At 62.8% G+C, this 115,065-nt stretch carries 105 protein-coding genes, 2 pseudogenes and 1 riboswitch (2 of these 108 cut by a window edge); of the genes and pseudogenes, 64 read left to right on the top strand and 43 right to left on the bottom strand.

Annotation, left to right across the window (positions count from 1 at the left end):
* Positions 1-806, bottom strand: the 5' portion of a protein-coding gene (eccE, locus tag AC1DVN_RS04010; protein WP_020969048.1) for a type VII secretion protein EccE. 835 nt of this gene lie to the left of the window's left edge; 806 of the gene's 1,641 nt are visible here — the first part of the coding sequence; its start codon is at positions 804-806; its stop codon lies beyond the left edge, outside the window.
* A 97-nt stretch (positions 807-903) separates the two neighbouring features.
* On the opposite strand from eccE, the pseudogene eccB reads away from it, so the two are divergent.
* A pseudogene (eccB, locus tag AC1DVN_RS04005) lies at positions 904-2,369 on the top strand (type VII secretion protein EccB).
* Positions 2,370-2,383: 14 nt separating this feature from the next.
* On the opposite strand, the gene mycP reads toward eccB, so the two are convergent.
* Both mycP and eccD read right to left on the bottom strand, forming a co-directional pair.
* Positions 2,384-3,796, bottom strand: a complete 1,413-nt coding sequence (gene mycP / locus AC1DVN_RS04000; RefSeq protein ID WP_172933404.1) for a type VII secretion-associated serine protease mycosin — start codon at positions 3,794-3,796, stop codon at positions 2,384-2,386.
* A gap of 14 nt (positions 3,797-3,810) precedes the next feature.
* Positions 3,811-5,277, bottom strand: a complete 1,467-nt coding sequence (eccD, locus tag AC1DVN_RS03995) for a type VII secretion integral membrane protein EccD (protein ID WP_243617057.1) — start codon at positions 5,275-5,277, stop codon at positions 3,811-3,813.
* A gap of 224 nt (positions 5,278-5,501) precedes the next feature.
* On the opposite strand from eccD, the gene eccCa reads away from it, so the two are divergent.
* From eccCa to AC1DVN_RS03950, 9 genes are all read left to right on the top strand, one after another.
* The gene (gene eccCa / locus AC1DVN_RS03990) at positions 5,502-9,521 is read left to right on the top strand and encodes a type VII secretion protein EccCa (protein WP_242459947.1); all 4,020 of its coding nucleotides are present in this window, start codon (positions 5,502-5,504) and stop codon (positions 9,519-9,521) included.
* Entirely contained in the window at positions 9,518-11,020 is a 1,503-nt protein-coding gene (locus tag AC1DVN_RS03985; protein ID WP_477993486.1) for a type VII secretion-associated protein, read from the top strand. Before eccCa ends, AC1DVN_RS03985 begins: the two co-directional genes overlap by 4 nt.
* Positions 11,021-11,202: 182 nt before the next feature.
* Positions 11,203-11,508, top strand: a complete 306-nt coding sequence (locus tag AC1DVN_RS03980; protein WP_003940986.1) for a WXG100 family type VII secretion target — start codon at positions 11,203-11,205, stop codon at positions 11,506-11,508.
* Positions 11,509-11,595: 87 nt separating this feature from the next.
* Positions 11,596-11,889, top strand: coding sequence for a WXG100 family type VII secretion target (locus AC1DVN_RS03975; RefSeq protein WP_003940975.1), 294 nt, complete (start codon positions 11,596-11,598; stop codon positions 11,887-11,889).
* A 289-nt stretch (positions 11,890-12,178) separates the two neighbouring features.
* Positions 12,179-12,622, top strand: coding sequence for a 50S ribosomal protein L13 (rplM, locus tag AC1DVN_RS03970; protein WP_019747566.1), 444 nt, complete (start codon positions 12,179-12,181; stop codon positions 12,620-12,622).
* Positions 12,619-13,131, top strand: coding sequence for a 30S ribosomal protein S9 (gene rpsI, locus AC1DVN_RS03965; protein WP_060938798.1), 513 nt, complete (start codon positions 12,619-12,621; stop codon positions 13,129-13,131). Before rplM ends, rpsI begins: the two co-directional genes overlap by 4 nt.
* Positions 13,132-13,285: 154 nt before the next feature.
* Positions 13,286-14,623 (top strand): phosphoglucosamine mutase, encoded by a 1,338-nt coding sequence (gene glmM / locus AC1DVN_RS03960; RefSeq protein WP_020906918.1) that lies wholly within the window; start codon positions 13,286-13,288, stop codon positions 14,621-14,623.
* A gap of 110 nt (positions 14,624-14,733) precedes the next feature.
* Positions 14,734-15,039 (top strand): hypothetical protein, encoded by a 306-nt coding sequence (locus AC1DVN_RS03955; RefSeq protein WP_477993483.1) that lies wholly within the window; start codon positions 14,734-14,736, stop codon positions 15,037-15,039.
* A gap of 176 nt (positions 15,040-15,215) precedes the next feature.
* Positions 15,216-16,184, top strand: a complete 969-nt coding sequence (locus AC1DVN_RS03950; RefSeq protein WP_477993481.1) for a hypothetical protein — start codon at positions 15,216-15,218, stop codon at positions 16,182-16,184.
* Positions 16,185-16,230: 46 nt separating this feature from the next.
* Here the strand turns inward: AC1DVN_RS03950 and AC1DVN_RS03945 are convergent, their stop codons facing one another.
* Positions 16,231-16,452 (bottom strand): hypothetical protein, encoded by a 222-nt coding sequence (locus AC1DVN_RS03945; protein ID WP_021343574.1) that lies wholly within the window; start codon positions 16,450-16,452, stop codon positions 16,231-16,233.
* 6 nt (positions 16,453-16,458) lie between these two features.
* Positions 16,459-17,298, bottom strand: coding sequence for a poly(ethylene terephthalate) hydrolase family protein (locus tag AC1DVN_RS03940; RefSeq protein WP_020969056.1), 840 nt, complete (start codon positions 17,296-17,298; stop codon positions 16,459-16,461).
* A 121-nt stretch (positions 17,299-17,419) separates the two neighbouring features.
* On the opposite strand from AC1DVN_RS03940, the gene glmS reads away from it, so the two are divergent.
* Entirely contained in the window at positions 17,420-19,282 is a 1,863-nt protein-coding gene (gene glmS, locus AC1DVN_RS03935) for a glutamine--fructose-6-phosphate transaminase (isomerizing) (protein ID WP_172933407.1), read from the top strand.
* A gap of 54 nt (positions 19,283-19,336) precedes the next feature.
* Here glmS and AC1DVN_RS03930 read toward each other — a convergent pair whose 3' ends face one another.
* Positions 19,337-19,708: a cupredoxin domain-containing protein gene (locus AC1DVN_RS03930; RefSeq protein WP_019747573.1), complete on the bottom strand. Its 372-nt coding sequence runs from the start codon at positions 19,706-19,708 to the stop codon at positions 19,337-19,339.
* 38 nt (positions 19,709-19,746) lie between these two features.
* Between AC1DVN_RS03930 and AC1DVN_RS03925 the strand changes: the two genes are divergently transcribed.
* The 7 genes from AC1DVN_RS03925 to tsaD all read left to right on the top strand — a co-directional run bounded on the left by AC1DVN_RS03925 (position 19,747) and on the right by tsaD (position 26,342).
* A complete protein-coding gene (locus AC1DVN_RS03925) occupies positions 19,747-21,180 on the top strand; it encodes an NAD(P)H-hydrate dehydratase (protein ID WP_172933408.1) in 1,434 nt (477 codons plus the stop codon).
* Between the two features lie 55 nt (positions 21,181-21,235).
* Positions 21,236-22,438: an alanine racemase gene (gene alr, locus AC1DVN_RS03920; RefSeq protein ID WP_019747575.1), complete on the top strand. Its 1,203-nt coding sequence runs from the start codon at positions 21,236-21,238 to the stop codon at positions 22,436-22,438.
* On the top strand, positions 22,435-23,487 hold the full coding sequence (locus AC1DVN_RS03915) for an alpha/beta fold hydrolase (protein ID WP_003940782.1): 1,053 nt from the start codon (positions 22,435-22,437) through the stop codon (positions 23,485-23,487). The genes alr and AC1DVN_RS03915 overlap by 4 nt, the downstream gene beginning before the upstream one ends.
* On the top strand, positions 23,477-23,968 hold the full coding sequence (tsaE, locus tag AC1DVN_RS03910; RefSeq protein ID WP_019747576.1) for a tRNA (adenosine(37)-N6)-threonylcarbamoyltransferase complex ATPase subunit type 1 TsaE: 492 nt from the start codon (positions 23,477-23,479) through the stop codon (positions 23,966-23,968). The genes AC1DVN_RS03915 and tsaE overlap by 11 nt, the downstream gene beginning before the upstream one ends.
* A 136-nt stretch (positions 23,969-24,104) precedes the next feature.
* The gene (tsaB, locus tag AC1DVN_RS03905; RefSeq protein WP_020906926.1) at positions 24,105-24,803 is read left to right on the top strand and encodes a tRNA (adenosine(37)-N6)-threonylcarbamoyltransferase complex dimerization subunit type 1 TsaB; all 699 of its coding nucleotides are present in this window, start codon (positions 24,105-24,107) and stop codon (positions 24,801-24,803) included.
* A gap of 10 nt (positions 24,804-24,813) precedes the next feature.
* Positions 24,814-25,308, top strand: a complete 495-nt coding sequence (gene rimI / locus AC1DVN_RS03900; RefSeq protein ID WP_020906927.1) for a ribosomal protein S18-alanine N-acetyltransferase — start codon at positions 24,814-24,816, stop codon at positions 25,306-25,308.
* A complete protein-coding gene (gene tsaD / locus AC1DVN_RS03895; RefSeq protein WP_020969062.1) occupies positions 25,305-26,342 on the top strand; it encodes a tRNA (adenosine(37)-N6)-threonylcarbamoyltransferase complex transferase subunit TsaD in 1,038 nt (345 codons plus the stop codon). The genes rimI and tsaD overlap by 4 nt, the downstream gene beginning before the upstream one ends.
* Positions 26,343-26,345: 3 nt before the next feature.
* Here tsaD and AC1DVN_RS03890 read toward each other — a convergent pair whose 3' ends face one another.
* Positions 26,346-27,932 (bottom strand): Hsp70 family protein, encoded by a 1,587-nt coding sequence (locus AC1DVN_RS03890; RefSeq protein WP_259118967.1) that lies wholly within the window; start codon positions 27,930-27,932, stop codon positions 26,346-26,348.
* Between the two features lie 161 nt (positions 27,933-28,093).
* Between AC1DVN_RS03890 and AC1DVN_RS03885 the strand changes: the two genes are divergently transcribed.
* Positions 28,094-28,654 (top strand): potassium channel family protein, encoded by a 561-nt coding sequence (locus tag AC1DVN_RS03885; RefSeq protein ID WP_030535131.1) that lies wholly within the window; start codon positions 28,094-28,096, stop codon positions 28,652-28,654.
* Between the two features lie 19 nt (positions 28,655-28,673).
* Here AC1DVN_RS03885 and AC1DVN_RS03880 read toward each other — a convergent pair whose 3' ends face one another.
* Positions 28,674-30,389 (bottom strand): TIGR03767 family metallophosphoesterase, encoded by a 1,716-nt coding sequence (locus tag AC1DVN_RS03880; protein ID WP_030535130.1) that lies wholly within the window; start codon positions 30,387-30,389, stop codon positions 28,674-28,676.
* Between the two features lie 233 nt (positions 30,390-30,622).
* Here AC1DVN_RS03880 and groES point away from each other — a divergent pair, with 233 nt between their 5' ends.
* Both groES and groL read left to right on the top strand, forming a co-directional pair.
* On the top strand, positions 30,623-30,922 hold the full coding sequence (gene groES / locus AC1DVN_RS03875; RefSeq protein WP_003940763.1) for a co-chaperone GroES: 300 nt from the start codon (positions 30,623-30,625) through the stop codon (positions 30,920-30,922).
* 86 nt (positions 30,923-31,008) lie between these two features.
* Positions 31,009-32,619, top strand: coding sequence for a chaperonin GroEL (groL, locus tag AC1DVN_RS03870; protein WP_477993475.1), 1,611 nt, complete (start codon positions 31,009-31,011; stop codon positions 32,617-32,619).
* A gap of 76 nt (positions 32,620-32,695) precedes the next feature.
* Here groL and AC1DVN_RS03865 read toward each other — a convergent pair whose 3' ends face one another.
* From AC1DVN_RS03865 to AC1DVN_RS03850, 4 genes and pseudogenes are all read right to left on the bottom strand, one after another.
* The gene (locus AC1DVN_RS03865) at positions 32,696-33,433 is read right to left on the bottom strand and encodes an anti-sigma factor (RefSeq protein WP_019747584.1); all 738 of its coding nucleotides are present in this window, start codon (positions 33,431-33,433) and stop codon (positions 32,696-32,698) included.
* Position 33,434: 1 nt separating this feature from the next.
* Positions 33,435-34,058, bottom strand: a pseudogene (locus AC1DVN_RS03860) (sigma-70 family RNA polymerase sigma factor); the annotation flags it as partial.
* A 47-nt stretch (positions 34,059-34,105) separates the two neighbouring features.
* Positions 34,106-34,771, bottom strand: coding sequence for a fasciclin domain-containing protein (locus AC1DVN_RS03855; protein ID WP_007728616.1), 666 nt, complete (start codon positions 34,769-34,771; stop codon positions 34,106-34,108).
* A gap of 165 nt (positions 34,772-34,936) precedes the next feature.
* Positions 34,937-35,233 carry a WhiB family transcriptional regulator gene (locus AC1DVN_RS03850; protein ID WP_003940939.1) on the bottom strand — a complete coding sequence of 99 codons (297 nt, stop codon included), beginning with the start codon at positions 35,231-35,233 and terminating at the stop codon, positions 34,937-34,939.
* A gap of 755 nt (positions 35,234-35,988) precedes the next feature.
* Here AC1DVN_RS03850 and AC1DVN_RS03845 point away from each other — a divergent pair.
* The 3 genes from AC1DVN_RS03845 (at position 35,989) to AC1DVN_RS03835 (ending at position 38,313) form a co-directional block, all read left to right on the top strand.
* Positions 35,989-36,687: a hypothetical protein gene (locus AC1DVN_RS03845; RefSeq protein ID WP_046379846.1), complete on the top strand. Its 699-nt coding sequence runs from the start codon at positions 35,989-35,991 to the stop codon at positions 36,685-36,687.
* Between the two features lie 176 nt (positions 36,688-36,863).
* Positions 36,864-37,442, top strand: coding sequence for a sigma-70 family RNA polymerase sigma factor (locus AC1DVN_RS03840; protein ID WP_003940953.1), 579 nt, complete (start codon positions 36,864-36,866; stop codon positions 37,440-37,442).
* Complete coding sequence (locus AC1DVN_RS03835) at positions 37,435-38,313, top strand: anti-sigma-D factor RsdA (RefSeq protein WP_477993472.1); 879 nt, start codon at positions 37,435-37,437, stop codon at positions 38,311-38,313. The genes AC1DVN_RS03840 and AC1DVN_RS03835 overlap by 8 nt, the downstream gene beginning before the upstream one ends.
* A gap of 17 nt (positions 38,314-38,330) precedes the next feature.
* On the opposite strand, the gene AC1DVN_RS03830 is transcribed toward AC1DVN_RS03835, so the two are convergent.
* Positions 38,331-38,735, bottom strand: coding sequence for a DUF5319 domain-containing protein (locus tag AC1DVN_RS03830; protein ID WP_003940777.1), 405 nt, complete (start codon positions 38,733-38,735; stop codon positions 38,331-38,333).
* 243 nt (positions 38,736-38,978) lie between these two features.
* Between AC1DVN_RS03830 and guaB the strand changes: the two genes are divergently transcribed.
* From guaB to AC1DVN_RS03815, 3 genes are all read left to right on the top strand, one after another.
* A complete protein-coding gene (gene guaB, locus AC1DVN_RS03825; RefSeq protein ID WP_020723641.1) occupies positions 38,979-40,502 on the top strand; it encodes an IMP dehydrogenase in 1,524 nt (507 codons plus the stop codon).
* Positions 40,503-40,529: 27 nt separating this feature from the next.
* Positions 40,530-41,669: a GuaB3 family IMP dehydrogenase-related protein gene (locus AC1DVN_RS03820; RefSeq protein WP_003940976.1), complete on the top strand. Its 1,140-nt coding sequence runs from the start codon at positions 40,530-40,532 to the stop codon at positions 41,667-41,669.
* Between the two features lie 173 nt (positions 41,670-41,842).
* On the top strand, positions 41,843-43,597 hold the full coding sequence (locus AC1DVN_RS03815; RefSeq protein ID WP_020906934.1) for a GMC oxidoreductase: 1,755 nt from the start codon (positions 41,843-41,845) through the stop codon (positions 43,595-43,597).
* Positions 43,598-43,681: 84 nt separating this feature from the next.
* Here the strand turns inward: AC1DVN_RS03815 and AC1DVN_RS03810 are convergent, their stop codons facing one another.
* Positions 43,682-45,439: an Ig-like domain-containing protein gene (locus AC1DVN_RS03810; protein ID WP_477993470.1), complete on the bottom strand. Its 1,758-nt coding sequence runs from the start codon at positions 45,437-45,439 to the stop codon at positions 43,682-43,684.
* Positions 45,440-45,489: 50 nt separating this feature from the next.
* Entirely contained in the window at positions 45,490-47,259 is a 1,770-nt protein-coding gene (locus AC1DVN_RS03805; protein WP_477993468.1) for an Ig-like domain-containing protein, read from the bottom strand.
* 367 nt (positions 47,260-47,626) lie between these two features.
* Between AC1DVN_RS03805 and guaA the strand changes: the two genes are divergently transcribed.
* Positions 47,627-49,198 (top strand): glutamine-hydrolyzing GMP synthase, encoded by a 1,572-nt coding sequence (gene guaA / locus AC1DVN_RS03800; protein ID WP_019747593.1) that lies wholly within the window; start codon positions 47,627-47,629, stop codon positions 49,196-49,198.
* A gap of 55 nt (positions 49,199-49,253) precedes the next feature.
* Here guaA and AC1DVN_RS03795 read toward each other — a convergent pair whose 3' ends face one another.
* Positions 49,254-49,487, bottom strand: coding sequence for a hypothetical protein (locus AC1DVN_RS03795; protein WP_020906937.1), 234 nt, complete (start codon positions 49,485-49,487; stop codon positions 49,254-49,256).
* A complete protein-coding gene (locus tag AC1DVN_RS03790) occupies positions 49,484-50,878 on the bottom strand; it encodes a PspC domain-containing protein (protein WP_477993466.1) in 1,395 nt (464 codons plus the stop codon). Before AC1DVN_RS03790 ends, AC1DVN_RS03795 begins: the two co-directional genes overlap by 4 nt.
* 236 nt (positions 50,879-51,114) lie before the next feature.
* Here AC1DVN_RS03790 and AC1DVN_RS03785 point away from each other — a divergent pair, with 236 nt between their 5' ends.
* From AC1DVN_RS03785 to AC1DVN_RS03775, 3 genes are read left to right on the top strand one after another with little or no spacing between them, the layout of a single operon-like run.
* Positions 51,115-52,395: an ATP-binding protein gene (locus tag AC1DVN_RS03785; protein ID WP_037136870.1), complete on the top strand. Its 1,281-nt coding sequence runs from the start codon at positions 51,115-51,117 to the stop codon at positions 52,393-52,395.
* Entirely contained in the window at positions 52,392-53,051 is a 660-nt protein-coding gene (locus tag AC1DVN_RS03780) for a response regulator (protein WP_020969075.1), read from the top strand. Before AC1DVN_RS03785 ends, AC1DVN_RS03780 begins: the two co-directional genes overlap by 4 nt.
* Before the next feature lie 49 nt (positions 53,052-53,100).
* On the top strand, positions 53,101-54,555 hold the full coding sequence (locus AC1DVN_RS03775) for an MFS transporter (protein WP_020906941.1): 1,455 nt from the start codon (positions 53,101-53,103) through the stop codon (positions 54,553-54,555).
* Here the strand turns inward: AC1DVN_RS03775 and AC1DVN_RS03770 are convergent.
* The 6 genes from AC1DVN_RS03770 to AC1DVN_RS03745 form a co-directional block, all read right to left on the bottom strand.
* Positions 54,552-55,760 carry an MFS transporter gene (locus AC1DVN_RS03770; RefSeq protein ID WP_021343596.1) on the bottom strand — a complete coding sequence of 403 codons (1,209 nt, stop codon included), beginning with the start codon at positions 55,758-55,760 and terminating at the stop codon, positions 54,552-54,554. The genes AC1DVN_RS03775 and AC1DVN_RS03770 overlap by 4 nt on opposite strands.
* A gap of 188 nt (positions 55,761-55,948) precedes the next feature.
* On the bottom strand, positions 55,949-57,292 hold the full coding sequence (locus AC1DVN_RS03765; RefSeq protein ID WP_257209893.1) for a sensor histidine kinase: 1,344 nt from the start codon (positions 57,290-57,292) through the stop codon (positions 55,949-55,951).
* Positions 57,293-57,339: 47 nt separating this feature from the next.
* Entirely contained in the window at positions 57,340-58,038 is a 699-nt protein-coding gene (locus AC1DVN_RS03760; protein ID WP_019747601.1) for a response regulator transcription factor, read from the bottom strand.
* 75 nt (positions 58,039-58,113) lie between these two features.
* Positions 58,114-58,755, bottom strand: coding sequence for a phosphatase PAP2 family protein (locus AC1DVN_RS03755; RefSeq protein WP_019747602.1), 642 nt, complete (start codon positions 58,753-58,755; stop codon positions 58,114-58,116).
* Positions 58,756-58,757: 2 nt separating this feature from the next.
* On the bottom strand, positions 58,758-59,342 hold the full coding sequence (locus AC1DVN_RS03750) for a M15 family metallopeptidase (protein ID WP_019747603.1): 585 nt from the start codon (positions 59,340-59,342) through the stop codon (positions 58,758-58,760).
* Positions 59,343-59,452: 110 nt separating this feature from the next.
* Positions 59,453-60,130 (bottom strand): winged helix-turn-helix transcriptional regulator, encoded by a 678-nt coding sequence (locus AC1DVN_RS03745; RefSeq protein ID WP_019747604.1) that lies wholly within the window; start codon positions 60,128-60,130, stop codon positions 59,453-59,455.
* Positions 60,131-60,281: 151 nt separating this feature from the next.
* Between AC1DVN_RS03745 and AC1DVN_RS03740 the strand changes: the two genes are divergently transcribed.
* Positions 60,282-61,118, top strand: a complete 837-nt coding sequence (locus tag AC1DVN_RS03740; protein ID WP_019747605.1) for a class I SAM-dependent methyltransferase — start codon at positions 60,282-60,284, stop codon at positions 61,116-61,118.
* Positions 61,118-62,506, top strand: a complete 1,389-nt coding sequence (locus tag AC1DVN_RS03735) for an FAD-binding oxidoreductase (protein WP_019747606.1) — start codon at positions 61,118-61,120, stop codon at positions 62,504-62,506. The genes AC1DVN_RS03740 and AC1DVN_RS03735 overlap by 1 nt, the downstream gene beginning before the upstream one ends.
* A 27-nt stretch (positions 62,507-62,533) precedes the next feature.
* Here AC1DVN_RS03735 and AC1DVN_RS03730 read toward each other — a convergent pair whose 3' ends face one another.
* Entirely contained in the window at positions 62,534-63,733 is a 1,200-nt protein-coding gene (locus tag AC1DVN_RS03730; RefSeq protein ID WP_019747607.1) for a serine/threonine-protein kinase, read from the bottom strand.
* A 227-nt stretch (positions 63,734-63,960) separates the two neighbouring features.
* Between AC1DVN_RS03730 and AC1DVN_RS03725 the strand changes: the two genes are divergently transcribed.
* The 7 genes from AC1DVN_RS03725 (at position 63,961) to AC1DVN_RS03695 (ending at position 71,290) form a co-directional block, all read left to right on the top strand.
* Positions 63,961-64,851 (top strand): hypothetical protein, encoded by an 891-nt coding sequence (locus AC1DVN_RS03725; RefSeq protein WP_019747608.1) that lies wholly within the window; start codon positions 63,961-63,963, stop codon positions 64,849-64,851.
* A complete protein-coding gene (locus tag AC1DVN_RS03720) occupies positions 64,848-66,401 on the top strand; it encodes a DNA polymerase Y family protein (RefSeq protein WP_019747609.1) in 1,554 nt (517 codons plus the stop codon). The genes AC1DVN_RS03725 and AC1DVN_RS03720 overlap by 4 nt, the downstream gene beginning before the upstream one ends.
* Positions 66,402-66,566: 165 nt before the next feature.
* Entirely contained in the window at positions 66,567-67,412 is an 846-nt protein-coding gene (locus tag AC1DVN_RS03715) for an alpha/beta hydrolase (protein WP_019747610.1), read from the top strand.
* Positions 67,399-68,154: an alpha/beta fold hydrolase gene (locus AC1DVN_RS03710; RefSeq protein ID WP_019747611.1), complete on the top strand. Its 756-nt coding sequence runs from the start codon at positions 67,399-67,401 to the stop codon at positions 68,152-68,154. The genes AC1DVN_RS03715 and AC1DVN_RS03710 overlap by 14 nt, the downstream gene beginning before the upstream one ends.
* A 67-nt stretch (positions 68,155-68,221) precedes the next feature.
* On the top strand, positions 68,222-68,563 hold the full coding sequence (locus tag AC1DVN_RS03705) for a DUF6292 family protein (protein ID WP_019747612.1): 342 nt from the start codon (positions 68,222-68,224) through the stop codon (positions 68,561-68,563).
* Between the two features lie 45 nt (positions 68,564-68,608).
* The gene (locus tag AC1DVN_RS03700) at positions 68,609-70,246 is read left to right on the top strand and encodes a sulfatase family protein (protein ID WP_019747613.1); all 1,638 of its coding nucleotides are present in this window, start codon (positions 68,609-68,611) and stop codon (positions 70,244-70,246) included.
* Positions 70,247-70,333: 87 nt separating this feature from the next.
* Complete coding sequence (locus AC1DVN_RS03695) at positions 70,334-71,290, top strand: R2-like ligand-binding oxidase (protein ID WP_019747614.1); 957 nt, start codon at positions 70,334-70,336, stop codon at positions 71,288-71,290.
* Between the two features lie 9 nt (positions 71,291-71,299).
* Here the strand turns inward: AC1DVN_RS03695 and AC1DVN_RS03690 are convergent, their stop codons facing one another.
* Positions 71,300-71,938 carry an HD domain-containing protein gene (locus AC1DVN_RS03690; RefSeq protein ID WP_019747615.1) on the bottom strand — a complete coding sequence of 213 codons (639 nt, stop codon included), beginning with the start codon at positions 71,936-71,938 and terminating at the stop codon, positions 71,300-71,302.
* A 126-nt stretch (positions 71,939-72,064) separates the two neighbouring features.
* Here AC1DVN_RS03690 and AC1DVN_RS03685 point away from each other — a divergent pair, with 126 nt between their 5' ends.
* Positions 72,065-73,021: a GlxA family transcriptional regulator gene (locus tag AC1DVN_RS03685; protein ID WP_020906956.1), complete on the top strand. Its 957-nt coding sequence runs from the start codon at positions 72,065-72,067 to the stop codon at positions 73,019-73,021.
* Here the strand turns inward: AC1DVN_RS03685 and AC1DVN_RS03680 are convergent.
* A complete protein-coding gene (locus AC1DVN_RS03680; protein ID WP_019747617.1) occupies positions 73,018-73,851 on the bottom strand; it encodes an alpha/beta hydrolase in 834 nt (277 codons plus the stop codon). The two genes, AC1DVN_RS03685 and AC1DVN_RS03680, sit on opposite strands and share 4 nt — an antisense overlap.
* 127 nt (positions 73,852-73,978) lie before the next feature.
* Between AC1DVN_RS03680 and AC1DVN_RS03675 the strand changes: the two genes are divergently transcribed.
* From AC1DVN_RS03675 to AC1DVN_RS03660, 4 genes are all read left to right on the top strand, one after another.
* The gene (locus AC1DVN_RS03675; protein ID WP_019747618.1) at positions 73,979-74,482 is read left to right on the top strand and encodes a hypothetical protein; all 504 of its coding nucleotides are present in this window, start codon (positions 73,979-73,981) and stop codon (positions 74,480-74,482) included.
* Between the two features lie 9 nt (positions 74,483-74,491).
* Positions 74,492-75,064 (top strand): YdeI/OmpD-associated family protein, encoded by a 573-nt coding sequence (locus AC1DVN_RS03670; protein ID WP_019747619.1) that lies wholly within the window; start codon positions 74,492-74,494, stop codon positions 75,062-75,064.
* 30 nt (positions 75,065-75,094) lie between these two features.
* A complete protein-coding gene (locus tag AC1DVN_RS03665; protein ID WP_019747620.1) occupies positions 75,095-75,997 on the top strand; it encodes a sucrase ferredoxin in 903 nt (300 codons plus the stop codon).
* 185 nt (positions 75,998-76,182) lie between these two features.
* Positions 76,183-76,764 (top strand): GNAT family N-acetyltransferase, encoded by a 582-nt coding sequence (locus AC1DVN_RS03660; RefSeq protein WP_021332472.1) that lies wholly within the window; start codon positions 76,183-76,185, stop codon positions 76,762-76,764.
* A gap of 14 nt (positions 76,765-76,778) precedes the next feature.
* Here the strand turns inward: AC1DVN_RS03660 and AC1DVN_RS03655 are convergent, their stop codons facing one another.
* Positions 76,779-77,393 (bottom strand): NAD(P)H-dependent oxidoreductase, encoded by a 615-nt coding sequence (locus AC1DVN_RS03655; RefSeq protein WP_019747622.1) that lies wholly within the window; start codon positions 77,391-77,393, stop codon positions 76,779-76,781.
* A gap of 77 nt (positions 77,394-77,470) precedes the next feature.
* Between AC1DVN_RS03655 and AC1DVN_RS03650 the strand changes: the two genes are divergently transcribed.
* Positions 77,471-78,055, top strand: a complete 585-nt coding sequence (locus AC1DVN_RS03650) for a TetR/AcrR family transcriptional regulator (protein WP_019747623.1) — start codon at positions 77,471-77,473, stop codon at positions 78,053-78,055.
* 25 nt (positions 78,056-78,080) lie between these two features.
* Here the strand turns inward: AC1DVN_RS03650 and AC1DVN_RS03645 are convergent, their stop codons facing one another.
* On the bottom strand, positions 78,081-78,995 hold the full coding sequence (locus AC1DVN_RS03645) for a LysR family transcriptional regulator (RefSeq protein ID WP_020906961.1): 915 nt from the start codon (positions 78,993-78,995) through the stop codon (positions 78,081-78,083).
* Between the two features lie 81 nt (positions 78,996-79,076).
* On the opposite strand from AC1DVN_RS03645, the gene AC1DVN_RS03640 reads away from it, so the two are divergent.
* Positions 79,077-80,066 (top strand): threonine ammonia-lyase, encoded by a 990-nt coding sequence (locus AC1DVN_RS03640; RefSeq protein WP_029537872.1) that lies wholly within the window; start codon positions 79,077-79,079, stop codon positions 80,064-80,066.
* A gap of 380 nt (positions 80,067-80,446) precedes the next feature.
* Here the strand turns inward: AC1DVN_RS03640 and AC1DVN_RS03635 are convergent, their stop codons facing one another.
* From AC1DVN_RS03635 to AC1DVN_RS03620, 4 genes are all read right to left on the bottom strand, one after another.
* Positions 80,447-80,887 (bottom strand): hypothetical protein, encoded by a 441-nt coding sequence (locus AC1DVN_RS03635; protein WP_020906963.1) that lies wholly within the window; start codon positions 80,885-80,887, stop codon positions 80,447-80,449.
* 52 nt (positions 80,888-80,939) lie between these two features.
* Positions 80,940-82,934 (bottom strand): SDR family oxidoreductase, encoded by a 1,995-nt coding sequence (locus AC1DVN_RS03630; protein WP_477993454.1) that lies wholly within the window; start codon positions 82,932-82,934, stop codon positions 80,940-80,942.
* 50 nt (positions 82,935-82,984) lie between these two features.
* Positions 82,985-83,107 (bottom strand): hypothetical protein, encoded by a 123-nt coding sequence (locus AC1DVN_RS03625; protein WP_019747629.1) that lies wholly within the window; start codon positions 83,105-83,107, stop codon positions 82,985-82,987.
* A gap of 129 nt (positions 83,108-83,236) precedes the next feature.
* The gene (locus tag AC1DVN_RS03620) at positions 83,237-85,357 is read right to left on the bottom strand and encodes an MMPL family transporter (RefSeq protein WP_019747630.1); all 2,121 of its coding nucleotides are present in this window, start codon (positions 85,355-85,357) and stop codon (positions 83,237-83,239) included.
* 69 nt (positions 85,358-85,426) lie between these two features.
* Positions 85,427-85,574, top strand: a riboswitch (cobalamin riboswitch).
* A 116-nt stretch (positions 85,575-85,690) separates the two neighbouring features.
* Between AC1DVN_RS03620 and AC1DVN_RS03615 the strand changes: the two genes are divergently transcribed.
* Genes AC1DVN_RS03615 through AC1DVN_RS03600 form a run of 4 tightly spaced genes read left to right on the top strand, consistent with a single transcriptional unit; the run spans position 85,691 to position 89,320 of the window.
* On the top strand, positions 85,691-86,686 hold the full coding sequence (locus AC1DVN_RS03615; RefSeq protein ID WP_029537874.1) for an ABC transporter substrate-binding protein: 996 nt from the start codon (positions 85,691-85,693) through the stop codon (positions 86,684-86,686).
* Positions 86,683-87,723, top strand: coding sequence for a FecCD family ABC transporter permease (locus AC1DVN_RS03610; protein ID WP_029254959.1), 1,041 nt, complete (start codon positions 86,683-86,685; stop codon positions 87,721-87,723). Before AC1DVN_RS03615 ends, AC1DVN_RS03610 begins: the two co-directional genes overlap by 4 nt.
* On the top strand, positions 87,720-88,553 hold the full coding sequence (locus AC1DVN_RS03605) for an ABC transporter ATP-binding protein (RefSeq protein ID WP_019747633.1): 834 nt from the start codon (positions 87,720-87,722) through the stop codon (positions 88,551-88,553). Before AC1DVN_RS03610 ends, AC1DVN_RS03605 begins: the two co-directional genes overlap by 4 nt.
* A complete protein-coding gene (locus AC1DVN_RS03600; RefSeq protein WP_019747634.1) occupies positions 88,550-89,320 on the top strand; it encodes a (2Fe-2S)-binding protein in 771 nt (256 codons plus the stop codon). The genes AC1DVN_RS03605 and AC1DVN_RS03600 overlap by 4 nt, the downstream gene beginning before the upstream one ends.
* A 27-nt stretch (positions 89,321-89,347) precedes the next feature.
* On the opposite strand, the gene phoA is transcribed toward AC1DVN_RS03600, so the two are convergent.
* A complete protein-coding gene (phoA, locus tag AC1DVN_RS03595; protein WP_019747635.1) occupies positions 89,348-90,880 on the bottom strand; it encodes an alkaline phosphatase in 1,533 nt (510 codons plus the stop codon).
* 269 nt (positions 90,881-91,149) lie between these two features.
* On the opposite strand from phoA, the gene AC1DVN_RS03590 reads away from it, so the two are divergent.
* From AC1DVN_RS03590 to AC1DVN_RS03575, 4 genes are all read left to right on the top strand, one after another.
* Entirely contained in the window at positions 91,150-94,437 is a 3,288-nt protein-coding gene (locus tag AC1DVN_RS03590) for an error-prone DNA polymerase (RefSeq protein ID WP_024487466.1), read from the top strand.
* Between the two features lie 216 nt (positions 94,438-94,653).
* Positions 94,654-95,001: a hypothetical protein gene (locus AC1DVN_RS03585; RefSeq protein WP_007727425.1), complete on the top strand. Its 348-nt coding sequence runs from the start codon at positions 94,654-94,656 to the stop codon at positions 94,999-95,001.
* 14 nt (positions 95,002-95,015) lie between these two features.
* Positions 95,016-95,786, top strand: a complete 771-nt coding sequence (locus tag AC1DVN_RS03580; RefSeq protein WP_019747637.1) for a glucose 1-dehydrogenase — start codon at positions 95,016-95,018, stop codon at positions 95,784-95,786.
* Between the two features lie 57 nt (positions 95,787-95,843).
* Positions 95,844-96,851 (top strand): zinc-dependent alcohol dehydrogenase family protein, encoded by a 1,008-nt coding sequence (locus tag AC1DVN_RS03575; protein ID WP_019747638.1) that lies wholly within the window; start codon positions 95,844-95,846, stop codon positions 96,849-96,851.
* Here AC1DVN_RS03575 and AC1DVN_RS03570 read toward each other — a convergent pair.
* Positions 96,838-97,728, bottom strand: coding sequence for a poly(ethylene terephthalate) hydrolase family protein (locus AC1DVN_RS03570; RefSeq protein WP_019747639.1), 891 nt, complete (start codon positions 97,726-97,728; stop codon positions 96,838-96,840). The two genes, AC1DVN_RS03575 and AC1DVN_RS03570, sit on opposite strands and share 14 nt — an antisense overlap.
* A gap of 33 nt (positions 97,729-97,761) precedes the next feature.
* A complete protein-coding gene (locus AC1DVN_RS03565; protein WP_019747640.1) occupies positions 97,762-98,601 on the bottom strand; it encodes a CPBP family intramembrane glutamic endopeptidase in 840 nt (279 codons plus the stop codon).
* A gap of 85 nt (positions 98,602-98,686) precedes the next feature.
* Here AC1DVN_RS03565 and AC1DVN_RS03560 point away from each other — a divergent pair, with 85 nt between their 5' ends.
* On the top strand, positions 98,687-98,995 hold the full coding sequence (locus AC1DVN_RS03560; protein ID WP_019747641.1) for a rhodanese-like domain-containing protein: 309 nt from the start codon (positions 98,687-98,689) through the stop codon (positions 98,993-98,995).
* Positions 98,996-99,043: 48 nt separating this feature from the next.
* On the opposite strand, the gene AC1DVN_RS03555 is transcribed toward AC1DVN_RS03560, so the two are convergent.
* Complete coding sequence (locus AC1DVN_RS03555; protein WP_477993515.1) at positions 99,044-99,685, bottom strand: dihydrofolate reductase family protein; 642 nt, start codon at positions 99,683-99,685, stop codon at positions 99,044-99,046.
* Positions 99,686-99,759: 74 nt separating this feature from the next.
* Positions 99,760-100,845, bottom strand: coding sequence for a TDT family transporter (locus AC1DVN_RS03550; RefSeq protein WP_044480105.1), 1,086 nt, complete (start codon positions 100,843-100,845; stop codon positions 99,760-99,762).
* Between the two features lie 90 nt (positions 100,846-100,935).
* Between AC1DVN_RS03550 and AC1DVN_RS03545 the strand changes: the two genes are divergently transcribed.
* Positions 100,936-101,847, top strand: a complete 912-nt coding sequence (locus AC1DVN_RS03545) for a LysR family transcriptional regulator (RefSeq protein ID WP_019747644.1) — start codon at positions 100,936-100,938, stop codon at positions 101,845-101,847.
* A gap of 25 nt (positions 101,848-101,872) precedes the next feature.
* On the opposite strand, the gene AC1DVN_RS03540 is transcribed toward AC1DVN_RS03545, so the two are convergent.
* On the bottom strand, positions 101,873-102,553 hold the full coding sequence (locus AC1DVN_RS03540; RefSeq protein ID WP_031330947.1) for a TetR/AcrR family transcriptional regulator: 681 nt from the start codon (positions 102,551-102,553) through the stop codon (positions 101,873-101,875).
* A gap of 75 nt (positions 102,554-102,628) precedes the next feature.
* On the opposite strand from AC1DVN_RS03540, the gene AC1DVN_RS03535 reads away from it, so the two are divergent.
* The 3 genes from AC1DVN_RS03535 to AC1DVN_RS03525 all read left to right on the top strand — a co-directional run bounded on the left by AC1DVN_RS03535 (position 102,629) and on the right by AC1DVN_RS03525 (position 108,998).
* On the top strand, positions 102,629-103,792 hold the full coding sequence (locus AC1DVN_RS03535; RefSeq protein ID WP_113683055.1) for an FAD-dependent oxidoreductase: 1,164 nt from the start codon (positions 102,629-102,631) through the stop codon (positions 103,790-103,792).
* 7 nt (positions 103,793-103,799) lie between these two features.
* On the top strand, positions 103,800-104,633 hold the full coding sequence (locus AC1DVN_RS03530) for a DUF3626 domain-containing protein (RefSeq protein WP_477993448.1): 834 nt from the start codon (positions 103,800-103,802) through the stop codon (positions 104,631-104,633).
* Positions 104,634-104,813: 180 nt separating this feature from the next.
* Positions 104,814-108,998: a molybdopterin-dependent oxidoreductase gene (locus tag AC1DVN_RS03525; RefSeq protein WP_477993446.1), complete on the top strand. Its 4,185-nt coding sequence runs from the start codon at positions 104,814-104,816 to the stop codon at positions 108,996-108,998.
* A 6-nt stretch (positions 108,999-109,004) separates the two neighbouring features.
* Here the strand turns inward: AC1DVN_RS03525 and AC1DVN_RS03520 are convergent, their stop codons facing one another.
* On the bottom strand, positions 109,005-109,469 hold the full coding sequence (locus tag AC1DVN_RS03520; RefSeq protein ID WP_019747649.1) for a tRNA (cytidine(34)-2'-O)-methyltransferase: 465 nt from the start codon (positions 109,467-109,469) through the stop codon (positions 109,005-109,007).
* A 136-nt stretch (positions 109,470-109,605) separates the two neighbouring features.
* Here AC1DVN_RS03520 and AC1DVN_RS03515 point away from each other — a divergent pair, with 136 nt between their 5' ends.
* Positions 109,606-110,286, top strand: coding sequence for an excalibur calcium-binding domain-containing protein (locus AC1DVN_RS03515; RefSeq protein ID WP_355333469.1), 681 nt, complete (start codon positions 109,606-109,608; stop codon positions 110,284-110,286).
* A 33-nt stretch (positions 110,287-110,319) separates the two neighbouring features.
* Entirely contained in the window at positions 110,320-110,940 is a 621-nt protein-coding gene (locus tag AC1DVN_RS03510; RefSeq protein ID WP_003940770.1) for a pentapeptide repeat-containing protein, read from the top strand.
* A gap of 6 nt (positions 110,941-110,946) precedes the next feature.
* On the opposite strand, the gene AC1DVN_RS03505 is transcribed toward AC1DVN_RS03510, so the two are convergent.
* Together AC1DVN_RS03505 and AC1DVN_RS03500 are read right to left on the bottom strand one after the other, a co-directional pair.
* A complete protein-coding gene (locus AC1DVN_RS03505; protein WP_020969121.1) occupies positions 110,947-111,222 on the bottom strand; it encodes a DUF1905 domain-containing protein in 276 nt (91 codons plus the stop codon).
* A 31-nt stretch (positions 111,223-111,253) separates the two neighbouring features.
* Entirely contained in the window at positions 111,254-111,733 is a 480-nt protein-coding gene (locus tag AC1DVN_RS03500; RefSeq protein WP_081328952.1) for a GNAT family N-acetyltransferase, read from the bottom strand.
* A 64-nt stretch (positions 111,734-111,797) separates the two neighbouring features.
* On the opposite strand from AC1DVN_RS03500, the gene AC1DVN_RS03495 reads away from it, so the two are divergent.
* On the top strand, positions 111,798-112,655 hold the full coding sequence (locus AC1DVN_RS03495; protein ID WP_007727401.1) for a bifunctional methylenetetrahydrofolate dehydrogenase/methenyltetrahydrofolate cyclohydrolase: 858 nt from the start codon (positions 111,798-111,800) through the stop codon (positions 112,653-112,655).
* A 5-nt stretch (positions 112,656-112,660) separates the two neighbouring features.
* Positions 112,661-112,945: a DUF3017 domain-containing protein gene (locus AC1DVN_RS03490; RefSeq protein WP_003940740.1), complete on the top strand. Its 285-nt coding sequence runs from the start codon at positions 112,661-112,663 to the stop codon at positions 112,943-112,945.
* A gap of 5 nt (positions 112,946-112,950) precedes the next feature.
* Here AC1DVN_RS03490 and AC1DVN_RS03485 read toward each other — a convergent pair whose 3' ends face one another.
* Both AC1DVN_RS03485 and AC1DVN_RS03480 read right to left on the bottom strand, forming a co-directional pair.
* Positions 112,951-113,526: a swim zn-finger gene (locus AC1DVN_RS03485; RefSeq protein WP_019747655.1), complete on the bottom strand. Its 576-nt coding sequence runs from the start codon at positions 113,524-113,526 to the stop codon at positions 112,951-112,953.
* Positions 113,526-115,065: the 3' portion of a DEAD/DEAH box helicase gene (locus AC1DVN_RS03480; protein ID WP_046378288.1), read on the bottom strand. It continues 239 nt past the right edge of the window; 1,540 of the gene's 1,779 nt are visible here — the last part of the coding sequence; its start codon lies beyond the right edge, outside the window; the stop codon is at positions 113,526-113,528. The genes AC1DVN_RS03485 and AC1DVN_RS03480 overlap by 1 nt, the downstream gene beginning before the upstream one ends.

Genomic DNA, 115,065 nt, shown 5'->3' with positions numbered 1-115,065 from the left:
GACACACCAGGCAAGGGGGTACTTCGCCACGTTTCGGTGACCTCGTGGCTGGCGACTCCTCTTGCGACCTGGGCAGTGGACGACGCGATCTCCGGTGCGGTGAGGATCCGCGCCTTGCATCCCGCTGAATCGAGCACCCGGATGACACGATTGGCGGCAACAGCGATCGCGCGGCCCGCGCCCTGTTCGCCCCCGCCTCGGCGTTCGACTGCTGCACGACCCTCCAAAGCGTCGAAACGTAGTGCAAGCCAAACACTTCTGGTGGCGGTGGCTGGTAGTGGCCCGATGAGACGTTCGTAGACTTCGGTGGCCGGCGTTCCTGATGCGGCGCGGTATCCATGACTGACAATGTCGATGCCGGTGAGTGAGATGTCGTGCTGATACAGACAATTGACCAGGGCTGCCGTGGGCAGAAGGTGGGAAGCGTCGAATGAATGGCGCCCGATCCTGGTCAGGTAGTCGCGTGGGGGAGCGATCTCGACGACAGCGACGAGTGAAGATCCGTCCACTCGGAGCCCGATCGACTGTTCGGAGGGAGTGTGAAAACTGACGATCGTGCTGCCGTCGGCGTCCTTGCGGCGCAAATAGCGAAAGTACTTGACAATCCAGGACATTACCGACCAACCGCCCACATGGAGGAGCATTGATCCGGCAACCACACAACCGATTGCCAGCGCCCAGAGCCAATCCAGCCCACTGGCCATCGCGATTCCGCCTGCACTGATTCCGAGAATCTGTGCCGACACGAATTCGTGCGTCGAAATCCTGTGTGACGACGGCCAATGCTTCAACCGCGATCGGTCCACGGTTCCTCCCCGATACCTGACCTGCGAACTACCCGAAAATTTCCGCCCCAGCCAAACTGTACTGTGTCTTCGCAAGGGGATGTAAGGCACGGGGGGAATGATGGCTGCAACACCTACCACGCGCTGGCAGGTCAATGGGTACCGATTCTTGGTCAGGCGGATGGAACATGCGCTGGTCAGACGAGACGTGCGGATGCTTCACGATCCGATGCGGTCACAGTCCCGCGCCTTCACCGTCGGAATAGTCCTCGCTGCACTGGGATTGGCGGGTTGCGCGGTACTTGCTCTGTTTCGGCCACAGGACAAGATCGGCGATGCAGAAATCGTTGTTGCAAAGGAATCTGGCGCAATGTTCGTCGCCATGGAGGGTACTTTTCGCCCTGTGCTGAACTTGGCCTCCGCCCGACTGATTCTGGGTTCGCCAGTAAAACCGGCAATAGTCAAGGCGTCTGAGGTCGAGGCGAAACCGAGGGGCGCGCTCGTCGGCATTCCCGGCGCACCGTCCGCGCTGCCGGAATCAGCCGACCCGAGCAACGCCTTGTGGACGGTATGCGATTCCGTCGGATCCGACGGGAGAAAATCGTTGACGACTTCGGTCCTGGTCGGCTCGTCCAATGTCGGTGAAAACACGACATATCTGACGAGGGACCGTGCATTCCTGGTGAAGTCGGGTTCCGATCACTTTCTCGTCTACGACGGGAAGCGAGCGGAAATCGATGTGGACAATCCGGCGATCATGCGGGCTTTGGGGCTGGAGGGAGCACAGGCGCGACCGATCAGTGCCGGATTTCTCAATTCGATCCCCGAAGTTCCGCGCATCGAGCTCCGCGAATCCGCGAACTGGGATCAGCGCCCCGGTTCCCGCTACAGAACAAGACTGTCGGCTCCGTCGTTCAGGTTTCGGTGGGCGCGGACCTGCAGTACTACGTGGTGCTCGAGAACGGTATCCAGAAGGTCGGTGCGGCGCTCGCCCAACTGATCTACTTCTCGGATTCGCAGGGCGCCACCGGGATCGCGAGCGTCACCCCTGATGCCATCAGTCGTATTCCTTCGGTGAGGGAACTGGCCGTCGACTCGTTGCCGCAGGTGGTTCCGGAGATCGTCGATGATCATGGCGCACCTGTCGGCTGTCTGGAATGGGCTCCCTCACCTGCAGTCGAGGGCGGCGAAAGTAGTTCTGCAACATTGAAACTCGTCGCTGGATTGCAGGTTCCGATCCCGGAGGGTGGCAAGTTGGTGTCGTTGGCGCAGGCGGACGGATCGGGCGACAATCTCGACAGCGTCCACGTCGAACAGGGCTTCGGTGGGTTTGTTCAAGCGACCGGAATCGAGACGAACAGCACCAGGCACGACGGAGTGTTCTACGTAGCGGATACCGGTGTGAAATACGGAGTGCCGGACGAAACCTCTGCTCGCGCGCTCGGATTGACGCGAACGCCTGATCGTGCGCCTTGGCAGATGCTCGATCTACTTGCATCAGGTCCGGCGCTCGAGAAGAGCAATGCACTGATAGCTCACGACGGAGTCGCCCCCGATTCAACGCCGGCCGCTCCGGTGAACTGAACACCGTTGACGATTCAGAGATCGACGTCCCGTCGTTCGGGAAGTCTCCGACGAATTGCTCGACGAATGGGCATCGACGCCAATAGCGTCAGTAGGGCTAGGGTGCCGACCGTTCCGGCTCCGACGAGTGCCGCGTCGCGAGATCGGTTGTCGGGGGTCGGCGGCGTGGGTAGGGGATCGATCGTTACCGACTGATGATTGACCTTGACGCGTTCCCCCGGTGCCAATTCGCCCGTTACCGCGGCGAGTGGATCGATGACGCCGTGACCGACGTAGGGATTCCAACCCTGCGCCGGAGCGTGGGCGGTGGCTTCGATACGTTGCATGACCTGAAGTGCAGTCAGTTCCGGGTGAACCGACCGGACCAGCGCGGCGGTTGCCGCGACATAGGGCGCAGCGAAACTGGTCCCGTTGAACGACTGTACGGCGCCGTCGGAGCCGTAGACTCCGTTGGTCAGACCAGGCGACGTCGGGTGAAGTGAGATGATTCCGGTGCCGGGCGCCGCAACGTCGACCCATGGACCGCCGAGGCTGAAGGAGCTGGCGGTGCCATTGGGGTCGACCGACCCGACGGTGAGGACATAGTCGTCGTACCAGGCAGGACTGGCAATCGTCGTAACCGAGTTCCATGGATCGGCTTGTGGATCGAGGGGATCCGGCGGTGGATTCTGGTTCTTGCAACCTCCGGATCCGACGTTCCCTGCAGCAGCGACGACTACGGCGTTCTTCGCGATCGTGGCGTATTCGATTGCAGCGCCCAGTCGTTGGTCGTTGATCCCGTCCCCGGCAGGCTTGCAAGCGACCTCGGAGATGTTGATAACGCTTGCACCCAAGTCAGCAGCGTGACGTACGGCCAGTGCCATGGTGTCGACGTTTCCGTAGCCAGACGAATTCTCGGCTACGGCAGGGTCTTCGCGTTGGCCGGCCACCGAGAAAGCGGCACTGGACTGCCTGATCGAGATGATCTGTGCGTCCGGCGCAGCTCCGGAAAATCCGGAACCGTCGACCTGCTCGGCGGCGATGAGACCGGCGACGGCTGTTCCGTGTGAGTCACAATCGTCGGTGCCGTCGGAGGTCCCGACATAGTCACCGCCGCCTTCGAGGGCCGGTAGCCGGGGATGTCTGCTGACGCCGGTGTCGATGACAGCAATTCGCTGCCCCGCCCCTCGGGTGATCGACCACACCGAATCGAATCCGAGATCCTGTTGAGAACGTGGAATATCCGCGCCGTCACCACCCGCTACGGCGGGGACGCACAGGGTTCGTTGTTCGGTGGGTTGGGGAGGCGCGGGTGGACCGTCCTCCGGCAGCATTGCAGGATCGATGGGGGAAGGAACCGCACTCGATGCGCCACCCGCCCCGGCGAGGACTGTTAAGACAACGATCACGAGTGCGGCACAGATGTTCGTCGCGCGTCGAATCACCATCGAGATCCGATCGCTCAAAGACCGCGCATGAGCGCGAAGAGCCCACTGACCCAGCAGATCAGCGGAACGATTGCTGCAATCGCAGCGAGGTCCAACAGTTCGGCCGCGCGTCGCATCACGGGGCTGAATGTGTTCTGGGGGGCGAGGATTCCCAGAATCAGTGACAGGAGGAGAACAGTCATCGTGATGGCGAAGACGACCAATGCATGGTCGCGATGGGTCCATGCCATGCCGCCCAGGAGAGCGAGAACCACCGAGATGCCTGCCGAGATGAGTGGGACCGCCTGATGTGCGCCCGCGTAGGTGCGCCCGCGAAACATCAGCACGACGGCCGTCGCGAATGCGAGAGCAAGGTTCGGCCAGACGATTCCCTGACCGGGCCAGGGCCACGCGAGCGCGACTGCGGCAGTGAGCGCGACCACTGACGTGGCTACGATCAGTCCGGTCAGGTAGCTACGAGCCCGCCCTGCCCTTTCAGTCAACTCGGTCAGCCCGGGCAGTTCGGGCTCGGGCAGTCCGTCGCGATCGTCGTCGAGGGGATTACTCGGTGTCGGAACCGGGGGAAGCGGTAATCGCGCGAACAGCATCGACAGTCGAGCGGTGAACGTGAGAACGATCAATGCTGCGGCAATCACCGCGCTGCTGACGGTTGCGGTGCGCGCCTCGGGAAGCGTCGTCGCGACGGCGAAGGTGCCCACCGCAGCAAGGAGGACGACGAGAAGTGCGGTGAAGACGGCTAATCCGGCACCGCACAAGCGGAGGCAGATCAGAGTCACCGCGGCTGCGAATGCCGAACCGAGAAGGAGATGAGCAGAAAGAACAGTGCCGGGTACGCAGAGGGCGCCGGAGACGAACGCCAGTGGCACCGCTGTGCATCCGAGCGTGATGGAGCTTGCAGTGTCTCCGTACACCCGCGCTGCCACGACGGCGGCGACGGTGAGCACCAAAGACGTCACTCCACCGCAGACAGCGCCGATCAGACCTGTATCGCCGAGGACCAGGGCGAGGGCCGCGACGAGCGCAGCGACGAGGGCGGCGGACGACCCGACAATGCGCGCGGTGATCGGAGTCCAGCGTCGGTAGATGTCTGCATCCGTCGCCGCGACGGTGTACATGATGTCGTCGAAGAGTGGGGGCGGGGCAGCGGTGTCCGCGGCCGCGAGTACGAGCAATTCCCCATCGCGGATTCCATGCTCGTGCAGCGACAGCGTCGGCGCCAGCGGTGCCCTGCCGACTTTCGACAGAGTCCAGTCGACGGGCTCGAATTGTTCGGCGCTGTGGTCGAACTCGTTGAAATTGCTGTGGTTGACAATTGTGTCCACAATGCCCGGAATGACCACCGCGAGTGGAACACGAAGCGGCACCGCAAGATCCACCTGCGAATGGGCTGAAAGTACCGTCAACCTGCACAGTTCGGCAGAATGGGTTACGCGTCGTCCGTTTGCGGTGTGCGCAGCGCTGGTTTCAGTGATGCTGGTCAAGATCTGTCCCCTCCCATGACGCGATTCCCCTGTCACGTCACCCCAGTTCACCCGAACAATACGACATGAACTGTGCGCCTGTGTCGGCGACAGCGCAGACAACAGGTGGCACCGACCCGAGTGTCGGTGTTGTGATCTACTCTCTTGCAATTGCGTGACTACGCCTTGGGGGGCGGGCCGGCGGTAGTCGGACGAGGCGCGTGGCGGCAACAGTTGCAGCACCGATGGGGGTGGGTGAATTGAGCACTGTCAGATTTGCGCGTCGAGCGCGCCGTGAATCGCCGCGTACACCGGGCGGCGAGGTGACGCTTCAGGCCCCACCGGAGATTCCTCGCGTCACGCCGGGAAACCTACTGACCAAACTACTTCCGGTGATCATGGTGGTTGCCATGATCGGCATGGTGGCGCTGATGTTCTCTTCCGGCATGGCGCGCAATCCGATGTCCCTGCTGTTTCCGGTCATGATGATGGTGTCGATGCTCGGGATGCTCGCCGGGGGCGGTCGTAGCGGTGGAGCACGAGCGTCCGAAGCGAACGAGGACCGCAAGGACTACCTGCGGTACCTGGATCAGATGCGCAGCGATGTTGCTGCGACGTCTGGTGCGCAGCGTGCTGCTCTCGAGTGGAGCAATCCCGAGCCGTCGCAGCTTTGGACACTGGCCGGGACTGTGCGGATGTGGGAACGTCAGATCACCGACTCGGACTACTGCCACGTTCGGGTCGGTCTGGGTGCACAGCGATTGGCCACCAGACTTGTATCGCCGGAGACCGGGCCGGTCGAGGATCTCGAACCCGTCGCTGCTGTCTCACTTCGGCGATTCGTCCGTGCGCATTCGGTTGTAAAGGACCTGCCGACCGCCGTCTCGCTTCGCGGATTTGCTGCAATGTCCATTGAGGGGCAGAGGGATTCCGCTCGAGCGCTCGTCCGCTCGATGTTGATGCAGCTGTGCACTTTCCACGGTCCGGACACCGTCCAAGTTGCAGTGGTGTGCGGTCCCGATACCGAAGCCGAGTGGGAGTGGGTCAAGTGGCTCCCACACGTGCAACACCCGGAATCTCAGGACGGCGCCGGCACTTCACGCATGGTGTTCGGTTCGTATCTCGAGTTCGAAAGTTCCCTCGGGGAAACGCTTTCGATGCGTGCTCGATTTGCTCGCAACACTCCAGCGAGTGCGGGCGTTCCGCATCTCGTGTTGGTCGTGGACGGTGGCTTGCTCGAAGGTGACACCGGCCTGTTGTCCGAAACCGGGCTCGACTCGGTGACCGTCCTCGACCTGTGCGGGTTCTGCCCGCGGCTGGCGGCGGCGCGTGGTTTGCGACTGGTCGTCGGTAGCGATCAGATCGGCGCGGTGAGCAGCGCAGGAGTCGAGAATTTTGCGACGCCTGACGCCGCGACAACGAGCCTGGCGCAGTCGTTCGGACGTCGCATCGCACCGTTCCGTGCGGCATCGCAGAACGCCGTGGACGCGACTGACGACGACCGATCCCTTCGGACCTGGAGCCAGATGTTGGGGATAGGAAATGTTGCGAGGTTCAATCCTGAACATGGCTGGCTGCCACGTCAGGGGCGCGACCGACTCCGCGTGCCGATCGGTGTCGGACAAGATGGAAACCCTGTCGAACTGGATCTGAAGGAGTCGGCCGAGAACGGTATGGGTCCGCACGGGCTGTGTATCGGAGCCACCGGTTCTGGTAAGTCGGAGTTCCTGCGAACCTTGGTACTCGGCCTGATCGCGACGCACTCACCCAACGCACTGAACCTCGTCCTGATCGACTTCAAAGGTGGTGCAACCTTTCTCGGCCTGGAGGAGGCGCCGCACGTTGCTGCGATCATCACCAACCTTGCCGAGGAATTGGCGATGGTCGATCGTATGAAGGACGCACTCGCCGGCGAAATGAATCGTCGACAGGAACTGCTGCGTGCGGCAGGAAACTTCGCAAACGTGTCCGATTACGAGAAGGCGAGGCTGGCCGGCGCTGCACTCGATCCGTTGCCTGCACTCTTCGTCGTTGTCGACGAGTTTTCCGAACTGCTCAGTCAACAGCCGGAATTTGCCGAATTGTTCGTGGCCATCGGGCGATTGGGCAGGTCACTTCACATTCACCTGCTGCTGGCCAGTCAGCGGCTCGACGAAGGAAAGCTTCGGGGTCTCGACAGCCATCTTTCGTATCGCGTCGGTTTGAAAACGTTCTCGGCGAACGAGTCCCGTTCCGTTCTCGGCGTTCCCGATGCTTATCACCTGCCGGGCACACCCGGTGCGGGATACCTGAAGTCCGATTCTGCGGAGATCGTTCGCTTCCAAGGTGCATACGTGTCAGGCCCGTACGAGGGCGAGCGGATAGTGCCCACTCGATTCTCGGTAGATTCCCCCGTCGAACTCGCGCCGCTGCCGTTTACCGCGACGCCCGTGGTCGGGCCAGAGGCTGTTGTCGTTCCCGTCGAGCCCGATGTCATCGACATGGGCGAAATCGGTGACGATGCACGTACTCTCATGGGAGTCCTCGTCGACCGCATGCGCTCTCACGGTCCACGCGCGCACGAGGTGTGGTTACCGCCGCTCGAGGCATCCCCGACGCTTGACCAGTTGTTGCCGCGGTGGGCGGCCGGTGATCAACCTCGCGGAAATCTGAGCGCACCCTTCGGCGTAGTCGACAGGCCGTTCGATCAGCGCCGCGATCTTCTCGTCGCCGATCTGAACGGATCAACGGGCAACCTCGCGATCGTCGGCGGCCCGCAGTCGGGAAAGTCGACGGCCTTGCGCACGTTGATCTTGTCTCTGAGCATGACGCACACGCCGGAACAGATTCAGTTCTACTGCCTCGACTTCGGAGGTGGAACGCTCCTCGGATTGAAAGATCTGCCGCACGTCGGATCGGTGGCAAACCGCTTGGATTCCGACCGCGTCCGCCGCACGGTTGCCGAGGTACTCGGTGTGGTCGCGAAACGAGAGCGACTGTTTCGTGACCTCGGCATCGACTCCATGGCTGATTTCCGAGGATTGCGAACAGCTGATCCTGCCGGGGAAGGTGTGGCGGCGGGACTCCGAGATGACCCGTACGGTGACGTCTTCCTCGTCGTCGATGGTTGGCCCAGCGTTCGTTCGGATTTCGAATCACTCGAGCCTCAGATCAACATGCTCGCCGGTCAAGGTTTGTCCTTCGGTGTGCACGTGATCGTCACGACGTCGAGATGGGCCGAGATCCGGCCGGCACTCAAGGATCAACTGGGTACTCGCATCGAACTTCGATTGGGTGATCCGGGAGATTCGGATGCGGGTCGCCAGAAAGCCAGCCTGGTGCCGGAAGGTCGACCGGGTCGTGGCATCACGCGCGACGGGCTTCACCTTCTCACCGGACTACCTCGAATCGGCGGTTCGCCCGGTAGTGAGAATTCCGGTGGGTCTGTGGCGTCGACGGTCGAACATATTGCAGCCATGTCGAATTCGCGCCCGGCGCCCACCGTGCGGATGCTTCCGGATTCGTACTCGCGGGCAGAACTTCTCGAAGCTGTCGGGACCCGGTGGCCCTCACCGAGTGCGGCCGACGGTCGGTGCCTCACCGTGCCGATCGGGCTCGGTGAGACCGACCTCTCCCCGGTGTACATGGACTTCCGGGAACACCCGCACCTCTTGATATTCGGCGACACCGCGTGTGGCAAGACATCTCTTTTGCGCGGAATAGCGGAAGGGATCATCGCGTCGAACACACCGGCGCAGGCCAAGTTGATTATCGGTGACTATCGGCATTCCCTGCTGGGAGTGGTCGAAGGGAATCACCTCGGCGGTTACTCGGCGTCGTCGACGACCTTCGGTGAGTTGATGGTCGACTTGGCTCGGATCGTCGCCGCCAGAATGCCGAACGCCGAAACAACACAGCAGCAATTGCGGGAAAGGTCGTGGTGGAGTGGACCGGAGATTTATGTACTGATCGACGACTACGACCTTGTGGCCACACCGAGTGGTAATCCGGTGGCGCCGTTGCTCGAGTACATTCCGCATTCCAAGGACATCGGTTTGCACCTGGTGATTGCCCGCCGTTCCGGTGGCGCGGCCAGAGCACTCTACGAGCCGGTCATTGCGAGAATTCGCGACATGGCACCGGCCGGATTGATCATGAGCGGAAGTCGCGACGAGGGAAATCTCGTCGGCACCGTCCGCGCGTCGGCATTGCCGGAAGGTCGTGGGGTCTACGTTTCTCGGTCGCAAACCCAACTTGTCCAAGTTCCGTGGATGCCACCGCTGTGACCGTTCCGTCCTTGGTGTCGGTCTCGCTACATTGGGGTGCATCCAATATCTGGGTCGTCTCGGGTCAACGCGAATTCTGTTGCAGTGCAGACCTCAGACGCGAACCGGCGTCGGGTCCCGGTACGACCGGTGAAAATGCGATCGATTACGTCGACGACGATTATGTCGACGTAGATGGTCGGATTGTCCCCACCGTCTTGGAGCTGGCCAGGCTGATCTCCAGTGCGATGGACGGGTGCGGAATCGTCGATGCAGACATCCTCTATCTCAGCCATCCCTCGGATTGGGGTGCCCCACGTAGGCGGCGATTGCTCGATGCCGCACGGCGAGTGGCGCACGACGTCGTCCTCGTTCCGACGTCGGTCGCGGCGGCGAGGTCGGCTCGTACAGCCTGGCGATCACGGTGTGTCGTCCTCGAACTGCGTGGCGGAATGGTGGTCGCTTCTGTTGTCAGCGAGGTCGACGGTGAACTCCGAATCGACGGGGCACAAAGTTCGGCGATCGCAGACGCTGCGGGGTTGTTTTCCGGAATCGGGGACTTGTCGGTTCGGGACGCTGTGGTGTTGGTCGGGCCGCGCTCGCATGCCGTTGCGGCTTCGCTCGAACGTGGGTCGACGAATGTCCACGGCCACGCGAGCATTCGAATTCTGGACGAGAGTCGGGTGGCGTCGTCTCTGGTGGATCCTCGGACGCTCGTTCGCAAGACAACTGCGCGGGACAGTTCCGGTCGAATCGTCGACAATTCAGCTTTTGGCGCCGGGTGGGTAGGCGATCCGGATGGCGCGATGTCGATTCCTTCCGTGCACTCGACTGCCTCCTCGCCCCGTCGAGTCGGCGGGTGGCACGGAGGCCGTCGATGGTTCGCGGCGGCGCTTGCGGTGCTCGCCGTCGTCGCTGCGGTCGCGGCAACGGTCGTGGTGTCGACTCGCGATCGAGGCGATTCTCGGTTGGCGGACTCGGTTGCAGCTACGGCGGAAGGCAAAGCCGAGATCGTGGAGGCGTCGAAAGAGCAGGAAAAGCCTGCGCCGAAGACTTCGATTCCGTCGATCGAGTCCGGTGTCACGCCGGAACTCACGCGTGTGGAGGTGGGGAGCGTTGCAGCAGAGCTGCCTTCCGATTGGAAGCTTCTGTCACGAGGGACCTCGAGCGGGCGCACCGATTTGATACCCAGTTCCGGCGCTGATCGCAAGATCGTGGTCATCGAGAAAAGTCTTGCGGAAGGTGCTGGATTCGATTCCGTCGAAGCCGCTTTGCGTCAGCAGTTTTCGGCGTTCGAGGACCCATTGCGGTTCGGAGAGTTTTCTGTGATCGACGATGCCGCAGGAAAACAGGCAGTGGTGTACGTCGAGTTTCCGGACGATTTCTCCGAGGTGCGTTGGCACGTGTACGTCGACAACGGTCGGCAAGTGAGTATCGGCTGCCAGTATCTGGTCGGTGAGTGGGACAGTCTCGAAGCGGACTGCCTGCGGATGTGGCAGTCACTCGAATTCACGCCCTGACCGGATCGGTCGGTTCTGCAAACATTCTTCGATCGGGCCGGAACCGTTGGCACGGAGGTCGCGTCAAAGTATGTGTAGCGCACATCAGGGAGTTCCGCTCGACCCCGGTGCACATCCGACGGACAAGCCGTCGTGGGTGGTCGCCGATACCGAACGGTACTCACCGAATCCAGGGGGACGACATGGGCTTTACCGCAACTACCGCTGAATTGATCGATTCGGCGGGGACCATCGACGGACATCTCGGTGACATCAGGGGACTGGTCAACGCTGTTCGGTCGGAGGCCGACGCTTCGCACAATTCGTGGAACGGTGCGGCGCAGGTCGAATACGCAGGAATCATGGAGCGATACAACAGCGCGGCCCTGAAGTTGGACACTGCTCTGACCGACATCTGCGAGCAGATCAAACAGGCTGCGGGAACCTTCGACTCGACCGAAGACGACAACGTCAGCTCGCTTCGCGGCGCGACGGTGAACATGTCCTGACCGTCAGCTCTTCGCCGTTCGATCAAGCAGTCCTCAGCCAGTAGTTCTCACAAAGTTCTCTCCAGTCACACCGAACCGGGAGCAGTTATGTCCGACAGGATCAAGTACGACTTCGGCGGCCTCGCAATGCTGTCCGATCAGATGAAACAGCAGGCCAAAGCGATCAACGACAAGCAGGGCGACATCAAGGTTGTCGTCGACAAGCTGCAAGCAGGCTGGGAAGGGGCAGGTTCCGAAGCCTGGAACGACGCACAGCGCCGCTGGGCCCAGGCGTCCGAAGAACTGAACATGGTTCTCGCGCAGATCGCCGGAGCGACGGCGAGCGGCTCGGAGAAGATGCAGGAAGCTGACCGGATCGCCGCAAACGGGTTCGGTCGCTGACAACATTCATGTCGTGACGACACCCCGACTGCCCCGGTACCGTCAGGTTGCCGGGGCAGTCGCATGTCGATCGCTTACCCGCTGGTTCCCGACGAGGGCATTGTCGGCGGAGATGGCTGCGCTTTGACCTGGCAGCGGGTAGACCGGTATCGTCTATCGGTGGCGTGCCGTAGGGCTCCGGCAGAAATGCGTGGAGACCGGCGGTTCTCGGGTCTCAACTGGCCGCCGAGGATCGTTTACGCGATACGCACATGGTCAGCAGTGGAATGAATTAAGACGAGGAAGATCTGTGTCTACGTACACCCCGAAGGCCGGAGATGTGACCCACTCGTGGCACGTCATCGACGCCACTGACGTGGTGCTCGGCCGTCTTGCCGTTCAGGCAGCGAACTTGCTGCGTGGCAAGCACAAGCCCACCTACGCGCCGCACATCGACGGTGGTGACTTCGTTGTCATCATCAACGCTGAGAAGGTTGCCATCAGCGGCAACAAGCTGCAGGGCAAGAACGTTTACCACCACTCCGGATTCCCGGGTGGCCTGAAGTCCCGCACTGTCGGTGAGGTCCTCGACAGGACCCCCGATCGTCTCGTCGAGAAGGCCATTGTCGGCATGCTCCCCAAGACGAAGCTCGGCCGCGCAATGAGCAGCAAGCTCAAGGTCTACGCGGGCCCGAATCACCCCCACACCGCGCAGCAGCCGGTGCCGTTCGAGATCAAGCAGGTCGCACAGTGACATCGCCGGAAGAGCAGAACGTGTCCGAAGAGAACATCGAAGCAGTGGAAGAGCTTGTCGCCGCTGACGCAGTCGAGGTCATCGAAGAGGTTGCTGCAGCTACGCTCGCACCGATCGTCCTCGATCGCCCGGTCCAGACCGTCGGTCGCCGCAAGGAGGCTGTCGTTCGCGTTCGGATGACTCCCGGTACCGGTCAGTTCAAGCTCAACGGCCGTACGTTGGAGGATTACTTCCCCAACAAGGTTCACCAGCAGCTGATCAAGGCTCCGCTGGTGCTCGTCGAGCGTCCCGAGTCTTTCGACATCATTGCACTGCTGCACGGTGGCGGCCCGTCCGGTCAGGCAGGCGCACTGCGTCTGGCTATCGCGCGCGCACTCATCGAGGTAACCCCTGATGATCGTCCGGCCCTCAAGCGTGCAGGCTTCCTGACGCGTGACGCCCGCGCGGTCGAGCGTAAGAAGTACGGCCTGAAGAAGGCTCGTAAGGCATCGCAGTACTCCAAGCGCTGATGCTTTGCCGAGGTTGACCCGACGGGTCTGCTTCGGCACCTGTTCACCACAAGAGCGAGCGTCCATCGTTACCGGACGCTCGCTCTTGTGTTTCTCGGAGAAATTCCATTCTCGAGTTTCATTCTCGAGGTTCACAGGATTCAGGAGTCGTTCTATGGGTCGGTTGTTCGGTACTGACGGTGTTCGTGGACTTGCCAATTCGGATCTGACTGCAGATCTTGCATTGAGATTGGCAGTTGCCGCGGCGAGCGTACTGACAGCCGGCACTTCGGATGCCCGTCCGACCGCCGTGATCGGCCGCGATCCTCGCGCCAGCGGTGAGATGCTTCAAGCCGCGGTGACGGCCGGGTTGAGTTCCGCAGGCGTCGACGTGCTCGACGTGGGTATCCTTCCGACTCCGGCAGTTGCATACTTGACGGCAAAGCTCGAAGCCAGTCTCGGTGTCATGATTTCTGCATCGCATAATCCCATGCCGGACAACGGAATCAAGATTTTCGCGGCCGGTGGGCACAAGTTGGATGACGCTGTCGAGGTGGCGATCGAGGACGCGCTCGACGGCACTGCGCCGCCGGTCCTTCCGACAGGTGCCGGGATAGGCCGAGTCCGTGCGGTCGACGATGCCGCTCAGCTGTACCTTGCACATCTGGCGAGCGCGGCGAGCGAGCCGCTCGCTGGACTTACCGTTGTCGTCGACTGCGCCAACGGCGCTGCTTCCGCGCTCGCACCGGTTGCCTACGCAGCAGCGGGCGCTCGTGTCATCGCGATCAGCGCAGATCCCGACGGCCTCAACATCAACGACGGCTGCGGATCGACGCACCTGGAGAATCTTCAGAAAGCGGTAGTCGATCACGGGGCGGACCTAGGCCTCGCGCACGACGGCGACGCCGACCGCTGCTTGGCCGTCGACGAGACCGGCGCGGTGGTCGATGGTGACGCGATCATGGCTGTTCTGGCGATCGCGATGAACGAGGCCGGGGAGTTGGTCGAGAACACTCTCGTCGCGACTGTCATGAGCAATCTCGGTTTGCACATCGCGATGCGCGAGGCAGGCATCAACATCGTGACTGCTGCCGTAGGCGACCGCTACGTCTTGGAGGAACTGCGCGCGGGCGGATACAGCCTCGGTGGCGAGCAGTCAGGCCATGTTGTGTTGCCGGCGTTCGGCACCACGGGCGACGGAATTCTCACCGGTCTCAGGCTGCTCGGACGCATGGCTCGTACGCGTAAGTCGGCATCGGTACTGGCTGCAACGATGACCACCCTCCCGCAAGTGCTGATCAACGTGAAGGTCGGGGACAAGGCGGCAGTCGCAGCGTCGCCGTCGGTACTTGCAGCAGTCGCGGACGCCGAGCGCGTTCTCGGTGACGGTGGTCGAGTGCTCCTGCGCCCGTCCGGGACAGAGCAACTGGTCCGCGTCATGGTCGAGGCCACCGAACTTCCGCTCGCGCAGAAGCTGGCTGACGAGTTGGCCGAGATCGTCGGTTCGGTGTAGCCCCTCATTGCGCCTTCGCGTTTTGAGGGAACGTAATTGCGCCCTGCTGCGTCCAAGGAGTCAAAGGCCGCTCGACGTGCGAGTGGTTCCGTTGAAACTTGGGGGCGCTCGTGGATGTCGACCGCGCTGGAACAGATGAATTGGCACGCCATGCGGTGTCGGTGGCCCAGGGTCTGCGCGATTCTGCCGAGCCGATCAAGCATTTGCGAGGGGGCGGTGCCGCTTCGGGCCGTGACTACGCCGAGCACGGAGCCGCGTTGGAGTCGGCATTGGCGGTCCTGAATTCTCGCTTGACTGGCCGTGCGGATCTTCTCGATACGTTGGCGCGCCGGCTTTCCTCTTCGGCTGAGGCAATCACTGAGGTGGATCGTGAGGGTGCGCGGCGGGTGCGGGACTCCGGCGGGTCGGCCTCGTGATACCGAACAGCCTTACAGCCCAGGCAGTACCGAACGGCCCGTGTTCTTTCGAAGATATTCTTGCACTGCGTGATTCACATGCTCATCCCGACGAAATTCTGGAAGCGGGCGCTAGCGGACTGCAGTTCTTCGGCCGATTTCACGACCTGGCCACTCGGTTGGGTTTCGAAGAACGGATGCTTACCTCCTATGAGGATGCATATCGCGCAGAGGCGGGCATCGATATCGCGGCACTGACGCGAGACATGTCGGACATGGCTGCGGCGGTGGACGGTTCGGTCGCGGAGATCGCGATGCTGACGGTCCTGGCCGAGAATCTTCCCGCAGTGTGGAATGTTTCCGGCGTGGATGCGGTCGTCGATCAGGTCTTCGCCGCGCGGCGCGAAGCTCGGTCCGATGCGGATTCGGCGCCACTGTTGATCACGCTAGCCGACGAACTTGCGCGGACTGTTCGAACGGCTTTGGCAGACAAAGCTTTCAAGGTGGCCAGCCTCGACCGGGTGACCATCGGCGGTCTGGGTGCGGGGGAGATCGATCAGCTGGCTCACGTCGCTTCCAGCGGTCGTGGCGCGGCGCCATGGTTGGACACTGTTTTTCGGTCGGCGTATCTGGATGCCCGCGACGAATTCGACAGGGCGTGCGCGCAGTGTGCGAGCGCGGTAGGCGATGCTTTTGATGCCGCGACTCAATGGGTGACAGACGCCTTCCCGTCGACCTTGCCAGTCGCCGAGACAATCGAATCCGCTGCCGCGGCTGCGCCGATCTCTTTCTCGATCGGCGGCAACACGTGGGGCTTCTCGATTGCGCCCGACGGTCGTGGGGTGAGTCTCGATGTCGCCGGTGCTGACGGGAACTCTGTGTCTGTCACCGTGGAGTTGGACGAAAACGGTTGGCCGAGAATAGTTTTTGATGCCGGTCAGGAGGCGGTCATGCAGGAGACATACCCGCAAGAAGCGTCCCAGCCCGCGACACTTCAACCCGAAATTCCCCAGCCCGATAATCCCCAGCCCGAGATACCGGTTGAAACCACCGCCGAAGTCTCGCCCGCGCCGGACCCGGAGCCGCCTGTCACAGTCCCGGACGAGTCGATCGCCGGCCCCGACGGAGAGACGGGCGCTGAGCTGGCCGGAGCTGGTCCGCTGTGAAGTCCGTTCACGCGCCCTTCGAAGAGATCCGTCGAACTCTCGATTCTCAACTCGAGGACTTCCGTGAGCGCAGAGCGCTCGAGGACTTCCGTGAGCGCAGAGCGGCAGTGGCGAGCGAGGAATCGCGCCAGGAGCCGCCGTCCGAAACGACGTCTGCCGATAACGACACGGAAGGGTCGGTCAGATCCGGCCCGTATCTGCGATCCGCGTCAGAGCCGACGACGACGCCGACGAAGCCGTGCTCGCCGCCGGAGTCGGGGGCGGGCACGGACTCCTACTTACGCAACAGCTGGCTGGCCCGCGCGTCGGAGTGAGGTTCAACCGGGAGCAACGGCGCCGTGTGTGGAATCTCGACATCAGGATCAGCAAAGTCCTGGTACTTCTTGTCGCCGGTCAGATGGAACAACAGGAAGCCCGTGAGCAGGCACCGTGTGGCGGACTGTGTCTTGCGCTCGGATCCACCGAGGCCCAGGGCTCCGAGGAGTCGGCGGCCTTCGATCAGTCCGGCGTCTTGGCCGTCGTTCACGGTGCGTGCGACGACGGGGCCGCCCCACTCCACGCTCAGCGGGCGCGCATTGCTGGTCAAGGAATCGACGTCGTCTTGGCCGGCAAGGATCAATCCGGGCGCTGTGATCTTCGACGCGTAGTTCTCCGCCTTGGGTGCTGTCGGGGCCGGGAACAGCGCGGCTACCGCACCGACATCCCCGCGCTGCGCTGCGGCCAGTACCGCCGCGCCCGCGCCCATGCCGTGACCGGCAAAGGCGACTCGATCGGGGTGGACGCTGATCTGGCCAGGGCCGAGTCGTACGCCGACGCAGATGTCGAGCGTCGCTCGAAGATCTGCAGCCAAGCCGAGATGGGACGGGACCGGACCGCGTTCGCTGTCGGGCGCCGCTGCGACAATTCCCCAGGAAGCGAGGTGCTGGAGTGTCTGCTCGTACTTGTGGGACCCGACCATCCACCCGTGCGCGAAGGCAACGGCGGGGAGATTGAAACCGGTTTCCGGCGTGTACACGACACCCGGCTGTCCGGCCAGGGCGAGGTTGCCGCGGAGAACTCGGTGCGGGCCGCGCTTGGACAGCTCACGGGTCAGTGTCTTCAGTTTCGGTGCCACGGTTGAAGACGTTATCCGATGAGCGCCTCGTGTATGCGGAGCCGACGCTGCAACCGGCTGGGGGATGTCTGTGGAACCGCAAAATGCGCCCACCGCCGATGTCCAAGTACCCTGAGTCACCATGTGCGGAATCGTGGGATACGTCGGCCACCGCCCAGCTCTGGGCGTTGTGGTGGAGGCTTTACGGCGAATGGAGTATCGCGGGTACGACTCGTCGGGAATCGCGATTCTCGACGGAACCGGTGGGGTCGAGATCGAGCGTAAGGCCGGTAAGTTGGCCAACCTCGAGGCGGAGCTCGGCGAGTACGGCGCGGATCACTTTGTCGGTACGTCGGGTATGGGTCATACCCGGTGGGCGACGCATGGGCGACCGACCGACCGTAATGCGCATCCGCATCGTGATGCGTCGGGCAAGCTGGCTGTCGTTCACAACGGAATCATCGAGAATTTCGCCCCGCTGCGTGCGGAGCTCGAGGCTGCAGGCGTCGAGCTTCAGAGCGACACGGATTCCGAGGTGGCAGTTCACCTGGTAGCCCGGGCGTACTCCGACGGGCCGACGGCAGGTGATTTCATCGAGAGTGCGCTGTCGGTGGTTCGTCGGTTGGAAGGTGCGTTCACGCTCGTCTTCACGCACGCCGACCACGCGGACACGATTGTCGCCGCCCGCCGCTCGACGCCGCTCGTCGTCGGTGTCGGTGAGGGCGAGATGTTCCTCGGCTCCGACGTCGCTGCGTTCATCGAGCACACACGCGATGCGGTTGAACTCGGACAGGATCAGGCAGTGGTGATCACTGCCGACAGCTATCGGATCTCCGACTTCGCGGGCAACGAGGCAGAGGGGCGCCCGTTCCGCATCGACTGGGATCTCGCGGCCGCCGAAAAGGGTGGTCACGACTACTTCATGCTCAAGGAGATCGAAGAGCAGCCGACCGCTGTCGCCGACACGCTCCTCGGCCACTTCGAGAACGGGAAGATCGTCCTCGACGAGCAGCGGTTGTCCGATCAGGAACTGCGCGACGTCGACAAGGTGTTTGTCGTCGCCTGCGGTAGTGCCTACCACTCCGGACTGTTGGCGAAGTACGCGATCGAGCATTGGACGCGTCTACCTGTCGAGGTCGAACTCGCCAGCGAATTCCGTTACCGCGACCCGGTTCTGGATCGCTCGACGCTTGTTGTCGCGATCTCGCAGTCGGGGGAGACGGCGGACACACTCGAAGCGGTCAAGCACGCCAAGGACCAGAAGGCACGCGTCCTGGCGATCTGCAACACCAACGGTGCACAGATCCCGCGCGAAGCCGACGCCGTTCTCTACACGCGGGCAGGACCGGAAATCGCGGTTGCGTCGACCAAGGCCTTCCTGGCGCAGGTGACCGCGAACTACCTCGTCGGTTTGGCTTTGGCGCAGGCTCGCGGCACCAAGTATCCGGACGAGGTTGCGCGCGAGTACGCCGACCTCGAAGCTATGCCCGCATTGGTCAGCAAGGTGCTCGAGACGGCAGAACCGGTGCGCGCGTTGGCACGCCAGTTCGCGCACGCGTCGACCGTGCTGTTCCTGGGGCGCCACGTCGGCTACCCGGTGGCGCTCGAGGGTGCGCTCAAGCTCAAGGAGCTTGCGTACATGCACGCCGAGGGCTTTGCCGCCGGTGAGCTCAAGCACGGCCCGATCGCGCTGATCGAGGAGGACCTTCCGGTCATCATCGTCATGCCGTCGCCGCAGGGTCGCGCTGTCCTGCACTCGAAGTTGGTGTCCAACATTCAGGAGATCAAGGCGCGCGGGGCAACGACTATCGTCATCGCGGAGGAAGGCGATACCGTCGCCGCGGCGCACGCGGATCACCTGATCGAGATTCCGCCGTCACCGACTCTGCTGCAGCCGTTGCTGTCCACGGTTCCGTTGCAGATCTTTGCGGCCGAGGTTGCCGCGGCGCGCGGATACGACGTCGACAAGCCGCGTAACCTGGCGAAATCGGTTACGGTCGAATAGTTTTCGTAGGGAAATTCGGGCCCCGCAGTCGAAAGACTGKGGGGCCCGAGTGCGTTACGGCGTCTCGACGACGACGGTTCCGCGCATCTCGGGATGCGGTGTACAGGTGTAGTCGTAGGTTCCGGGTTCGGTGAACGTGTAGGTGTAAGTTCCCGATTTCTTGAGTGGGCTGCGGAGTTTGCCCTTGGCGTCTCCGAGGCCGTTGACGTCGTGGGCCATTCCGTTGTCGTCGAATACCCACGTGACGGTGTCGCCGACGTTCACGGTGATGGAAGCGGGGGAGTACGCCATCCCGGAGATGGTCACCACGGGTCCGCTCGCCGTCGTTTCGGCCGCAGATGGTGTGGAGTCGGTGCCGGAACTGCACCCGACCAGACCGAGAGCGAGGACGAGTCCCGCGATTGCCGGGCGAAGACGTGATTTCATGGTTTCGAGGGTAGCGACGGCAACTGAAGGGTTCCGACATGCGTGGGTACTACACAGTCGATCAGGTGCGAGAAGCGGAGGCGCCGTTGCTCGACAAGCTGCCCGACGGGGTGCTGATGCGTCGAGCGGCGTACGGTCTCGCGCGAGTCGTCGCGGACGAATTACGTTCCCGTACAGGATCGGTCGCGCATCGGTCGGTGACGCTTCTGGTCGGTACCGGCGACAACGGCGGTGATGCCCTGTGGGCGGGTGCGTTGCTCCGCAAACGAGGTGTGAGTGTTCGGGCCGTGTTGCTCGATCCGGCGCGCGCTCATCGGTCGGGCCTCGACGCTCTCCTGAAGGCCGGTGGCCGAGTCGCTGCCGAAGTCGGGTCGCCGGATCTGGTGATCGACGGCATCGTCGGGATTTCCGGGCACGGCGGTCTGAGGCCTGACGCAGCCGAGCTCGTCGGCCAGGTGGAGGCACCGATCGTGGCGGTCGATCTTCCGAGCGGCGTCGACGCGAACACCGGCGCAGTGGACGGCCCGTCGGTGACCGCTGATGTGACGGTCACATTCGGTGCGCTCAAGCCGGTGCACGTACTCGCGGCTCCGCTGTGTGGTCGTGTCGAACTCGTGGATATCGGATTGAGCGTCGGCGAACCGGCGTTCGGTTCGCTCGATCCGGCCGAGGTCGGTGCGCTGTGGCCGGTTCCAGTCCCGGAGGACGACAAGTACTCGCAGGGTGTGGTGGGCATCGTTGCGGGAAGTGAGCAGTATCCCGGCGCGGGCGTGCTCTGCACCGGCGCCGCGGTGACCGCGACCTCCGGCCTGGTCCGCTATGCCGGGCACGGCGCCGCCGAGGTGCTCGCCCGGTTCCCGGAGGTGATTGCGAGTGAGACGTTCCAAGCCGCCGGGCGGGTTCAGGCCTGGGTGGTCGGACCCGGTATGGGTACCGACGACGACGCCGCGCGGCTTCTGGCGTCGGTACTGGCTACCGATGTACCCGTTGTCGTCGATGCGGACGGACTTACCCTCCTCGCTCAACGTCCCGAACTTGTCGCAGCCCGGACCGCGCCGACTCTTCTGACGCCCCACGCCGGCGAGTTCGCACGATTCACACCACTCGGCGACGACAGAATCGCGGCCACGCGTGCTCTCGCCGAACGCCTCGGAGTCACGATTCTGCTGAAAGGCCATACGACGGTGATCTCGGATCCCGGCGGTGAGGTCCTGGTCAACGACGCCGGCGGCTCCTGGGCGTCGACCGCAGGCTCGGGTGACATCCTCTCCGGTGTGATCGGCGCGTTGCTGGCGGCGGGTCTGAGCCCTCTCGAAGCCGGGGCCGTCGGGGCGCGGGCTCACGCGTTGGCTGCGAACATCGCCGCTGCCGGCGGTCAGAGCGATGTCGCCGGAGCACCGATTTCGGCTTCGCCGCTGCTGGGAGGTCTGCGCGAGTCGGTGCGTGTGCTTCGCTCTTTTGCCCTTGATTGAGGGTGTTCAAACCCGAACACGTGTCCGATTCTGCGCGGGTGGCAGGATTGTCGCCATGACGCTTGCCCAGGGAAGAGCACCGAAGGAGCCTGCGGAGGGGAAGGCGAGCCGACTCGACGACGCAGTAGGGCCGCAGACGGAGGCAGTCGTCGATCTGGACGCGATCGCGCACAACGTGCGTGTCCTGCGTGAATTTGCCGGTGATGCAGCGTTGATGGCGGTCATCAAGGCGGACGGATACAACCACGGCGCAGTTGCGGTTGCGCGGACGGCACTGTCGGCCGGAGCCCGGGAACTCGGCGTCACCACCATCGCGGAGGCACTGGTCCTTCGCGAGGCAGGCATCACCGCTCCCGTCCTGGCCTGGCTGCACGGCCTCGACGCCGATTTCTCCTCGGCGATCCGGTCCGACGTCGAGATCGGCGTGTCCTCGCCGCGGCACCTGGCTGCTGTCGTCGACGCGGCACGGGTTCTGGGACAACAGGCGACCGTGACGCTCAAGGTGGACACCGGTCTCAATCGCAACGGCGTCTCGAGAACCGAGTGGCCGCAGATGCTCGACGACCTCGCTACTGCCCGGGACGAGGGCACGATCAGGCTGCGCGGAGTGTTTTCCCATCTTGCGCACTCGGACGAACCGCATCATGACGTCATCGACATGCAGAAGCAGCGTTTGATCGAAGCGGTTGCCGACGTCCGCGCTCGCGGATTCGAACCCGAAGTCGTTCATCTTTCCAACTCCGCCGCTACAGTCACCCGTCCTGACCTGCAATTTGACATGGTTCGACCCGGAATCGCGATATATGGATTGTCTCCGGTGCCCGAACTCGGAGATTTCGGTTTACGACCGGCGATGACGCTGCGAGCGAAGGTGATTCTGGTGAAGAAGGTGGCCGCCGGAGAGGGCGTCTCCTACGGGCATCAGTGGGTCGCACCGCACGACACCACTCTTGCGCTGCTTCCCGTCGGCTACGCCGACGGTCTGACTCGTTCACTGAGCGGCAAGTTCGAAGTGCAGTTGGGCGGCAAGCGTCGCCAGGCCGTCGGGCGGATCTGCATGGACCAGGTGTTGGTGGACCTGGGGCCGGACGGCGACGGAGTTCGCGAAGGCGACACCGCGATCTTCTTCGGCAACGGCGATCACGGCGAACCCAACGCGCAGGCCTGGGCCGACGTACTCGACACCATTCACTACGAGGTCGTGACCGGAATACGTGGACGCACTGTGCGTACGTACATCGGGGGAGAGACGTCATGAAGACTGCAGGAAAGATGAGCATTCTCGGTGGCCTGCTCAGCGCTGTGGCGCTCGGCTCGATGGCCGGCGTGAATGCATTCAAGACCGCGACGCGTCCGGGCCGGGAAATCTACGCGGACGAGGACTTCGACCTCATGACGCGCGACCGCAAGAGCACGGTGCGCACCGAGGACGGCGTCGAGCTGGCAGTTCGCGAAGTGGGACCGGATGACGCTCCGCTGACAGTCGTTTTCGTGCACGGGTACTGCCTGAGTGCGCTGTCCTGGCATTTCCAGCGCCGCCAGCTCGAAGAGCGATGGGGCAACAAGGTTCGCATGGTGTTCTACGACCAGCGCGGACACGGAGATTCAGGTATGCCGCGTTCGAAGAGTTGCACGGTCTCGCAGCTGGGCCGCGACCTCGCGACTGTCGTCGAGGCCAAAGTGCCCAAGGGACCGATAGTTCTCGTCGGCCACTCGATGGGCGGCATGACGGTGCTCGCGCTTGCCGGTCAGCGACCCGAATGGTTCGAGGGCCGAGTCATCGGCGTCGGGCTGGTCGCGACGACGGCGGCAGGGCTGGCCGAGACCGGTCTGACCCGCAATCTGCAGAATCCGATCATCGACGGGTTCCGGTTGGCAGTGCGCACCTCGCCAGGAGTGGTTCAGCACGCCCGGGGCGCTGCGCGAGTACTGATCACGCCGATCCTGCGTGCAGCGTCGTACGGCACCGATGTCAGCCCACGACTGCATGAGCTGTCGGACGGCATGCTCGACCGGACCTCGGTCGTGACCATCGTCAATTTCTTGCGGACGTTGGAACTGCACGACGAGTCCGCGTCCCTCGAGGTGCTCGCGCACACACCGGCAGTCGTGATCTGCGGCGATCAAGACATGATGATTCCGTTCATCAGCTCCAAGCGTCTCGCTGCCGATCTCCCCGAGTCTGAACTCGTGAGAGTTCACGGGGCCGGCCATCTGGTGCAGCTCGAGTTCCCGGCGATCGTGACGGACGCAATCGACAAGCTGGTGCAGCGTGCACAGGTAGAAGAGCGGTCCGATGTCGGCTGAGAACGCCACGGGACTTCCCGAATCCGGACAGATCACGTTGGAAACGGCAGAGGATACCGAGGCTTTCGGCCGACGGTTGGCGGCGGGACTTGTTGCCGGCGACCTGGTGGTGCTGGACGGGCCACTCGGGGCGGGCAAGACCGCGTTGACGCGCGGAATCGGCGCCGGGCTCGGAGTGCAGGGCCGGGTGACGTCCCCGACGTTTGTCATCGCTCGTGAGCATCGTCCGGGCACCCGCCCCGGCGGCGGAGTTCCCGTCGGCATGATCCACGTCGACGCATACCGGCTGGGAGACAGCGGACCGCATGCGCTCGACGAACTCGATGCCCTCGACCTCGACACCGACCTCACCGATGCAGTGGTGGTGGTCGAATGGGGTGGTGACGTCGTGGAAAGGCTCGTCGAACGACACTTGCGAGTGCAGCTTCATCGGGAACCTGAATCGGATGTGCGGACTGCGAGTTGGTCCTGGACGTCGTGAAACGGCGTTTCGTGTCGCAGACGTCGTGAAACGGCGTTTTGTGTCGCAGACGTCGTGAAACGGCGTTTGGTGTTATGGACGGCGTGACCCTCCCGGGCCGGAAGTAGTTCTTCACGTGCGGGTACCCTGAGAAATCGTGCTTGTTCTCGCAATTGACACCTCCACTCCGGCAGTCACTGCCGGTGTCGTCTCCCTGTCTGCTCCGTCACCGGACGCAGAGTCACCGGGCACCGAGTCGCCTGGCACCGAGTCACCGGGCACAGTGGAGACGCTTGCCGTGCGTGTCACGGTCAATCCTCGTGCGCACGCCGAGGTCTTGACCCCTCACGTCCTCGAATGCCTCGCCGAGGCCGGGCTCACGCCGGCAGAGTTGAACGCCGTCGTCGTGGGTGTCGGGCCGGGGCCGTACACCGGACTGCGTGTCGGCATGGCGACAGGCGCTGCCTTCGGTGATGCACTCGGTGTTCCCGTGTACGGCGTGTGCAGCCTCGACGCCATCGCGGCTGCGGTACCGACCACACAGAGCCTGCTCGTCGTGACTGACGCGAGGCGTCGCGAGATCTACTGGGCGCGCTACGACGGCGGAGTGCGCGTCGAAGGGCCGGCTGTGAATTCCGCCGGCGACGTTGATCCTTCGCCTTCGACGCTGATTGCCGGATCTGCTTCGCACGTGGACTTCTTCGATCTGCCCGTCGACCCGGCGGAGACACCCTCACCGGCCGGCTTGGTCACAGTCGCTGCTCGCGAGATTCTGGCCGGATCGGTTCCGGCCCCGCTCGAGCCGCTGTACCTCCGACGCCCGGATGCGAAGACCCTCGCAGAACGTGGCAAGTGAGACCGAGCAGATGAAGTACAGCATCGAGCCGATGAACGTCGATGACGCCGAACGGTGCGGGGAGTTGGAGCGCGCGTTGTTCGCGGGCGACGGACCCTGGAGCGCGCAAGCGTTCGTCTCGGAACTTGCGGGCGCACATAATCATTACTTCGTTGCCAGGGAACCCGACGGTCACGTCCTCGGCTACGCCGGAGTCGCGTTGTTGGGCGCGTCGCCGAACATGGAGGCCGAGGTTCACACCATCGGTACCGATCCCTCGGCTCAGCGACTGGGAATCGGCGGCGCGTTGCTCGATGCGCTTCTGACCCTGGCGGATTCACGGCAGTGTCCGGTGTTCCTGGAAGTGCGCACCGACAACGACCCTGCCATCGCGCTGTACCGGCGCGAAGGATTCGAGATCGTCGGAACACGAAAGAAGTACTACCAGCCCAGTGGGGCAGATGCGTACACGATGAGACGGCCCGCCGTGCTCGGTGTCCGCGAAATTGAGGAGCAGCAAGCATGATCGTCATGGGTGTCGAAAGCTCTTGCGACGAAACAGGTGTCGGTATCGTTCGCTGGAACGGTGACGGAACCTGCGACCTGTTGGCCGACGAGGTGGCATCGAGCGTGGATCAGCACGCCAGGTACGGGGGAGTGGTTCCCGAAGTAGCCTCGCGGGCTCACCTCGAGGCGATAGTGCCGACGATGCGCCGTGCCCTTGCTGCCGCCGGTATCGAGAAGCCCGACGCACTTGCCGTCACCATCGGACCCGGCCTGGCCGGTGCGCTACTGGTCGGTGTCGCCGCCGCGAAAGCCTATGCCGCAGCCTGGAACATACCGTTTTATGCGGTCAATCATCTCGGCGGTCACGTCTCGGTTGACACTCTCGAGCACGGTCCGTTGCCCTCGTGCGTCGCATTGCTGGTCTCAGGTGGTCACACGCACCTGCTTCACGTCGAAGATCTGGGCAAGCCCATTGTCGAACTGGGCACGACTGTCGACGATGCCGCCGGTGAGGCCTTCGACAAGGTGGCCAGACTGCTCGGGCTCGGCTTTCCCGGCGGACCGGCACTCGATGCTGCTGCGCAAGAGGGAGATCGGAACGCGATCGCCTTCCCTCGCGGCATGACCGGCCCGCGCGATTCGCGGCACGACTTCTCGTTCTCGGGACTCAAGACGTCCGTCGCCCGCTATGTCGAATCGAAAGAGCGCGCAGGCGAGGCCTTTTCGATCCCGGACATCGCTGCCTCGTTCCAGGAAGCGGTTGCCGACGTCCTGACGATGAAGGCAGTGCGTGCAGCCGAGGACGTCGGGGTCGACACGTTGGTTCTCGGCGGCGGCGCCACGGCCAATTCACGTATCCGTTCACTCGCCGAGCAGCGCTGCGCCGAAGCCGGCATCACGTTGCGCATTCCGAAACCTCGACTGTGCACGGACAACGGCGTGATGATCGCTTCGTTGGCTGCCCACCTGATCGGAAACGGTGCAGGCCCTTCGGAATTGAGTGTTGCCACGGACCCGGGGCTGTCGGTCTCGGTCAGCCAGTTGATGCGCTGAGAATCAACCGACTGGGACCGGTTCCCGATCCGGTGTGGTCGCGGGGCCGGGTTCGGGCGTCGAGGTATTCGGTTCACCGGGTTTTGTCGTCGGATCACCACCGGGGGTGGTGAGTTCGGTTTCGGTGGAACCGGATCCAGGATTTTCCGGCGTCGTCGGGTTTTCGCCGCCGCTCTCACCCGGGCCGAGACCGCCGCCGGGGTTTGCCTCGGTCGGATCGACCGGGGGAGTCGCCTCGGTGTCCGGCAGCGTCGGCCACCACGCCGGTGGATCGGGCAGCGTGATTCCGGGGATGGTCGGCCAGTTCGGAGTGGTCGTTGTCGTCGTCGGCGGTGTGGTTGTCGTCGACGTGTCCGGTATCGGCGCCGGCGGAAGCGTGTACTGATGCGTTGTGTACGAGTGCGTGTCGAACGGCTGTGAGTCGAACGGCGTTGTGGGATAGCCGTACTGCGGGAAAGTGCTGCCCACTACCGAAGGCAGAGGATCGTGCGAGGGGATGATCGTCGATCCGGTGCTCGGCGTCGCTTCGGGGCTCACCGTCGTCGTGGTCGAACCGGTTCCGACAGGCGAGACCGCGGTGTCGTCGGTCGGCACCAATTCCTTTGCGCCGTAGCCGAGTACCAGTCCGCCGACCACGAGCGCACCGATCAAAGCTCCCGAGACCTTGGCGGTGGATCCCGAGCGCTGGTCACTTCCGGAGCCCAGCAAGGGGAAACGAATTGCGGTGATCGAATCTGCCAGGAGTGCAGCACCTTTGGTTGCCGCAGTCTCGGGCTCGACGATCTCGACCAAGGGGAGGTCGACGGCAGCGGCGACGGCGGACCGCACGGCCGGAATGTGTGCGCCACCGCCGATGAGCACAACGGCACCGACCGGCCGCGGTGAGCCGTTCACGACTTCCCGGATGAAGGTGACGGCGCGCTCGATATCCGGGGCGATGATGGCTTCGAACTCGTCGCGCGTGATCGCCATTGCGTCGACGGGAAGGTCGATGGTCACCTTGGCGGCCGTGGACAGTTGCTCCTTCGCGACGTGGCACCGGGCAGCAAGAAGCTCCGCGTCGGTGTACCGGCGCAGGTGCCCTGGCGCCTTCTCCGTCACGAAGTCGACCAATGCCCGGTCGATTCCGGCCCCCGCGAGGGCGTCGATACGGTCGGAATGCAGAACTTCACCGGTGTGATCGACGACGGACACCGTCAGACCCTGATCGCCGACGTCCACCTGAGCTGTCGTGTCGTACCGCTCGGTTTTCCCGGTCTCGGCGAGATACGCGTGTACTGCGGCAGGTTCGGGGATGGCACGGACCTGCTTCGGCGAGCGCGAGAGAGATGACCTGATGCTCGCGAGCTGGTCGTCCGTGCGATAGCTGACACCGATCGAGCGCGGCGCTTCAGATCCGTCCGTTACCTGCGTCGTCATCAGCTTGATGGACGCCCGGACGAGGTCACCGACGTTGGAATTGGCCTGATCCGCCGAGACGAAGCGAGTCTTGGCAGGCACCGCTCCTGGCGCGTTTGTGCTGGTATCGGTGTCGACGAGTGCTGAATAGACACCGGAAGATCCAGTGGAAATTCCCAGTGAACAACTCATCGCGCACCTCCTCACAGTCAATACCGGTCAATGTTCAATCGACCGCCGTTATATGAACGTTACAGAAGGTTCGTGAGGATTGCTCAGTGCTTTTTGTCTCCATGACACCCTTTTCGGACCGAAAGGGTGGTTTTACCTGCGAAATTGTCGATCATTGATTCATGCGGAAAAAAGGCGATTCTCCCCACATCGACCGGGATCGACGACGCGCGCTGATCCGGGGTGCGGTGCTTCGACCCACGCTGACGATGATCGCCTTCGGATGTGCGTACTTCTTCCTGCCGTGGATCGATGTCCACACAGTGGGTGCGATTTTCCTCTTGATCGGTGGAGGGACAGCGGTGCTTGCCGTGACGACCTGGCAGGTGCGTCGAATTCTGCGTTCCGATGTGCCTTCTCTACAGGCGGTCGAAGCAGTGGCGGTCGTGATGCCGACCTACTTGCTGTTGGTGTCCATCACCTATTTTTCGGTCGAGCATGCGAGTGCCGGCAGTTTCACCGAACCGCTGTCGCGTATGGCGGCCCTGTACTTTTCGCTGTCGGTGTTCTCGACCGTCGGCTTCGGCGACATCGCTGCACAGACGGACCTTGCCAGGGGACTCGTGAGCCTTCAGATCGTCTGCAATCTGGTGTTGATCGGATTCGGCGTTCGATTCGTGGTTGCCGCGGTGTCGTGGGCGAAAGCGCACCGCTCGCCTTCGAGCGGACCTGAAATCACCTAGGACACTGCGGCAATCGGAGTCATCGTCCGGTGTGGACCAACAATTCGACGTTCTGGTCGACGCCGGTACCCGTCAACTTCGGGTCGCGGTGGATGTCGTTGAACGACAGTTCGCGGTACAGCGAGGCGAGCCCGGCTGCCGACTTGTCGCTGTACTCGACTGAATTGGGACTTTCCGCTTCGAAGAGCGTCGCAAGCAACGACACCGTTCCGTCGTGATTGTCCGCGATCTCGATGATGCGCCCGAGCTGCGGGTAGTCGATGTGAGAGGCGGTGTTGATCTCCCAGAAGCCTTGCTCGGGGGTCGCGCCGGGCCACGGGGTGATCTTGTTCTCGTGGGTGTGTCCGTTCACCCAGGCAAGTACGTTCGGGAAACGATGCAGCAAGTCCAGAAGCTGTGAACCGCGCAGGCGCGGCTCGAGGACGTTCTCGGGGTCGGGAATGAGATTGTCCATCGTGTCGCTCGTGTGGTGACTGAACAGCACGAAATAGGTGTCACTGCGCGGCTCGGTGACGCGAGAGCCCGCGGCGTCGTAGTAGGTGCTGCTGCCGGCGCGCAGGGTGTTCTCGATCCACTGGAACTGAGCGGCGCCCAGCGAACCGTCGACAAGGCCTGCGCGGTTGGTGGAGTCCATGCTGATGCCGACGACGCCCGGTGCGATCTGGAACGAGTAGTAGCCGATACCGGTTTCGCCGGCGTCGGGGGCGAAACCGTGCCCGACAGGGCCGGGGCCGGTGTGCGCGGGATCAAGGTGTGCGGCGATGAACTGCCGGGGTGTGAACGGTGCGCGCGACGGGTCGGGGGTGACCTGGCGCGGCGGCGTCGTGAAGGCGGACAGGATTCCGGGAATCGCACTGGGATCGAACTTGGTGGCGATGTCGATCTGCTTGGCCTGCTCCGGTGAACCGGGCACCTCGAATTTGAGAGATCCCGTGTACATCGCTTCGAGCGGTGGGATGCCGCTGGGCACCGTGCCCGACACCGAATCGTCGTGGTTGCCGAACACGCAGTACCAAGGGGTGTTCAGGCCGGGGCTCGACACGGGAGTGAACGCGGCCCCGAAGAAGTCCGGAATCTCCGGGAAGCCGGCCTTCTTGTACATGTCGAGCATCGGCGATTCAGGGTTCCAGTACAGATCGGCACCCGAGTTCTGCACACCCTCGTAGCGGTCCTTGGCGCCGGTGTTGGCGACGACGGTTCCGCCGTTGAGTGAGGTGAGGAACCAGTCGAGTTCGGCGAATTCCTTGTTGTCCGTGTTGTCGCCGGTGGTGACAACGGCATCGAAGGGGCGCGAGGTGTGCGGGCCGCTCCCGATCGAATTGACGCGTCGGACAAGCGAAATCAGCCCGTGCGCCGTCAAGGTCTCCTGGGGGCGGAACGCCGAACCGGTGATCTGATGGACGTATTCGAAGCGCATGGGGGACTGGGCGTCGACGATGTGGACGTCGGTCAACTGCACGAGTGAGGCGAGCGCGGTGCGTCGGTCCTCGCGTCCTGACTTCGGCTCGGCCAACTCGCTGCGCACGATGTTCGCCCAACCGGGACCGGCAGTGAGCCTGGTGTAGCCGCTGCTGCTGACGGGCGTGGACACGGACTCGAGAGTGGTGCCGGGACCTGACGTCGGAATGGTCGACGCGCCTGCGTATTGCAGGCCCCACGGCTTGCCAAGGCTGACCGCGCCGACGGCGCCGAGTCCGGCGAAGGTCAGAAAACTACGGCGATTGATGTTCGTCACGAAGTGAACAATAGGTGAACGTGGTGGACGGCTGTCCTGTTTCGCTCTGGACGAAGAGAAAAATGCGCCCAGTCCTTGAGGGTTGGCACTCTCACGTATAGAGTGCCAATTGGCGCTGATCGAGTTCCGGCACCCGCGACGACGGGACTGCAGTGACGCGCCGTAAACGGCATACCCAAACAGCTGTCCGAGGATCGCCTCGGACGCACATACCCCAAAGTGGAGGGCTCATCGTGGCGAGCGTCAACATCAAGCCGCTCGAGGACAAGATCCTCGTCCAGGCCAACGAGGCTGAAACGACGACGGCTTCCGGCCTGGTCATTCCTGACACAGCCAAGGAAAAGCCCCAGGAGGGCACCGTCGTTGCAGTCGGCGAAGGCCGCGTCAACGAGCAGGGCAACCGCATCCCGGTCGACGTCAAGGAGGGTGACACGGTCATCTACTCCAAGTACGGCGGAACCGAGATCAAGTACGCCGGCCAGGAATACCTGATCCTGTCGGCACGCGACGTGCTGGCTGTCGTCTCCAAGTAAGACACACGTGATCCGCCCCGGAGTCCACACAGGATCCCGGGGCGGAATGCGTTCACGCCCCGAAGATTCAGGAGCTGACAGAACAGATGTCCAAGCAAATTGCGTTCAACGAGACCGCACGCCGCGCTCTCGAAGCCGGAGTCGACAAGCTTGCCGACGCCGTCAAGGTGACCTTGGGCCCGCGTGGACGCCACGTCGTGCTCGCCAAGGCATTCGGCGGCCCCACCGTCACCAACGACGGTGTGAGCATCGCCCGTGAGATCGAACTCGAAGATCCCTTCGAGAACCTCGGCGCACAGCTCGTCAAGAGCGTCGCCACCAAGACCAACGATGTTGCCGGCGACGGCACCACCACCGCGACCGTTCTGGCCCAGGCCATCGTCCGCGGCGGACTCAAGAACATCGCAGCGGGCGCGAACCCGATGGCGCTCGGCGTCGGCATCAACGCCGCAGCCGACAAGGTCGTCGAGGAACTGCTCGCCGCGGCCACCCCGGTCGAGGGCGAGAAGTCGATCGCCCAGGTCGCCACCGTCTCCTCGCGTGACCAAGAGATCGGCAAGCTCGTCGGCGAGGCACTCACCCGTGTCGGAACCGACGGCGTCGTGACGGTCGAGGAATCCTCGACCGTTGCAACCGAACTCGTTGTCACCGAAGGCGTTCAGTTCGACAAGGGCTACCTCTCGCCCTACTTCGTCACCGACATCGATGCGCAGAAGGCCGTCTACGAAGATGCGTTGATCCTGCTCTTCCGCGAGAAGATCAGCTCACTTCCCGACTTCCTGCCGCTGCTCGAGAAGGTTGCCGAATCCGGCAAGCCGCTCTTGATCATCGCCGAGGACGTCGAGGGTGAAGTTCTCTCCACCCTGGTGGTCAACTCCATCCGCAAGACCATCAAGGCCGTCGCCGTCAAGGCGCCGTTCTTCGGTGATCGTCGCAAGGCATTCCTCGACGACCTCGCAGTCGTCACGGCAGGCACCGTCATCAACACCGACGTCGGCCTCTCCCTGAAGGAAGCCGGCCTCGACCTGCTCGGCAGCGCTCGCCGCGTTGTCGTCACCAAGGACGAGACGGTCATCGTCGACGGTGCCGGCACCGCTGACGACATTGCGACCCGCGTCGCGCAGTTGCGTCGCGAGATCGAGAACACCGATTCGGATTGGGACCGCGAGAAGCTCGAAGAGCGTCTGGCGAAGCTGTCCGGCGGCGTGGCCGTCATCAAGGTCGGCGCAGCCACCGAAACCGATCTCAAGGAACGCAAGTTCCGCGTCGAGGATGCGGTCAACGCAGCCAAGGCAGCAGTTGCCGAGGGCATCGTCCCCGGTGGCGGATCGGCTCTCGTTCAGGCCGGTACGGCTCTGATCGGGAACCTCGGCCTGTCGGGTGACGAGGCCACCGGCGTTGCCGTGGTCCGTGAAGCACTCAACGCTCCGTTGTTCTGGATCTCCAGCAACGCAGGCATCGACGGATCCGTCGTTGTCAGCAAGGTCGCCGAGATGACCAAGGGCGAAGGCTTCAACGCTGCCACCCTCACCTACGGCAACCTGCTTGCCGACGGCGTCGTCGACCCGGTCAAGGTCACTCGCTCGGCAGTGGTCAACGCCGCTTCCGTCGCGCGCATGATCCTCACGACCGAGAGCGCTGTCGTCGAGAAGCCGACCGAGGCAGTTGCCGACACCGGACACGGTCACAGCCACTAACTCGCTGCTCGTAGTTTCGACAAAGAAGAGATCCCCCACCGGATTCCGGTGGGGGATCTCTTCTTTCGTCTGGCGATCAGATGAGCGGTATCGTTGCGAACGGCTCGCTGGTGGGCTGCTGCGATCCGCCGGGCGGTTCGACCGTGAACGCCAACTTCGTGTTCGGGCCGATGCCGTCGAGCACCACCTGGGTAGTGGGTTTGACGTCGCTCGGAGCCATCGTCCCCATCGGGATCATCGTGGTGTCGTCGGTGTCGCCCGGCACCAGCCACATCTGGTAGACGGTATCCGGACTCGGGGGAGTCACATCGTTCATCACGAGGACTGCGGCGTCTTCGGAGGGCGAGAACAGCGTCGTGGCACTACCGCCGCCCGGAATGTCACGCGTCGTGGCATGAACGTCGGGTGCTGCCATGATTTCGGATGCGGGGTTCTGCGGCGGCGTGTTGTCGGACAGCGTGCGTCCGATTCCGATGCCGCCGACCAGGATTGCGACTGCGGCGGCCGCCGCAAGAGCCATGGTCCACGGGCGTCGACGGTTACGACGCTCGGCCAGCGAAACCGGGGCGTTGGGAGCCGCGGTCTGTTCTGCGATCGAGGCGAGGACGCTGCTGCGCAGTGACGGCGGGGGCTCGACGGCGTCGACGACGGTCATCGCGGCCATGGTTTCGGAGGTGAGTCGGACCTGGGCGTCGAATTCGGCGCGGGTCGCGGAGTCCGAAGCGGCAAGTCGTCTGTCGACCTCACGGCGCTCGTCGAGGTCCAACGCATCGATCGCGTAGGCGTACGCGTAGTCGATCAGCTCTTCGTCCATCTCACATCACCCCCAAACATCCACGTAGGCGCAGTAGTCCGTCGCGAATTCGCGACTTGATCGTGGGAATCGCCACGCCGAGATCTTCGGCCACCTCGCGGTACGTTCGGCCGCCGTAATAGGCGAGAGTCACCGATTGGCGCTGAGTGTCCGTCAGCGTTTCGAGACAGTCGGTGACAGCACGATGCTCGTCTCTTCGTGTCACCTCGTCGCTGACGACGTCGAACTCGGGAGTGGCATTGGTGGTGTCGTAGAGAGCCTGTCGATCCGAACTCGACTGTTCGGAGCGCACGCGATCCACCGCGCGGCGGTGGGCAAGTGTCAGAAGCCAGGAGAGTGCGGACCCCTTGGCAGGATCGAAGCTGTCGGCCGATTTCCAGGCTTGGAGGTAGACCTCTTGGACCGCTTCCTCGGAGAAGCCTGGATCACGGAGTACACGGAGAACCATGCCGTAGACACGGGAGCTGGTTCGGTCGTAGAACTCGGCAAAGGCGCTCTGGTCGCCACCGGCCACGTTCGCGAGGATCACTGCCAGCTCGCGTGATTCCACGATTCGCGCGGTGCGGGCCGCAGAATTGTCCGTCGGGCATGCGTCGGCCGCATCCGACGCATGGTCTGGCTCGCTCCTTTATTAACCGCGGGGGGTTAATAAAGGCGCACAGCAGGTGGGGACTACTGCGGCATCAGCACCGAATCGATGAGGTAGACGGTGGCGTTTGCGGTCTTGACTCCACCGCAGACGACAGTTGCGTCGTTGACCTTGATGTTGTCACCGGATCCGGTGACGGTGACCGTTCCGCCCTCGGCGGTGGGGTGCGTTCCGTCGATCGCGTCAGGAGCGATCTGGCCGGGAACCACGTGGTAGGTGAGGATCTTGGTCAGCGTGGCGCTGTCCGTCTTGAGGCTGTCGATCGTCGCGGGGTCGATCTTGGCGAATGCCGAGTCGATCGGTGCGAAGACGGTGAACTCGCCGCCGTTGAGAGTGTCGACCAGGTTGACGTCCGGGTTGAGCTGTCCGGAGACTGCCGCGGTCAAGGTGGTGAGCAACGGATTGTTGGATGCCGCTGTGGCAACCGGATCCTGGGCCATTCCGCTGACCGATCCGGCGCCGCTCGGCACTGCGGCTGCATAGTCGGCACAACCGGCACCGACCAGATCAGAAGCAGGCTCCGCCATCGCGCTGCTGGGAGACATGCTCGATCCCATGGCAGAAGACGTCATGGCGGCGCTGGACGTGTCGGTCGACGAATCGTTGTCGTCGGAGGAGCAACCGACGACGCCGAAGACGGCGAAAGAGGCTGCTGCGGTGACTGCCAGAACTCGAGTAGAGGTGTTCATGGGTCTGCCTTCCTGAAGGGATGTGCTGAGGTGCACTGTCAGAAGGCATTCGGAGTCGGTTGTCGACAGGATGGGTCGGAGTCGGAAATTCTTTTCAGGAGCTGGTGTACACAAGCAAAAGCCCCCGAAAACTCTCGGGGGCCTTGTGCACTCGACCTACGTGTATCAGGAAGCTATGCGGGTGGTGCGACGGTGGCGCGCATGTAGTTCACGTTCGGTTTCCGACATTCCTCCCCAGATGCCGTACGGCTCGGCGACGGTCAGCGCGTGGCTGCGGCACTGCATCAGTACCGGGCACTGACGGCACATCTCTTTTGCGCGGGTTTCGCGCTGGGCACGTGCTCTACCGCGTTCGCCATCGGGATGGAAGAACATGGAGGAGTCGACTCCGCGGCACAGACCGTGCATCTGCCAGTCCCAGATGTCTGCGTTGGGGCCTGGAAGGTGATTCGGTGCAGGCATGTTGACTCCTTACTGCAAGCTCGCGTTGATCAACGAGCGGACCAAGTTGCCCGGAGGTTATCCGGGCCTTCTGAATCGTTCACGCTTGCTAACCGTAAGGGTGCTGAGTAAATCGCGTCAATAGGCTCGTTCAGTGGCGATCGGCATATATCGAAATGCGAGAGTTAACGAAGTATATATTTACATTTCGGGTCTCTCATGCGTTGTGCTGCGCCGATGTTGAAATCGGGTCGATCGAGGTGGTGGCAGGCAAGCCTGGCTGCTTGAGATGCGAAACCCACAGATCAGGGATATGTTTGCTGCTGATCGCCCGGCGAAAACACTCAGCCCGCCGGCTCGGTTTGCGTCATTTGTCCGATATTGCGCGGGCAGGGCCGTACTCCATTTCGGGACTTAGTGCCCAAGTTTCAACTAGGACATCTGTCCAATAAGTAATGCGCAGTTAACGTCACGGATATATGCCCGTTAAATATCATTACGAGTACATTCGGCAAATCTCAGTTGAATATCTGATTAACTCCGACAAACTTGCCTTTTCGTCTTCCCGTGCGGCAAACGGCATCGGTCAGGCGCTTGTCTGTTGGCGCTGCTGCGATGATCTACCTGTGTCGACACCTGAGCCCCCTGAATCGCCTTCGTTCACTGAGTCACCTGGCCGTCCCGGGACTCTCGAATCCGCCGCATTCGGTGCGGATCCGGACCTTGACCGTCTCCCGGCGCCGTGCTCTACCCGGGATTGGTGGACAACGGCAGTAATTCTGGGTGGTCAGGGGCACTACGCCAGGGCGCGGGCAGCATTGGATGTCCTCGATCGGCTCACGACGGGGTCCTCGACGCACTCGGATCGAGTTCTTGCCTCTCTCTCTGCCAGCACGAGGGCGTCGTTTCTTCGCCAGAGTGGACGTCATGCACTCGCGTCGACGTGGGACGGGCGCGCACTGGCGATTGTCGGCGGTCTGCCAGTCGATCCAGAGGCTGCCTGTGACGCTCTGACCGGTCTGGCCGCGGACGCCCTCGGTTGTGGCCGGCTCCCGCTCGGCTGGCGCCTGCTGGGGGAGTGTCGGACCCGTCTGGGCGGCGAGGGCGGGCTGTGGCGGCAGGAAATTCGGATCGAATGGGTCTCGGCGGAACTGGCGCTGGCGGGAGGTGACTTCGCGCGCGCCCGCAGACACGCAGAACGCGCCGTCGAATTGTCGGGGAAATCGGAGTCCGTCCGGCACCGCGTGAAGTCGGATCTACTGCGCAGCGCCGCGCTGACCGGAACAGACCCAAGCGCTGCCGTGGAGTCGGCAGCGGAAGTGCTTGCGAGGTGTCAGCAATACGGCCTGCTGCCCCTGGCCTGGGCGTCGTCGCTGCTGATCGAGGGTGTGAGCGGCGGGAGGACCTCGCCGAGTGCCCGTGAGATCGGCGATCTGATTGCGATGCGCGGTGGATCACTCCTACCTTTGTCGTAATCGATCCACCCGAAGTCTCTCGCGAACGATTCCCACAGGGCTGTTTCGATATCGCGACTGCTGGGCGGGCATGCGGAGACCAGCCGGTCCGGATGGTTACTCTTAGAGGGTTCCGCTGAGAGCGGGAGCACACCCGCTCGGGAGGTGCCACTGTAACGCCAGGATTTTCGCTGACGATGACAAATACGAGCGATGAGTTGGACACCGCGGTCGCCGCTGCTGCGCAGGGCGACCGTACAGCTCTAGCTTTGGTTCTGGAGAACATCCGACCGATGGTGGTGCGCTACTGCCGCGGTCGAGTGGGTGCGGCCGAGCGGGGACACCTGTCCGCTGACGACGTCGCGCAGGAAGTGTGTCTGGCCGTGATGACCGCGCTGCCGCGTTATCAAGACCAGGGACGCCCGTTCATGGCCTTTGTGTACGGAATTGCCGCGCACAAGGTTGCGGACGCACATAGAAGTTCCGCCCGTAACAAGTCGGAGCCCGTTTCCGAAGTACCGGATGTAATAGCACTGGATGATGGTCCCGAACAGCGAGCACTCGATTCGGAGTCCAGCAGACAGATGCATGAACTTCTCGGCACACTTCCGGAGAAGCATCGAGAAATCTTGATACTTCGCCTGGTGGTCGGGATGTCGGCCGAGGAAACGGCCGTCGCCGTCGGTAGTACCGCCGGAGCTGTACGAGTCGCTCAGCACAGGGCGATCGCGAAACTGAAAAAAGAAGTAACGAAAGCAGGTGAGAGCTTTGGCTAGAGACGAGGGGCGTGACGCTTCGAATCTCGGTGATCTCGCCGACGACGGTACGCCAGTGGACTTGGCTGCGGTTCGGCGTGACGATGCGCTGATCGAGTCCATTTCGAGTGGCGGGCCGGTAGCAACCGATAGCACCGAACAGTACGAACTTGCGTTGATTCTCTCGCAATGGCGTGACGATGTCGTTGCGACTCCGATGCCCGAGGGTCCGTTGTTGGACGATGTCATCGCTGCAATCACAGCGACGCCGTCCGGCTTCTCCGATCGTCAGCGTTCACGTTCCCGTTCCCGATTGCGTGTGGTCCGCCCGATCGCCGCCGCAGCAGCTGTTGCAGCAGTGGTCTTCGGTGGTGCCACAGCGATGGCGTACGACGCCCAGCCCGGCGATGCCCTCTGGGGCGTCAAGCAGGTCGTCTTCGCCGACGAGGCCAACTCGACGGTCGCGAAGATCGACACGACATCCGAGCTGGAAAAGGCCGAGCGTCTGTTGGCCGCCGGGGACATTCCCGCGGCAAAGATGGTGCTGGACAACGCAGCTCACCGTGCCGATGCGGTCAAGGACTCGCAGGACAAGACGGATCTCGTCGAGCGTTGGGGCAAGTTGATGACGCAGGTCCAGGAGACCACGTCACCCGCAGTACCGCCGTTGACGTCCGATCAGCAATCCTCGCTTGCCACCTCTCCCACGGCGATTCCGGGGACTTCAGTCAATCCGGCCAACCCTCAGTTGTCTGGCGGCGTGACCACAACGACAACGCCCGACCCTGGAATCATGCAAGCGCCTGGTCCAAGCGCGGCGTCGTCTACACCGTCATCGTCGCCCACGACGACTACCACGACAAGCAATTGCTTGTCGGCCACTTTCGTATGAACCTGGTGGGGTTTCGCTCAGCTGTCGAAACCGTCGCCGTGCATCGCCTCGTTCATCGACGCGTCGGCGTATCCACGGCAGTAGTCCCACGTGACATATGCCTCAGGCATCGGGTCGTAGGCAGGCTCGTGGGGGCGGACGGTTCCGTCCACGAGGAGCTGCAGCAGGTTTGCGCGCAGCATGTCCCAGTCGTGGTAGTGATCTTGTTGGCAGTCTTCGCAGCACACTACGAGACCGCGGATGCCGCGGTGAGCGAGGAGCGCCTCGTAGACGGCGAGGTCAGCGAGATCCTCCTCGACCGCTTGGCGTTCGTGGGGGTCGAGTGGTTGACCCGGCTCGATGGCATCGAGAGCCGCGGAGGGGTCAGCTGGGTCGCCGGCGAAGGGATCTGGCGGCAGACCGGGGGGCAGTTGATCACGCACAGCACCACGGTACGCAGGTCAGGGGGGTCAGCGCCACTTGTTACGCGTACCCGCAGCGTGGGTGGGATGGTTCGGACCTTTGAGTGAGCCGATACCATGGTGTGCAACGCCGGGAAAAGGTGCCAGGAATTTCTTTCCGTGCAGGCGCCTTCTATCCGATATCCAGCTTTCGTAATCCGTTTCGAGGCGGCTGCTACAGCGGTCGCCCTGGGCGAATCTAGGTCCATGGAGGGTCCTGACCGCATGAGTAGTTCTGCAGGACATGTACACACCGGAGGAGACGACCCCAACAAGGTCGCGATGCTGGGACTGACTTACGACGACGTGCTGCTGTTGCCTGCTGCGTCCGACGTCATCCCGAGCCAGGTCGACACGTCCAGTCAACTGACCCGCGACATCCGTCTGCGGATTCCGTTGGTCAGTTCTGCGATGGACACCGTCACCGAGTCGCGCATGGCAATTGCGATGGCACGCGCCGGCGGCATGGGTGTTCTGCACCGCAACTCGTCCGTCGAGGTTCAGGCAGGACAGGTCGAGACCGTCAAGCGCTCCGAGGCCGGCATGGTGACCGATCCCGTCACGTGTAAGCCGACCGACACGATGGGTGAGGTCGACGCGAAGTGCGCTCGCTTCCGCATCTCGGGTCTGCCGGTCACCGACGACGCCGGACAGCTGGTCGGCATCGTCACGAACCGTGACATGCGTTTCGAGGTCGACCAGAATCGTCCGGTCGTCGAGATCATGACCAAGATGCCGCTGATCACCGCTCAGGAAGGCGTCACCGCAGACGTGGCACTGGGCCTTCTTCGTCGGCACAAGATCGAGAAGCTGCCGATCGTCGACGGCAACGGCAAGCTCACCGGTCTGATCACGGTCAAGGACTTCGTCAAGACCGAGCAGCATCCGGACGCCACCAAGGACCGTGACGGTCGACTGCTCGTCGGCGCTGCAGTCGGTGCAGGCGACGACGCCTTCCAGCGTGCGATGGCCCTCACCGATGCCGGTGTGGACGTACTCGTGGTCGACAGTGCGCACGGGCATTCGTCCAACGTTCTCGACATGATCGCCAAGCTCAAGCGTGAACTGGGTGAGCGGGTTCAGATCATCGGTGGCAACGTCGCTACGCGCGCGGGTGCTCTGGCACTGGTCGAAGCCGGTGTCGATGCCGTCAAGGTCGGAGTCGGTCCTGGTTCCATCTGCACCACCCGCGTCATCGCCGGCGTCGGTGCCCCTCAGGTCACGGCCATCCTGGAAGCGGTTGCCGCGTGCAAGCCTCTGGGTGTGCCCGTCATCGCTGACGGTGGACTCCAGTTCTCCGGTGACATCGCGAAGGCTCTTGCCGCGGGTGCGTCGACGGCCATGCTGGGTTCGCTCCTGGCCGGTACCGCTGAATCGCCCGGAGAACTGATCCTGGTCGGCGGCAAGCAGTTCAAGAGCTACCGCGGAATGGGTTCGCTCGGCGCGATGCAATCGCGTGGCGAGGCCAAGTCGTACTCCAAGGACCGGTACTTCCAGGACGACGTACTTTCCGAGGACAAGTTGGTTCCGGAAGGCATCGAAGGACGTGTTCCGTTCCGTGGCCCGCTTTCCCAGGTGACGCACCAGCTCACCGGTGGTCTGCGCGCTGCCATGGGTTACACGGGGTCGGCGACGATCGAGCACCTGCAGAACGCTCAGTTCGTCCAGATCACGGCGGCCGGTTTGAAGGAAAGCCATCCGCACGACATCACGATGACTGTCGAAGCACCCAACTACACCGCTCGTTAGCAACCAGTACACGAGAAAGGGGCGCGCGTGCGCGACCTCGTTGAGATCGGCATGGGTCGAACGGCCCGACGTACCTACGAGTTGGACGATGTGAACATCGTTCCCTCCCGGCGAACCCGTTCGTCGAAGGAGGTGTCGACTGCTTGGCAGCTCGACGCTTACAGGTTCGACATCCCAGTCCTCGCACATCCCACCGACGCGTTGGTCTCGCCGACCTTCGCGATCGAGCTGGGTAAGCGCGGCGGCCTCGGTGTCATCAACGGTGAAGGCCTGTGGGGCCGTCACCCCGATGTCGAGGAGAAGCTCCGGCGTCTCGTCGAGATCGCCGAGAAGGACGGTGGCGTCGACGCAGCCATCCGCTACTTGCAGGAGCTGCACGCGGCACCGCTGCAGGCGGGTCTTCTGGCTGCTGCGGTGGCGCAGGTTCGTGATTCGGGGGTCACCACTGCCGTTCGGGTCAGTCCGCAGAATGCGCGCGCACTGACGCCCGAGTTGATCAAGGCGGGAATCGACCTGCTGGTCGTCCACGGCACCATCATCTCGGCGGAGCACGTCGTGCACACCGAGCAGGAACCGCTCAACCTCAAGACGTTCATCTCGGAACTCGACGTTCCGGTTGTCGCGGGTGGGGTCAGTGACCACCGCACCGCGCTGCACCTGATGCGTACCGGCGCTGCCGGTGTCATCGTCGGGTACGGCTCCACCGAGGGTGCAACCACCACCGGTGAGGTCCTGGGTATCGGCGTTCCGATGGCCACGGCCATTGCCGACGCTGCAGCAGCCAGGCGCGACTACCTCGACGAGACGGGTGGACGCTACGTCCACGTCATCGCCGACGGTGACATCGCAACTTCGGGTGATCTGGCGAAGGCCATCGCCTGCGGTGCCGACGCTGCCGTTCTGGGCACGCCGCTGGCCGTGTCCGCCGAGGCGCCGGGTGGCGGCTGGTACTGGCCGTCCGCTGCGGCTCATCCTTCGGTTCCGCGTGGAGCGCTTCTTCCGGTTTCCTACGGCGAGCGTCCGAGCCTGGATCAGGTCCTGAGCGGTCCTTCGGATGATCCGTACGGTTCTCTGAACTTCGTCGGCGGTCTTCGTCGGTCGATGGCCAAGGCCGGGTACTCCGACCTCAAGGAGTTCCAGAAGGTCGGACTGACGGTCCGCGCGTAGTTTGTACCTTTCTGTGGCCCCGGTTCTTCGTGAACCGGGGCCACAGTTCGTTGTGCAGGACTTTCTTCCGTTCCTGATACTTGCGGTTACGCTTATGGGGCCCCTTGTGGTGGTAGTCACAAGGGATAGGTGCATACTGGCGGGTAACTACGGTTCACGGTGGAGGTGTCCTGATGGGCAAGCAACGGGCAACGGACTACGACGTACTGATCGTCGGATCCGGGTTCGGCGGAAGCGTGAGCGCGCTTCGTCTCGTGGAGAAGGGCTACAAGGTCGGCGTCATTGAAGCCGGCCGACGGTATGCCGACGAAGATTTCGCGAAGACCAGCTGGGATCTCAAGAAGTTCCTCTGGGCTCCGAAGCTGGGTTGCTTCGGCATTCAGCGCGTGCATCTGCTGCGCGACTGCCTCATCCTCGCGGGCGCAGGCGTCGGCGGCGGGTCGTTGAACTACGCCAATACGCTGTACCAGCCACCGGAGCCGTTCTTCCAGGACAAGCAGTGGGCGCACATCACCGACTGGCGAAGTGAGCTCACCCCGTACTACGAGCAGGCTCAGAAGATGCTCGGCGTCGTGCAGAATCCGCACATGACGCCCGCTGACGAGATCATGAAGTCGGTCGCCGACGACATGGGCGTCGGCGACACGTTCATCCAGACGCCCGTCGGCGTCTACTTCGGTGAGCCGGGCAAGAAGGCGAAGGACCCGTACTTCGGCGGCGTCGGACCCGAGCGCACCGGTTGCATCGAGTGCGGCGAGTGCATGACGGGCTGCCGTCACGGCGCGAAGAACACTCTCCTCAAGAACTACCTGGGCCTTGCCGAGACAGCCGGCGCCGAGATCATTCCGATGACCACCGTGTCCGGACTTCGTGAGGCTCGCGACGGTTCGTGGGACGTGTTCACCGAGCGAACCGGTGCATTCGGACGCAAGAACCGCCGCACCTACACGGCTGCGAACGTGATTCTCGCGGCCGGAACGTGGGGCACTCAGCATCTGCTCTTCGACATGAAGGACACCGGCGCTCTGCCCAAGCTCTCCGACAAGCTCGGCGAGCTGACTCGAACGAACTCCGAATCCATCGTCGGCGCAGGCAAGTACAAGGTCGATCCTGCACTCGACCTGACCCGCGGAGTGGCGATCACGTCGTCGTTCCACCCGAGTAGTGACACCCACATCGAGCCGGTCCGCTACGGCAAGGGTTCCAACGCGATGGGACTGCTGCAGACCTTGATGACGGATGGCGGTGGCTCGACACCGCGGTGGATCAAGTTCCTCGGTGTGGTCGCGAAGAACCCGTACCAGATGCTGCGGATGCTGACTGTCAAGGACTGGAGCGAGCGCACGATCATTGCGTTGGTCATGCAGAACCTCGACAACTCGATCACCACGTACACGAAGAAGGGCCTCTTCGGTCGACGCAAGGTCACCAGCAAGCAGGGCCACGGTCAGCCGAACCCGACGTGGATTCCCGAGGGCAACGAGGCGACGCGTCGAGTTGCCGCGAAGATCGACGGCGTCGCAGGTGGCACGTGGGGCGAGATCTTCAACGTTCCTTTGACCGCGCACTTCCTGGGTGGTTGCGCTATCGCGTCGGATTCCGATCACGGCGTCATCGATCCGTACCACCGCGTGTACGGCTACCCGACGCTCAGCGTCGTCGACGGTGCAGCGGTCTCGGCCAATCTCGGCGTGAATCCGTCGCTGACCATCGCCGCTCAGGCCGAGCGCTCGGCCTCGCTGTGGCCGAACAAGGGGGAGACGGACCTGCGTCCCGCCCAGGGCAGCGGCTACGAGCGTTTGGCTCCGATTGCACCCAAGTCGCCCGTGGTGCCGGCGTCGGCTCCGGCAGCGCTGGTTCTGCCGATCGTGAAGATCACCGGCGGCAAGACGGCTACGGCTGTTCCGGCGGAGCCTGCTGCCGGATAGTTCACCGCGAACCGAAAAGGGGCGTGTCGTCGAGGATTCGACGGCACGCCCCCTTTTGCAGTTTCAGATCGTCAGCCCACCTTGTCAGCCGCCCAGCGACCCGAAGAGGGTGCCGAGGTCGAGGCTGCCGGTTCCGCCACCGGGTCCGCCGTCGGTATCACCGGGGACGGTCAGGGTCTGCGGCGCGGAGGCCGAGGACGTGTAGCCCGAACCACCCACGAATTCGGCGGTGACACTGTAGGTCCCGGAGTTGTAGAAGGTGGCCGGTACCGTTGCGACACCGTTGACCACGTCGACCGGTCCACCGATGAGGGTGTCACCGACCTTGAACTGGACCTTGCCCGTGGCACCGGCCGGATCGACCGTTGCCTTGAGTGTCACCGGGGTGTTCTTCTGAACAGTTCCGACCGCGTCGAGAGCCGTGGACGTCTCGACGTCAGCGGGAGCCGGAGTCGTGACACTGACCGGGAATGCCGGGGCAGCGGACGGCGCGAATCCTGGTGAACCCGTGAACTTCGCGACAACCTTGTGCGTTCCTGTCGAGGTGAAGGTGTAGGGAGCGATGGCAACTCCGTCTGTTCCGACGGTGGCAGTCAGCGTTTCGGTGCCGTCGACGATGAAGTCGACGGTGCCGCCGGTGCCCTGCGGATCGACCTTGGCGGTGAGGTTGACGTCCTGACCGACCTTCGCGGTAGACGGAGAAACCGTTGCGGTAGTGGTCACGGCGTCAGGCGGTGCATCGGTCGTGACGGTCACGATCTTGGCCGACGCCGATGTCGACGCCAGGAATCCGGGTGCACCGCTGTAGCTCGCGGTGATGGAGTGCGGTCCGTCCTCGGTGAAGGTCGGGGAGATGCTTGCCGACCCTCCGGTGACCGGCACCGCGTCCCCGAGGGGGTTGTCGCCGTCGAAGAACTGGACGGTTCCACCGTTTGCGCCGCCGCTCACGTTGGCCGACAGAGTGACAGGAGTTCCGTTCTTGGCGTTGGCCGGTCCGACGACAGTGGTGGTGGTTGCCTTGTCCGCCTCGATGATCCGTGTCGTGGCGAGGGGGCCTGCGCCGCTGTTGAGAGGACCGTTCTCAGCGTCACGAGGGGTGCACCGAGTAGGCGCCCAGGCGGTGATGACCAGGGTGGCCTTGGGGAGGAACGTGAGGAAGTTGCGATCGTTGTTCCATGCTCCTGCGCTGCCGCCGGTGCGTACCTTCATCGCGACGTCCCCTGAATCGCCGGCCTTGAGAACTGCCTTGACCTGGGGGAGTTGGAACTGGGTGTAGCCGTCGGCATTGTTGGAGCCGTCGACGTTCTTGCCGGTCGCCTTGACGACTATCCCGCCCTCGGAGTTGATGCTCGAGCTGGGGCTGTTGCCGATGACCTGGTTGTTTCCGGAGAGACGCAGAATCGTTCCGTTGGGATCGACGTTGCCGTTCTCGTTGACACGCAGGATGTTCGGCGCGACACCGCTGAGCCCTGCCGAAGTGCCGGGAACGATGGTGGCTTCCACCAGGGTGGCGTTCGCGGGAACGTCGACGTCGACCTTGATGCGGGAGACGTTCTGGACGGTCGCCCCCGAAGCCGATCCGGGGAAGGCGATGGGACCGGGTTGGATGGTGACCTCGAAGGTCTCACCCGCTCCGACGCTCTCCGGTGCGTCGACGATGACCGAACCGGACTGGGACTGCGTGGTCGGACCGGCGACGGCGGACGGGGTTGCGAGGCAACTCGTTCCGAAAGTTGTTGTCACCGGGGCCGCTGATGCGGGGATTCCCGCGAGGATGACGCCACTGGCGAGTGCCGTGGCGGCGATCGGCGCCGCGATGCGACGTCTGGAATGCGCGAACATGGATTCTCCTGAGCTGGGTACGGGAGTGGTGTCCAAAGCTGATGTGGGGACTAGCTTCCGAAGAGCGGGATGAGGCCGCTGAGTGAACCGGTGTCCACGCTCCCGGTGCCGCCGCCGTCGGTCGGCGCGGTGCCGACCTGCACGACCGTCGGGCCGGAGACGGAGTTCTTCCAGCCGGCGTCGCCGACGAAGTTGGCAGTGAGGCCGAATGTTTCCTCGTCGTCGAAGGTGTGCGTGAGCGTCGCGACGCCGTTGACGACGGCAACGGGTGCGCCGATGGGCGTCGTGCCGGACTTGAACTGGATCATTCCGTTTGCTGTTCCGGGTGCAACAGTGGCCTTGAGTTGCAATGCCTTTCCGACCTGAGCGGAGCCGCTGACAGTCAGGACTGTCGTGGTGTCCGCGCGGGCGGGCTCGGGATCGGTGACGTTCACCGTGAACGATGTGGACGTGGAGCCGATGAATCCGGTTCCGCCGGAGAACTCGGCAACCACGGCTGCGGCACCGGCTGATGCGAAGGTGTGCGGGAGGATCGCGACGCCGTCACCCGTGCCGACGGGTGCGGTACCGATCTCGGCGCCGTCGACCTTGAACGTCACGGTTCCGCTGCTCGGGATAGGGGAGACGGTGGCCGAGAGGTTGGTCGGTTCACCGACGACTGCTGTGAGCGGTTCGACAACTGTGGTGGTGGTTCCCCAGTCGGGATCGCTGACGTCGAGTTGGGTTGCGGTGGAGACGGAATCGCCGTAGCCGGCCTCGCCGGTGAACACTGCGGTGAAGCTGTGCGTGCCGGAGGCGTCGTAGCTGCGGGTCAGGGAAGCCGTTCCGTCGACCACGGCCACCGGTGCGCCGAGGTTGGTGTCGCCGTCCTTGAACTGCACCGTGCCCATGGCGTTGGCCGGTGTGACGACGGCGCTCACGGTGATGCTGTCACCGACCAATGCGGCGTTCGGAGCCGAGATCGTGGTGGTGGTGTCCGCGGAGACGTCGACGGTCTGGACTCCGGAGGTCGAGCTGTGGAATCCCGCACCGGCGTTGTACGCGGCGGTGATGTCGTGGGCGCCGACGCTGTCGAAGGTGTGGGAGAGGGTGGCGCTACCGCCCGAGACCGGGACGGGTGAGCCGATGTCGTTGCCGCCGTCCTTGAACTGGACGGTGCCGCTCGCGTCGGACGGCGCAACCGTCGCGGTCAGGTCGACCGGCGTGCCGACCTTCGCCGTTGCCGGTGCAACCAGAGTGGTTCCGGTGGCGACAGACGGGTCGACGACCTGGACGTTGACGTTGATCGGGTTGAGGCCCTGCTGCGTGCTGAAGGCGTTGACGTCGAAGAGCATGCCGCTGTCGTACGTCCCGAATGCTGCGCCGACAGGGACCGTGTAGGTCGCTTCGAGCGTGACGGGTTGGTTCTTCTTGACGACGAATCCACCGACGAGGAAGGTGCAGCCGCTCGAGCACTTCGCTGAGACTCCGCCATCTGATTCGTTGCTGATCGTCGCCCGGTTGGTCACACCCAGGTAGGTGGCCTTGGCGCTGCCCGGCACGAGGACGAATCCTGCGGGCGGGATGTCACGGATCTTTGCGATCGACCGTTCGATGCCGCTTTCGTTGTGCTTGATCTCGGTCTTGTACGTGACGGTCTCGCCTGGGTGAACTGCCGCGTTCCCGATGACACTCTTCGTGAAGATCAGATTGTCGGTCGTGCCGGTGAAGGTGGTCGGCGGGGCTTCGTCAGCAGTGGCCGGCGTGCCGAGGACTAGAAGTCCGGCGGCAGCCGTCACAGCCGCGACAGGTATGGCGAGTCGTCGTATGAATCGACGCACAGGTCCTCCTCGAGGTGAGCGCCGTTCGGCGGCGCCGGCCGTTTGCGATCGTGATCCTGATCACTTGACGGGCGAGATTACCTTTACTGGACGTTTGGTTCAGGCGAATCGGTCAAACGTCCAGAAAATTCACCCTCCGTCCATTTCGGGCTCTGGCCTGCGATGATGTCGCCGTTTTGATTGCCGAAGCTAAGGTGCGGGTGATTGGGGCATCGTTGACCTGGACGGTGGTCTAGTTCGCCCCGAGGTCGCCGCGCAGTCCGGAGGGTCGGCCTTTGTAGTGACGTACCTCGCGCTCACTCGGCCGAGGAGCGGGCTGAGTCCATGCATGCGCAGAAGCGCTGGCTGCGGCGATTAGACTGCACCTGTGGCAGATATCGAGCAGCAGAGACCAGTTCTTGTCGTCGACTTCGGAGCGCAATACGCGCAGTTGATCGCACGGCGAGTTCGCGAAGCCAAGGTCTACTCGGAGGTGATTCCGCACACCACGACCGTCGAGGAGATCGTGGCCAAGAACCCCTTGGCTGTTGTGCTCTCGGGTGGGCCCTCGAGTGTCTACGCAGACGGTGCTCCCAAGCTCGATCCCGCACTTTTTGATCACGACATCCCGGTTTTCGGAATCTGCTACGGATTCCAGGCAATGGCAGGCGCCCTCGGCGGCACCGTTGCCGAGACCGGTACCCGCGAATACGGCCGTACCGACATCGCGGTATCCGGTGGGTTGCTGCACGACGGACTTCCCGCGACGCAGCCGGTGTGGATGAGCCACGGTGACGCCGTCACCGAAGCGCCGTCCGGCTTCGAGGTGACTGCGACCAGCGATGGCGCTCCCGTCGCAGCGTTCGAAGATCGCGCCCGCAAGCTCGCCGGCGTGCAGTACCACCCCGAGGTTCTGCATTCCCCACACGGTCAGCAGGTCCTGAGCCGCTTCTTGCACGAGATCGCCGGTATTCCGGCAGCGTGGACGGCGTCCAACATCGCCGATGCGCTGATCGAGCAGGTTCGCGAGCAGGTCGGCGACGGACACGCCATCTGCGGTCTGTCCGGTGGTGTCGACTCGGCTGTCGCTGCGGCTTTGGTTCAGCGGGCAATCGGCGACCGGTTGACGTGTGTCTTCGTCGATCACGGTTTGATGCGAGCCGGTGAGCGCACGCAGGTCGAGCAGGACTTCGTCGCGGCAACCGGTGCGCGTCTGATCACCGTGGATGCTGCGGACACCTTCATCGGTGAGCTGGCTGGGGTCACCGATCCCGAGACCAAGCGCAAGATCATCGGCCGCGAGTTCATCCGCAGCTTCGAAGGCGCAGTCAGTGATGTTCTGGGCGAGAACGCATCTCACGGTGCGACCGTCGACTTCCTCGTGCAGGGCACCCTGTACCCGGATGTCGTGGAGTCCGGCGGCGGCACGGGAACTGCAAACATCAAGAGCCATCACAATGTCGGCGGGCTGCCGGAAGACCTCCAGTTCAAGTTGGTCGAACCGCTGCGTCTGCTGTTCAAGGACGAGGTCCGTGCAGTGGGCCGCGAACTCGGTCTGCCGGAAGAGATCGTCGGTCGCCAGCCGTTCCCCGGTCCCGGACTCGGTATCCGCATCATCGGTGAGGTCACCCGTGATCGCCTCGAGATCCTGCGTCATGCAGATTCCATTGCGCGCGAAGAGCTTACGTCTGCAGGCTTGGACGGAACGATTTGGCAGTGCCCGGTGGTTCTCCTTGCCGACGTCCGCAGCGTGGGCGTGCAGGGTGACGGTCGGACGTACGGTCATCCGATCGTGCTGCGTCCGGTCTCGAGTGAAGACGCGATGACCGCGGACTGGACGCGTCTGCCGTACGAGACCCTCGAGCGCATCTCGACTCGAATCACCAACGAGGTTGCGGACGTGAACCGCGTAGTCCTCGACGTGACGAGCAAGCCGCCGGGAACTATTGAGTGGGAGTAAAAACAACTGTGCGCCTTTATTAACCCCCCGCGGTTAATAAAGGCGCACAGCAGTTTTACTTGCGGTTGCGCCGATTCGGCAGAATCACCAGCAGTAGTCCTGCCACGACGGCGGCACCGACGAACAGCCAACGGAATTGAATGTTCGCTGCCGGCGCCAGAGAGAACGGCCCGACCAACGCCCACACGCTGACCAGTAGTGCGGCCAGTCCTGCGATCAGCAGAAGTGCCGAGGGGCGCTTGGATTCTCGGGTCTCGTCCTGGTCTGTCGTCTCGTCGTACTCGCTCATGATTGCGTCACCTTCAGGCTGCCGAACGTAGCTTTGGCGTTGATGGTCAGGGTGGGAGAGTCCGGTGTCGCATCGCGGCCCGGGTGTATTCCGCCGTCGAGGCAACCGGATCCGTCACCCATGACGACGGTGCAGCTGTTCTTGACGTTGACGGTTGGTGGCACCATGACGGTGAACTCGCCGAACGACGCCGCGACGTCGATGGTCTCGTCCTCGGTGAACTTGACCCCGTTGAGGTCGAGAGTGAAGCTTCCGAAGGCTCCTGAATACGACGGCTCCAACTCGGAAGCTGTTGCCGGAGTCCATCTTTGCTCACCCGGGGCGTCGAACTCGATCGGGTAGACCAACGAGGCGAGAAGCACGAAACCCACGAGTGGTCCGGTGACGACCAGCAGGCCGTACCCCTTGCGGAAGAATGCCCCGAGGATCAGGCCGAGTGCGATGACGGCGAGTCCGACAGCACCGACTCGGCCGGGAGTGAACCACTCGTTGCCGGTTGCGGCGCCCGCTGCCCCGGTGACTGCGGCGACGATGATTGCGAGTCCGAGGACCGTCAGCGTCCAACGCGAGCGACGCTTACGTGGCGGCAACGGGAGCAGCGGTGTGGCCTTGGCTGCCGGATCCGGAAGATCCCAGGCGAACGGAGCGACACCGAGCGGATCCCAGGACGGCGGTGTGATGGCGGCCTCACCGATCACCTCGGTCGGATTGGCGCTGACCGAAGCGCTCGGGTCCTTCGACAGGTTGATCGTCGGATGAGCGGCCTGAGATTGTGGTGACTGCTGCGGCTGGTCGGCCGGTCGTTCCTCGGGCACATAGCTGTCGGGGAGTTTGGTGTACGGCGTGTACACGGGAGGCTGATTGGGCGCGAAGTATCCGGGGGTGAACGGCCCAGGTGTGAATCCGGTGCCTGGATACGCGGTACCTGCGCCGACATACGGCGACGTGTTCTGCGGCAGTGCGGGCGGGATGGGCGCTCGTTGGTAGAGCAGCCACAGGCCACCGACCATCAGGATCAGCCCGATCAGTCCGGAACCACCCAGACCGACGCCGACGGGGCCGACAGTCGTAGCCGCGATGGCGAGGGCCACCAGCAAGACGATGGTCTTGGTACTGGAATCGGAACTGTGTCCGCGGCCCATCAACGACTGCGCGGGGGACGATCCGTCACCGGCACGGGCAAGTACCAACCAGCCGGCGAGGTAGAGAAGGATGCCTGAGCCACCGAAAATGGTGGACGCGACAAACGCCACGCGTACGAGAACGGGGTCGATGCCGTACCGGTATCCGATTCCGGCGCATACCCCAGCCACGTGACCTTGTGCCGGCAGACGCACGGGGCGGGTCCGCCACAGATCCTGGATCTGTTCTTGGAAAGTCGGATTGTTCATGAATCAATCCTGGCTTCCGAGGCAGCCTCCGCGCATCAGGGCCAACCCTGATCTTTGTGGTGATCGCGGGTGAGGGTGGCGCCCTGATTCAGGGTTGGACCCTGATGTGTGTCCGCGTGGTTCGTGCCAGTATCGACTATGTGCAATATCTGTCAGATCCGCCGTTCGTGAGCGGTCCCGCTCCCGGGTTTGCGGGAGGCCCGCCCGTCAACGGGGTACCGGTGCATCCCGTACCCATGAAGAAGGGCGTGCCCATTCCGGGTGCCGTGCCACTGCGAAAGCTGGAGCGGCGCTCCGGCGGTCGCATCGTCGCCGGAGTTGCGGGCGGTATCGCCGATCATCTCGGTATCGACGTCCTGAAAGTGCGCGTCGCCTTCACGATTCTTGCGGCGATGGCCGGATCCGGCATCGTCATTTACGGCGCCCTGTGGATCTTCACCTCCGCCGGCACGGACACGCAGAAGCCGTCCGCGGCCGAGCGGCAGCGGGCGTACGGCTTGATCGCACTCGGATTGGGCGGCGCAGCCGCGTTGTCCTGGTTGTTCAGCGGCACGGCGGGTTCGGTGCTCGCGCCGTTCTTCGTCGTCGCGATCGGTGCAGCCTTGGTGTGGCGCGAGTTCGACTCCGACGGTCCCCGTACTGTGATCGGCTTGCCGCAGCGGCCTACCGTTCTGACGTGGGCGCGGGTGGTCGGGGGAGCCACCTTGATCATCTTGGGTCTTGGCGTTGTCGTCCTTGCTCAGGTCGACCTCGAAGCACTGCGCTCGTCTCTCTTGGCGGTGGTCGTGACGCTGATCGGTGTCGGTTTGTTGACGGTGCCGCTGTGGCTGCGGATGTGGCGTGCTCTCGGCGCCGAGCGTGCGGCCCGAATTCGCAACGACGAACGTGAAGAGATTGCGTCGCATCTACACGACTCCGTCCTTCAGACGTTGGCTCTGATTCAGAAGCAGTCCGACAACCCACAAGAGGTGGCGCGCCTGGCCCGCGGTCAGGAACGCGAGCTGCGCAAGTGGTTGTTCAGCGGCGGCGACATCGACCACACGAGCCTGACGGAAGGCCTGAAGATCATCGCCGGTGAAGTGGAAGACCAGCACGGTGTCACGGTCCGTCCCGTCACTGTCGGCGACGTACAACTCGAAGGCGAAGGCGTAGAGAACGGCCTGCCCAAGGAAGCGTTCACCGCGCTCCTCGGTGCGACGCGTGAAGCTCTCGTGAACTCGGCAAAGCACTCGGGGGAGAAGGAAATCAATCTGTTCGCCGAGGTCGAGGGTGATCAGGTCAGTGTGTTCGTTCGTGATCGCGGCGTCGGATTCGACGTCGACGCGGTGCCGGAGGATCGCCAGGGGCTGGCCAAGTCGATTCGTGGTCGAATCGAGCGGCGCGGTGGCCGCGTCGTGGTTCGATCCGACATCGGAAAGGGCACCGAGATCCGCGTGCACATGCCGCTCGGTGACTCTGCTCTAAGGTGGGACCAGACTGCTGACCGTGTCGACAACCCCGAGGAACAGCCCCAGTGACTTCGCTTGCGCCGCCCCCGTACCGCGTATTTCTTGTCGACGATCATGCAGTGTTCCGCTCCGGGGTGAGGGCCGAGCTCTCGCGCGAGACGGATATGGATGTCGTCGGTGAGGCAGGCGGCGTCGCGGAGGCAATCGCCGGTATCAACTCGACGAAGCCGCACGTCGTTCTGCTCGATGTCCACATGCCCGACGGTGGTGGAGTGGCAGTTCTGCGCGGAATCGATTCCGGCCCGGTGTGCCTGGCGCTCAGCGTTTCCGATGCCGCCGAAGACGTGATCGCGGTGATCCGCGGCGGTGCGCGCGGGTATGTGACGAAGACGATCTCGGGATCCGAACTTGCCGAGGGCGTACGACGCGTTGCCGGTGGTGACGCGGTGTTCGGGCCGCGCCTGGCAGGTTTCGTGTTGGACTCCTTCACCGGACGCTCCAATGCACCCGAGCCACAACTCGATCCGGAACTCGATTCTCTTACTCCGCGGGAACTCGAAGTGCTCAGATTGCTGGCACGTGGGTACACCTACCGTGAAATTGCCGAGGACCTGGTGATTTCCGTGAAGACGGTCGAGACTCACGCATCGAACGTTCTGCGAAAGACTCAGCAGTCCAATCGCAATGCGCTGACACGTTGGGCACATCGCCGACAGATCGACTGAATTTCCGCGCACCCTTTCGCGATTGCGAGTGAAGGCGCACCATGGACCGATGACGGAACCACTGGCGCTCGCGTCGAGACGTGGGCGTTGGGTTGTCGCCGCCACCGTTCTCGGCTCGAGCATGGCTCTCCTCGACGGCACCGTCGTCAACATTGCTCTGCCGCACATCGGCGAGGACTTGAATTCCGGTGTCGCCGGGCTGCAGTGGACTCTCAGCGGATACACCTTGGCATTGGCGTCGCTGATACTGCTCGGCGGAGCCCTCGGCGATCGTTGGGGTCGGCGGCGGGTATTCGTGTGGGGGACGGTCTGGTTCGCGGTCGCGTCGTTGCTGTGCGGAATTGCACCTGACATCACATTTCTGGTGATTGCGCGGATCCTGCAGGGAGTGGGAGCTGCGCTCTTGACGCCTGGCAGCCTTGCCATCATTTCCGCGTCACTTCGCGAGGAGGACCGCGGTGCGGCGATCGGCTTGTGGTCGGGCTTGGGTGGTGTCGCCGGCGCTATCGGTCCGCTGTTCGGTGGTTGGCTGGTGGAAGTGGCGGGATGGCGATCGGTGTTCCTGCTCAACATTCCGTTGGCGATCGTCGTGGTGTGGGCAGCGGTGCGCCACGTGCCCGAGAGCCGCGATCCGCATCCGCCCGAGCACCTGGACGTGGTCGGATCTGCCTGCGCAGTAGTCGGTCTCGGGGCGCTTACGTACGGGCTGATCGAAGTCAACCCGATAGTCGGGCTGGTCGGGGTGCTCGCGCTGTGCCTGTTCGTTGTGGTGGAACGTCGATCGCCGAGTGCGTTGGTGCCGCCGTCCCTGTTTCGTTCGCGGATGTTCGTCGCGGCCAATCTGGTGACTCTCGCGGTCTATGCGGCTCTTGGCGGTGTGTTCTTCCTGCTCGTGCTGCAATTGCAGTTGGTCGCGGGGTACTCGCCGGTGGCTGCCGGCGTCGCAACGGTACCGATCACCTTGGCATTGTTGCTGTTGTCTTCGCGCGCGGGCAGTTACGCGCAGACGCACGGACCGCGATTGCCGATGACGGTCGGGCCCGCCGTGGCCGCGGTGGGGTTGGTGTTGATGACGCGGATCGGCCCGGATGCGTCGTACCTGACCGTCGTGCTGCCGGGAGTTCTGGTCTTCGGGCTCGGCCTGGCGGTGATGGTGGCGCCGTTGACTGCGGCCGTGCTCGGCTCGGTGCCGGTGGAGCAGTCCGGGATCGCGTCAGGTGTGAACAATGCCGTTGCTCGCACGAGCCAGCTTCTTGCGGTTGCGGCCTTGCCTGCCCTGGTGGGTATCGATGCCGAGAGCCTGGTCGATCCGTCGAGTTTCTCCGACGGTTTCCGGTATGCGATGTACATCTGTGTGGCGCTGCTGTTGATCGGTGCGGCCATCGCCGCGACGCTGATCCGTACTCCGACTGTCGAGCCTGTTCAGGAATCGGATTCGGTTGCGTGCAAGCCGCATTGTGATCTGACGGGACCTGCAGTGCAACCGAATCCGATGAGGGACTAGACGCTGATGTCGCGATCTCGGCTGGGCACCAAGGGGATTGCCGCGGCTGGAAATGCCGCGACTATCGCGAAAGCGAGCGGGTAGCCGACCGCGCCGATCAGCGCACCGACCACCGGGCCCACTGCTGACGCGGCAATGAACTGGCCGGTGTTCTGTGCGCCCAACGCTTTTCCTTGCCATTTCGGCCCGGCCGCTTCGGCGACGGATGTGAACGCCAAACCGTTGTCGGCGACGCTGACGGTGGTTGCCAGCAGCAGGATCAGGGCCGGAACGCCCCAAGGCGCTGCGCCGGCTGCTGCCATTGCCAACATGACCGCGGATGCGGAGACGGCAACCAACCTCAGCGGGCCTACTCTGCTTCCGGCGCGATCACTCCAGATGCCGACGACGATGCGGCCGAGCGCACCCACGAACTGGGAGATCCCGATCAGGAGTCCAGCGGGCGCCGCGTCCCAGCCTTGCTCGCTGATCAGCCAGACCAGACCGAACGTCGAGAGGGTGAACTGCGGAAACACCAGCAGTGCCGAGACGAGGTGAATGCGCCAGAGGAACCAGTTCGAGCGATAAGGGTTGATCGTCTCGACCGGGATATCGGTGGACCGCGCCGCCGGTCGCGGGGGATTGACCAATGCGACGGCACAGATCAGGGCGAGGACGCCGTTGAGCGCCACCGACAGTCCGACGGCCGAACCGATTCCTACGTTCGCGGCGAGAGTCGGGATGGTCAACGACGCAATGGTCACGCCCAGTGGCTGTGACATCTGCCTGATGCCCATCGCAAGGCCGCGCCGATCCTTGGGAAACCAGCCGACCACAACACGCCCACTGGCGGCGTTGGTGCTCGCCGCAGCCATTCCACCCAGTAGAAATGCGATCCCGAGGAGGGCGTAGTTGTCGGTGGTGGTCGCGGCGAGCGCGGCGATCGCCGTCAGCGCGAGCCCGATGGAGATGACCCATTTCTCACCGAATCTGTCGGCCATCGCTCCCCACGCCACCAAGGTGAGAACCATGCCGAAAGTGGGTGCAGCGGCTAGGGTTCCGGCTTGCGTCAACGAGAGACCGTGCTCGGAATGCAGCAGCGGGATCAAAAAGGCGGGGGTGCTGACGAAGACGGTGCCTGCGGCCTGGGCTGCGACGCCGATTCCGAGCATCGTCCACGCCTTCGGGGAGACGGCCGTCTTTTCCAACCGCGACGCCTGCGTCATGGTGCCCTCCGATTTCTACGCTGTTCGACGATGCCGACGCTACTCGCGTAGTTTCACATGTTGAAACCAGAATCCCACTATTTGGTCAAACGTGGGGGGTCCAGGGTGCGAAGTGCCCACCCCTTTTCGAGCGAACGGTACGACGATCGCCTTGGGTGCGCCGAAAGGTACGTTCGCTCGGGAAGGGGTCAGCGATGAGGCAGGCGAACCGTGAAGATCGTGCGCCCGTCCACCTGGTCGACGCCGATGGTGCCGCCGTGCAAGTGCACGTTTTCGACGGCGAGGGAGAGCCCGAGTCCGCTGCCCTCGCTGCGTCCGCGCGCGGTGTCGACCTTGTAGAACCGCCGAAAGATCGCCTGCCGGTCTTCGGGTGAGATGCCGGGGCCGTGGTCGACGACGGTGATGACGGAGAAACCGGGTTCTGCGCTCAACTCAACGCGAACCGGAGGCGCTCCGTGGCGCAGCGCGTTGCCGACGAGGTTGGCGACGACTATGTCGATTCGACGTGAATCCACTCTGGCGCTGACGCTTTCGGGTGCACGGAGTTCGACGGTTTCTGTCCAACCTCGGCTCTCGAGTGTGCGCTCGGTCAATTCGACGAGGTCGACGTCGTCGAGGACGAGACGCGCCTGTTGTGAGTCGTGGCGCGACATTTCGATCAGATCTTCGACAAGTCGAGTGAGCTTGCCGATCTCACTGCTCACGATGCGCGCTGCAGCGGCGGCGTCCGGCGGAAGATTGGGGATCTCTTCGCGGAGGATTTCGCTGACCGGAACCAATGCCGCCAGCGGCGTTCGAAGCTCGTGGGAGACGTCGGCGACAAATCTTCTCGACTGCTCTTCCGATTCTTCCAGACCTCGGATGACCGCTTCGTTGCGAGCGACCATGTTGTTGAATGTTGTTGTGACCTGGGCAAGTTCGGCTACTCCGTCTTCGGGGAGCCGGACGCTCAGGTCGCCGTCGGCGGCGCGGGCGGCGGCCTCGTCCAGGCGTTTGAGCGGACGGACCAGCGTCGACGCGATCCAGAGTCCGAGCAGACCGCTCACCAGCACACCCGCCGCGAGGGTGAGACCGACAGCTCGAAGCAGGTCGTCGAACTTGTCCTGCACCCCTACCAGCGGCCGGATGGTGACGGCTTTGACCAGTGTCTCGTTGTCGTAGCCGTCGTCTGCAGTCATGTCCACGACATTGACCGACATTCCCAACATGATGCGCTGGGAGTCGAGTCTCTCGAAGCGGATCAGTTTGGGACTGTCCAAACCCTCTTCGAAGCTGGGTGGGATCGTTGCCGCATCCACTGATCCTTGACGAATGACTTCGCCGTCGACGATCAGAGTCATGTCGGACTGGAAGATCTGGTCGAGGGTGTCAGGTGTCAACCCGTCTACCGGCGGTCCATTGCTGTACTGCAGTTCGTCGCGAAATTGTGCCGTTGCCACGTCCTGAGCGTTGGAATAGATCCACGACCGCGCCATGAACGAGACGACGCCTGCGGTTGCCCCGGCGATGATCACGACGATTGCGATGAACACGAGCACGAGCCTGGTCCGAAGACCGTCGACCCGAAGCCAGGTCGGTCTCATCGGGCCGGGCTGGTGTTGAAGCGATACCCGAACCCGCGCACCGTTTCGATCACGGTCGGTGTGGCTGGGTCGTCCTCGATCTTTCCGCGCAGCCGCTGCACTGCTGCATCGACGATTCGTGAGTCGCCCAGGTATTCCTGGTCCCAGGCTGCGGACAACAATTGCCTGCGGCTGAGAACCTGTCCGGGGTTTTCGGTCAGCGCCAGTATCAGTCGGAGTTCGGTCGGAGTCAGGGTCAGCAGCGTCCCGGCTTTGCGTACCTGCAATGACGACCGATCCAATTCCAGGTCGCCGAACTTCTCTGCGCCCGGCGCCACATCTGAACGCGTCGTTGCGGGCGCCGAGCGCCGCACGACGGCTTTGATCCGAGCATCGAGGACACGCGGACTGGCCGGTTTGACGACGTAGTCGTCGGCACCGGCCTCGAGGCCGGCAACAGTGTCGATGTCGTCGGATCTGGCGGTCAAGATGATGATCGGGATCGAACTGCGCGTACGGATGCGTCGACAGATCTCGTAACCGTCGGCTCCTGGCAGTCCGAGGTCGAGTAGGACGAGGTCGGTGGAGCCGAGGACGTCGTCGAAATCGCCGTTACCGTCGGGCCGATGGCTGACGTTGTGCCCGAGTCGGTTCAGTCCCAACGTGATTGCCTCGGCTACCGCTGGATCGTCTTCTATGAAAAGAATGCTCACCATGCGCTCACCTTGGACTCGCCATGATCAGGGGCCTTCTGCGGTCGGAGGAATCTCGGTCAGCCAAGGGTACAGGGGTCACACTTTCGAGAGCCGTTCGTTGCCTGAGTCCGCCAGTACCGCGTGCCGTGCGACGCTGGTGTTCAACGGAAATGCCGACACGGCGAGGGTGTAGCAGCCGACGAGCAGTAGCGCACCGATCACGTCACTCGGCCGGTGCCATTGCAACACGACTACCGAGATCGCGGTCCCGATGGTGATCAGCGCGCCGTTGACTGCAACGACTGCCCGCCACCTCGAGGGTGTGACGAGCACGATCGCGCAGACCAGAGCAGCGATGGCCGTCAGCGTGCCGCTGGGGAAGGAATTGTGCATCACCAGGCCGTTCAGGTCCGGTCGATCCAACGATTGTTTGAGAACCCAGGCCGTCGTGATGGGACCGAGGGTCACGACGACGACGCGTAGGGCCAGCGCAATCGGGTTGTTGCGCAATGTGATCATGAGTGCCACGAGCACTCCTCCCACTATCAGTATCGGAGTGACGAGGCCGATGAACTCGGTGGAGAACACACTGAGTCCTTCGGAGGTGGCCGCGCCCACCATGAGTTGTTGGTCGACGATCTGACCACCAGTAGTGTTGACTGCCAGTTCGAATTCGACGACTCCGAGGATCAGGAGTGCCAGTGCGGCAATCAGTCTCGCGGGTTTGACTCGTGTCATGATCAGCCTTCCGCTCTCTCGTCCGAAGGGTTGCTCAGTTGGGGCGGGCATTCCCCGCCGGGAGTGGTTGCCAATTCGAAATGCCACATCTCGTTGGCATAGGTCTGGCAGAGGCCGTAATCATTGCCGTGCTGGATGAGCCAGTCGTCGGCGTCGGTCGGTCCGATGTCGACGGCTTGTCCGCTAACATGCTTCGACAGACTCGGGGAGTGCACCCATTTGGACGCTTCGTTCATGCTGCCGTACTTGACGACGGCTTCGTCGAACAGTCGCTGTTGGTATGCGGCGGACCGCCAACCCGAGGTGACGTGCATGTTCACTCCGGAGGCCTGTGCGTCGGCCGCTGCCGACTGCAGCGCCGCGAGCAGTGCGGAATCGAGACGGGCCAGTGCAGGTACATGGGTATCCTGCACGCTGATGCCGTCCTCGATCTCGCCGCCTGCGGGTCCTGAATCAGGCTGAGTGGCAAGGTAATTACCACTCTTGGGCTTTGCTTCTTCTGTGTACGAGCATGCGCTGAGCGTGAGCGCACCGAGTACGACTGCACCGAGTGCGGCGAGGCGGATTATTCCGCGGTGGCTGGGCATACAACAGAGACTGCTCGGTCAGTGTCACCGTCAGGTGGTCGCCGTTCGTCGACGGTGTCACGGTCTGAAACAGCTCTGTAACAGGACGGAACGGGGCTGGTGAGCGCGCTTTACGCGGGGCGCGGGATCGATGCGAAAGTCGACAGTTCGAACCACGAAGGCAAGCTACGACGCAACGCCGTAGGCCCCGAAATGGTGACGTCACCTGACCGTATGGCGTCCGACCAGGTCAGGTTACCGCGCCAGATCTCGGTCATCGGTCGCAAGCCCGCAGAGACCGACACCGCAACGTCGAAACCCGGATCGATATCGCACATGTCCACCTCCCCGGAATTGATGACGAGCCACCAGTTTCGCGAATGTTCACGCACTCCGGAGAAAACGAAGTGCACCACGGTCTTTCCGTCGGGAACCACGGAGTGATCCACGCGTCGATGCATGTCCCACAGCAGCAGTTTCGGATCCAGGTCTTCATCGCCCAGCTCGCCGATCCACCTGGTACCCCAGATTCCGAGAGCTTCGACCACAGGGCGCAGTTCTCGGCCCGCGTCGGTCAATCGGTAACTGACGACGCAGTCGGTTTCTTCTCGCTCCACGATGCCGGCGATCGCGAGTTGGTGCAGCCGCGTGGAGAGCAGAGTCGGTGACATTCGCGGAAGTCCGCGTCGGAGATCGTTGAAATGGTCGCTTCCCATCATCAGTTCGCGCAGGAGAAGCAGCGTCCACCGCTCGTCGAGTAGCTCCATCGCCTTGGCGACGGGGCAGAACTGGTGGTACGAGGACCCCATCATTCGATCGTAGGCCTCTGGAGTGCTCCGGTACAGATTTCGTACTGGAGAGGAGTGAACCGTCGTCGTAGCGTCGAAGTAACGGCATGAATGTTGTCGGGCTCCGAGGTTGTTGGGCTCCGAGTACCAAAAATATTGAAGGAGAACGGTAATGAGTGAATCGACGGAAACGCTCGGGCTGGATCGTGAGCTGAAGGCCAAGCATCGGGCCATGTGGGGTCTCGGTAACTATCCGGCGGTGGCCACGCAGGTCATTGCGGAACTTGGGCCGGTACTGGTCGGCGAGTGCGGTGTGCAGAAGGGTGACCGCGTGCTGGACGTCGCGGCGGGGTCCGGCAATGCCGCCATTCCGGCGGCCGCGCTGGGTGCGCAGGTGATTGCCACGGACCTGGCTCCCGAATTGTTCGTAGCGGGTAAGGAGGCCGCTTCCCTCGCCGGAGTCGAATTGGACTGGCAGGAGGCCGATGCCGAGGCTCTTCCTTTCGGTGACAACGAGTTCGACGTGGTGCTTTCGTGCGTCGGTGTGATGTTCGCACCGCATCATCAGCGCGCCGCGGACGAACTTGTGCGAGTATGCCGACCCGGCGGAAAGATCGGAGTGCTGAGTTGGACTCCGACGGGATTCATCGGCGAGATGTTCAAAACGATGAAGCCGTACGCACCGCCGCCGCCTCCTGGTTCGCAGCCGGCGCCTTTGTGGGGCGATGAGAACCATGTTCGTGATCTGCTTGGCGATGTGGCCTCGAGGAAAGACGTACTTCGTGTGGACACATTCAGTGGGCCGGAAGAGTTCCGTGATTTCTTCAAGAAGAATTACGGGCCGACCATCGCGGTGTACCGGAACATCGCCGGCGATCCCGACCGAACGCAGGCGCTGGACCGCGATCTGCTCGAGTTGGCGGAAAGGTACGGCAGCGGAAGCGAACCGTTCACGATGGAGTGGGAGTACCTGCTGGTCACCGCGACGCCCGATGGGGGAGGTGCGTGATGACGACGGTCGAGTTCGCGCCACTGAAATCGGCGATCACAGGTTCTGTGTTCGGCCCCCGAGATCCGGAGTACGACGACGCCAGATCGATCTGGAACGGGCAGATCGATCATCGTCCGGCGGTGATCGCCAGGTGCCGGTCGGCGTCGGATGTGGCTGTGGCACTTGCATTTGCCAGAGCCCATTCGTTGGAGGTTTCGGTCAGAGGTGGCGGGCATTCCTACCGAGGCACATCGGTGTGTGAAGGCGGAGTGATGATCGATCTCAGTGCGATCAACGTAGTCAGCGTCGCCCCGTCAGCGAAGCGAGCCAGGGTCGGTGGTGGTGCGACGATCGCCGACCTCGACAAGGCGACGCAGGAACACGGGTTGGCGGTGACCGGCGGAGTGATCAGTGATACCGGCGTCGGTGGCCTGACACTCGGTGGTGGCATGGGGTGGTTGACCCGCACGCTCGGCCTGGCGATCGACAATCTGGTGTCGGCAGAGGTGGTGCTCGCCGACGGTTCGATCGTTCGAGCCTCCGAGAACGATCACAGCGACTTGTTCTGGGCACTGCGCGGTGGCGGCGGAAATTTCGGAGTGGTCACCGAGTTCGAGTACCGTCTGAGCGAGATCGGTCCGGAAGTGCATCTGGGACTGTTCTTCTGGGGGATGGAGGACGGACCCGCAGCGCTTCGTCTGTGCCGCGAGGTAGTGCCTGCCCTGCCGAGAAATGCGGGTGCGATGGTTGCCGTCAGTTTGTCCGCGCCGCCGGCGCCGTTTGTCCCGGATCAATTTCACCTACTGCCCGGATACGCGTTGCTGGTAGCCGGTTTCGGATCGGAAGTAGAACACTCGAACGCGATTGCGCCGATTCGAGAGGGCTTGCCGACGCTTTTCGAGTTCGTCACTCCGATCCCGTACGTCGGCTTGCAGTCGATGCTCGACGAATCGGAACCGTGGGGTGCGTACGCCTATGAGAAGGCTTTGGACCTGGTGGATTTCTCCGACGACGTGATCGATGTTCTGACCGAACAAGCGGGCAAGAAATCGTCGCCGATGTCCTTCATGCCGATCTTTCCGCTGCAGGGAGCTTTCACTTCCGTCGGCGAGGACGACACAGCGTTCGGTGGTTCTCGCACACCGCATTACGTGTGCAATATGACGGCGACGGCCACCGATGCCGGGACGCTGGAATTGGATCGATCGTGGGTGCGTGAGACCTGGGAAGCCTTGCGTCCGTTCTCGTCCAACCAAGGCGGGTACGTCAACTTCATGACCGACGTCGACGAGGACCGAGTGCGAGCTTCCTACGGCGCGGGGAAGTACGCGCGGTTGTCCGCAGTCAAGGCGAAGTACGACCCGGACAACGTGTTTCACCTCAATGCAAATATTCTGCCTGCGTGAAGCTTGTGCTCAGACCGTGAACACCAGTCAGGCCGTGAACACCAGGATGACGACGATCAGTGCGGCCAAGACGATGACGGCGACCATGCCGGTCATGGCGAGGGGAGCCCACGCGACTACCTTGTCGCGGGTGCTGGCATCGGTGGGTCCGGTCGGTATCCGCGGCGGCCAGGAGAACATGTCCATCGGACTGGGAACGTTTCGCAGTGGCGTGTTCTGTTGCACTGCAGGAAGTCCGGTGACCGTGGAGCCGGTCAGGCGATTGCGGCGGTGTGGGTCGGCGAGTTGTGTGGTGCGGTGAGCCCAGGCCGGCACGGCGCCCTCGGACGAGTAGACGGGAGCGTCGATCAACTGATCGATCGTGCCGCCGCCGGTCGCGGCTGCGGCGAGCGCGTCGCGTGCCTGAGCCATCGTCGGCCGACGGGTCGGGTCCGGCTCGAGGAGCTGAAGGAGAACATCGGTGAGCGGTCCAGACTTGGTGGGTCGGTAGATCTCGGCCTTGGCGACACGATGCAGTAGGGCGATGGCGTCCGAGTCGATGCCGAAGGGCGGTTGGCCCTCGATCACCGTGTAGAGCGTCGACCCGAGTGAGAAGACGTCGCTGGCCTCGGTGGGGTCGTCGCCGCGGGCAACTTCGGGTGCGAAGTACGCGGGAGTGCCGGTGATGACCTCGTCCTGGGTGTCGGACACGTCGCTCTTTGCGCGGGCGATGCCGAAGTCGCTGATCTTGACGGTGCCGAGGGACTTGCCTCGGTCGGCGATCAGGATGTTGCCGGGTTTGATGTCGCGGTGGACGATGCCGGCGGCGTGCGCTTCGGTGAGTGCCGCAGCGATCTGCGCGCCGATCTGCGCGACTTCGAGTGGTGGCAACGTGTCCGCCAGGTTCATGGCCTGGGCGAGGCTGCGAGCCGGGAAGTACTCCATGACCAGCCAGGGTTCGCCGGACTCGATCGCGACGTCGTACATGGCGATGGAGTGGGGATGGGTGAGCTTTGCGGCGTTCCTGCCCTCGCGCAATGTACGTTCACGGACCTCTTCGGCCGTTTCGGTGTCGAGGCCTTCCGTACTTGTGACCTGTTTCACCGCGACGTCACGGCTGAGGAGGGTGTCGCGGGCCAGCCAGACGGCGCCCATCCCTCCGTCGCCGATCTTGGAGCGGAGTCGGTACCGCCCCGCCAGCAGGTATTCGGGCCCGATGCCCCTCCCGGTCTGCTCTTGAGCTGTCACATCTCAAGGTTAATGGATTGATGCCACTGTGACGCTCGAGGCTCCTGTGAACTGGGTTTTTGGCTCTGCTTGACGTGTCGGGGGTGACACGGTTTACTGAAAACAGTTCGAAAATATGTTCGAAATTGCTGTTCGTTGGATGCATGTCAGACCCGACTTCCCCGCGGTTTGCCGGCTGGTTATGGATTGCTGCCGAGTGAGTTTTTCCGGTGTTCCGGAGGATGGGGATGACCGAGGTGACCGAGTTGGTAGAGCTGTCGGCAGATGCGGCGGGGTTGTCCCGTCAGGATCGGCTGGCACAGCTCCGCCGACAGATCGCGTCCATTCCCTCGCGAGGCGATACGTCGTTTTCGGGACCGAGTGTTTCCGGACCTGGTGTTTCTGTGGCCGGTGTTTCTGTGGCTGGTGTTTCCGGGACAAGTGCAGCGGCCTCCGAGAGTGTTGCCGACCGGGACAGGCCGGTCGTGGACCGTGCGCACAAAGCCGGTGTCCTCCCGGTGCCGGAGGGTATCGCCGCATTGTTACCGCAGGGCGGTTTGGTGCGCGGAACCGTGGTGTCCGTCGAGGGCGCAGCGTCCTTGCTTTTGGGATTGGTCGCGTCGGTGACGGCGTCCGGAGGACATGTTGCAGTCATCGGGCAGCCTCGACTGGGATTGCTGGCGGCGTACGAGATGGGTGCGCAACTGGAACGTCTGGCACTCATTCCGGCGCCTGGGCCGGATCCGGTCGAGATCGCCGCCGTGCTGCTCGACGGTATGGATCTGGTGATTCTGGGATTGGCGGGTGCGTCGGTATCCCCGTCGCGTGCGCGGGCGGTGGTCGCACGTGCTCGGAGCAAGGGCTCGACTCTTGTTGTCACCGAAGGTCACTGGGACGGAGCCGAGGTTCGGTTGGACGCTCGGGTTCATGGCTATGGTGGGTTCGGTCAGGGTCGGGAGTTGGGGCGTGGACGGCTCAGTTCCCTGAGCCTCGCGGTTCGTGCTCGGGGGCGCTCGTTCCAGCCCCGGACCACGCGTCTGGACATCTGCAGTGCAGCCGGGCGGGTCGAGTGGGTACCTTCTCGGCCGGTCGAGGATGTGTCGTCGCAGGTGGTGTCGGAGCAGGTGGTGTCACTGTGAGCAGAGTTCTGGCGTTGTGGTGCCCGGACTGGCCGGCGGTGGCAGCGGCAGCGCTTGCCGATCTTCCGGCCACACATCCCGTCGCGGTCACTTCGGGTAATCGGGTGATCGCATGTTCGGCGACGGCTCGTGCGGAGGGAGTGCGACGAGGCCTGCGCCGACGCGAGTCGCAGGCTCGCTGCCCGGAACTGTATGTGGCGATGGCAGATCCGGAACGCGATGCAAGATTGTTCGAGCCGGTGGCCGCGGCCATCGACGCGGTGGCACCGGGCGTCGAGGTACTCCGTCCTGGTTTGTTGGTGCTCAGCGCGCGTGGTGTCAGTCGGTACTTCGGTTCTGAGGAAGCTGCGGCGGAACGATTGGTGGATCAGGCATCTGCTGCGGGTGTCGAGAGTCAGGTGGGGGTGGCAGATCAGCTGTCCACGGCGGTCATTGCCGCGCGCCGGGCAGCGCTGGTGCCGCCGGGGGAGGGGGCACAGTTTCTGGCGCCGCTACCCATGCCGGAGTTGGCTGCCGAGCCCAGCCTGTCTGCACCGCATCGCGGGGAGTTGGTGGATCTGCTGCGCAGGCTCGGGATCAGAACCATCGGTGCTTTTGCGGATCTGCCGGCAGTGGACGTCGCTTCGCGTTTCGGTGCCGATGCGGTGCTCGCGCATCGTGCGGCGCGCGGTGAACCCGAACGGCCACCGTCGGCGCGGACACTTCCGCCGGACCTGGAGGTGGAGCAGCATTACGATCCGTCGATCGAGCGGGTGGATGCCGCAGCGTTTGCCGGGCGCGCCTTGGCGAGTCTCCTGCACGACAAGTTGTCTGCTGCCGCGGTGGCGTGCACCCGTCTGTCGATTTCGGCCAGCACGGGTAACGGTGAAAATCTTTCTCGGACTTGGCGTTGCGCCGAACCTCTGACGCCGGAGGGGACGGCCGATCGAGTGCGATGGCAACTGGATGGCTGGCTCACCGGGCGCAGTGAGACCCGGCCAACCGCAGGCATAGCCGTGTTGCGTCTGGAACCGGTGGAGGTGGTCAGTGCCGGCGCTTTGCAGTTGGGGCTGTGGGGCGGTGTCGGCGACGAGGAGGAGCGAGCCAGGCGAGCATTGGTGCGCGTGCAGGGTCTTCTGGGTGGCGAATCGGTTCAGGTCGGTGTCCTGAGCGGAGGTCGAGGGCCCTTGGAGCGAATTACCTTGTTGCCCTTGGGTGACGAGCGGGTAGCTACCCATGATCCGACAGCCCCGTGGCCGGGCCGTCTGCCACAACCGTCTCCGGGGTCGATCTTTGTCGACAATCCCAAGGTGTGGCTGGGGGATGTGGCCGGTAACGCCGTGTACGTCACTGAGCGCGGTGTCTTCAGTTCGCAGCCGGGAAGGCTGAAGTGGGGGAGCAAGGAATGGGCAGTGCAGGGGTGGGCCGGGCCCTGGCCGGTTGACGAGCGATGGTGGGACGCTGCCTCGGCACGCACGGCGGCGCGGGCTCAGGTTCTGTTGGAGGAATCGCGTGCGCTGCTGATGATCTGTGAAGGCGGTGGATGGTCGGTGGAGGGTGTGTACGAATGAGCTCGCAGGTATAGCCAGCTGTACCCGCCTGGTCGAGTCGACTGTACGAACAGTAGGGGCGTTGGCACCATCGTCATGCCGTCGCTCGGCTCCTAGCGTTGATGACATTCAAAAAAGTAACCGTTGCAATGATTCTCACCGTTGCAACTCTTTACGAGGAGTGTCATGGCAACGGCGGGTCGACCTGAAGTTTCCGGAACCGATCGACTTCACTACGAGCAGACGGAGCTGCACGACGCACAACTTCTGGCGTACGACGAGTCTGGCGAAGGCCGGATCGTGGAGGTGTTCGGCGATGTCGCCACAGCCGAGCACATCGTCATCTTCGTGCCGGGCAACGACAACGGATTGGGAAACTACTTCGACGAGAACCGTCCGACAGGACCACGAGCGAGCGGATGGACACTGGGAAGAATGCTCCGAACGCTCGGACCGATCGATCACGTCGCGGTGATCGTGTGGGTCGGTTATCGGACGCCGTGGGGATTTCTCGAGTCGTTCTCGCGGACACTCGCAGAACGCGGTGCGATCGATCTGGCGCGATTGACACGCATCCTGCCGCATTCGGCGCATGTGACGCTCGTCGGACACAGCTACGGGGCCGTGGTGTGCGGACTCGCCCTCCCGTCGGCGCGAGTAGACGATTGTGTGGTGCTTGGTAGCCCGGGGATGGGGACCAGTTCTCGCGAAGACCTGCGCTTTGCCGGAAATCTCTGGGCCGCGCTGGGGCCGTCGGACTGGATTCGGTATTTCCCACGCGTGAAGATCGGTCGCCTCGGGCACGGCCCGTCTCCAGTTCGGGCGCAGCACGGAGCTGTTGTTTTCGAGACCGGTGCCATTCGAGGGCATTGTGGATACTTCGCCGATGCAAGCGAGTCGCTGCGCAACATCGCGAGGATCGGTCTCGGTCGCTACGACGAGGTCACGCGGCCAGGGCAGTTGCCGCCTCGGCTGACAGCTTCAGCAATCCACGAGGACAGGTCTATCCTGGGAACTCGTGAGTGTCGCTAACGTACGAAGTGCCGGCGGGGTCCAGATCAGCTACCGCGATTCCGGCTCGCATCCCAGTGTTGCCGATCTGCCTCCGGTAGTCCTCGTGCACGGGATGGGTGGCGACAGCGGTACCTGGGACAAGTTCGCGCGGACCTTGCGATCACGCAACCGGCGAGTTGTCTCGGTCGATCTTCGCGGCCACGGACGGAGCGCTCGGGCGTCGTCGTATCTGTTCGACGAGTTCGCCGACGACGTCATGGACGTGTGTGATCATCTCGAACTCGATCAGGTGGACCTCGTCGGCCATTCGCTCGGCGGGCACGCGGCGTCGTTGATCGCGCAGAAACGACCCACCGTGGTGCGGAAGTTGGTCATCGAGGAAGCACCGTTGCCGCTACGCGCAGGTGACGCAGAACAGGTATTCGCGAGGAAATTGCCGAGTGTGCCAGAACTGTGGCATGCAACAACAAGTTTGGTGCGGCATCCGCGAGCTGCGCTGACGTTCGATCGCTCGATGACGCGGTCCGCGCTCGAGCAGTTCCGCCGACCGGATCCGCAGTGGTGGGATCGGTTGCCGCTCATCGAGGCTGACATGTTGTTCCTGCGTGGAGGTCTGGGCGGGATGGTGGATCCCGATCGCCTCGACGCTGTTGCCGCCACCGTCGCGCGCTGCGAATTGGTCTCGTTCCGTACCGGCCACAGTGTCCATCGCGACGGCCATCGCCAATTCGAATCCGTTGTGTTGCCGTTCATTTCCTGAAAGCGCAATACTCGATCAGTTCCGGCAAGAACCCATCCGCTACGCGTGCGGCACCGAATGTACTTCCATGCATACCAACGGCAACGACTGGTCCGCACACGAATACGTCGAAGCGGTAGCACGATCCGTTCACGGTGAGACCGTCCGATGGCCGCAGGGACCGAGTATGGATGCGGTGATCGTTCTGCCAGTTCATGCCCGAAACCATCCGGGGAAGAACGCGGTTCTGCTCTGGAATCACGACTTCGGTTGGTCGTGGGGTGTCGAGGAGGCTGACGTGCGAAGGACGATTTCGATTGTCGACCCTCTCGGTATCGGCCGGACACCGGATCCGCTGCGCTGCGCGGATCGAGTCATCGAACTGATCAGCGCCGAGGCAGTTTGCTCGCGCATGTGTAGCGAACACTGATTCGGTCAACTCTGGGGCCACAACGCCTCCGAGAGGACGACGCCCGTGAACCCAGAGAACGTTCCTGCCTCGCACTGTCATTCATTGCCGCGCCGGACGTTCCTCGGTGGCGTCGGTGCTCTTGTCCTCGCCGGAGTGGCAGACGTGGCAACCGGCGCGGCGAGCGCGGCGCCGGCGAAAGCATCGCCCGCCGATCGGTTTCCGCAGAAACCCAACATCGTTGTCATCATCACCGATCAGGAGCGGCGGCCGATGTATTGGCCGCAGGGCTGGGCTGATCAGAATCTGCCCAACCGCAAGAGGATTGCCGATCACGGGCTGACGTTCGACCAGGCAGTGTGCAATACCGCGATGTGCTCGCCCAGTCGTAGTACGTTCTTCACCGGCCTCTTTCCCGCGCAGCACGGGGTCACCAGAACCCTCACCGAAGGCGGCACTGTCTCACCCACCGAGCCACAGTTACAAGTCTCCGAGCAGAACATGGCAAAGCTGCTGGCGTCGGCCGGCTACAACGTTCAGTACCGGGGGAAGTGGCATCTGAGCAAAGGCGTCGAGGGTGGTGATCCGACAAGTGACGATGTAGCGGGATTCGGCTTCGAAGGGTGGATTCCCCCCGACGCGGGTCAGGACACCAATCCTGACCACTTCGGTGGCGGGTGCGCCGACCATGATCGCCGTGTTGCCGAGGAGGCAGTCGATTTCCTCTCCGGATCTGCGGTCGCATCCGGGCAGCCTTGGGCGCTCATCGTCTCGTTCGTGAACCCACACGACGTCCTCGCGTACCCCCAGACCTGGAATGCGATGAACGGAACGTGCGACAACTATGGATCGGACGCGCCAGGTGCCTTCGAGCAGGGGATCGACTTGCCGCCCACTTTCGACGAGATCCTGGCACTCAATCACAAACCGACAGCGCAGGTTCAGTCGGAATTGCTACTCGCAGCCGGGCTCGGGCCGCTGCTCGGGCCTGATCAGGCACGCAACTACATCAACTTCTACGCCTACATGCACAAGGTGGTCGACGAACACATCGGCAGCGTGCTCGACGCGATCGAAGCCACCCCGCAGATGCTCGACGACACGGTGATCGTACGGATGTCCGATCACGGAGAGATGGGGATGAGCCACGGAGGTTTGCGGCAGAAGGTGTTCAACGCCTACGAGGAAACGCTGCGCGTTCCACTGGTCATCAGCAACCCCCTGCTGTTTCCCGAACCCGTTCGCACAGACGCCTTGGCGTCGTTGATCGACGTGATGCCCACTCTCGCCACTCTCGCCCAAGCGCCAGCGCGTGAATCGTGGAACTTCTCGGGTACCGATCTGACACCGGTCATCATCGACGCTGCCGCCTACCCCCACGGTCCCAGCGCGCAGGTTCAGGACACGATTCTGTTCACCTACGACGATCAGAATTGTGCGACGCCCGACGGTCAGAACATCGTCACGCAGCCCAATCACATCCGCTGCATCCGGGAGAGCCGGTGGAAGTACACGATGTACTTCGATCCTGCGGGAGTTGCTGCGCCGCAATACGAACTCTACGACTTACAAGCCGACCCCTTGGAACTGAACAATCTAGCCAATCCGCTCAATATCGGCTCGTATCGGCCGGATCTGGCGGCTCAGATGAACGCCAAGCTCTTCGCAGTGATGGAGACCAAGGGCGTTTCTCTGAAGGAATAGATCGAATTTCGCCAAAACTGATTCACGTTTCAGTTCTGCGGGCATGCTGATGGGGCATCTGTCTTCGGTTCGGGAAGAAGGAATGTCATGACTGTCACCTCGCCGGGGCGAGAAGGTTTCAGTACTCTTCGGTCGGGAGGGTTGAACTGGGATTCGTTCCCACTCCGATTGTTCACCAAGGGAAATGCCAAATTCTGGAACCCAACCGACCTCGATTTTTCCCAGGACGCTCGTGACTGGCAGGAGCTGACCAGCGAGCAGCAGCGCAGCGCCACCTTCCTGTGCGCGCAGTTCATTGCCGGTGAAGAAGCCGTCACCGAAGACATTCAACCGTTCATGAAAGCGATGTCGACTGAGGGGCGATTCGGCGACGAGATGTACTTGACGCAGTTCTGTTTCGAGGAAGCCAAGCACACCCAGGTCTTTCGGCTGTGGATGGACGAAGTGGGATTGACCAGCGATCTGCATTCCTACGTCGCTGACAATCCGTACTACCGGCAACTGTTCTACGAGGAGTTGCCTTCGTCGCTACGCATTCTCGAGACGGATCCGAGTCCGGTCAACCAGGTGCGTGCCAGCGTCACGTACAACCACGTCATCGAGGGCAGTTTGGCGTTGACGGGCTACTACGCCTGGCAGAAAGTCTGTGCGACGCGCGGAATCCTGCCTGGCATGCAGCAATTGGTGCGAAAGATCGGTGACGACGAGCGACGGCACATGGCTTGGGGGACGTTCACCTGCCGAAGGCACGTAGCTGCCGACGATCACAACTGGGACGTCGTCCAGCAGCGGATGGGTGAACTCATGCCCATGGCACTCGGAATGATCAACTGGGTCAACGATCAATTCGAGGTGCAGCCGTTCGGTTTGGACAATCAGGAGTTCCTCGAGTACGCCGCAGACCGTGCGCAGCGCCGACTTTCGGCGATCGAGTCCGCGCGCGGGCGCGACGTCGCCGAGATCGACCTCGACTATTCGCCGGAGACCCTCGAGGAAAAGTTCGGGGCGGAAGATGCCGCTGCGATGAGTGAGGCGGCCAAATGACAGCGAATTCTATTGGGGCCAAGCCGAGTTCTGGATGACCTCGACAAAATCGATGTGCCGAAATCCCGGCACAAAATGTTCGAGTACGTCAGCGTTGACCGTCCCGAATGTACTTTCGGGACGGTGCTTGAAGCCTTCGGTGAAAGCCTTCAAGATCTGATTCTTGAAATCCGGGCGCGGGTGAGCCGCGGTGACGGCGTCAATGTCGGCCTGGTCGAGTTCGCTGTATCCGATTCCGAGTACGTCGGTCTCCACACCCGCTGTCACCAAGGCGATTTCGGGTTCCAATCGGGAGGGGATCTCGGGCGTCGTGTGCAGAGCGATGCCTTCCCACACTGTGCGGATGTCGGTTTCGTCGACTCCGTAGCCGGTGAGGAATCGCCGCGCTTCGTCGGCGCTGTCCAATTCGAAACGTGACGTACTGTCCCGGAATTTCGCGGTGAGCCCCAGGTCGTGGAACATGGCGCCGACGTAGAGCAATTCGGGGTCGGCCTGCAGACCCAGACGCGCTCCTTGAAGCGATCCGAAGAGGAAGACACGTCGCGAGTGGTGAAACAGTAACTCGGACGCCGTATCTCGTACCAGCTCGGTGGCGTCGGCAGCCATCTTCGAATCGGGGATTTTCACACCGGCAATGATCGTGGTCATCGGTACCTGCTCTGCTCGTCGTTGCTGCGAATTTCTCGGTCTATCCCAGTGTCGGTCGAGCACGCCCGCGGGCGCACCCTGATCTCGGCCATACTGTCCACAGATCAGGACGAAGGAGAGCGCATCGTGACCGCAGTGCATCGAGTTGCCGTCCTGGTGTTCGACGGCGTCAAACTGCTCGACGTCGCAGGTCCGAGTGAGGTGTTCGCGGAAGCCAATCGCGGCGGGGCGAACTACGAGTTGGTGATCTGCTCGGTAGGTGGACACGATGTCGACTCGTCGACCGGGATGCGCATTCCGGTCGACCGTGACGTTGTAGATTCCGGTTCTTTCGACACGTTGCTGGTCATGGGTGGAGACGTGTTCCCGTCGACGCCGGTGAGTCCGGAACTGCGCGAGGCAGCAAGCGATCTGGCGGGGCGTTCGGGCCGGGTCGCCTCGATCTGTACCGGGACATTCATTCTTGCGGCGAGTGGATTGCTCGACGGACGCCGCGCAACGACACATTGGCAACACACGGCAACGCTGGCGCGCGCCTATCCACAGATCACGGTGGTTCCTGACGCCATCTTCATTCAGGATGGCGCGGTGTTCTCGTCTGCGGGTGTGACCGCCGGCATCGACCTCGCGCTCGCATTGCTCGAGCGTGATCATGGTGCAGAAATGGCTCGACGCGTCGCACAACTTCTGGTGGTATTTCTCCAGCGTCCAGGCGGACAGTCACAGTTTTCGCCCTCGCTCAGTGGGCCTCGGCCTCGGGTCCCTGCGCTGCGAGAAGTGGTCGACGCCGTCACGGCCGATCCGGCGGGGGAGTATTCGGTCGAGCAACTGGCTGCCCTGGCACACCTGAGCCCGCGTCATCTGACGAGGCTCTTTCGCGAAGAATTAGGGACGACGCCGGCCAAATACGTCGAGTTGATCCGTTTCGACTCTGCGAAGGCGCTCCTCGATGCCGGCCACTCGGTGACCGAAGCCGCGCAGTTGGCGGGATTCGGCAGTTCGGAATCCCTACGACGAGCATTTTCGACTCATCTCGGAATCTCGCCCCAGGTGTACCGGCGTCGGTTTCAAGCGTTCGGCTAGGACTGACTTTCGTGCTTGCCTTGTGGCGGGCTCATGCCCTGCTTGTCGAGCCAGGCAAGGCTGTAATCGGCGATCTCACGCCAACCGTGGTCGATGGTCAGCGAGTGACCTCGGTCGCCGAATACCTTGTATTCGTTGATCGTCGGGGCCTTGGCGTACTTCTTGAACGAGCTGTCCGAACTGGCCTTCGGTACTGTGCGATCCTTACCGCCGCCGATCATCAGGAGGGGGCCGCGGCGGGCGTTGAAATCCACTGCAGCGGGGCTGTGGGGCGCGAAGTTTGCGAGTGCTGCCTCGAACAACGGCCGTCCGGGGGCGGGAATTGCATACTGCTCGAACAGGGCGTCGGACTCGTCCTGGGACACGGCGCTGGCGAAGGACTTGTGGAACGATTTTCTGTTGTGTGAGTAAGCCTTCCGGTAGTTGCCGGGGTTGGACAGGACAGGGAACACGCTTCCAAGCTGAACGAGAGGAAGTTTCAACACACCTTTGGGCTGAGCGGGGTCGATGGCAATTGCCGCGGTCGCCAACTTCTGGCCCAGCAGTTTCTGCGCGATCAAACCTCCGAACGAATGCCCGACCACGATCGGTGGTTCGTCGAGATCAGCGATCACCTTGGCGTAGTGATCCGTCACGTCGTCGATGCCGTGTCCCGCGATGTCCTCCGGGTGTTCGCGCGTCTCACCCACCGTGGACGCATCCCCTGGCCATCCGGGTGCCATCGTGGAGTACCCCTGCGCGTTGAAAACCTGCGCCCAGGGATCCCACGTGGTCGGGTGCATCCAGAGTCCGTGGATGAACAGAACAGTCGGGTTGGACTTGGGCGACATGCGCGCTCCCCGCTATCGGACCGATGATCGATACGGGATGCCCGCTTTTTACAACCTCACGCATATTTTGTGGAGCTTTTCCGTCGGGTCATCCCGTTCTGTTGTTCGAAGATGGCACGATCGTGGCATGGCACCAACCGGCTCCGCGAAGGCGATGGCACTGTGGACCACCGCTTTTGTTGTCTCACAAGCAAACATTGCGCGTTTACTCGGGCCGGTGGCTCCTAAGGTATTGGAAGTGCAGACGGCGTTTTCCGCTCGTCGGTACCTCGAGATCTTGGACTCCATGGATGCGGAGGCCACGGCGCGATTTCGTAGTCACTACTACCCGGACTTCGTACATCCCGCGATCTACGCGATGGCTTTGCGGTCCGCAGGCAAGCGGCTCGGAGAGCGGGTTCCCCTTTCGGCCGCAACTCGGCGTGCGCTTGCCGTAGCGCCGGTGCTGTCGGCGGCGGGCGATTATGTCGAGAACGTGGTCGGCCTCCATTTCCTCGATCATCGCGACAGCATCACCGACTCGAGGGTTCGCGCCGCCTCGACGGTCAGTATTGCCAAATGGGTACTCGCACTCGGAACTTTCGGATATTTGTCGCAGGGTTTTGTCAGAGTATGGGTATCGCGAAAATGAGGAGCACTGATGGCAGTCGAACTCGGTACCGAATACTTCGCTGACGGAGACGAGTTCCGTCGATGGCTGTGCGAGAACCACGAGGCGGTCCCCGGGCTTTGGCTGAGAATGGCCAAGAAGACCTCGTCACACAGTTCGATCGACTACGACCAAGCGTTGGACGTTGCCCTGTGCTTCGGCTGGATCGACAGCCTCTCCCGGCGAATCGACGACGATTTTTTCGTGCAGAAGTTTTCGCGTCGCACTGCGCGGAGTCCGTGGTCCAAACGCAACGTCGAGATAGTCGCCCGCCTTGACGCTGCGGGACTTCTCGAGCCATCCGGCATCGCTGAGATAGAGAAGGCCAAGGCCGACGGTCGCTGGGATCGCGCGTACGAGGGAGCAGCCAAGGCCGAGGTCCCGACGGACTTTCTCGATGCGCTTGCGGAAAACCCGCAGGCTCGCGAGTTCTACGCGACGCTCAATTCCACGAATCGATTCACCATCGCGTACCGACTGCAGGAGGCAAAGCGTCCGGAGACACGCGCCAGGCGGATCGAGAAGTTCGTGAACCAACTCGCGGAGGGCAAGAAGTTCTACTGAGCTGACTGGGATGGCTGATCGACTTTCAACGTGGCTGACACAATAGGGCTCGTGATCGAAGCCGAGACCTGTTCCGCGCTGTCTGCTGTTGACGAACCGTTGGCAGGCAGCGCTGCCGTCGTGCGGGGTTGGGTATGCCTCGAATTCAATGCCGCTTGGGGTCGTGACGTGCTGGACGGTACGGCCTTGGGGGAGGAGCTTGCCGCCGAGCTGAGTCGGCGAGCTGATGCTGCCGACGTACGAATCATGTTCATTCGGCGACCAGGCCGCACCGATCCGCTGACTGATGGGCACACGGTCTTGCTCGCGCGCTCCGATCCGAGCGACTCGTGGTGCGAACGGTTGCGCATCGATTCACCGGCTGATCTGCTCGACATGGATTTCGCGCTACTCGACGGCCCTCGACCAGGATTGGGCGAATCGGTGGACGAGCCAGTCGTCTTGGTTTGTGCGCACGGTAAGCGGGACCAATGCTGCGCTGTGTTCGGCAGGCCGATTGCCGCAGCGCTGATGTCGTCCTTCGGACCCCAGGTGTGGGAGTGTTCGCATACTGGCGGGCATCGATTTGCGCCGTCGATGATCCTGCTGCCGAGCGGCAATACGTACGGCCGTCTGTCCGCTGGTGAGAGTGTCACGGCCGTGGAGGTGGCTTCCCGAGATCAGGTCCATTTGCCAGGCCTGCGTGGACGGAGTTGCTGGTCTCCTGCGGGGCAGGCTTCGGAAGTTGCTGTACGACAACAAATCAGCTGCGGAATCGACGATTTGGCTGTCATCGAGCAGGCCAGTGACGGGACATGCGTCGTCGCACATGTGGACGGACGGCGGTGGGTGGTCGAGACGGCGGTCTCCGAACTCGCGCCGCGTCCACCGAGTTGCGGCGCGGCGCCCAAACCGGTCAGGCCAGTTGTCGTCACGTCGATTCGAGAACTGTGATTCCCTCGTCGGTTCCATACGATCAGTCTCGATGAATGCGATCACATGGGCCGGCAGGTGGCGCAGAGGATACGGACTCCATCAGATCCACAGTCTGCTGGCGTGACAAGCGGATTCGGGACTTAGGGCAGCGGCGGTTCGGTGGAATGGCGGCACCGTTGCAGGTACGAAGTAGCATCGCAGCTATGACTGTCGATCTGGTTGCACCTGACGAGGCCTTGTGGGCGTCTTGGTTGGAGTCGCGTGACGAGTGGGGCGGACCGCAGGTGGACCAGCCCGGTTCGGCATTGGGAGTTGCGCAACGTCTAGATCTCGATCTTGCCTCCCGGGATGGATTCGGGCAGTGGGTGCAGGAGTTGTTGGCGCAGCCAGAGGCAGTGCCGGGGCCCGACATTGTCCCGGCAACCAACTGGTGGATCGTTCGAGACGGCAGGTATCTCGGCGCTATCCAGTTGCGGCACAGCTTGAATGAGTTCTTGGCCGATGTCGGTGGTCACATCGGCTATGGGGTCAGGCCGTCGGAACGCCGGAAAGGTTTAGCGTCGGCTGCTCTGCGGGAAGTGCTCACGTATGCAGGCGACCCGGTGGGGCTCAGTCGCGTCCTGATTACCTGCGACGAAACGAACGCGGGTTCACGTAAGGCAATCGAAGGGTGTGGTGGTCTACTCGACAGCGTGCGCCCAGCTGATCAGTTGTCGCGCAACCTCGGTCATACGGGGGATACGCTTCGCTACTGGGCAGTCACGGGCCGGTCAAGCGTCAGTTGACCGATGTCTGACCGTCAACGGGAAGCCACGGTCGCAGGGTAGGCGACACGGGCAGCGATGCTTTCGCTGAGGTCTTGGATTTCTGCGGCGAGGGTATCGCGGCTCTTCGTGTCCGACTCGTGAACGAATGTTGTCGATCCCAGTGTGGCGCCGCAGTATTCGATGATGCCGCGCTCGATCTGTGTCCGGAAGGCCTCGTACACACCGTGGCGTTCGAAACTTTCCGCGTCGTCACCCGCGACAGGGATCAGGTGGACCGTGAGTCGGTCCAGTTTCTTCACGAATTCGCTTCCCGGGGTGAACTCGTACGCCCATCCGCTGACGAAGACTCGATCGATCCAACCTTTGAGTAGTGCGGGCATCGACCACCAGTACATCGGAAACACGAGAATCAGATCGTCTGCTCGATCGATTCGGTCCTGCTCGGCTACAACGTCGGCCGGGGGAGTCCCCTTGCCGCGGAACAGGTTCACATCGGCTTTGGAGAATCGGGGATCGAAATTCTCGGCATGTAGGTCCGCGATGTCGACATCGCCGCCCAGGTCGCGGATCGCGTCGGCGGTAGAACGGGCGACAAGCTGGGTAAGTGACTGTGGATCGGAGTGGGAGACTACGACGAGTGTGGTCATGAGCGTTCCTTCGGTAGATGGTGCGCTTATGTACTAAGAGTAGGTTACTATTGGTATATAGCGCAAGGAGGTGTCCGATGGCACGAACGAGACTGTCGCGAGCCGACAGGTACGAACAACTCGTGGAGGTGTCGTGGGCACTGGTGCGAGAGGAGGGCGCGGATGCGCTGACCCTCGGCCGGTTGGCTGAACGTGCCGGCGTTGCAAAGCCGGTCGTCTACAGCCATTTCGCCTCCCGCGCTGCGCTGTTGGCGGCCCTCTTCAAGGAATTCGACGATCGTCAGACGGTGATGCTCGGGGAATACCTCGAAGCTGCGGAGGAGTCTGTGAACGGGCGGGCGAATGCCATCGCCGACTCCTATGTCGGATGTTCACTGGCACAGGGGCGTGAACTGACGGGAGTGCTTGCAGCGCTGGAGGGCTCGCCCGAGCTGGAGCAGGTCAAGCGCGAGTCGGAACGCGCCTATTCAGAGCGTTGTCGCGAGGTGCTGGCTCCTTTCAGTGCCGACGGGCTTGGACAATCATCGATGACTGCGATATTCGGTGCTGCAGAGGCCCTCTCGCACGCGGCGGTCGTCGGAGTGCTCTCGCCCGAGGGCGCCAAAGGTGAACTTGCCGCGCTGATCGTCGCGGTTGTCGGCAGGCCATCACTGACTGGGTAGTGCGGTGCAGCCGTGATCTCATCGCCTACAGGTGCCCATCCAATTCGAACCGCTCACGCACGGAGTCGGATGTCGCCGCCAGGGTGCTGACGAACGCGTCAATGGCAGGAGCGAGCGGAGGTTTCCCGAAGGTTGCGACGGAGACAGTGCGTCGCTCGCCGCGAATGCGGTGTGCGCGGATACCCGGGTTCTGATGTGCATGGAGAGCGAGGGCGGGAAGGGTGCTGACTCCGCTTCCGGAGGCGACCAGCGCTTGGACCGCGACGTAGTCGTCGGTCTCGAACTCGATCCGTGGAACGAACCCAGCTCGATTGCAGGCGGTGAGAAGGTGGGCGCGGCAGCTCGGACAGCCTGCAATCCAGGTCTCACCGGCGTAGTCCGTGATCTCGTTGGCGGCATCTGCATTCCGCGCAGAGGTGATCAGGTACAACGGATCGTCCAGCAACGTCGTTAGGGTGACGTGCTTCAGCCCCACATCCGGGGTATCCGCGTGTGCGAAAACGACAGCTACGTCGACGTCGTTGTTACGAAGCATTGCAAGTGCTTTGGGTGGTTCTGCATCAACGAGGCTGATGGACACGTCGGGGTACTGGGACGTGAACGCTGCCATCGCCTGCGGAATCAAACTCGCCAGGGCTGACGGGAATGCGGCAAGTCGTACCCGCCCCGCCCTCAGTCCCGCGTACGTTTCGACTTCGGCTACGGCAGCGTCGACGTGACCGAGAATTTCCGTGGCGCGCCGAACCAGTACCGCACCGGCATCCGTCAGACGTAGCCCACGACCGGCTCGCTGGAACAGCGGAACTCCGACTTCCGATTCGAGCTGTCGAAGGTGGTGACTGATGGAGGGCTGCGCGTAACCGAGCGAATCGGCGGCGGCTGTCACCGATCCTTCCTGCGCGACAGCGACCAAGACCCTCAGCCTAATTAGATCGAGCATGACGAAATCATAGAGGATTTCGATGCTTTCGACGAAAACATGTATTAGACCTATGAATCAGTGTTTGACAGGGTGATCCACATGGCACAGGCACCTGATCTCGCGGCAACAACCGGGCTACAACCACCCACATGGGCGGACATTCAGCGTGCAAGTCAGGTTGTCCGACGCCACCTACCGGTCACGCCCCTGATATCGCACCCGACCTTGGGAGCGGGCTCGTGCAGCCAGTTGTTCGTCAAACATGAGAACGTGCAACCCACAGGTGCGTTCAAGGTCCGCGGTGGACTGAACCTGGTGGCTGGACTCGATGAGCCGACGCGGGCCCGAGGCATCATCGGCTACTCGACGGGAAATCATGCTCAGTCCCTGGCGTATGCCGCAGCGGATGCGGGCGTGCGGTGCGTAATTGTGATGCCGGCTGGGGCGAATCCGGTCAAGGCTCACGCTGTCCGCATGCTTGGGGCCGAGCTCATCGAGCACGGCGCAAACTTCGACGAGGCACGCGCTCACGCAGAGTTCATCAGCGAACGTGACGGACTGCGTCTCGTCAGCGCCGCCAATGAGGCGGCAATCCTCGCCGGTGTTGCCACGGCGTACGTCGAACTCGTCGAGCAGCAGCCAGATCTGGACGCAGTGGTCGTCCCCGTCGGTGGTGGCAGTGGTGCGGCGGCCGCTTGCCTCGTCGCCAGTGCGCTTGCACCGCACCTGGAGGTGTTCGCGGTGCAGTCGGAGGCCGCACGAGCGGCGCACGACTCGTGGACTTCCGGCACCTGTGTCGAGCGCCCGAACGCCACTCGTGTCGAAGGGCTCGCGACCGGGGCCGGATTCGCATTGACTCAACGCGTCATGCGAGAACGGCTAGGTGGTTTCTTGCTCGTCACGGACGATGACATCACCCTCGCGCAGCGGGCTCTCCTTTTCGACGCACACACTTTGAGTGAGGGCGCCGGTGCGGCCGCACTTGCTGCGGTCTACGCACATCCGAACACCTTCGCGGACAAGCGCGTTGCTGTTGTCTGCACGGGCGCCAATGCCTCCGAGAGCGAGATCCGCAGGGTCGTCAGCTAATTGATCTCGCATTCGGAACAATGTGCAGTGTCAGCGAACTGACGGAAAGCCGAAGTACTGTGTGCCAATGACTTCACCCCGAGAAAAGTCACGTACTCTCAATATTTGCGCACTCATGCTGGTCGTCGGTGTTCTTGGATTGATCGTGAGCTTCGGAGTGGCCTCACGTTGGGGGTTCCCAGCGTCCGCATCGGAGCTTTGTAGATCAAGTTCGTATGGAATCGGATTACTCGAAGAAACAGGATGGGCCTGGATCCCGTTTCCCATAGCCTATTGCAAGGCAGTGGATTTCGATTCTTCCGCGGTTTACTTCGCCCTCGGATGGGAAAACTCGATCACTGCCGCAGTATCGATCGCACTCATCGCCATGGCTCTGAAACTCACTTGGGGTGCAGGAGTTCAGTGATGCTTATATGCCCGGCCTTGGGTTCGTTCGGAAGGCTGACCGGCACAAGCCCCATGCTTTCCCGACGCTCGTTGACCGAAAAGACGTACTGGGCAAATTCAGGTTTGACGTGCACGTCCGGAAACCGTGCGCGAAGTTCGCCCACGATCCGATAGCCCTCGTCGTACCAGTCGAAAACGTTGATCCCTGGACGCCACCTCGGTCGCATCGCGAAGCCGTCGATCTCGGTCACAAAGAACTTTTGGAAGCGATCAGTCCACGCCAGTATCTTCTCTCCGAGTTCGTCGTCGATCCCCATTTGGCTCGGGAGAACGTATGCCTGCGGGAACCGTTGCGGCGGGACGACAATCAATTCCTTCGACGGCCATAGTGAACTGGGATGGCCATGGTCAGGATAGATTCTGATGACTAGCACTGCAGATCCCTTGCGGTGGCCAACACGCTACGAGGCGAAGTCACACCACCGGTCACCAGTGCGTTCCGGGCACGAGTCGGGCGGCGCGTCGGCCGAGTTTGCGGATGCGCGAGCGTGAATGGCGCTGACGCGACGGTGTTGCCGAAACGTCTGACGTAGTTTCTTTGTCTACCTGCCCCTTTGCCGCCGGGGAGTCAGGGAAGGCCTGGTACATCTGGTTGAGAATCCGGTCCTTGGTGTGCGGTGCGAACAAGGTTCCCAGATCACCCAGAGTGCCCAGTGGCACGTCGATGCGCTTGGGGCGTTCGATCAGCGCGCGGATCACCATTGCCGCAGCCTTTTCCGGGCTGGTGATCGGGCCGTTGTTGTATTCGCCGGTCGGAGCGATCATCGGCGTTTCGACCAGCGGCATGTGGATGGTCGTGAAAGTGATTCCGTCCGCCAGGGTTTCGGAGGCAGCTACGTCGGAGAAACCGTCGAGGGCGGCCTTGCTCGCCACGTAGGCCGAGAATCTAGGGGTTGCCGCCTGGACTCCCGCGCTGCTGATGTTCACGATGTGACCGAAGCGGCGAGAACGCATGGTGGGCAACAATGCGAGCACCAATCGCACAGCGCCGAAGTAGTTCACGGCCATCGTTCGTTCGTAGTCGTGGAAACGATCCGTGGAATGGTAAATGCCGCGCCGAATGGATCGGCCGGCGTTGTTCACCAACATGTCCACGTGATCATGTTCTGTCAGAATGCTTTTGATCGTGTGCTGGACCGACTCGTCGTCGGTGATGTCGCAGGGATAACCGAACGCTTTGCCTCCGGTTGATCGAATCTCCTGTACCGCGGCATCGAGTTCGTCGGTGCGGCGTGCGATCAGGAGAACTGTGGCGCCTTTCTGGGCGGCGGCGATGGCAGAGGCCTTGCCGATTCCGGACGAGCCACCGGTGATCAGGACTATCCGACCGACCAGTGGTCCTTCGGGATGGTTGCGACGTGCGCGATTGGGATCGAGGTTTGCGCGCCAGTACTTCCACAAGACCGTCGAGTAGGAGCCGAACTCGGGGACCGTCAGGCCTGATCCGGCGAGGGCGGCAACGGTTCTCTCGGAGGTGAAGGTCGGCGCCATCGTCATGTTGTCGAGCAACGCTGCAGGCATGCCGATGCGATCGAGGAAGACTTTTCGTGCCGATTCTGCCGAGTCCATCGGCAATGGCGAGACAAAGGGTTTGGCGATCACGCCCGGCAGGCTGAGCGCGGGCCGCGGCGCTCCGGCGGCCTTGGCGAGGCCGGCATAGATTTCGCGTACCGGTTGAGGTTTCGGATTGACGAGATGGAATGCTTCGCCGTCACGGCCGGGCACATGCATCAACTCGACGAGGGCAGCGGCCACATAGTCGACCGGCACCACGTTGGTCGCCCCGAGGTTGGGGATCGGGACAGGTAGTGCTGCAGGTAGTTTCGCGAGTAGCGTCAGACCTGGGAACAAGTAATACGGTCCGTCGATCTTGTCCATCTCTCCGGTGACGGAGTTGCCGACCACGGCAGACGGCCGATAAACACGCCAGGTGAGGCCTTCTCGTTCTCGAACGAGCTTCTCGGCCTCGAACTTGGTTCGGTGGTACGGCGTCGGAAAGCCTTGGCCGCAATCGAAATCGGTCTCACTGAACGTGCCCGGATAGTCGCCTGCGACTGCAACCGATGACACGTGATGAAGGGTGGCTCCCAGCTTTGCAGCAAGTTCGACCACGGAGCGTGTGCCCTCGACATTCGTCGAAGCCTGCTCGTCTCCGGCCGTGATGTCGTAGATCGCGCCGAGGTGAAGGACATGGTCGGCCGGCGGGGGAGAGTCGATGCCCAGCTCGGGCTCGGTCAGATCGCCAACGAGCGGAAGCACTCGATCGCCGCCGGGAATTGCCGACACCTGTGCTTCGAGTTTTGCGACAGAACCCGCTCTGACCAGCACGTGGATTTGAGCAGTTTCATCATGCTCGAGCAGGAGCGGTAGTACAGCTCGTCCGAGGAACCCGGTACCGCCAGTGACGATGTATGTGGCCATGGTCGGTAACTTACTCCAAAGTAAGATCGACGGCTAGAGGGAACCGGACATCAGTGCGTCATGACGCCATCCTCGGTGTCGAAGTCGATGCCCGCAGTGATGATTCCCGAAAACAGGAACGCGACGGCAAGTGCAAGAGCGGGGATTGCAAGGATCCATTCGAAAATTGTCATGCTCCAAGTCTGACGAAATCAGCTTCGGAGAACATCGCCCTGCGGAGCGATTTAGGCGATCGGGCAGTCATCCTCGAGGACGACTGCCCGATCAGGGAAATCCACTAGTGCGTGATCAGTGGCCCGAAATCAGTGGCCGATGCCGACCTTCGCGTGAACTTTTTTCATCCAGGCCGGAGCCCACCAGTTCGCTTCGCCCATCAACTTCACCAGCGAGGGCACGAGCAACATGCGGATGATGGTCGCGTCGACTATCAGCGCGACGATCATGCCGACGCCCAGGAACTTCATCACCGACAACCCGGACATCGCGAATGCCCCCGTCACCACGATCAGGAGTAGGGCGGCGGCCGTCACGATTCGGCCGGTGCGTTCGGTTCCGAACTTGACTGCTTCCTCCGTCGTCGCTCCCGCGTTCTTGGCCTCGACCATCCGGGACATCAGGAAAACCTCGTAGTCCGTGGACAATCCGAACACCACCGCCAGGATGAGCACGACGAACGTCGCCTCCAGCGGAGTTTGACTGACCCCGAGGAGTTCGACGCCGTGACCGTCCTGGAAGACGAAGGTGAGGACTCCGAAGGTGGTCGCGAGGCTCAGCGCGGCCATCAGTACCGCCTTGATGGGCAGGACCACCGAACCGAACGCGAGGAACAACAGGATCAAGGTGGATCCGACCATGATGAGGATCATCACCGGCAACCAGTGCAGGACGGCGTTGTTGCCGTCGTCGACCATGGCTTGACCGCCACCGACAAGCAGCACTGTTCCGTCGGGAGCGGAGATCGCACGCAGATCTGTCACTGCGGTGCTCTGTGATTGGGGCGTAGAGCCCTCGCTGTAGAGAGCCTGAACCGCGATGAGTTGATTGGTGCTCGCGACGACGGTCGCCTGACCGATGCCCTCGACCTGACCGGCGGACTCGGCGATCGCTGCACCTTCGGCCGGGGTGAGAGTGTTCCCGTCCTCGGCCTGAAGGATCATCGTCGCGCCGTTGCCGGTCTGCGGGAAGTCGTTGACCAACGTGTCCATTGCGACGCGAGCGGGGTCGTTGTCCGGGAGTGCGGTGTACGAGAGTTCTCCCAAACGGGCACCGAGCAGCGGCGAGGCCATCACGAGCAGCACGGCCACGATCGTCACCGAGACCGCGACCGGACGCTTCATCACCCACGTGACGACGCGGCCCCAGAACTTGCGCGAGCGTTCCTCGCCGCGTTGCGCCGCATCCTTGCGCCACGTCAGGGCGTTGATGCGATGCCCCAGAATGGCAAGCAGCGCAGGCACAGCGGTCAGCGACAGAACCGCCGCGCTCAGTACTGCTGCGATCGCACCGAAACCCAAAGACCGGATGACGGCCTGCGGGAAAACGAGCATGCCGCTGAACGCGCAGATCAGCAGCAGACCCGAGAACATGACGGTGCGACCCGCGGTCAGAACTGTCCGCTGCGCAGCCGCTCCCGGGTCCGAGCCCGAATTCAGTTCTTCACGGAACCGACCGACCACGAACAGTCCGTAGTCGATTGCAAGTCCCAACCCGAGAAGAGAAGCGACGTTGATCGAGAACGAAGACACATCGGTGATCAGCGTGAGGACTCGCAGAACCGCCAAGGCGCTCAAGACACTGAGTACACCCACGAACACCGGAACCGCCGCAGCGACGACGCCGCCGAAGATGAAGACCAGCAGCACCAGAGTGATCGGAATGGCGATGGCTTCGGCGACCACCAGGTCTTTCTCCAGCTTGGTGTTGAACGCGACGCCGACGACGGTGTTACCCGCGAATTGTGCCTCGGCACCTTCAACTTCGAGCTTCGGCAAGAGATCGGCGAAAGTAGCAGGTGTGACGCCCGAGTCCGGTGCCAACGTGATCGCAACGGCCGCCATGGATCCGTCGTTCGAGAGCAGACTGGCCTTGGCCGCGGCGTCCGTTCCCCAATACGACTTCACCGACGCGGTCGGCACTTCCGTTTTGAACTGGTCGACGGCGGCCGTCACTGCCGGCCCGATGTCGTCGAGGGTCTTACCGTCTGTGGGTGAGTAGATCGCGATGATGTCCGGGGTCTGCGGTCCGAGATTGTCTTCGATGATGTCCGCAACCTTCGCGGAGTCGCTGCCCGGATCGATGAAGCCGCCCTGGCTGAGCTTGCCGAACACTCCGAGTCCCCACACCCCACTGATGAGAACTATCAGAACCGCGAGGCTCAGTACCCACCATTTCCGGGCGACGACGGTTTGGGCCCAGCGTGTCATGTATCAACTCCGGTGTGTGGGGGCGTCTGGCCAGATCGACTGTAGTGGGCGTTTGGTCTTGAATCGGAAACGTCATGCATACTGCTCGAAGCACTTGCAAGCCACGTGTGTGGGGGAAGCCGGTCCGAATCCGGCGCTGACCCGCAACGGTAGGTCGATTCTCGGTAGTCACCGAGCGTCGGCAAGCCCGATTACCCACCGCGCGGTGTGCGACATCCATTCGTCGTGGTCTACGAAAAGGAAGTCCAGCAGGAGCTCTGGCCGAGTATCAGTGTGCGGGCGGAGTTGTCTGTCGGATTCTCATTCGTGGCTCAGAGCCCTTACGAGGTCCCCGTGTCACTTCAGTTCTCCCCGTCCCGCGCCGCCGCTGTTCTCATCGCGGTCGCCTTTGTTTCGGCAGGTTGTTCCAAAGGCCAGGAATCAGAGTCCGCGTCTGCTGCGGAATCCTTCGCACAGGCTGTGTCCGTGACCAACTGCGATCGAGAGATGACCTTCGACTCGCCGCCGCAGCGCATCGTGTCTTTGAACGGGCATGTCACCGAGGCGCTCATCGAAATCGGTGCGGGTGACCGGATCGTCGGTCGGGCGTACAGCGACAACCCGCCAACTGCGGAGACCGCCGATGTATTCAACAAGATTCCCAGCCTCTCCGATACGTTCCCCAGCATGGAGCAGGTCCTCGACGTCGATCCGGACTTCGTGGTCGGAGGAATGACCAGTGCCTTCAACGAGAAGCAAGGCCGTTCCCGAGACGCTTTCGGCGAGCGCGGAATCAACACCTTCCTCTTCTCGGAATACTGTGGCACCGGTTTCCCCGACATCGGATTGCTCGAGAACGACTACACGCAACTCGGTCGAGTCCTGGGCGTCGAAGATTCCGCCCGCGAGGTCGCAGAGGAGATCAGCGATGGTCTCGATTCCGTCCGCGCTTCGGTCGGAGACGCGGCGCCGGTACCGACCTTCTTCTACGACAGTGGTGACCAGGTTCCGACGACTATCGGCGGAGTCGGCGTCGGTCAATTGGTCGCGGAATACTCCGGCGTCTCGAACATCTTCGCCGAAGGGACAAAGCCCTACATCGACGCATCGTGGGAAGCTGTTGCCGAGCGTGCACCCCAGGCGATCGTGGTCATCGACTACGGAGACAAGACCGCCGAGCAGAAGATCGACTTCCTCCGCGCCCAGCCGTTGATGGCGACCACCCCTGCTGTGCAGCAGAACCGGTTCGTCGTGGTTCCTCTCGCGGACCTGTTCGAGAGTTCACGGTTGGTGCGTTCGGCACAGACCATCGCGACGGCCTTCCATCCGGGCGCTGACGCGGCGAAGTGACCCGCACGCGTTACGGGTACGGCGCCCTACTTGTCGGCTTGGCGGTCGCCTTGGCGATCGTCCTGGGGTTGGCCGTCTCCTTGGGATCGGTTCGCATTCCCGTCGGTGACGTCTGGGCGATAGTCGGAGCCCGTTTGGCGCCAGGGACTTTCGAAACGTGGTGGACCGCGGCGCGGGAGTCGATCGTGATCGACTCCCGCCTGCCACGTGCACTCACGGCTGCGGTCGTGGGTGCTTCCTTGGCGATGTCGGGTGCTGTTGCTCAGGCTGTCACACGGAATCCTCTTGCCGACCCGTATCTGCTCGGAGTTTCGTCGGGTGCGGGATTCATGGTGGTGCTCGTCTCGGTGCTGGGTTTCGGCGCCGGCCTCCTCGGGGTTTTCACGATTCCGGTCGCAGCATTCGTCGGGGCGATGATCCCGTTGTTTCTCGCACTGCTGATCGGCGGCCGGTATCCGCAGCCGACCGCGATCATTTTGGTGGGTGTAGCGCTCGCCCAGATATTCTCGGCGCTCATCACCTTTTGCATCCTGGTGTTGGCCGATGATCGGCACGTGACGTCGGTGATGCACTGGATTGCCGGCGGATTCGGTGATGCGCGATGGTCGACGCTGATCTTCCCGACGATCGCACTGGTCGTCGTCGGCACAGCCCTTCTGTTCAGTTCGCGGTGGATGGACGTCTTGCAGACCGGTGACGACGGGGCTGCTGCACTCGGTATGAACGTCCGGCGGTTCCGTGTGTTGTCCTTGCTTGCGGTCTCCGTACTGGCGGGCGCGGCAGTCAGCGTTGCCGGTGGAATCGGATTCATTGGCCTCCTGATCCCACATCTGGCCGGTTTCATCGTCGGCACCAGAGCAATTCGACTGCTCCCTGCTGCAGCCCTTCTGGGCGCCGTCGCGATGGTTGCCGCGGATACCGCTGCGCGCTCGGTGGCACAATCCACCGAAGTTCCGGTCGGAGTGATCACCGCCCTCGTGGGTGCACCGATCTTCGTCTGGATGCTTTACCGGCAGTATCGGAGGCTCGAACAGTGACGCAGACCAGAACAGTGACACAGGCCAGAACAGAGACACTCCCGAAGGACGCCGAAGCTGCGCCTCTGCTCGAACTCGTCGAGACCCGGGCGCGGCTTGGCAACCGCGAAGTCCTGCGCGGCATCACTTTCGCGGTGACGTCCGGTGAAATATTGGGCTTGGTCGGACCCAACGGCAGTGGCAAGACGACGGCGCTGCGCTGCTGCTACAACGCTTTGACTCCGACAGGTGGCGCAGTTCTGATCGATCAAGCCGACTCGACGACGCTCTCGCGTAAGGACATCGCCAAAACCATCTCGGCGAGCGTCCAGGAACCTACTGTCTCGGCAGGACTTTCGGTTCGTGAATCGATCGCGCTCGGACGAACTCCGCACCGTAGCTGGTTGGACCGAAGCACTGAGCGAGATACCGCCATCGTGGACCGGTGCATCGAGCAGGTTGGTTTGGTCGAGCTTGCCGGACGCGACGTGTCCACCCTGTCGGGTGGTGAGCGGCAACGTGTCTCGATAGCGCGCGCATTGGCTCAGCAGCCCAAGGTTCTGTTGCTGGACGAGCCGACCAATCATCTCGATCTTCGTCACCAGTTGATCGTGATGGAATTGCTCGCCGAACTTGCGTCGGCGGGGCTCGCGGTTGTGGTCACGATGCACGATCTACGGTTGGCAGTCGAGTACTGCGACAACCTTGCCGTGCTCACCGAAGGTGAACTCCGCGCGTGTGGGTCTACGGTCGAGGTGTTGGACGAGCCGTTGTTGGCCGAGGTTTTCGGCATCAAGGCGCGAGTCGAACGCGGAGTACGTCCGCGGATGGAGATATTGGGGCTGGCATGACGGAATCGGTAGCCGGGATCTACGCCCGTATGGCATTAGCGGTGCCGTTCTTCGACAACCTGAGCGCGTATCCGGATACGGTGCCCGCGGTGTTGATGACCGACCCCCAGTGGTTGGCAGCACGTGTCGCTGATACGGCCGAGCGATGGGGGAGTGCGGACAGCCGAGTGAACGGCACATTGTGGTGGTACTCGGCCAGTTCCACGCTGACTGGCATTCCGATCGGAACCGGAATGGTCACCGGGTTCGCGGCCGATCCATCGTTGAACGGTGGGCGGATCTTCTTGCGTGACAACGGCTATCTGGGCGGGTTTGCTGCCGGATCGGTCATTCCGATCTCGCGGAGTGTGGCGGAGTTGGGCCACGCGATGCTCCGCTCACTCAGTCCCGTGATCGAGGTACTCGCCGAGGTGTCCGGCGTTCGGCAGCAGGCGCTGTGGGCGATCGCGACGGACTCCATCGCCAATCGCAGCCTCGACGCCGCCGGTAGCGCGAGGGAGCGCGGAAGTGCATTTGCTGCTGGTCTGATCGATGTTCTCCGCGGTGAGAACCCGGGCATTCCCGTCCCGCGTTTCGTCGATGTCGACCGCAATGAAAGTGTTGTGCGCGTTTCTAATCCGTTGACACCGGTGGCATCCGGGCGACGCAGATTCACGCAGCGCGCGTCGTGCTGCCTGATTTACGAGGTGCCCGGTGAAGGTAAGTGCACCAGTTGCCCGAAGCGCGCACCCGAAGACCGGGTGCGCGCCTTGGCTGCTCTGGTGTGACTGGACCCAGGCTTTTACCGGGTCGGGTCAGTGAGCTGCGACCTTGGAACGGTCGAGTCCCAGCGCGTCGGTCATCGTGAAGAACAGGTCGGTCTGGTCCGTGAGGCCGCTGACATTGGCCGCGTGGGGACCGAAAGCTGCTACGCGCAACTGAGTTCCGGTATGCCCTTCGGATTCGACGGCCGGATCTTCGGACGTTCCGTAGCTGATCGTCATCTCCGAGCCGTCCTTCGTGGTCAGCTTGCGGGTCAGGCCGGGGTAGACGATTTCCTGGGCGCGCTCGACCGGGATGTTCTGGTCCTTGGCGATGGTGGCGATGTCGTCTGCGCTGACGTTGGTGACGATCTGGCTGGTGTGAGCGTGGTCGGCTGTGACGATGACCAGGGTTTCTCCGTCGGTCTTCGCAAATTCGAGTGCCTTTTGCACAGCTTCGTCGAGGTCGACGGTTTCACCGATCTGACCGCACGCGTTGGCTGCGTGGTCTTGCTTGTCGATCGAGGCACCTTCGACCTGGAGGAAGAATCCGTTGTCGTTGACCTTCAGTAGGTCGATTGCCTTCTGCGTCATGTCCGCGAGCTTCGGTACGTCGGAGGTTCGCTTGGGGTTGTCGACGCAGGTTTCGGCGGGCTGCAGGTAACCGTCGCGGGTGGCGACAGAGCCTTCCCAGCGGACGGGCATGTTGCCGTCGGCGAACAGCCCGAGCACGGGTGCGTCCTGATCGGCCTTGCCGACCTCGTTCATCTCGGCGGCATTCTTCACCAGCTGGTAGCCACGAGCGGCAGCTTGCTCGTTGAGGGTCTTGCCCTGCCAGTCACCGGCTTTCGCGGTTTCAGCGAAGGACTTGGCGCCGCCGGCAAAGGTGACGTCGGCGCGGGTGTCGAGGAGCTGTTCGCTGATCGATCCCTTGCCGCCGTTCTCGATGGCGTTCTCCGGGCAGGACTTGGACGTCGCCTCGGGTCCGTAGCACTTGCGGCCGCTGACGTGCGCGACCTGCACTGCGGGGGTGGCGTCCTGTACCTCGGCGGTGGAGACGTTGCCGGTGGCCTTGCCGTTCGCCTTGGCGATCTCGAGGACGGTCGACTGGGCCTGCCCCTTGATGTCGACGGAAATCGCGCCGTTGTAGGTCTTGGTGCCGGTGGACCATGCCGATCCACTGGCAGCGGAGTCGGTGACGTAGTCGGGCTTGCCGTCCTTGGTCAGCGCGTAGTGCGTGTACTGGCCGGTGATCGGCAGGGCGTCGAGGCCGGCGAAGCTGCCAGCAGCACCCTCGGCGTAGTTGCGCGCGGCGGTGATCTCCGAGTCGCCCATGCCGTCCCCGATCAGGAGGATGACGTTCTTCGCGCCGGAAGCGTTGACGGCGTCACGCACTGCAGCCGACTGATCACCGTCGATGCGGCGAGCACCACCGTTCGAGGACAGTTCGCCGGTCGCGGCGCGATCGACGGTCGTGCCGTTCGAACCTGTTGCCTCGTCGGCACTGCTGCTGCAGCCGGCAGCGGCCAGAACGGCGACGGCGCCGGCGACGGCCGTCAACCTACGTGTGTTGCGCGAGAACGACATACGAGTAGTACTCCTGGAAACAGTATGGATGGAGATTATGAACGCCGCTAATGATCTGGGGCCAAAGTGAACGGAGTGCAGACATGCGTACATCTGAATGTGACGAGACGGTGAGGGTTGAGATTCGCTCTGTTGACTGCGGGTGAGTGACCTGTCAGACTGAATCTGCATCGAACATCAGTTCGATGTATGTGGTGCGTCTTCCCTTTCGGCATCCTCGAGCAGTCGGTCGTCCCGTGACGGCCGGCTCGATCAGGTGCGAGGTCAGTGTGGGTTGGGGAAATGGGCCGCCGACGTGGTCCGAGATGGAACGGGTGCTGTCCGGACGGCCAGGCCGCGTGGAACACGAGGATTTGTTCCCGGGCGACGGAAGTGACAGTCCCGCCTGGTCACGAAAGCGCGGCGAGTATCACGCAGGCGAACTCACTCGTGGCACCGGCGTGGTTCCTTACGCAGAACTGCACGCTCACTCGGCCTTCAGCTTCCTCGACGGCGCATCACCGCCGGAAGAACTGGTCGAGGAAGCTGTGCGTCTCGGGCTCGAGGCGATTGCCGTCACCGATCACGACGGGTTCTACGGCGTGGTGAGGTTTGCGGAGGCTGCGCGTGAATGGGGAATGCGGACCGTGTTCGGGGCCGAGTTGTCGCTCGATTCGGTACCCAGAACTGGGACGGCAGATCCCGGTGGAACGCATCTTCTGGTACTTGCCCGTGGGCAGGAAGGATATCGCCGTCTTTCGCGGGAGATAGCCGCCGCACATCTGGCGGGCGGTGAGAAGGGCAAACTGCAGTACAACTACGACGCGCTGACCGAAGCCGCCGGTGGGCACTGGCAGATCCTGACCGGGTGCCGCAAAGGTCATGTGCGGCAAGCCTTGACGTCGGGTGGTCGCGAAGCCGCGGCGGAGGCCTTGCAGGATCTGGTCGAGCGTTTCGGGGCGGAGCGAGTGTCGGTGGAGCTCACTCATCATGGGTTGGCGGAGGACGACGAGCGCAATGCCGTTCTTGCAGAACTGGCGAGAGAACGTGGACTACGTACGGTGGCGACCACCGCCGCACACTTCGCCGCTCCTCCGCGTCGACGCCTCGCCATGGCAATGGCAGCTGTGCGGGCGCGTCAAAGCTTGGATGAGGCAGCTGGATGGTTGGCTCCGACCGGCGGAGCACACCTGCGGTCCGGCGCGGAGATGGCGACGCTGTTCTCGCTCTATCCCGAGGCTGTCAGTGGTGCCGCCGATCTTGGTCGTGAGTGCGCTTTCGATCTCAAGCTCATCGCGCCCAAATTGCCACCGTTCGACGTTCCTGCCGGGCATACCGAGGCGTCGTGGTTGCGTGAGCTGACCATGGTCGGGGCGCTGGAACGCTACGGACCCCCGGAAGGTGCACCGAAGGCATACAAACAGCTCGAACATGAACTTGCCATCATCGAGGGATTGAACTTTCCCGGATACTTCCTGGTCGTGCATGACATCGTGTCGTTCTGCAAGAACAACGACATCCTCTGTCAGGGAAGGGGTTCCGCTGCGAACTCTGCGGTGTGTTACGCGATCGGCATCACCAACGTCGATCCGGTTCGCAACAAATTGCTGTTCGAGCGGTTTCTTGCGCCCGAGCGCGACGGCCCACCGGATATCGACGTGGACATCGAGTCGGATCGCCGGGAAGAGGCGATCCAGCACGTGTACGCGAAATACGGGCGTACGTATGCCGCGCAGGTAGCCAATGTCATCACCTATCGAGGAAAGTCGTCGGTGCGGGACATGGCCCGCGCGCTTGGCTTTTCGCAGGGCCAGCAAGATGCGTGGAGTAAGCAGGTCGGCCGGTGGGGTGGTATCGACAAGAATGCGGATACCGATATTCCGCGTCCGGTACTCGAACTGGCGGCGCAGATCGAAGGCTATCCACGGCACCTCGGTATCCACTCCGGCGGAATGGTCATCTGTGATCGTCCCATCGCCGACGTTTGCCCGGTGGAGTGGGCGCGGATGGCCAATCGCAGTGTCCTGCAGTGGGACAAGGACGATTGTGCTGCCGCTGGGTTGGTCAAGTTCGATCTACTCGGGCTCGGCATGCTCTCGGCTTTGCATTACATGATGGATCTGGTGGCCGAACACAAAGGCATCACAGTCGATTTGGCGCATCTCGATCTGTCGGAAACAGCGGTGTACGAGATGTTGCAGCGGGCAGATTCGGTAGGGGTGTTCCAAGTGGAATCACGTGCGCAGATGGCGACACTGCCGCGTCTGAAGCCTCGAAATTTCTACGACCTGGTGGTCGAAGTCGCGCTCATCCGTCCCGGGCCGATTCAAGGCGGATCAGTCCATCCGTACATCCGCCGGCGCAACAAACTCGAACCTGTGTCCTATGACCATCCGTCGCTCGAGAAGGCACTCGAACGCACATTGGGGGTTCCGTTGTTTCAGGAACAGTTGATGCAGATGGCCGTCGACGTTGCGGGTTTCACGCCGTCCGAGGCCGATCAATTGCGTCGGGCAATGGGATCGAAACGTTCCACCGAGAAGATGGAGCAACTGCGAGCGAGGCTGTACCAGGGCATGCGAGACCTACATGGCATCGGCGACGAGGTTGCCGACCGAATCTACGAAAAGCTGTACGCATTCGCTAATTTCGGGTTTCCGGAAAGTCATTCACAGAGTTTTGCCGCACTGGTCTTCTACTCCTCGTGGTTCAAGCTTCATCACCCCGCCGCGTTCTGTGCCGGGCTTCTGCGAGCGCAGCCGATGGGTTTCTACTCACCACAGTCCCTGGTCGCCGATGCGCGCCGGCACGGAGTGCAGGTACACGGTGCAGACATCAATGTCAGCCTCGCGCATGCCACCGTCGAGGCAGGTGGATTCGAGGTTCGGCTGGGACTGGGGGAAGTGCGCAACATCGGCGATGCGCTCGCCGAGAAAATTGTCGAACAGCGCGACCTCGGTGGACCGTTCACGTCGTTTCTCGATCTGACCGGTCGGGTGGAACTGACTACCGCGCAAGCTGAATCGTTGGCGACTGCCGGCGCGCTTGCCAGCTTCGGCATCTCGCGTAGAGAAGCGCTGTGGGCTGCGGGCGCTGCGGCAGGGGAGCGTCCGGACCGCTTGCCCGGTATCGGTGCGTCGGTCACAGCTCCCACCCTTCCCGGCATGAGCGACGTCGAATTGGCGGCAGCGGATGTCTGGGCGACAGGAGTATCTCCCGACACGTATCCGACACAGTTTCTTCGCCCACAGCTCGACGCGCTCGGCGTGGTGCCGGCTTCGAGGCTGCTCGACATCCCGGACGGCGACCGTGTGCTGGTAGGGGGAGCGGTCACACACCGGCAGCGTCCGGCCACAGCTGCGGGCGTCACGTTCATCAACCTCGAAGACGAAACCGGCATGGTCAATGTCGTGTGTTCGGTGGGGTTGTGGGCAAAGTACCGAAAACTGGCAAATACGGCGCCGGCGTTGCTTATTCGAGGAAAGGTGCAAAATGCGGAAGGCGCTGTCACTGTCGTGGCAGACCGGATGCAGCTGATGGATCTGCGAGTCACAGCCAAGTCGCGAGACTTTCGCTAATGCCCGATTCTGCTCGGAGTTTTGTGCCGAGAGGACAAATGTGGAGCTCAACTCTGACCTCCGAGCATATGGCGCGGGTCACAATCCCTGCCTAGGGTTGTCGCTTGAGCGGCCATCGAATCGCCTGGCACGGCCACGACCAGTGGCCTCGCTGGTGAATATTGTCGCCTTCCAAACATGCTGAATCCAAAGCACTTCGAGTTGAAGAGGAACTCCATGAGCACAGCGATTCTCGTCGCACACGTACACCCTGCCGATCCGTCTTCGGAGGACGCGTTCAACCGCTGGTACGACGACGTGCATATTCCGCAGGTCGTCGAACGAGTGCCTGGAGTTGTCTCCGCCTCCCGATTCTTCCTGGCGGATGTGCAGTTGCTGCCCGAGGATGCATTGCCCGCGCGCCGCTACCTGAGCATCTATCAACTCGACACGGAAGATCTCGCGGGCACGGCGCAGGCGTTGGGAAGTGCTTTGGGCGACGGGACTCTCGACATGTCCGAGGCCATCGCGACTACCGGCGACACCGGACCCGAATTGCTTTTCTACGTCCCGACCGAGAACTGAAGGGGAACGCTGACATGTCCGATCTTCTCGCGAACAAAGTTGCAATTGTCACCGGCGCAGGTGCCGGAATCGGCGCCGCCATTGCCCGGGCATTCGGGGCGGAGGGCGCGAGCGTCGTAGTCTCCGACATCAACGGTGACGCAGCACAGGCAGTGGCGGACTCGATCGACGGAGCTATCGCTGTCACCACTGATGTCACCGACGAACAGCAGGTCAAGGATCTCGTCGCCAGGGCGGTCGACGAGTTCGGCGGACTGAACGTCGTAGTACCCAACGCCGGCATCGCCACCACGACTCCGCTGATCGAGACCTCGTTCGAGGACTGGCGGAAAGTCATGTCGGTCAACCTCGATGGAGTGTTCTTGACCGTCCGTCATTCGCTACCCGCGCTCGTCGCATCCGGAGGCGGTTCGATCGTGAACATCTCGTCGATCTCGTCGACCACCGGGTCGCCGTTGATCGGTAGCTATGCCGCCGCCAAAGCAGCAGTTCGCAATCTCACCGAAACCCTGTCAGCCGAACTTCGCTTCCACGGAATCCGAGCCAATGCCCTGCTACCCGGATTCATCGACACAGACCTGGTCAAGAGTCACCAACAGGATTTCGAGAACGCACTCGGCCTCGAGTCCGGCGGCTTCGACGACCTGATGGTCACGAAGCAAACCCGCTACGGCCGGACCGAGGAAGTCGCCGCCGCCGCAGTGTTCTTTGCGAGCGACCAGTCGTCGTGGTGCAACGGCAGCAGCCTGGTTCTCGACGGAGGGTTCACGGCTTCTCTCCTTTGAGCAGCAGAACCTTTCCGAACGTCACCCGAAATCGTCAATCGTGCGAGGATCCACACCATGACCAACCGCGCTGTATACGTACTTCCGCCTGGAGGATTGAACAACCTCGACTTGAGGACGATCGAGACGCCAGCGCCAGGTGCGGGTGAGGTGACGATCGCGATCCGCGCGAATTCGCTCAACCACCACGACTACCTCGTGGCGACCGGCGAGATACCGACCGACGGCCCTCGCATTCTCTTGTCCGACGCAGCGGGCGAGGTAGTTGCCGTCGGCGACGGCGTCACACAGTTCGGGGTCGGGGACCGTGTGATGAGCACCTATCTGCCGCATTGGCGCAGCGGTGCACCGGATTTCGACGGATTCGGAAATTCACCCGGTGACGGCGTCGACGGGTTCGCCCGTGACACCGTCACCGTGCCGGTATCGGCAGTGACGTCGATGCCGCGAAACTACACGTACGAAGAAGCCGCTACCTTGCCCACTGCGGGCTTGTCCGCGTGGCGTGCATTGTTTGCCGGCGTCCCGATCATCCCAGGTTCGTCGGTGTTGATTCCCGGGACCAGCACGGTAGCGCTGTTTGCCGTCCAGCTTGCCAAAGCTGCTGGAGCTCAGGTGATCGCAACCTCGTCGGCTCCCGACAAGATGGCTCGATTGACCGAGCTCGGTGCCGATCACGTGGTCAACTACCGTGAGCGCCCGGACTGGGGATCGGAAGCGATGCGGCTCAGCGGCGGGATCGACCTTGTGCTCGACGTGGGCGGGCCGTCCACCCTCGGTCAATCTCTGTCGGCAGTCCGACCAGGTGGCCGGATCTGCGCGCTGGGCATCATGAACGGCCCGTCGTCGTCGATCGACCTGACTTCGCTACTGACCAAACAGGTCACCATCGAAGGTGTTCTGGTGGGCAGTCGTGCACATCAGGAGGAGATGGTTGCAGGGCTGGAGAGCCTCGCGCTTCGTCCCGTCATCGATTCGTCGTACCGTCTGGACGATCTTGCCGAAGCGTTCGAGCAGCAGAAATCCGGGCAGGCCTACGGCAAGATCGTCATCACAAACCCTTGATCGCTTGCCGGTCCCAATGGGGATCGGTGAGGATTTCCGCCGAGTCGCCGACAAACGCACGTCCGGCAGTCTGGTCGCCGCTGAGGGCGAACCTCAGCCACGCGGTCAGGTAACCCCGGAATCCTTCGCCGTCGGCGGCCCAATTGTGGCCGACGCCAAGTAGTCTGCCCCGGACCGCCGGTGCTGCGGTTTTGTCGAAGTACTCAGCTTGTGGATCGGCGGTGGAGACCGGATCGTCGGCGCCGGTCATGAAGAACGTCGGCCCGGTCAACTTCGCCACGTCGACGACATCGACAGGTCGCGAAGCCCACCACGGGTCCGGCAGGTCGAGCACCGCAGTGGCGGTGATCAGATTCGCCGACTGAGTTGCAGCGTTGATCGCGCCGCCTGCCCCCTGGGAGTGCCCGACCGAGGCGATGTTGTCGGTATCGATCCTCTGGTGAAAAATGCTCTCAGCGTTGGTGTTCTGATCGACGAGGTACTGAGCGGCACCCAAGATTTCAGTACCGTCGCCGGTCACACTGCTGTCGGCCACCACAACAACAAAACCCCACGACGCAAAGTGTCGGAGGAGGGCCTCGTACTCTTCGAACGTCGCGTAGCTGCCGTTGCCGAACGTGATGACGGGATGCCGCTTGCCATCAGCGGACAAGTCGGCTGGGTAGAACAATTGGTATCCGGGAACCGAATCGGCAGCCACCTCGTGCGCACCCTGGGCTGCGTACAGATCGCTGATCGACTCCGATGCGATGGATTCGGTAGTCGCGGCTTCGGGAGCGGCCGGAACCCCCGCACTGGCGTGTGTGACGGCACCCGATAGTGCCAGAACAAAAGATGCGGTCACGACGGCGATCGAATGTGTGGTCCGAGAAGGCATGGGTACAAGTATGTCTTGTACCCATGCGATCAGTCAGGCCGAGACGCGCGCGGGCTGCTCTTCGCCGACCCGGCCGCGGATGAAGAAGATGGCAACTACGCCGAAGGCGACCAGCACGACAGTGAGCAGTGTGGCGATCGTGGTGGCTCCGCTGGCACCCGTCGTCACCGAGGTGTCGAGCCCGCCGGTCGAGAGAATGGTGGTGGGGTCGGTGAGGCCGTGCAACACGATTGCGGCCCAGATCGTGCCCGTCACGCGCATGGTCAAGTACATGCACATTCCGAATCCGAAGGTGTAGACGACGGTGGCAAGGACTGTTGCCAGTTCCATTCCCGCGATGAAGTTCACCGTGTGCATGAGTGCGAACAGTAGGGACGACACAACAGCGACGAAGCGTTCTCGGTGGCCGGCATCACGAAGCATCTTCACTGCAATACCTCGGGTGACCAATTCCTCTGCGAGACCGACACATACACCGAGGGCGATCAACGAGACGATTTCGCCGGCCGACCACGCGCTCCAGTCGGTTCCGGCCAGGTGGGCAGCGATGGCGGCAACGACGATAATCGGCCCGATCCACATCCAGCCGCGTCCGCGTACCGGTTGAGGACCGAAGATACTGCTGAGCCAGCCGACCTTGACCGTGAAGATCAGCAACGCAACTGCACCGATCGCGATGGGCAACATGACGCCGAAGATGATGCTCGAGGCACTCGAGACCACGTTGTCCGTGTCGATCTGGTCGGCGAAAACACGCGAGATCACCTGCCCGGCGGCAAGGTAGAAGACCAAATAGGCAACGATGAGAAGGAGCAACTTCCACAAAGTGGGTCGACTCCAAAAACCCGACTTTTCGGGAACAGTATTGGTCATTGTCAGATCGTAAAGGCAACCACACGAAATCACGCGGTACCGTCTATTCGGACAGCAGCGAACACGAAGGCAGGACGCAGAAGACATGTTGGAAGTCGACTTGAATGCACTGGACACGGCATTGGCGGCAGGTGAGCCGCTGATCGACGTCCGTGAGCCCGACGAGTTCGCTCAGGTCCGAGTTCCCGGTGCGGCGCTCATTCCGCTCAGCGAATTCGTCTCTCGCGTCGGTGAAATTCCGGACGCGGAAACGGTGTACATCATCTGCGCCGTCGGTGGCCGTAGCCTGCAGGCCGCGGAGTATCTGCAGGCCCGTGGCATCAATGCCGTTTCGGTGGCCGGTGGAACAATGGCGTGGTACCAGTCGGGGCGCCAGGTCGAGACCGGAGCCTAAGACACAACTGATGGGGGCAGTTCCCGTTTCGGGAGCCGCCCCCACCGGTCACTTTCGCCAGAACAGGTGATGCGTCACGCCGCTCGGGCTCGGCACGATTTCGAGGTTGAAGCGGTCGCGCAACTCATCAGGTGTCTCCCACAGGCGTAGACCGGATCCGAATTCGATCGGGCAGACAGCGATGTGCATCGTGTCGACCAGATCGGCGTCGAGGAATTCACGGATAGTGCTGACCCCGCCGCCGAGTCGAACGTCCTTGCCCTGCGCGGCCTCACGTGCCTGCTCGAGGGCCGTCGCCGGGTCAGCGTCGACGAAGTGGAATGTCGTGTCCGATAGCGTGAACGACGGCCGCACGTGGTGGGTCAAGACAAAAACCGGGGTGTGGAACGGTGGCTCGTCGCCCCACCACCCCTGCCACTCGAGATTCTCCCAAGGGCCGCGGTAGGGTGCGAATTTGTTGCGGCCCATGATTTCGGCACCGATGTTGTTGGAGAAGTCCCGCGTGAAATAGTCGTCGATGCCTCGGCTGCCGCCGGGATCGGTGCGATTGGGCCAGCTCGCTGTAGCTCCCGCCCACGCAAACATTTCACCGTGTTCCAGGCCGAACGGGCTCTCGAAGCTTTGGTCCGGACCGCAGGCTATTCCGTCACTGGAAACGCTGAAATTCTGTACTCGTAATAACTGACTCACCATGTACTCCCGCTCTCGACAATGGTCTACGTGAGTACAGACCGTACGGCGAGGCAAAACTCATCGGTGCCAATTCATGCAGCCGCGGGGAGAGCTCCACTGCGGATCGATCGGACGGTCCGCACCGCGACGGTTGCCCAGATGGGGATCAGCACGGTCAGCAGGGCAAGTGCGATTCCCAGAATCAGCGTCGAACCGGTGGCGACTCCGAAGGCATTCGCTCCGACTGCACATGCTCCGATGGGGAAGGTGAAGCTCCACCAACCGAGCGAGAAGTCCAAGCCGCGGCGCAGTGCGTGGATGGTCACGGTGGTGACGGTGACAAATGCGATGACGCCGATGATTCCGACGACGGTTCCGTATGCGATTCCGAATTCGTGCAGGGTGTCGGCGTGCTCGGTACTGAGTGCATGCCGTGAGGCGGCGGCCAACAGGTTGGATGCTGCGATCGACTGTCCGATCACGCCCAACGGAATCCACAGCGAGGGAATGGCATTGAACGGGATCACGTCGACGCCGGCCGAGCGGTTGCGTGCGAACTGCCTCGCGACGGCTATCAGAATGCCGATAGCGGCGGTCAGTGCCAGAGCGAACAGGATGTAGCAGAAGATCAGTACCGCGATGCGCGGAGCGCCTTCGGGCATGTGGGTGCTGACCGCTGCGCCGGTGGTGGCCGAGACCATCGGTGGTACGACGGGCATCAGCCAGAACGGCATTGCCGTCGCCATCCCAGCATCTCGAACGAGACGAATCATCATCACGACGTAGGTGACCAGGCCGAGTGCCGTGCCGAGTATCCACAGAGTCAGCGAGACGGTGATCGCCACGTCGTGGCCGAGGAAGTCCGGCCCGGTGATGCCGGTTGCCGATCCCACGGTCAGCAGGGCCATGGCGACGGCTCCGTAGAACGGGAACATCGCGGGACTGTGCAGGTAGGCGAGGGCCTGACATCGATGTTGTGACCAATGGGTGGCAAATGCGCCGATCAAGGCGCACAGTACGAGAACCGCCAGAACCCAGAAGATTTCCGAGACCAGCTTCAAGCCTTCGATCTCCGGTTCGAGCGAAGCTGCGGCCACCGAGACGATTCCCGTTCCCATCGCTGCCGCGAACCAGTTCGGGGTGATGTGGGCGAAGGTGGGACTCGTTGTGGTGGTCATGCATTTCACTGTCGTCTCATCCGGTTCGTACCGGTAGACCGGTTGTCCTTGAATGCCCACAATCTCGCCTTGTGGGTCTAATCTTGGTCTATGTCGTTGTCTCCTCGGGTGCCGGAACTCAGTGCCCTCGACGTCCTGCTTTCCGTAGGGCGTCTGGGCAGCATGGGTGCTGCCGGCCGGGAGCACGGACTCAGTCAGCAAGCGGTCAGCGCCCGGGTGCGTTCGGTCGAACGGCAGCTCGGAATCAAGGTTTTCGATCGAGCGGCGACCGGTGTTCGTCCCACCGCCGAGGGCGGTCTGATTCTCGAGTGGGCAAGTCACATCCTCGTCAGTGCCGAGGAAATGGCATCGGGAGTTGCCGCACTTCGCGGTGAACGCGACGCTGCCGTCACAGTTGCCGCCAGCATGACCATCGCCGAGTATCTGGTTCCCGGATGGACGGTCGCGATGCGGCACAAGTTCCCCAACGTCGTGGCGTCGGTGAGCTTGCACAATTCCTCGGATGTCTCTGCTCAAGTGCAGGCAGGCCAGGCCGATATCGGATTCGTCGAAGGTCCGGATGTGCCGTCGGCGCTCGCGTCGTGCGAGGTAGCGCGTGATCACCTCGTCGTGGTTGTGCCGCCGGGACACGACTGGGCCAATGGTGTGCCTGTTCCGGTTGCGGACCTCGCACGCACGCCGCTGATTCAGCGCGAGTCAGGGTCAGGGACGCGTCTGACGCTCGAGAATGCTGTTCCCGATTGTGTGCCGCCGTTGCTCGAGCTCACCTCGTGCACCGCAGTCAAGGCTGCGGTGGTGGCAGGCAACGCGCCCGCCGTTCTGTCGTCGTTGGCCGTTGCTGCCGACCTGACGGACGGCCGACTGGTCGCGGTCAACGTCGACGGCTTGCGGATGCCGAGGCGACTCCAAGCCGTCTGGGATCCCGATCGCGGATTGCGCGGTGCGGCAAGAGATTTCCTCGACATAGCGCTCGGCTCCAACACCGCTGTTCATTCGCGTTGACGGCTGCGGCTGACGGGAACGGCTGCTATCGGACGGTGTCGATTCCCGCGAGGATGAGATCGATGCCTGCCAGAAACTGTTCTCGGTCGTCGTGGTCGCGCAATTGCGCCGTCACCTGATTGAGGAACGGGTACTTCGCGGAATCGAGTTCTTCCCACCGCTGCGCGACGGTGGCGAGGAAGGCGGACCGATCTGTCTCGCGGGGGAGGAGGCGGGCGCCCGCGGCATACTGTCCGGCGAGGCCGAGCACGTAGTTCAGGAGTGCGGACGCACAATCGAACTGTGCCGGTTGGGGAACGCCGAGTGCTTGGAGTTGCCCTCCCAGACTTTCGAAGATCTGCATCACCGCTGATTGCCACGGCTCGCGAGAGAGTTGGGTGCCGACCCACGGGTGCGCGTCGATCGCGTCGAACACACCGAGAGTGATGATCCGGATCGCCTCACGTGGGGTTGCGCTTTCGGTTCCTTCGGTGGTCACGCGGGCGATGACGTCGTCGGTCGCCGCGGCGAGCAGTTCGCTCTTGTTGGCGACGTGCCAGTAAATCGCCCCGCTTCCTGTTGCCAGGCGTGCGGAGAGTGCGCGAAATGTCAGCGCAGTTTCGCCCTCGTCGTCGAGGATCTCGATCGCAGCCTCGACGATTCGCTCCTTCGAGAGCGCGTCCGTACGTCGTTCGGTCCGCTGATTCCTGGTCGCCATGCGCACCATCTTGACATATCTGGAACGCCGTTCCAAGATGGTCACTGGAACGACGTTCCAATCGAAGCCTGAAAGGAAACAAACATGAGCAACTCGATAACGATCATCGGGGCGGGTCTCGGCGGTCTGACCCTCGCGCGCGTCCTCCACGTTCACGGAATTCCGTCGAAGATCTACGAGGCGGAACCGTCGGCAGAAGCTCGCACGCAGGGCGGCCAACTCGACATCCATGAACACAACGGTCAGGCGGCGCTCGACGCTGCCGGCCTCATCGACGAGTTCCGCGCGATCATCCACGAGGGCGGTGCCGCGTCGCGCGTACTCGATCAACACGCCGCTGTACTCCTCGACGAACCCGATGACGGCACGGGAGTCCGTCCTGAAGTGCTGCGCGGAGACCTCCGACGGATCCTGCTCGAATCCCTTCCGGACGGCACGATCGAATGGGGACGCAAGGTCGACAGTGTCCGCTCGCTCGGCTCACGGAACACCGCCGACGAGCGCGCCGACGGCCGACACGAACTGACCTTTGCCGACGGTTCGACGGTGACTACCGACCTCCTCGTCGGCGCCGACGGTGCCTGGTCGAAGATCCGCCCCTTGCTCTCCGATGCGAAGCCCGAATACGTCGGCACCACGTTCGTCGAGACGTATCTGTACGACGTCGACGAGAAGCATTCGGCTGCAGCCGAGGCAGTCGGTGACGGGGCGATGTACGCGCCCGCGCCAGGAAAAGCGATCGCCGCGCATCGAGAGGCGGGGGACATCGTCCACACCTACGTCCAACTGAACCGTACGGCGGAGTGGTTTGCCGGTATCGATTTCACCGACGCCGCTGCTGCGACAGCGCGGGTCGCGGCCGAGTTCGACGGTTGGGCAACGGAACTCACTGCGCTGATCACAGACGGCGAAACCGCTCCGATTCCGCGCGCGATCCATGCACTTCCCGACGAGCACCGATGGGATCGCGTGCCTGGGGTCACGCTCCTCGGTGACGCGGCACATCTGATGGCTCCGTCCGGTGAGGGTGCGAACTTGGCCATGTTCGACGGCGCCGAACTGGGAAGGGCGATCGCCGCGCACCCGGACGACATCGAAGCGGCACTGAGCGGCTACGAGGAAGCGATGTTCGTGCGCAGTGCATCCGAGGCCGCTGACTCGCACGTGATCCTTGATCTCTGCCTCGGTGAAGGCGCACCGTATTCACTGGTCGACTTCTTCACCGGCGCTGCTTCCGTATCCGGATAATGGACGAATGCCTGTTGATTCCACTCCCTCGTCTGCCGCGATTGCGCACGTGCGCGGTCTCTCGAAGGGTGACCAGGTGGATCGAAATCACCGGGTGACGTTGCACTTTCATCCAGACCTCCCGTCTGAACGTGGTCTGACACTGGCCTCGATCGCACGTCAAGGCACCTACGTGACCCAGTTCGAGACTCGTACCAGCAACGGCGGACTGACAGCGCATCACGGCGGCGACCGTTGGCGTTGGGAGAGTCGGATATTCGGCGGGGCTTACGACGAGCGAGAGCCGTCGGAACGGCCGAAGTACGGATCGTTTAACTTCTCCGCCGATCCGTACGGGGCATCCCCTCGGTTCGGCTCGTCCTACTTCCGGCTTGCCGAGCACACACTCGACCGCACCACCTTCTGCTTTCCGGACAGCGTCTTCGAGCCTGATCTCTTCGGAACGGCCGAAGCGATGAGCTTGGTCGGCGCCGCCGGAGCCGCCGAGTTCGACGATCCGCTCGACCACTACATCGAGGCGCACGTCCACGGCGTCGTCGACATCGGAACGGACGTCGAGGCACTCGTCCTGGACCCGAGTTACCGCGGCACACGGATCGAAGAGATCGCCCACTCACTCACGTGCCCGGTGCTGTGGCACGACGGTTACGCGGTCGATGTCGAAGAGATAGCCGAACATCCCGAATACCGGGGAGCGACCGTCGTCGACCTTGCCCGAGAAATTGCCCGCGGCAGGCGACTGACGCCTGCCGTACTGGGGCTCGCACGGAGCGCGTCCTTCGATCCGCAGGACGTCAAAAAGGTCTGGCACTACATTGCTCGATTCGGCGGCAGGGCGTAGAACTGGGCATTCGCGTATCGCTGCCCGTCGACGACCGCCGGTTCCGGGACCGCACATCGGTCCGAAGGGCGCGGTGAGGAAAGAGTGATTGATACGCAACATCGAGCATGAACTCCCGAAACAACTGCATCCGAAGATAGAAGTCGACCTTGATCCTCGGTCGAAGGGATGCATGAATCGATGGGCGCTCAACTCACCACCACCAGTGTCGACACACTCTGCGCGTACTGCGGGGTCGGCTGTGGTCTTGTCCTCGACATCATCACCGATCCGGAGACGGGACGCCGGAAGGCTGCGAAGTCTTCCGGTCTGAAGACACATCCCACCAACTTCGGGCGTCTGTGCACCAAAGGGGCCACGACCGCAGACATGCTCGCAGGTCCAGGGCGAATGGACTCTGCATATCGCCGTCCGCGCCGAGGGGATGCGATCGAAGCCGCGGACATGGACGCCGTCATCACTGACACCGCCCAGCGTCTACGGGCAATCATCGACGAGCACGGCCCCGACGCATTTGCGTTGTACGTGTCCGGGCAGATGTCTCTCGAAGCCCAGTACTTGTCGAACAAGCTGGCCAAGGGATTCATCGGGACCAATCAGATCGAATCGAATTCCCGGTTGTGCATGGCGAGTGCCGGCACCGGCTACAAACAGTCTCTCGGGGCCGACGGACCGCCCGGTTCCTATCAGGACTTCGAACACGCCGACGTGTTCTTCGTGACCGGCGCGAACATGGCGGACTGCCATCCGATCCTCTTTCTGCGGATGCAGGAGCGGATCAAGGCAGGCGCGAAGTTGATCGTCGTCGACCCTCGACGCAGTGCCACCGCCGACAAGGCGAACTTGTTCCTGCAGATCGCTCCCGGCACCGATCTCGCGCTACTCAACGGACTACTCCACCTGCTCGTCGTGAACGGCCACACCGACCCTGACTTCATCGCCGACTTCACCGAAGGCTGGGAGGTGATGCCCAGTTTCCTCGCGGAGTACACCCCGGAGAAGGTCAGTGAGATCACCGGTATCCCCGAAGCCGACATCCGCACTGCAGCGCAGTGGATCGGTGAGGCTGCAAACTGGATGAGCTGTTGGACAATGGGTTTGAACCAGAGCACCCACGGCACGTGGAACACCAACGCCATCTGCAACCTTCACCTTGCGACCGGTGCGATCTGCAAGCCCGGCAGCGGTCCGTTCTCGCTGACCGGGCAGCCGAACGCCATGGGTGGGCGTGAAATGGGCTACATGGGTCCAGGTTTGCCCGGCCAGCGTGCAGTGATGGTCGACGCCGATCGCGAATTCGTAGAGGAGAGGTGGGGGATCCCGCAAGGCTCGCTGCGCACCGACATCGGCGGTGGCACCATCGACATGTTCTCCCGCATGGCGGCGGGTGACATCAAGGCATGCTGGATCATCTGCACCAATCCCGTTGCAACGGTAGCTAACCGAAAGACCGTCATCGACGGCTTGGAGAAGGCTGACCTCGTCATCACCCAGGATGCGTTCCTGGGCACCGAGACCAACGAATACGCCGATGTTCTGCTGCCCGCGTCACTGTGGACAGAGTCCGACGGAGTGATGATCAATTCCGAACGCAACCTGACGCTCTTCCAGCAGGCACTGGATCCGGTCGGGCAGGCGCTGCCTGATTGGCAGATCATCGCCCGGATCGCCTGCGAGATGGGGTATGTCGAGGCGTTCACCTACACCTGTGCCGAAGAGGTGTTCGAAGAGATCAAGCAGTTCTGGAATCCGAAGACCGGCTACGACTTACGCGGCGTCACCTACGGGCGCCTCCGCAAGACATCAATCCAGTGGCCGTGCCCGCCAGACAGTGATCAGGACCGTCATCCCATCCGATACGTCAATGACGGTGTCAGTCAAAGGCTCCTGATCCGCGAGGACGGCAGCACTCCGCGGCTCGCATTTCCCACCGCCACTGGCCGTGCGATGTTCTTCGCACGGCCGCACATGCTTCCCGCCGAAATGCCCGACGACGACTATCCATTCCTGCTCAACACCGGTCGTCTCGCGCACCAGTGGCACACCATGACCAAGACCGGCAAGGTCGCCAAGCTGAACAAACTCAACCCAGGTCCCTTCGTCGAGATCCATCCCGACGACGCCGCCAGGCTCGGCGTCGTCGACCAGGATGCGATCGAGGTTGCCTCACGCCGCGGTCGCGCCGTGCTTCCCGCCGTCATCACCGACCGAGTGCGTCCGGGGAACTGCTTTGCCCCATTTCACTGGAACGACGCCTTCGGCGAATATCTGTCCATCAACGCTGTCACCAACGACGCCATCGATCCAGCCTCGCAGCAACCGGAGTTCAAAGCCTGTGCTGTCACTATGACGAAGGTCGCCGTGAACACACCTGAAACAGTGCTCGCCGGGGCGCCGCTGGTGGCTTCCGCGCCAGCTGATCGGGCTTTGTCGCGAACCGATATCCTCGCGGATGTCATCGGTCAAACAGGAACACCTGCAGTGGTATTCGATGCGCTCCAGCAGAGCTACCTGGCCGGTCTTCTCGCCGCGTTGCGTGCGGACGCCGATCGCACTGCCGGGGTCCCGACGTTGCCGTCGACGGCGCCGTTCGACGCCGAAAAGCGGATGTGGGTCGACGGGGTACTGGCCGGCCTGTACTCGCGAACCTCGCCCCCTGACGCCGACGGGTCCGCGTTGTCCTCGGCTCCGGGCATTGCGACAGAACGCGCGCCGATCGTGGTGCTGTGGGCATCGCAGACCGGAAACGCGGAAGAATTCGCCGCCGCCTGCGCTGCTCGTCTCGGGGAAGTTGGCTTGCCCGTGGTGATGCATGCAATGGACGAGTTCCCGGCCGCCGACCTGGCGGCCACCCGAGAGGTCCTGCTGATCACCAGTACCTCCGGTGACGGCGAATCCCCGGACAACGGCAGCGGTTTCTGGGATGCGTTGGCTGCTGACACGGCGCCCCGCATGGCCGAGACACGTTATGCAGTCATCGCTTTCGGTGACTCGAACTATGACGACTTCTGTGGGCATGGACGAAAGCTTGACGCCCGCCTTGCTGAACTGGGGGCCAGTCGTATCGTCGATCGCGCCGACTGTGAGCCCGATTTCGCGGACACCGCTGCTGGATGGCTGGACTCTGTCACGGCTGAACTTCAGCGCTCGGCGGATGGTGAGACGGCCGACGTCGTCGTTGCAAAGAAGAATTCTGGGACAACCGTTGCGGCCACGCCGATTTCACCGACGATGTCGGCGCCGCTGCAGTACAACAAGAAGGCTCCGCTGACCACAGCCTTGACGCGCAATGTCGTGCTCAACCGGCCAGGCTCTTCCAAAGACGTGCGGCAGTTGGGCTTTCACCTTCCGGACGACACGGTCAGTTACGAAGCCGGCGACGCTCTCGGAGTCTGGCCCCGAAACAGCTCTCCGTTTGTCGACGAGTGGCTCACCCTCACCGGCCTCGACGGTGAGGAGGTCGTCGAACTGGGGCAGTACGGCGATATGACCCTGCGTGCCGCGCTCACCGAACGCCTGGAGATCACTCGAATCTCGAGCGAGATGATTCGGTTCGTGCATCAACGAACTCGCGACGCGGACCTCGCCGAGTTGATGAAGCCGGAGAACATCTCCACGCTCAAAGACTGGTCGTGGGGACGACAGTCCGTCGACGTACTTGCGCAGTCACCCGTTCGTGCCTCGACGGACGAATGGCTCTCCCTCCTCAAACCGCTTCAGCCGCGGCTGTATTCGATATCTTCCAGTCCGAAGGAGAACCCACGCGAAGTGCAGCTGACGGTGTCCGCGGTGCGCTACAACGTCGCGGGTGTCCCACGGCGTGGGGTGTGCTCGACCTACCTCGCAGACCACGCCCACGATGATGACATCGGCATCTTCGTGCAGAAGTCGACCCATTTCCGGCCACCGTCCGATCCCGAAACCCCGATGATCATGGTCGGTCCGGGAACCGGCATCGCGCCGTTCCGTGCTTTCCTGCATGAGCGTCGGGCATTGGGGCACACGGGTCCGAACTGGCTGTTCTTCGGAGAACAGCACGCCGCGACCGACTTCTACTACCGCGAAGAAATCGAAGAATTGCGGAAAGACGGATTCCTCACCGAACTCGACCTCGCATTTTCCCGGGATCAAGCCGACAAGGTCTACGTGCAGGACCGGATGCGTGAGCGCGGTGCGCTGCTGTGGGAGTGGTTGCAGAAGGGCGCCCACTTCTACGTCTGCGGCGATGCCAACCGGATGGCCAAGGACGTCGACAGTGCCCTCAACGGGGTGGTCGCTCAACACGGAAAACTGGCACCTCGTAGTGCGGAGGCGTACGTGAAGGCTCTCTCGGCCGAGAAGCGGTACGTCCGAGACGTCTACTGACGTCGATCAGACGGCGCCCTTGAACCCGTGCTGACGCCACGCCTCGTACGTCACGAGGGCGGCGGCGTTGGACAGGTTGAGGGACCGGCGTCCGGGAAGCATCGGGATACGCAGGCGCTCGGTGATGTGTTCGTCCGCCAATACTTCTTCGGACAGTCCGGTGGGCTCGGGCCCGAACAGCAGGACGTCGCCGGGTTGGTAGGCGATATCGGCATAGGACGTGGTCGCGTGCGCGGTGAAGGCGAACACGCGAGCGGGGGTGACGGCTTCCCACGCCGCAGCAAGGTTCTCGTGGACCGTGACAGTCGCCAGATCGTGGTAATCCAAGCCTGCGCGCTTGAGTTTCGGCTCCGACAAGTCGAACCCGAGAGGGCCGACCAGGTGGAGTTCGCAACCGGTGCCCGCGACCATACGGATCGCGTTTCCGGTGTTGGGTGGGATGCGGGGCTCGTGGAACATCACTCGGAACACTCGAGGAACTGTACCGGGCGTCGTATCGGTGCCCGCGTCCGTGAGAAGACCGGTCGGGAAGTGTGGGCGAATTGGTAACAAACCGGCCAGTCCGTGCGAATCTATTTCCGGCACTCTTCGCAGAACGGACATTTTGATGAACCCTCCCGCCGGTTGGAACCCCGACCCCTTCGACCCCACGATCGACCGTTACTGGGACGGTCAGCAGTGGACTGCACAGACACGGCCCAAGGGCGTCGACGCACCCACTCAAGCCTTCGGCACTCCCACCCAGGTCTTCGGTGCTCCCGGTTCGCCGGTGCCGGACGCAAACGCCGAGGAAGGCAAGACGCGGCGTAAGTGGCCGTGGATCGCCGGCGCAGCAGTCGTGGGGCTGGTTGCCATCGCCGCGGCGACGGGCGCGGGCAAGTCGGAAGAATCAACGACGCCTGCTGTGACCTCTTCTACGACAGCGGCGACGACGACAACCAAAAGCACGGTCCCGTCGACGACGAAGACCACGACTTCGTCCCTCTTGCCGACGACGACAACGATCGTGCCGCCACCGACGACGACAACCGTGGCAATCGTGCCGCTGGTTCCGCAGGTGCCGGAGACCACGACTACGCCGTACGTTCCGCCCGCCCCGGCGTACACGCCGCCGAAGACAACGGAACCCGCCTACGTTCCGCCGCCGGCAAAGGTGCCTGATGCAGGGGTGTATTACGCCAACTGCTCAGCGGTGCGAGCGGCTGGTGCTGCCCCGATCTACCGCGGCGATCCCGGCTATTCGTCCAAGCTTGATCGTGACGGTGACGGCGTGGCCTGCGAGACCTAGGCGATCGAAGCGGTGTCGGTGCGGCGGGGCAGTATGGACGGCATGCTCCCCGAAGAATCCGACGACGTCGTCGGCGAAGACTATTCAGACGCGCGGCTGGCCGGGCAGAAGTGGCGTCAGCGCACTTTCACCAATTGCAATTTTCGAGACGCCGACCTCACCGGACTCACGACGGAGTCGGTGGTGTTCACGGATTGTGATTTCACCGGCACCGATCTGGGGGAGTCCGTGCACACGGGAACGGCGTTTCGCTCCTGCAATTTTGCTCGGACCAGCCTGTGGCACAGCACGTTCCGAAACTGCAGTCTGCTCGGGTCGACGTTCGACGGTTGCCGTATCCGGCCGTTGACGCTCGACGAAGTCGACTTCTCGTTGACCTCACTCGGTGGGGCGGACCTGAGGAAGATCGACTTCACCTCATGCCGATTCCGTGAAGCGAACCTGGTTCGGGCCGACATGCGGGGCGCGGTGCTGGCGTCGGCGGATCTGTCCGGTGCTCGTACGGGTGGACTCAAACTCGAAGGTGCAGATCTGCGCGGTGCGCGGATCGATCCGAGCCTGTGGACGTCCGCATCCGTCGGAAACGCGCAGATCGAGTTGATGCAGGCGGTGGCTTATGCGTCGGCGCACGGTCTTGTCGTAGACATGAAGTAGAGGCGCCTAGCTCTCCACGCGCTCCTCGAGGCGCACTGTCACCATCTCGCCGGTCTCCTTGCCGATGGCTTTGCGAAGATCGGCTTTGACCGGCAGCTTGTGGTTGCCGTCTCCCAGCGCCATGAACGAACTCTGGAACGGATGTCCGTCGATCGTCCCGCGTACCTTGACCAGGCCGCGGGTGCCGAAGAACTCGGCGGACTCCGGCCAGATCACGTAGGTCCACCCACCCTTGGCGTCACTTTTCTGCAAGGTGGCCGTGAATTCCTTGTCCAGCAACATGATGACTGTCCCTTCGGGTCGTACCTTGTGATCAGCGGATGAATTCCCGTGCGAGCAGATCCATCAGCAGTCCGTCCTTCCACACACCATGGCGATCTCGCGAGTACTCGCGCATCACCCCGACGTCTTTGAACCCCACCGATCGGTAGCAAGCGATGGCGACGGAGTTGTCGACTTCCGGGTCGATGACCAGACGGTGGAATGCGAGGTCGTCGATCAGGTGGGCACACAGCACGCGAATCGATTCGCGACCGAACCCTTGGCTGTGAAAGTCTGGATCGAGGAACAAGTCGAGCCCGGCGTGGCGGAAGTCGGGGTTGTCCTCCGCCTCGTACCACTGGATGAAGCCGATCAGGCGGTCGCCGTAGAAGATGCTGTAGCGCGTGGTGCCGGCCTCCGGCGCTGCAGGCCAGTCGTCGTCGGGATTTTGCCACCACTGCACGACGTCCGGGTGCAGGTGAATTGCCCGCAGACGGGCGTGATGATCGGGCGCGACAGGGGAGAGGAGCACCCTCGGGCCGCGTAGTTCCGGAGCCGTTGTCACTCATCGACCCTAACCTGGAACAATGGTCGCCGTGACTGCAACGATCCTCGACGGCAAAGCTACCCGCGACGAAATCTTCGAAGACCTGAAGGTGCGGGTGAGCGCTCTGAAGGCAGAGGGCATCACACCCGGCTTGGGCACCATCCTGGTGGGCGACGACCCGGGATCCGCGGCTTACGTGCGCGGCAAGCACAACGACTGCGCCAAGGTCGGTATCAATTCTTTGCGACGCGACCTGCCTGCCGACATCACGCAGGAACAGCTCAACGCGACGATCGACGAGCTCAATGCCAATCCCGAGTGCACCGGCTACATCGTGCAGTTGCCGCTCCCCAAGCACCTCGACGAGAACGCGGCCCTCGAGCGTATCGACCCCGACAAGGATGCCGACGGCTTGCATCCGGTCAACCTCGGTCGACTGGTGTTGGGCAAGGAAGCCCCGCTGCCGTGCACCCCACGTGGAATCCTCCACCTTCTGCGTCGCTACGAGGTCCCGATTGCCGGTGCACACGTGGTGGTTGTCGGACGCGGCGTCACGGTCGGTCGTCCGATCGGATTGCTGCTGACGCGTCGTAGCGAGAACGCGACGGTCACGCTCTGCCACACCGGTACCCGCGATCTCGCGGCCGAGGTTCGCCGCGCCGACATCATCGTCGCTGCCGCCGGCGTTCCCGGCCTCATCACCGCAGACATGGTCAAGCCCGGGGCAGCGGTCCTCGACGTCGGCGTCAGTCGCACCGACGACGGCCTGCGCGGCGACGTCGCAGCCGACGTGAACGAGGTCGCCGGCTTCGTCTCACCCAATCCCGGTGGTGTCGGACCGCTGACCCGCGCGTTCCTGATCACCAACGTGGTCGAGCGCGCCGAGCGGGTTCTGGCCGGAGTCTGAGTCCGATGTCCTCACTGGTCGGCCTCGCGAAGAAGAATCTGCCCATGCTCGCGGTCCTCGCCGTGATCGCGGCGGCCGTGGTTCTCGTGCTGGCCGACCGGTGGCGTCGCGGCGCCCTCGTCTTCGGTGTTGCCGTCATCATCGGAGCTGCCGCTCGGTGGTTCGTTCCCGAGAATCGTGTGGGGTTGCTCGCGGTGCGCGGAAGGGTCTTCGACACTGCGGCGATGGGTGTGATGGGTGTGTTGATCGCGACGCTCGCCCTGACCATCGATCCGCTCGGCACCGACTGAGAAGATCAGTCCCCGTAGAACGAGCGAATGTCGATATCACTCAAGGGGATCCACTCCGGTGAATCTGTGGATGTCGACTTCTTTCCAGCCTTGACCGGTGCACTTCGCAGCGTCACCGCAAGTGCAGGTTCCTCGTCGATTCGCCCGGCCAGGGCGTAGATCGCGGCGAGATGGTGAACGCACGGCGAGCGTCGACCTGAGCAGTCGCAGCTGGCAGTGCACTCCGAAAGATCAACGGCTACTGCAATATTTCGAGCCTGCAGTTCGGTGACGATGCTGTCCGGCAGTTCGCCGGTGGAGACGGATCTGTTGGCCTTTCCCGCCGAACGGAGAAGGCTCTTCACTGCGGCGATTTCGGATTTGGTCCAGAGCGGGACACAAATTGTCACCGACGAGGTTTTTGCTTTGGTGCTCACCTCCGCGACGACGGTCCCCGATGAGACCACGGTGAACTCCACGGAACCGTTGCGTGCGAGGGTACGAGCCGTCGGCAGGGACGGGTTCGGACCGGATGCCGCGGTCCGCTCCACCGTGCGCAGCCATGCTCGACCCCAAGCGGTGACACCGAATTCGTTGGCCATCAGATGATCACCGCGCCGTCGAGTTCGAGGAGTTCACGCAGTTCGGTGTCGGGTAGATCGGCCAGGGCGGCCTCGACGTTCCCGGAAACAGCATCGGCCACAGCTCGTTTGGACTCGTGCATCGCTGCGATGTGATCCTCGACGGTACCGCCCGTCACCAAGGTGTGGACGTTGACGGTGCGCTTCTGGCCGATGCGGTGTGCCCGGTCGGTTGCTTGGTCCTCGACGGCTGGGTTCCACCACCGGTCGTAGTGCACGACGTGACTTGCGCGCGTGAGGTTGAGGCCGAAGCCGGCGGCGCGCAAGCTCAGAATCAGAACCGGTGGTGAATCCGTGTCGTTCTGGAACGCGTCGACCATTGCGTCGCGCTTGTCGGTGTTCAGGCCGCCGTGAAGGAACGGGATTGCGCCGATTCCCAACTCGGAGCCCAGGTGCCGCGAAAGCATCTCGCCCATCGTCCGGTACTGCGTGAATATCAGCGCGCGATCGCCGTCGTCGACGATCTCGGCAATCATTTCCGTTGCGCGGTCGAGCTTTCCGGATCTTCCGTAGAGGTCATCCGTATCGCCGGTGACCTGCGCCGGATGATTGCATACCTGCTTGAGGGTGGTCAGCAGCGCAAGGATGTTGCCGCGCCGGGCAATTCCCGTACCCAAACCGGTGTCGAAAGCATCTGCAACTGCAGACCGATAGATGCGCGCCTGTTCCGACGTCAGAGTGCACGAGACGGTGGAAAATTGCTTGGGCGGAAGATCCTTGGCCACTGTGTCTTTGGTTCTGCGCAGAATGAACGGATCGATGACCGCGGCAAGCCTGGTCGCCGCGGTGGCCGATCGACCGGATTCGATCGGTACGGCAAAGCGTTGACGAAACCGTGCGCGAGTTCCGAGGACTTCGGGATTGGCGACGCGAAAGAGTGACCACAATTCTTCGAGACGGTTCTCCACCGGCGTGCCGGTCATCGCTACCTTGACGTCGGCCGACAACTGCATTGCTGCTTTGGCTGCCAGCGAAGAGGGGTTCTTGATCTGCTGTGCCTCGTCGAAGACCACTGAACTCCAATGGATCGGGGCCAATTGGTCTGCGTCGGAACGCAAGACGCTGTAGCTGGTCAGCACCGTGGCGCCGGCAGGAACACGAGTGGGAAGTGCGCGAGCGGTCCCGTGATGAACGTGCAGTGGCAGATGCGGAGCGAATCGCTCGATCTCGCGGCGCCAGTTTCCGATGACCGAGGTGGGACACACAACCAGGTGTGGACCGTCGTCGGCGCGGATCGCGATCATCGAAATCGCTTGCAGTGTCTTGCCCAAACCCATCTCGTCGGCGAGGATTCCACCGCCCGAACCCGACAGTGCAGTCAGCCAGGCAACTCCGTGCACTTGATACGGGCGCAATGTCGCCTGAATCTTTGCTCGGCGAAGACTCTCCACGGCTGCGCGCGCTTCCGTGAACAACCGCACCGTGGACCGGGCGCTTCTGATTTTCGTGTCGTCGCGCTCGATCGCGGCATGCGCTGCAGTCGGAATGTCATGTGCGCCG

Source organism: Rhodococcus sp. P4_E4 (assembly GCF_056401575.1).
The sequence above is the reverse complement of the archived record's forward strand: the minus strand, read 5'-3'. Positions and strand labels throughout refer to the sequence as shown.

Excerpts from the sequence above, each read along its gene's own strand:
- eccCa (WP_242459947.1), top strand. The coding sequence starts at position 5,502 with ATGGGGGTGGGTGAATTGAGCACTGTCAGATTTGCGCGTCGAGCGCGC.
- AC1DVN_RS03565 (WP_019747640.1), bottom strand. The coding sequence starts at position 98,601 with ATGACCAATACTGTTCCCGAAAAGTCGGGTTTTTGGAGTCGACCCACT.
- AC1DVN_RS03815 (WP_020906934.1), top strand. The coding sequence starts at position 41,843 with ATGGGCAAGCAACGGGCAACGGACTACGACGTACTGATCGTCGGATCC.
- AC1DVN_RS03530 (WP_477993448.1), top strand. The coding sequence starts at position 103,800 with ATGCCTGTTGATTCCACTCCCTCGTCTGCCGCGATTGCGCACGTGCGC.
- AC1DVN_RS03950 (WP_477993481.1), top strand. The coding sequence starts at position 15,216 with ATGCTTACCTCCTATGAGGATGCATATCGCGCAGAGGCGGGCATCGAT.
- glmS (WP_172933407.1), top strand. The coding sequence starts at position 17,420 with ATGTGCGGAATCGTGGGATACGTCGGCCACCGCCCAGCTCTGGGCGTT.
- mycP (WP_172933404.1), bottom strand. The coding sequence starts at position 3,796 with ATGGTGATTCGACGCGCGACGAACATCTGTGCCGCACTCGTGATCGTT.
- AC1DVN_RS03510 (WP_003940770.1), top strand. The coding sequence starts at position 110,320 with ATGGACGGCATGCTCCCCGAAGAATCCGACGACGTCGTCGGCGAAGAC.
- AC1DVN_RS03855 (WP_007728616.1), bottom strand. The coding sequence starts at position 34,771 with ATGAACACCTCTACTCGAGTTCTGGCAGTCACCGCAGCAGCCTCTTTC.
- AC1DVN_RS03850 (WP_003940939.1), bottom strand. The coding sequence starts at position 35,233 with ATGCCTGCACCGAATCACCTTCCAGGCCCCAACGCAGACATCTGGGAC.
- AC1DVN_RS03915 (WP_003940782.1), top strand. The coding sequence starts at position 22,435 with ATGAAGACTGCAGGAAAGATGAGCATTCTCGGTGGCCTGCTCAGCGCT.
- AC1DVN_RS03715 (WP_019747610.1), top strand. The coding sequence starts at position 66,567 with ATGGCAACGGCGGGTCGACCTGAAGTTTCCGGAACCGATCGACTTCAC.
- AC1DVN_RS03770 (WP_021343596.1), bottom strand. The coding sequence starts at position 55,760 with ATGACGCAGGCGTCGCGGTTGGAAAAGACGGCCGTCTCCCCGAAGGCG.
- AC1DVN_RS03890 (WP_259118967.1), bottom strand. The coding sequence starts at position 27,932 with ATGAGTTGTTCACTGGGAATTTCCACTGGATCTTCCGGTGTCTATTCA.
- AC1DVN_RS03760 (WP_019747601.1), bottom strand. The coding sequence starts at position 58,038 with ATGGTGAGCATTCTTTTCATAGAAGACGATCCAGCGGTAGCCGAGGCA.
- AC1DVN_RS03660 (WP_021332472.1), top strand. The coding sequence starts at position 76,183 with ATGACTGTCGATCTGGTTGCACCTGACGAGGCCTTGTGGGCGTCTTGG.
- AC1DVN_RS03630 (WP_477993454.1), bottom strand. The coding sequence starts at position 82,934 with ATGGCCACATACATCGTCACTGGCGGTACCGGGTTCCTCGGACGAGCT.
- rimI (WP_020906927.1), top strand. The coding sequence starts at position 24,814 with ATGAAGTACAGCATCGAGCCGATGAACGTCGATGACGCCGAACGGTGC.
- phoA (WP_019747635.1), bottom strand. The coding sequence starts at position 90,880 with ATGTCGTTCTCGCGCAACACACGTAGGTTGACGGCCGTCGCCGGCGCC.
- AC1DVN_RS03655 (WP_019747622.1), bottom strand. The coding sequence starts at position 77,393 with ATGACCACACTCGTCGTAGTCTCCCACTCCGATCCACAGTCACTTACC.
- AC1DVN_RS03485 (WP_019747655.1), bottom strand. The coding sequence starts at position 113,526 with ATGGCCAACGAATTCGGTGTCACCGCTTGGGGTCGAGCATGGCTGCGC.
- AC1DVN_RS03515 (WP_355333469.1), top strand. The coding sequence starts at position 109,606 with ATGAACCCTCCCGCCGGTTGGAACCCCGACCCCTTCGACCCCACGATC.
- AC1DVN_RS03650 (WP_019747623.1), top strand. The coding sequence starts at position 77,471 with ATGGCACGAACGAGACTGTCGCGAGCCGACAGGTACGAACAACTCGTG.
- AC1DVN_RS03625 (WP_019747629.1), bottom strand. The coding sequence starts at position 83,107 with ATGACAATTTTCGAATGGATCCTTGCAATCCCCGCTCTTGCACTTGCC.
- AC1DVN_RS03640 (WP_029537872.1), top strand. The coding sequence starts at position 79,077 with ATGGCACAGGCACCTGATCTCGCGGCAACAACCGGGCTACAACCACCC.
- AC1DVN_RS03930 (WP_019747573.1), bottom strand. The coding sequence starts at position 19,708 with ATGAAATCACGTCTTCGCCCGGCAATCGCGGGACTCGTCCTCGCTCTC.
- AC1DVN_RS03755 (WP_019747602.1), bottom strand. The coding sequence starts at position 58,755 with ATGACACGAGTCAAACCCGCGAGACTGATTGCCGCACTGGCACTCCTG.
- AC1DVN_RS03670 (WP_019747619.1), top strand. The coding sequence starts at position 74,492 with ATGGCAGTCGAACTCGGTACCGAATACTTCGCTGACGGAGACGAGTTC.
- AC1DVN_RS03680 (WP_019747617.1), bottom strand. The coding sequence starts at position 73,851 with ATGTCGCCCAAGTCCAACCCGACTGTTCTGTTCATCCACGGACTCTGG.
- AC1DVN_RS03865 (WP_019747584.1), bottom strand. The coding sequence starts at position 33,433 with ATGGACGAAGAGCTGATCGACTACGCGTACGCCTACGCGATCGATGCG.
- glmM (WP_020906918.1), top strand. The coding sequence starts at position 13,286 with ATGGGTCGGTTGTTCGGTACTGACGGTGTTCGTGGACTTGCCAATTCG.
- AC1DVN_RS03490 (WP_003940740.1), top strand. The coding sequence starts at position 112,661 with ATGTCCTCACTGGTCGGCCTCGCGAAGAAGAATCTGCCCATGCTCGCG.
- AC1DVN_RS03695 (WP_019747614.1), top strand. The coding sequence starts at position 70,334 with ATGACTGTCACCTCGCCGGGGCGAGAAGGTTTCAGTACTCTTCGGTCG.
- AC1DVN_RS03545 (WP_019747644.1), top strand. The coding sequence starts at position 100,936 with ATGTCGTTGTCTCCTCGGGTGCCGGAACTCAGTGCCCTCGACGTCCTG.
- AC1DVN_RS03705 (WP_019747612.1), top strand. The coding sequence starts at position 68,222 with ATGCATACCAACGGCAACGACTGGTCCGCACACGAATACGTCGAAGCG.
- AC1DVN_RS03585 (WP_007727425.1), top strand. The coding sequence starts at position 94,654 with ATGAGCACAGCGATTCTCGTCGCACACGTACACCCTGCCGATCCGTCT.
- AC1DVN_RS03535 (WP_113683055.1), top strand. The coding sequence starts at position 102,629 with ATGAGCAACTCGATAACGATCATCGGGGCGGGTCTCGGCGGTCTGACC.
- AC1DVN_RS03790 (WP_477993466.1), bottom strand. The coding sequence starts at position 50,878 with ATGAACAATCCGACTTTCCAAGAACAGATCCAGGATCTGTGGCGGACC.
- AC1DVN_RS03675 (WP_019747618.1), top strand. The coding sequence starts at position 73,979 with ATGGCACCAACCGGCTCCGCGAAGGCGATGGCACTGTGGACCACCGCT.
- AC1DVN_RS03775 (WP_020906941.1), top strand. The coding sequence starts at position 53,101 with ATGACGGAACCACTGGCGCTCGCGTCGAGACGTGGGCGTTGGGTTGTC.
- AC1DVN_RS03645 (WP_020906961.1), bottom strand. The coding sequence starts at position 78,995 with ATGCTCGATCTAATTAGGCTGAGGGTCTTGGTCGCTGTCGCGCAGGAA.
- AC1DVN_RS03600 (WP_019747634.1), top strand. The coding sequence starts at position 88,550 with ATGACGGAATCGGTAGCCGGGATCTACGCCCGTATGGCATTAGCGGTG.
- AC1DVN_RS03750 (WP_019747603.1), bottom strand. The coding sequence starts at position 59,342 with ATGCCCAGCCACCGCGGAATAATCCGCCTCGCCGCACTCGGTGCAGTC.
- AC1DVN_RS03540 (WP_031330947.1), bottom strand. The coding sequence starts at position 102,553 with ATGGTGCGCATGGCGACCAGGAATCAGCGGACCGAACGACGTACGGAC.
- AC1DVN_RS03740 (WP_019747605.1), top strand. The coding sequence starts at position 60,282 with ATGAGTGAATCGACGGAAACGCTCGGGCTGGATCGTGAGCTGAAGGCC.
- alr (WP_019747575.1), top strand. The coding sequence starts at position 21,236 with ATGACGCTTGCCCAGGGAAGAGCACCGAAGGAGCCTGCGGAGGGGAAG.
- tsaD (WP_020969062.1), top strand. The coding sequence starts at position 25,305 with ATGATCGTCATGGGTGTCGAAAGCTCTTGCGACGAAACAGGTGTCGGT.
- guaB (WP_020723641.1), top strand. The coding sequence starts at position 38,979 with ATGAGTAGTTCTGCAGGACATGTACACACCGGAGGAGACGACCCCAAC.
- AC1DVN_RS03745 (WP_019747604.1), bottom strand. The coding sequence starts at position 60,130 with ATGGGGTCCTCGTACCACCAGTTCTGCCCCGTCGCCAAGGCGATGGAG.
- AC1DVN_RS03525 (WP_477993446.1), top strand. The coding sequence starts at position 104,814 with ATGGGCGCTCAACTCACCACCACCAGTGTCGACACACTCTGCGCGTAC.
- AC1DVN_RS03725 (WP_019747608.1), top strand. The coding sequence starts at position 63,961 with ATGACCGAGGTGACCGAGTTGGTAGAGCTGTCGGCAGATGCGGCGGGG.
- AC1DVN_RS03690 (WP_019747615.1), bottom strand. The coding sequence starts at position 71,938 with ATGACCACGATCATTGCCGGTGTGAAAATCCCCGATTCGAAGATGGCT.
- AC1DVN_RS03810 (WP_477993470.1), bottom strand. The coding sequence starts at position 45,439 with ATGTTCGCGCATTCCAGACGTCGCATCGCGGCGCCGATCGCCGCCACG.
- AC1DVN_RS03575 (WP_019747638.1), top strand. The coding sequence starts at position 95,844 with ATGACCAACCGCGCTGTATACGTACTTCCGCCTGGAGGATTGAACAAC.
- AC1DVN_RS03735 (WP_019747606.1), top strand. The coding sequence starts at position 61,118 with ATGACGACGGTCGAGTTCGCGCCACTGAAATCGGCGATCACAGGTTCT.
- tsaE (WP_019747576.1), top strand. The coding sequence starts at position 23,477 with ATGTCGGCTGAGAACGCCACGGGACTTCCCGAATCCGGACAGATCACG.
- AC1DVN_RS03570 (WP_019747639.1), bottom strand. The coding sequence starts at position 97,728 with ATGCCTTCTCGGACCACACATTCGATCGCCGTCGTGACCGCATCTTTT.
- AC1DVN_RS03620 (WP_019747630.1), bottom strand. The coding sequence starts at position 85,357 with ATGACACGCTGGGCCCAAACCGTCGTCGCCCGGAAATGGTGGGTACTG.
- AC1DVN_RS03885 (WP_030535131.1), top strand. The coding sequence starts at position 28,094 with ATGCGGAAAAAAGGCGATTCTCCCCACATCGACCGGGATCGACGACGC.
- AC1DVN_RS03925 (WP_172933408.1), top strand. The coding sequence starts at position 19,747 with ATGCGTGGGTACTACACAGTCGATCAGGTGCGAGAAGCGGAGGCGCCG.
- AC1DVN_RS03980 (WP_003940986.1), top strand. The coding sequence starts at position 11,203 with ATGGGCTTTACCGCAACTACCGCTGAATTGATCGATTCGGCGGGGACC.
- AC1DVN_RS03550 (WP_044480105.1), bottom strand. The coding sequence starts at position 100,845 with ATGACCACCACAACGAGTCCCACCTTCGCCCACATCACCCCGAACTGG.
- groL (WP_477993475.1), top strand. The coding sequence starts at position 31,009 with ATGTCCAAGCAAATTGCGTTCAACGAGACCGCACGCCGCGCTCTCGAA.
- AC1DVN_RS03975 (WP_003940975.1), top strand. The coding sequence starts at position 11,596 with ATGTCCGACAGGATCAAGTACGACTTCGGCGGCCTCGCAATGCTGTCC.
- AC1DVN_RS03560 (WP_019747641.1), top strand. The coding sequence starts at position 98,687 with ATGTTGGAAGTCGACTTGAATGCACTGGACACGGCATTGGCGGCAGGT.
- AC1DVN_RS03840 (WP_003940953.1), top strand. The coding sequence starts at position 36,864 with ATGACAAATACGAGCGATGAGTTGGACACCGCGGTCGCCGCTGCTGCG.
- AC1DVN_RS03505 (WP_020969121.1), bottom strand. The coding sequence starts at position 111,222 with ATGTTGCTGGACAAGGAATTCACGGCCACCTTGCAGAAAAGTGACGCC.
- AC1DVN_RS03795 (WP_020906937.1), bottom strand. The coding sequence starts at position 49,487 with ATGAGCGAGTACGACGAGACGACAGACCAGGACGAGACCCGAGAATCC.
- AC1DVN_RS03580 (WP_019747637.1), top strand. The coding sequence starts at position 95,016 with ATGTCCGATCTTCTCGCGAACAAAGTTGCAATTGTCACCGGCGCAGGT.
- AC1DVN_RS03785 (WP_037136870.1), top strand. The coding sequence starts at position 51,115 with ATGAAGAAGGGCGTGCCCATTCCGGGTGCCGTGCCACTGCGAAAGCTG.